Below are 111,744 nucleotides of genomic sequence, written 5' to 3'. Positions count from 1 at the left end.
GCGATCGGCAGGCCCACCAGGGTGCCGATCAGCGCGGTCAGCGCGGACAGCTTGACGCTGCTGACCAGGGCGGTCCAGTACGCGCCGGACACCGAGTCGGTGAGGTTGGCGGTGGTGAAGCCGCCGGCGCCGCTCTCCGCGTCGCTGGAGAGGGTGAAGGCGCCGATCACGATGGCGACGGCCGGGAGGCCGAAGGCGATCGCGAAGAACGCGAACAGCGGGAGGGTCGCCGTCCAGGAGCCGCCGCGGGGGCCGCGGCGCCTGCCGGCCCGGTGGGCCCGGGAACGGGAGGGGGTTGCGGTGCCGGACGCCCCGGGGCCGCCACTGAGGTCGTCAGTGGCGGCCGGGGTCGGCACCGGGGTGGGAGCCGTGGTCATGTCTGTGATCAGCCCGCGATCGCCTTGGTCCAGTTCTCGGTCACGACCTTCTTCGCGGCCGTGATCTGGTCCTGGGTCGGGAAGGTGGTGAAGGGCTTCTCGACGGTCGGCAGCTTGGCGGCGGCCGTCGCGTCGAGGGTGCCGTCCTTCTTCAGGGAGTCGAAGAGCGACGGGGTGGCGTAGCCGCCGAGGAAGAGGTTCTGGCCCTCGGCGCTGAAGAGGTACTCCTGCCACAGCCGCGCGGCGGCCGGGTGCGGGGCCCACTTGTTGATGCCCTGGTTGTAGTACTGGGCGTACGAGCCGTCGGACGGGACGGCGACCTGCCAGTCGATGCCCTTGCCCTTGAACTCGTCGGTGTAGCCGGCGTTCAGGTAGGACCAGTCGATCGAGATCGGGGTCTCGCCCTTCTCGACGGTGGCCGGGGTCGACTCGACCGGCACGAAGTTGCCGCTCTGCTTGAGCTTGGCGAAGAAGTCGATGCCGGGCTGGATGTTGTCGAGCGAGCCGCCGTTGGCGAGCGCCGCCGCGTACACGCCGCCGAAGGCCGAGCCGGACTTGGTCGGGTTGCCGTTCAGGGCGACCTTGCCCTTGTACTCCGGCTTCAGCAGGTCGGCGAAGGTCTTCGGGCAGACTGGGATGGCCTTGCCGTCGCAGCCGATCGAGATGTAGCCGCCGTAGTCGTTGACGGTGAGGCCGGTGGCCTCCTTCATGGTGTCCGGCACCTTGTCGAAGTTCGCCACCTTGTAGGGGGCGAGCAGGCCGTCCTTGGCGGCCGAGACGGCGAAGGCGCTGCCCAGGTCGACCACGTCGGGGGCGCGGTCCTGGCCCTTGCGGGAGGTGATCGCGTTGATCTCGTCCTGGCTGGAGCCGTCCGGGTTCTCGTCCTCGATCTCGATGCCGTACTTGGCCTTGAACGAGTCCATGATCTTGCCGTAGTTCGCCCAGTCCTTGGGCAGCGTGATGACGTGCAGCTTGCCCTCCTTCTTGGCGGCGGCGACCAGGGCGTCCATGCCGCCGAGGTCGGTGGCCGAGGTGGCGTCCTTGGCCTCCTTCTTCGCACCGGCGGCGGCGTCGCCGGACTTGGCGGAGGTCCCCGCCGAGCCACAGGCGGAGAGGGAGAGCGCGGCGGCGGTCAGCACGGCCGCGAGGGCGGCGGCACGAGGGCGGTACACGGTCACGGGTGGTTCTCCTGAATGAGGTGAACAGGCGGGGAGAGTTCGCGAAGGTGGGTCAGCTGACGCTGAGCCAAGTTGGCTGGCCAACTTGTGCTGACGGGGGTAAGTACGCCCGAGTCCGGTGACGGGAAGGTGAACGGACGACCCAGAACAGGGGTCGGCTGCCGGAACGGTCGAATCCCGTCCGCCCACGGAGATCCGCAGCGGCTACAGTCGGTGGCGTCCCGCGCGACACCACTGCCCGGGCCGCCACCCCAGGAGGGACCATGACCGACGTGGCACTCGACCAGGACCGCGCCGCCGGCTCGCTCTACCGCCGGGTGGCCGCCGACCTGCGCGAAGCGATCACCTCAGGCAGCTACGGCGAGGCCGGCAGGCTCCCCGCCGAGGGCGCGCTGGCCGAGCAGTACGGGGTCTCCCGTGGCACCGTGCGGCAGGCCCTCGCCATGCTCCGCGCCGACGGACTGGTCACCTCGCGTCGCGGCACCCGCCGGGTCGTCCTCGGCACCGCCCGGGTGCAGAGCTTCTCCGAGCTCCTCAGCTTCACCCACTGGGCCCGCTCGATGGGGGAGGAGCCCGGCGGCCGGCTGGAGTCGCTGATCCGCCGCCCCGCGGACGCCGCCGAGCGCGAGCACCTGCGGCTCGACCCCGGCACCGAGGTGTACGTGACCCTGCGGCTGCGCACGCTGTCCGGCACGCCGGTGATGGTCGAGCGCACCGTCTACCCGCCCCGGGTCGGCGAGGTGGTCGCCCAGTTGCCCGCCGACGTGGTCTCGCACACCGAGCCGCTGCGCGAGCACGGCATCCTGTTCACCGACGCCGACCACACCATCGACGTGGTGGCGGCCAACGCCGACGACGCCCGGCTGCTCGGCTGCCGCCGGGGCAGCCCGCTGCTGCGCGAACGCCGCCGCACCACCGACCCCACGGGCACCCCGGTGGAGTGGTCCCAGGACCGTTACCTGCCTGGGACGGTGGCCTTCAGCGTCCACAACTCCCTGGCGGCCTCCGCGCTCTCGCGCCACACCCGCGCCGACGACTGAGGCCCGCGGACCGCGGCGGCCCCGCCGTGCGGGCCGCCCTTCGGGTGGACCCCGCCGCGGGGTCGGCCGGTCCTGCCGGGCCGTTCGCGCGCATCCCGGGAGAATGGGGCACTCGGCGCGCTACCCTGGGCGGCCAGTGTGATGATCTGCCTTTAGGGGATGATGCTGTGACGTCACGTCAGGAAGTCCCGACCCTGCCCGAGCCGGAGCACGACCCCGCCGCCGAGCAGGGGGAGTGGGAACGCCTGGGAGTCGACACCAGTGCGCCGCACTCCGCCCGGGTCTACGACTACTGGCTCGGCGGCAAGACCAACTTCGCCCCCGACCGCGCGATGGGCCAGGCCTTCGAGGAGGCCATCCCCAGCATCCGCGCGATGGCCAAGGAGAACCGTGCCTTCCAGGGCCGGGCCGTCCGCCACCTGGCCCGGGAACACGGCATCCGCCAGTTCCTCGACCTCGGCACCGGCATCCCGACCTCCCCCAACACCCACGACATCGCCGAGGCCGTCAGCCCCGGCACCCGGGTGGTCTACGTCGACAACGACCCGATCGTGCTCGCCCACGCCCGCGCCCTGATGGTGAGCACCCCCGGCGCCCGCACCACCTACCTCCACGCCGACCTGCGCAAGCCCGCCGAGCTGCTCGCCGACCCGGAGCTCACCGCCACCCTGGACCTCGACCGGCCGGTGGGCCTGCTGCTGATCGCCGTCCTGATGCTGATCGCCGACGCGGACGACCCCTGGGGCAAGGTCGCCGAGCTGCGCGACGCGCTCCCCTCCGGCAGCTGCATCGCCCTCACCCACCCCACCCAGGACTTCGACCCCGAGACCGTCGCCACCGTCGCCGCCGCCGCCCAGCAGGGCGGGATGACGCTGGTGCCGCGCACCCGGGAGGAGGTCGCCCGGTTCTTCGACGGCTGGGAGCTGGTCGAGCCCGGCGTCTCCCCGGTGATGGCCTGGCGCCCCGACGGCGAACCCCCGGCCGACCCGACCGCCGCCTACTACTGGGGCGCCGTCGCCCGCAAGAAGTGAGCCCCGGCGGCGCGGTGCCGCCCCGGCCCCGCGCCCCGGCCCTTCGCCCGCCCGGGCCCTTCGCCGGCCCGGCCCTCGCTAGCCCGGGCCGAGGACGTCGTCGTGCACCGGGCAGGAGGGTCGGCGGCCGGCTGCGGGGGCGCGGTACAGGACGCGGTCGCGCAGCCGTCCGGTCCACGGCTCGGCCGCTGAGGGGCGCTTGATGAGCGCATGCCTGCTGCGGCCGGCCCGCAGGTGGCCGCGGTACTCGGTGACCAGGACGCTCTCGGCGCCGAGGAGCGCCCGTACCTGCTCCTCCACCCGGCAGGAGTGGCAGTCGGCGCCCGGCGGCAGCATGAACCGCCGGCCCTCCGGGTGGTCGGCGTCGGGCAGCGCGATGACCATCAGGGCGCCGCTGGGCACCACGCACAGCCCGAACACCTGCGGGCCCTCGGCCGCCGCCGCGGCGGCCAGCCGGTCGAACTCCGGCCCGTCGACCACGGCGATCCGGGCCGTCATCTCCCGCACCGAGGACCGCAGGGCCACCCCGGCCGCCACCAGCGACACCACCACCGTGACCGGCAGGGCCCAGCCCGACCCGACGTCGTGCACCAGCCAGAGCATGGCGGCGTTCAGCAGCAGCAGCAGGTAGGCCACGGTGGCCCGCAGCCCGGACGGCCACAGCCTGACCGCCACGTAGTTGGCGACCAGGAAGGCGTTCACCGTCATCACGAAACCGACGTCGAAGGAGCTCATGCCGGCCCCCCGGTCCCGCTCCGCCGTCGTGCTGCCGTCATCCGAGCCCCCCCGTCAGCCGTGGTGGAACTCCACCCGTCCAGAATGACACGGGAGCTGCCACCGGGAGGCCGTCACGGGCCGAACCGCTGCGCGGTCAGTCCATCAACTCGGCCAGCAGCGGCCGGAAGTGGGCGAAGGACGGGACCATCGCGTCGGCGTCCTTGGCCTGCTCGTCCCAGCGGCGCACGGCCACCGCGTCCACGGCCCCGGGCAGCGCGGAGAAGTCGGCGGCCTCCCGCTCGTCCATCGGACCGCCCTGCACCCGCAGGGTGTACTCGGAGGCCTCCGAGAGCCGCTCCCGGTACCCGGGCTCCACCGCGCACAGGTAGCGCTTGGCGGCCACGTGCAGCCGCACCGGCTCCGTCACCGCCGGGCCGAACCACCGGCCCAGCCAGTCGGCTCCGCTGTGGCTGTGCCGGTTGTCCCGGCCCTGCATCAGCTCCAGCCCCGAGCCGTTGAAGTGGCCGACGTCGTGCAGCAGTGCGGCCGCCACCAGGTGCGGCGGCGCGCCCGCGGCCTCGGCCAGCGCGCCGGCCTGCAGCATGTGCTGCGCCATGGTCACGTCCTCGCCCAGGTACTCGGCGGCCCCCTCGCCCTCGAACAGCCGCTCCAGGGTGTCCAGTGCGGCCGACCGCCGGTGCAGCACGGCCAGGGTGCTCGCCAGCGAGTCCAGGTCGGCGTAGCAGCCCTGGAGGTGGCGGTGGCCGTCCTGCTCGAAGGCCGTCCGGGCGTGCAGCAGCCGGGTGTTGTCGAAGACCAGGCAGTCGCCCGGCCCGAGCCGGAAGGTCAGCCGGAGCTCCGGGCGCAGGGTGATCGCGGCGAACCGGCGGTACGCGGCGTAGAAGGCGTCCAGCTCGGCGGCGGGCAGCCGCAGGGTGCCGATCGACCTGTTGTTGAAACGCACCTCGCGGATCCGCCCGCGCGGGTCGGTGCCGATCAGCGGCTGTTCGGCGGTCAACTCGGTACGGCGGTCGCGGAAGACGAACGGGACCGGGGTCGAGGTGAGGACGGCGAAGTCGGCGGGGTGCTCGGCGCGCAGCAGGTCGGCCGCCCGGAAGCCGTCCACCAGGCCGGAGTCGCCGCCGGTCGCGTCGTTGCGCAGGCAGTGCAGCAGCTGGAGCGTCGGCACCGGGTCGCGGTACGGGTTGTCGGTGTGCGGGGCGATGGCGGCGCTGGTGAAGGCCAGGTTGTTGGGGTCCGGCTCGACCCGGACGTCGAAGAGTTCCCCGTAGTTGGTCTCCCGGACGAACCCGAAGCTGCGGGCCACCGCCAGCACCTGCCGGTCCTCGCCCGGAACCCCGCGCAGCACCGCGAAGCCCAGGTGCCGGACGGCCCCCAGCACCGCCGCCCGCTCGGCCGGATCCGCCAGGTAGGCGGCCCAGTCCGCCTCCGGCAGCCCGCCGGCGAGGTCCGCCGCCGCCCACAGCCGCTTGCCCCGCTCGGTGCGCCCGTCGCCCTCGGCCTGCTCGGCCAGCCAGCCGAGCGGGTACGAGGACCGGTGGCCGTCCGACCACACCACGTGCAGCGCCCCGGCCTCCTCGGTCTCCTGCACGGCGGCCAGGTCGTCGGGCAACTCGCCGATCTGGAACAGCTTCTGCCCGTTGCGCGGGTCGCGGCACGCGGTGCACGGGCAGTTGTCGCGCAGCCAGTACGGGGACGGGGCCATCGTCTCTCGACTCCTCACGGTGCATCAGTTGTACAGACAACTTCTCTGCACCCCGACTCTGCCGAACCCCGGTGATGCCGACCCGTCCGCCAGATGTCCGGGAGGCGAACAGCGGGCCGTGAGCGCCGTAACGAGCCGGGTTCCCGCCCTCACGGGGAAGCCGGTCCGAACGCGGATCCCGGGATCAGACCGCGAACGACCGCCAGGCCTCCGTCGCCCGCTCCCGGGCGGGTGCCGGGTCGGAGCCGAGGGCGGCGGCCAGGGCGGTGAGGGTGGCCAGGACGGTGTCCAGGGTGGCCGCGGGGCCGTAGTGGTTGACCCGGAGCACGGTGGTGGCGAGGGTGCCGCCGGCGGCCTGGAGCGGGACGGACGGGTCGGCGCGCAGGGCGGCCGCGGCGAGGTCGGCCGCGTCGAGGCCGGCGGGGGTGCGCAGGGTGGTGGCGACGGGGGCGGCGTCGCGGTCGCGGTGGACGTACGGGGCGAGCGGGGCCAGCGCGCGGGCTCCGGCACGGGTGGCGGCGGCCGCGGCGCGGTGGCGGGTGACGGCCGTGTCGAGTCCCTCGGCGTCGATCCGGTCCAGGCAGGCCTCCAGCGCGAGCATCTCCAACTGGGCCGGCGCGTGCGGAAGGGCGGTGCGTCCGGCGTCCGTCCAGCGCTCCTTCCAGTCCAGCAGGGAGAGGTACGAGCGGCGTGGGGCGGCCGGGTTGGCGGCGATCCGCTCCCAGGCGCGCGGGCTGACCGCGACGGCGGAGACGCCGGCCGGGCCGCCCATCGCCTTCTGGCCGCCGATCACGCACAGGTCGACGCCCCAGGCGTCGGTGAGCAGCGGTTCGGCGCCCACCGAGGCGACGGCGTCCAGCATGAGCAGCGCGCCGTGCCGGTGCACCTCGGCGGCGATCTCCGCCACGGGGTTGGTGTTGCCGGTGGCGGCCTCGGCGTGCACCAGGGAGACGAAGTCGACGGCGGGGTGGGCGCGCAGCGCCTCGGCGACCTGCCCGGCGGAGACCGCCGTGTCGTACGGCACCGCCAGGTCCACCACCTCGGCGCCGCAGTCGCGCAGCCAGCCGCCGAAGGTCTGACCGTACGGGCCGGTGACGATGTTGAGCGCGGTCGAGCCGGGGCGGGCGGCGCCACGGATCGCGCCCTCCAGCGGCAGCAGCGCCTCGCCCTGCGTGACGATCACGTCGGACGAGGTGCGCAGCAGCGCCGCCACCCGGTCCTCGATCGCGGCGAACCGGGCGGCGTTCAGCGGCGGGAGGTCCAGGAACGGGCTCATGGCGACGGCCTTTCGGGTACGGACGGACACCGGGCCAGTCTGCCGCATCGCACTCTGCCGCCGGGCGGAGCGGTCTCGGTAGAGTGCGGTTCATGAGCGACGGTGCGGTGCTGCACATCAGGGGCCGGGTGCTGGTCGGGCCCGAGGAGGTCCGGGACGAGCTGTGGGTGGTCGACGGCCGGGTGACCTTCGACCGGCCGGTGTCCGCGGCGGACGTCCGGACGGTGACCGGCTGGGTGCTGCCCGGCCTGGTGGACGCGCACTGCCACGTCGGTCTGGACGCGCACGGCGCGGTGGACGCCGAGACCAGCGAGAAGCAGGCGCTGACCGACCGCGACGCCGGCACCCTGCTGATCCGCGACGCGGGTTCGGCCGCCGACACCCGCTGGATCGACGACCGCGAGGACCTGCCCCGGATCATCCGGGCCGGCCGGCACATCGCCCGCACCCGCCGCTACATCCGCAACTACGCGCACGAGATCGAGCCGGGCGACCTGCCCGCGTACGTCCGCCGGGAGGCGCGGCGCGGCGACGGCTGGGTGAAGCTGGTCGGCGACTGGATCGACCGCGAGCGTGGTGACCTGGCGGCCTGCTGGCCGGGCGACGCGCTGAAGGAGGCGATCGCGGCGGCGCACGCCGAGGGCGCGCGGGTGACGGCGCACTGCTTCGCCGCGGAGTCGCTGCCGGACCTGCTGGCGGCCGGGATCGACTGCGTCGAGCACGCCACCGGCCTGACCGAGGAGTTGATCCCGCAGTTCGCCGAGCGCCAGGTGGCGATCGTGCCGACGCTGGTCAACATCGCCACCTTCCCGGGGCTGGCCGCGGGCGGTGAGAGCAGGTTCCCGGCCTGGTCGGCGCACATGCGGCGGCTGCACGAGCGCCGGTACCGGACGGTCGGTGCGGCCCGGGACGCGGGCATCCCGATCTTCGTCGGCACCGACGCGGGCGGCTCGCTGGCGCACGGCCTGGTGGCCGAGGAGGCCGCCGAGCTGGTGAAGGCCGGCCTGTCGGCCACCGAGGCGCTGGACGCGGCCAGTTGGCGGGCCCGGGCCTGGCTGGGCCGGGACGGGCTGACCGAGGGGGCGTCGGCCGACCTGGTGGTCTACGCGGAGGATCCGCGGGCGGACATCCGGGTGCTGGCCGATCCGCGGCTGGTGGTGCTCAGGGGGCGGATCGTCGGCTGACGTTGGGCCGATAGGGTGGCGGCATGGCACCGCGTCCCCTCCACGAAATCGTCGAACCCGGCTGGGCCGAGGCCCTGGAGCCGGTGGCCGGGCGGGTCGCCGCCATGGGCGACTTCCTGCGCGCCGAGCTGGCCGCGGGCCGCACCTACCTGCCGTCCGGGCCGAACGTGCTGCGCGCGTTCCAGCAGCCGTTCGACCAGGTGCGGGTGCTGATCGTCGGTCAGGACCCCTACCCGACGCCGGGGCACGCGGTCGGCCTCAGCTTCTCGGTGGCGCCGGAGGTCCGGCCGATCCCGGCCAGTCTGGTGAACATCTTCCAGGAGTACGGGCGTGACCTCGGCCACCCGGCGCCCGCCAACGGCGACCTGACGCCGTGGACGCGGCAGGGCGTGCTGCTGCTCAACCGGGCGCTGACCACCGCCCCGCGCAACCCGGCCGCGCACCGCGGCAAGGGCTGGGAGGAGGTCACCGAGCAGGCGATCCGGGCGCTGGTGGCGCGCGGCGGCCCGCTGGTGGCGATCCTCTGGGGGCGCGACGCCCGCAACCTGCGCCCGGTCCTGGGCCAGGTGCCGTCGGTGGAGTCCGCGCACCCGAGCCCGATGTCGGCCGACCGGGGCTTCTTCGGCTCCCGGCCGTTCAGCCGGGCCAACGACCTGCTGGTCCGCCAGGGCGCGCAGCCCGTCGACTGGCGCCTGCCGTAGCACGGCCCGGCCCCCGGGACGCGTCCTGGGACGGGTTCCGGGGGCCGGTGCGAGCCTTACGGCAGCGGCACCTGGGCGAGCGGCTGCGGGGTCGTCCCGCGCAGGGCGCCGGTGACCGCGTCGCGCCAGATCGGGCCGGCCACGGTGCCGCCGGACGCCGGACCGACGTTCCTCCCGCCGATCGTCCGCCCGTTCAGCGACGCCTGGTTGTCGGTGTCGCCGACCACGGTGGCGGCCGCCAGCTCGGGGGTGTAGCCGACGAACCAGACCTGCTTGGAACCGTTGGTGGTGCCGGTCTTGCCGGCGCTGTCACGGTCGTCCAGGCCGGCCCTGGTGCCGGTGCCGTCCTGCACGACGCCCTTGAGCATGGTGGTGAGGGCGTCGGCGGTCTGCGCCGTCATCGCCCGACCGCAGCCGGCGGCGGGGACGTTCAGCGCCCGGCCGTCCGCCGTGGTCACCGAGTCGATCGCGACCGGCCGGCAGTAGGTGCCGTGCGCGGCGAACGCGGCGTAGGCGCTCGCCATGTCCAGCGGGCTCAGACTGTTGCTGCCGAGCGCCATCGACGGCACCGCGTCCAGCTTGGTGCCGCCGGCCTGCTGCCTGATCCCCAGCCGGTTGGCCATCTGGGTCACCGTGCACAGCCCGATCTCGCCCTCCAGCGCGGCGAAGTAGGTGTTCACCGACTTGGCCATCGCGGGGCCCATGGTGAACGGCCCGGTCAGGTCGCTCTCGTCGTTGTGCACCTCGCCGCCCTGCGGGTAGCGGCCGCCCTCGCAGTTCTTCATGGCCGGCCACGGGATGCTGTACGGCGACGGGTACGACTGCGCCGGGGTGAGCCCGCTCTCCAGGGCCGCCGCGGCCACGATCGGCTTGAAGGTCGACCCGGTCGGGAAGCCGAGCCCGCCGCCCGTCGCCCTGCCGACGTTGAGGTTGATCAGGGTCTGGTCGGCGGCCAGGCCGTACGGGCGGCTCTGGGCCATCGCGAGGATCTTCCCGGTGCCGGGCTGGACCACGGTCATCGCGCCGGCCGCCTTGTCGGTGGCGTACACGTGGTCGGTGACCGCCTTCTGCGTGGCCCGCTGCGTCACCGGGTCCAGGGTGGTGCGGATCTGCAGGCCGCCGCGGGCCCAGAGGGCCTGCCGCTCGGCCGCGGTGGCGCCGAAGGCCGGGTCGGTGGTGATCAGCCGGTGCACGTAGTCGCAGAAGAAGCCCTCGCCGTCCTGGGCGGTGATGCAGCCCTGCCGGGGGCGGCTGACGGTCAGCGCGACCGGGGTGGCGATCGCCTCGTCCGCCTGGGCCCGGGTGATGTGCCCGTACTCGGCCATCTTGTTCAGCACCGTGTCCCGGCGCTCCTTGGCCGCCTTGGGGTTGACCACGGGGTCGTACCCGGACGGCGACTGCACCAGGCCGGCCAGCAGCGCGGCCTGCGGGAGGGTGAGCCGGTCGGCGCCGGTGCTGAAGTACCGCTGGGAGGCGGCCTCGATGCCGTACGCCTGCTCGCCGAAGAAGGTGATGTTCAGGTAGTTGGTGAGGATCTGGTCCTTGGTGAGGGTCTCCTCCAGTTTGATCGCGTACTTCATCTCCTTGACCTTGCGGCCGAGGGTCTGGGCCTGCGCGGCCTGCACGGCCCTGGGGTCGTCGCCGGCCTGGTCGACGAAGACGTTCTTGACGTACTGCTGGGTGAGGGTGGAGGCGCCCTGGGAGATCCCGCCGCTGGCCGCGTTCTTGTTGATCGCGCGCAGGACGCCCTTGAGATCGACCGCGCCGTGCTCGTAGAAGCGGTTGTCCTCGATGTCCACCAGGGCGGACTTCACCAGCGGGGAGATCCGGTCGCTCGGCACCACCGTGCGGTCCCGCTCGTAGACGGTGGCGATCACCTTGCCGGCCGCGTCGTAGACGGTGGAGGCCTGGGAGAGCGGGGGCGTGGTGAAGTCGTCCGGCAGGCTGTCGAAGTCCGAGACCGCGCCTTTCGCGGCGAGTCCGACACTGCCGACGGCGGGCAGGGCCAGCCCGGCGGTGAGGACACCCGCGACGGTGCTGACGGCGACCAGCTTGACGGTGAGCCCGGCGGCCCGGGCGAGCCGGGGTATCGCGGGGCGTGTGTTCGGCGAGGGCATGGACCGAGCGTAGACAGAGCGGATGAGAGGAAATGGCTGATCAGGCGCCTCGGTTCGTCACAGGACTGCGACAGAAAACGGAGCTTTCGGCTCCACCGGCGGCCCGGTTGCCGGCCCGCGGTCGGAGGGGGGAAGGAGCGGGGCATTCTCACTCGAAGGAGTGAAAGGGCTTTCTGTGTGACTCATGTGACTGATCGTTCGATGAGACTGGCGGCAGTCGAGAGCACAAGCCCCTTCCCCCTGACCGCTGCGGTGTGAGCCCGCGCGGGGTGAGTCCGGAGCGCGCTCTGTCCCGTCCGCACCCGTGGGGGTACCGCCATGTCCGCAGCCGTCCCTGCTCCGCGCACCGCCCTGCGCACCGCCGTCGCCGCCGGCCTCGCCGCCTCGGTGCTCGCCGTCACGCTGCCGGTCTCCGCGGCGCACGCGGCCGACCCGGTGGCCCGGGCCGGCCGAGCCACCGCGGTGACCGCCGAACTCAACCTGGACGTCAGCCTGCTGAATAAGGTCCACGTGCCGGTGGACGTGTCGCTCAACCGGGTGCAGAGCCCGGCCCGGCAGGACACCGCCGTCCTGACCGCCAAGGTCGACGGGGTCGACCAGGGCCGGCCGCAGACACTGCTGAAGGCCCGGGTCGGCACGTCCGTCACCAGCGCCGACGACCGCGGCGCCGCCGCCTCGGTCAAGCTGGTCGACGCGGACCTGCACGCGCCCGGCCTGCCGGCGACCACGCTGCTCGGCCTGGAGGCGCTCAGCGCCGAGGTGACCTGCCCGGTCGACGGGCCGCCCACCGCCAAGGTGGTGGACCCGGCGAAGGTGACGGTGCTCGGGAAGTCGGTCACCGCGGGCCTGGACGGCCCCAGTCACGTCGTGGTGCCCGGCGTCGGCACGGTGGACATCCAGTTCTCGCACCGCACCACCACCTCCGCGACGGCCGCCGCCACGGCCCTGGAGGCGACCCTCGACGTCAACCCGCTGAACCTGAACGTCGCCCGGGTGAGCGGCCGGATCACCATCGCCTCGGTCAGCTGCGAGAAGCCCGTACCGGCACCCGCCACCTCTGCCGCACCCGTCACCGGCGCCCCGCCCGCCAGCACCGCGGGCCGCGCCGTGCCCGCCGCGGACCGCGAGGCCGCACTCGCCACGACCGGCAGCAGCGGCACCCTGCCCCTGCTGGCCGGCGGCGGGACACTGCTGGTCAGCGGCGCCGCCGCGCTCTGGATGACCCGCCGCCGCCGGGCCCACGCCCGCCGCCACTGACCGCGGGCGCGAGGCGGTACCGGCCCGCGCGGCCCGGCGGCGCGCCCCCGGGGTGGGACTGGCACTCTCCGTACGTGAGCGTGCCGCTGCGGTCCGTTGGTTCACATGGGCGTTACATAGGAGGAACAACCGGGAAACGGCGGCTTGCGACGCTACGCGGGCACCCACCACCCAAGCAGTGAGGTTCACCGCAATGGCAATCAAGGCCGAGTACATCTGGATCGACGGCACGCAGCCGACCGCCAAGCTCCGTTCCAAGACTCGGATCCTGGCCAACGCGGACAAGCTGCCGACCTGGGGCTTCGACGGCTCGTCGACCAACCAGGCCGAGGGTCACGCCTCGGACCGTGTGCTCGCGCCGGTCGCGTCCTTCCCGGACCCGATCCGCGGTGGTGACAACATCCTGGTGCTGTGCGAGGTCAACGAGACCGACGGCACCCCGCACGTCTCCAACACCCGCGCCCTGCTCCGCCCGATCGCCGAGCAGTTCGCCGCCCAGGAGTCGATCTTCGGCATCGAGCAGGAGTACACCTTCTTCAAGGGCTCGCGCCCGCTCGGCTTCCCCGAGGGCGGCTTCCCGGCCCCGCAGGGCGGCTACTACTGCGGTGTCGGCGCCGAGGAGGTCTTCGGCCGCGAGATCGTCGAGCTGCACCTGGACCGCTGCATCGAGGCCGGCCTGGCCATCTGCGGCATCAACGCCGAGGTCATGCCCGGCCAGTGGGAGTTCCAGATCGGCCCGGTCGACGCGCTGACCGTCTCCGACCACCTGTGGGTCGCCCGCTACCTGCTCTACCGCACCGCCGAGGAGTTCGGCATCGACGCGACCCTGGACGCCAAGCCCGTCCGCGGCGACTGGAACGGCGCCGGCGCCCACACCAACTTCTCCACCAAGGCCATGCGTGAGGGCTACGACGCCATCATCACCGCCTGCGAGTCGCTCGGCACCTCGCAGGAGAAGGTCCTGGAGCACGTCAAGCAGTACGGCTTCGGCATCGAGTCCCGCCTGACCGGCCTGCACGAGACCGCCCCGTGGAACGTCTACTCCTACGGCGTGTCCGACCGCGGCGCCTCGGTCCGCATCCCGTGGCAGGTCGAGGTCGAGCAGAAGGGCTACATCGAGGACCGCCGTCCGAACGCGAACGTCGACCCGTACGTGGTGACCCGCCTGCTGGTCAACACCTGCTGCTCCGCCCTGGAGAAGGCCGGCCAGGTCTGACCCGAGGCCCCCAGCGCCCGACGCGCCCGCCGTCCCCCTCCCACCCCCGTGGGGAGAGGACCGGCGGGCGCGTGCTCGTGTGCCCCCGGTCAGCCCATGCGCTCGCGGACCGCGCCGGCCAGCCGCAGGCCGAGCAGCGCCCCGGCGACGCCGGTCAGCGCCGTTCCCCACCACAGCACCGCCGGGCCGAGACCCGCGTACACCGCGGCCCCGCCGCCGAGGGCGGCGAACCGGGCCAGCCCGCGGGACCAGCTGAGCGCCCCCTGGAAGCGGCCCTGCGCACCCGCCGGGGCGAGGTCCGCCGCGATCGAGGTGACGATGCCGCCGACGCACACCTCGGCCGCACTCCACACCACCACGGTCAGCGCGAACTCCCAGGTGCTGTCCGCCAGTCCGGTCAGCCCGACGCCCACCGCCGCCAGCACCGAGGCGAACGACCACACCCGCAGCCGGTCGAAGCGGGCCAGCCAGACCGAGGCGAACGGCTGCAGGGTGACCACCAGCAGGGCGTTCACCACGGCCGCCAGCCCGAACGTGGTGGCCGGCAGCCCGTGGTCCCGCACCGCCAGCGGCAGGGTGAACTCGGTCTGCGCGTAGACCGCCTCCGCGACCGCGCTCAGCGAGAGCAGCAGCAGCATCGGACGGTCCCGCAGCACCACCCGGTAGCCGCCGGCGCCCCCGCGCTGCCGCGACGGGCCGGCCGCCTCCCGCGGCAAGCGGGCGGCGACCAGCGCCGCGTACGCCAGGCAGGTGACCGCGTCCAGCGCGAACAGCAGCCCGTAGCCGTGCACCACCAGGAAGCCGCCGAGCGCGCCCGCCACGGCCGTGCCCACGTTGACCGCCCAGTGCAGCAGCCCGTACGCGATCTGACGGCGGGCCGGCGCCACCGCCCCGGCGATCACCGCGCCGGCCGCCGGCGGGTACACCGAACCCGAGGCGCCGAGCAGCGCGGCCGCCGCCGTGAGGGTGGCCAGGCCCGGGGCGGCGAACAGCAGCCCCTGCCCCGCCGCCGTGGCCAGCAGTCCGGCCAACAGGGTCGGCCGGGTGCCGTAGCGGTCGGTCAGCAGCCCGCCCAGCACCGGCCCGACCAGCCCACCGGCCCCGAGCGCCGCCAGCACGTACGGGATGCGGTCGGTGGCGACGCCGCGCGACCCGAGGAAGAACACCAGGAACGGGAGCACCATGTTCCCGACCCTGTTCATGGCGGTCCCGCCGATCACCACCCAGAACGGCCCGTCGAAGCCGCCGAAACGGCCGGCGAGCAGGGTGCGGACCCGGCCGGTAACGGGTGGTGGCGGAGTGACGGGTGGGCGAGAATGCAGGGTCGGCGAGGTCATGGGGGAATCCTGCGTCCGTGCTCCTCGTTGCCACCAATCATTCGGTCAGGGCTGAATCCTGGGGGTACGCATGCTGGAACTGGCCTTCTCCGCCCGGGACCTGGCCCGAACCAGGCTGGCCGTCTCACCCCTCTGGGAGGTGGTCACCAGCCTCCGGGCCCTGCAGTCCGAGCGGATCCGCCCGCTGCACCTGCGCTGGGCCGCCCGGACCAGGCCGCACCTGCACGAGCTCCCCCTGCTGACCGCCCTCGTCCCGGCGCAGGGCTACGTCCCGGACTTCCTCAACCCGCCGGCCCCCTCCGCCGTCCCGTCCTTCGACGCCGAACTGGCCGCCGTGACCCGTACCGGCCCCGAGCGGATCCGGGCCGACCTCGGCCGACTGACCCGCTGGACCCCCGACGTCCAGGCCCTCCACGACGACCCGGCCGCCGGGCTGACCCGGCTCGCCGACGAACTGGGCCGCTACTGGGAGGTCGCGCTGGCGCCCTACTGGCCGCGGCTGCGGGCCGTCCTGGAGGCCGACGTGCTGCACCAGTCGCGACGGTTCGCGGCCGAGGGCGCGGCCGCGGTGCTGCGCGAGCTGAACCCGCACGTGGAGTGGGGCGAGGAGGTGCTCAGCATCCCCAAGTCGCTCTGCGGCAGCTCCGGCAGCCTGGCCGGGCGCGGGCTGCTCCTGGTGCCGTCCGCGTTCGTCGGCCCGTCCGTGCTGATCGTCAACGCCCCGCCGGACGCCGTGCAGATGTGCTACCCGACCCGGGGCGTCGGAACGCTCTGGGAACAGGCCCCCGCCCGGGTGCCGGACGCCGTCGCGGCGGTGCTCGGCAAGTCCCGCGCCCTGCTGCTCGCCGAGCTCGCCGAACCCGCCTCCACCACCGAACTCGCCCGCCGCACCGGCCTGTCCGCCGCCGGGGTCTCCCAGCACCTCGGCGCGCTACGGGCGGCCGGCATCGTCACCTCGCACCGGGCCGGCCGCTCGGTGCTCTACCAGCGCACGGCGGTCGCCGACACGCTGCTGGCCGCCGCGGCCGGCTGACCGGATCCGGCGGCCCGGCCGCCCGTCGGCGCGCCCTAGGGTGGTCGCCATGGACGACTTCACGCCCCAACAGGTGGCCCGGGGGCGCGCGCTGCGGCAGGCCCAGGTGCCGTGGCTGCTGGCCGGCCGGCTCGCGGCCCTGGCGCTCTCCCTGCTGCTCGGCCTCACCCCCGCCGGCGCCGGCCTGGTGACCGCGGCCGGCGGCCTGTTCGGCGGCTCGCGGACGGCCGAGGTGCTGGCCGGCGCCGCCGCGCTGGTCCTGCTCGGACAGCTGCTCGGCCTGCCGTTCGGCGCCCGGGTCCGGGTGGTGCGCGCCCGCTACGGGCTGGTCACCCAGGGCTGGGGCGGCTGGGCCGTGGACGCGCTGCGCGGGCTCGGCCTGACCCTGCTGCTCGGGCTGCCCCTCGCGGCCGGTCTGTACGCCCTGACCGGGTGGTCCGTCCAGGGCTGGTGGCTGCCGGCGGCCGGTGCGGCGGCGCTGCTCACCGTGGCGCTGTCCTTCCTCCACCCGCTGCTGTTCGAGCCGCTGTTCAACCGCTTCACCCCGATGCCGGACGGGCTGCTGCGGGACGCCCTGCTGGCCCTCGCCGCGCGGGACGGCATCCCCGTCGGCCAGGTCCTGGTCGCCGACGCCTCCCGCCGCACCACCGCGCTCAACGCCTACGTCTCCGGCCTCGGCGCCACCCGCCGGATCGTCGCCTACGACACCCTGCTGGAGGCCGCCGAACCACGCGAGGTGGAACTGGTGGTCGCGCACGAGCTGGGCCACGTCAAACACCGCGACGTGCTCACCGGCACCGCGCTGGGCGCGGTGGGCGCCGCGGCCGCGGTCTGCCTGCTCGGCCTGCTGCTCTCCTGGCAGCCGCTGCTCTCGGCGGCCGGCGCGACCGACGCCGCCGACCCCCGCTCACTGCCGCTGCTGGCCGCCTGTGCCGCGCTCATCGGCGCCGTGAGCGGCCCGGCCCAGTGCGCCGTCAGCCGCCGGATCGAGACCCGCGCCGACCGGCACGCCCTCGAACTCACAGCCGACCCCGACCAGTTCATCGCCATGCAGCGACGCCTCGCCGTCACCAACGTCTCCGACGTCGACCCGCCCCGCCTGCTGGAACTGCTCTTCGCCACCCACCCCAGCGCCGTCCGCCGCATCGCCGCCGCCCGCGCCTGGCAGCACGCCTGACATCCGCCGCCCTCACGGCGTGAACCCGAAACCGCCCTCGGCCGACGCCGTCGTTCGGATCACCGCGCGTCGCCGCACGTTTCCCGAATTTCGCTGGCGCCGGGGGGACGGCGGCGCCGAGGATGGGGGCGTGGATCCGGGAGGGGGAGTCGTGAGACCGCTGCTGATGCTCGACGTCGACGGGCCGCTCAATCCGTACGTGGCCAAGCCGTACCGGCGTCCGGAAGGGTACCTGACCCACCGGGTCCGGCCCGCGTCGTGGATCGCGCGGCAGAGCGACCGGCCGCCGGAGCGCGCCAAGCCGCTGCGGCTGTGGCTGCACCCCGGGCACGGGCCCGCGCTGCGGGCGCTGCCGTTCGAGCTGGTCTGGTGCACCACCTGGAAGGACGAGGCCAACGAGCACGTCGGACCGCTCCTCGGCCTGCCCGAACTGCCCTACGTCGACTGGCCGTCCATGCACCACGGGGACCCGGACGGGCTGCACTGGAAGACCCGGTACCTGGTGGAGTGGGCGGCCGGCCGCCCCTTCGCCTGGGTGGACGACGAGCTGGAGCCGCAGGACACCGCGTGGATCGCCGCGCACCACCCGGCCCCGGCGCTGACGGTGGCCGTCGACCATCGGGTGGGCCTGCAGCCGGCGGACTTCGCCCGCCTCGCCGCGTGGGCGACGGCCCCGTGGTGACCCTCGGCGTGGTCGGCAGCGTCCACCGGTACCCGGTGAAGTCCATGCTGGGCGAGGAGTTGGCGCAGGCCGAGGTCACCGGGCGCGGCGTGACCGGCGACCGTGCGCTCGCCCTGCTGGACCGGGAGAGCGGCCGCGTCGCCAGCGCCAAACAGCCGCGCCTGTGGCAGGGCCTGCTCGGCTACACCGCCACCCGCACCGGCCACGGGGTCAGGATCGAGTCCCCCGACGGCAAGCCGCTGCTGAGCACCGATCCCGGTGCCGACGAGGAGCTGTCGGCCGGCCTCGGCCGTGCCGTCACCCTGATCGACGCGCCGCCGCCCGGCGCGCAGCTGCTCCGGGCCGTCCCGGAGGAGGTGCTGGCGCACGGCAGCGGTGCCGAGGTCCCCGTCACGGTCTCGGAGCTGGGCCGGGCCGCGCCGCCCGGCACCTTCTTCGACTTCGCGCCGCTGCACCTGCTGACCACCGCCGCGCTGGACCGGATCGCCCGGCTGAGCCCCCGGGGCGCGGTGGAGCCGGCCCGCTACCGGCCCAACGTGGTGATCGACACCGGTGACGCGGAGGGCTTCACCGAGAACGGCTGGGTCGGCCGCGAGCTGCTGATCGGCGCCGAGCTGCGGCTGAAGGTGCTGGTGGCGACGCCGCGCTGCGCGGTCCCCACGCTCGCCCACGGCCCGCTGCCCGGGGACCGCGACGCCCTGCGGGTGCCCGCCCGGCACAACCGGGTGGAGCCGCTGCCGGGGATGGGCCCGCAGCCCTGCGCCGGCGTGTACGCGCGGGTGCTGCGCCCCGGCGTGATCAGGCCCGGGGACCGGGTGCGAGCCGACTGAGCGCGGCCAGGAAACGGTCGGTGGTCGCCGGGTCGCGGACGGCGATCCGAAGCCAGTCCGGCCCGAGCCCCGGGAAGGTGTCCCCGCGCCGTACGGCGAACCCGGCCGCCCGCAGCCGTTCGCGGACCGCCGCCGCACCGGGCAGCTCGACCAGGACGAACGAGGCGGCCGGCACGCCGTGCACCCGGACACCCGGCACCCCGGCCAGCCCCTTCAGCAGGTGGGCGCGGTGCTCGGCGCAGGTCCGGGCGGCGCGGTCCGCCTCCGCGACGGCCGCGGGCGTGCTGCAGATCTCGGCGGCGGCCAGGGCCGGGGTGGAGACCGGCCAGAGCGGCTGGGCGGCGCCGAGCCCGGCGATCAGCGCGGCGGGGCCGAGGACGTAGCCGATCCGCAGCCCGGCCAGCCCCCAGGTCTTCGTGAGGCTGCGCAACACCACCACCTGCCCGGGGAGCTCGCGCAGACCGGCCAGGGACTCCGGCTCGCCCGGGGCGGTGTCCATGAACGCCTCGTCGACGACCAGGGTGCGCCCGGGCCGGGCCAGCGCGGTCAGGTCGGCGGCGGGGTGCAGGACGGAGGTGGGGTTGGTCGGATTGCCGATCACCACCAGGTCGGCGTCCTCGGGCACCGCGTCCGGCCGCAGCCGGAAGCCGTCCCCGGCGGTGAGCAGCACCCGGTGCACGGGATGGCCGGCGTCCCGCAGGGCGGCCTCCGGCTCGGTGAACTGCGGGTGCACCACGACCACCCGGCGCGGCGTCAGGACACGGGCCAGCAGGACGAAGGCCTCGGCGGCGCCGGCCGTCAGCAGCACCTCCTCGACCGGCCGGCCGTGCCGGGCGGCGACGGCGGCGCGGGCGGCGGACTGCTCGGGGTAGGCGGCCAGGCCGAGGAGGGTGTCGGCCAGGTGGTCGCGCAGCCACCGCGGCGGCGTGCCGGTGCGGACGTTGACGGCGAGGTCGACCAGCCCGGGTGCGCCGACCTCGGCGTCCCCGTGGTGGCGCAGGTCGGGTTCGACGGCGACGGCGACGGTGGCCCGGGCGGAGGCGCGCTTGGGGACGAGCAGGCCGCCGCCCGCACCGAGCAGCGCCGCCGCCTCGGCCACGCCGGGGGTGCCCACGGCGGCCAGCGTCCGGTCGGACGGGTTCGGCACCGGGACCAGGGCCAGCGCCGCGGCACCGAAACCGGCCAGGGGGACGCCGAGCTCGGCGGCGGCCGCGCGCAGGGCGGGCTCGTCGAGCCGGGTGTCCAGGGTGGCGAGGCGGGCGACCTCGGGCCGGGTGCGGCCGGCTTCGGCCAGGGCGGCGTCGATCAGGGCGAGCACCTCGCCGGTGTCCACCCCGCGGCTCGCGCCGACCCCGACGGTCAGCGAGGGTCCGTGCACAGGGCCCACCCCTCTCGAAAACGACCTGGTCATCGGCGTCGAAATCCCACCACGGGGCCGCGGACCGGGTCAATCGGCGGGGTTGTGAGCTTGGCCGCCCCGCGGGCGCACCCGGCGGTGACTCCTGTCGTGGACCTGGCCGGTTCCGGTCCCCGCTGGGAGAATCGGGGGGCCAGCGTTCGCCAGTTCTTCACCTGCGAAGCGCGGCCGAGTCCACCGCCGCGCTCCTAGGGTTGCCGCGCTCCAACCCCGTCGCACGCCCGTCACTTCTGTCCGGAGGACAGTCATGACCGCCGCTCAGGCCCCTCAGCGCAACCGCCGCTCCCTGACCGCCCTGGCCGGGGCCGTCGTCCTCGCCGCCACCTCGGCCGGCCTGTGGGCCGCCACCGGCTCGACCGCGCAGGCCGCCGCCCTGCCCTCGCCCGACCACGTGGTCATCGTGGTGATGGAGAACCACGCCTACACCCAGGTCATCGGCAGCTCCAGCGCGCCGTACCTGAACAACACGCTCAAGGCCGGTGGGGCGAACCTCACCCAGTCCTTCGGCCTCACCCACCCCAGCGAGCCCAACTACTACATGCTGTTCTCCGGCTCCAACCAGGGCCGCACCGACGACAGCTGTGTCGGCGTCGGCTCGCTCTCCGCGCCCAACCTGGCGTCCGAGCTGATCGCCGCCGGCAAGACCTGGGCCAGCTACAACGAGGGCCTGCCCAGCCAGGGTTCGACCACCTGCAGCAGCGGCAAGTACGCCCAGAAGCACAACCCGTGGTTCGGCTTCTCCAACGTGCCGACCAGCACCGCCAAGACCATGACGCAGTTCCCGACCGACTACACCACGCTGCCCAAGGTCTCCTTCGTGGTGCCGAACCTGTGCAACGACATGCACGACTGCTCGGTCTCCACCGGCGACACCTGGCTCAAGAACAACCTGGGCGCGTACGCCACCTGGGCCAAGACCCACAACAGCGTCCTGGTCGTCACCTTCGACGAGGACAACAAGCTCTCCGGCAACCGCATCCCCACCGTCCTGTACGGCGAGCACGTCACCCCGGGCAGCTCCAGCAGCACCACCTACAACCACTACAACGTGCTGCGCACCCTGGAGGACCTGGCGGGCCTGTCCGCGCACGCGGGCAACGCCGCCTCCGCCACGGACATCACCGGCATCTGGAACTGACACCCGTGTACCTCGCGGACTCCCGCAGCACGAAGGCCGCCGCCGCCCCGGACACCCGTCCGGGGCGGCGGCCGGCCGCCGTGCCCGGCACCGTCCTGGCCCTCGGCGCGGTCAGCCTGATCACGGACGTCTCCTCGGAGATGGTCACCGCCGTCCTCCCCCTCTACGTGGTCGCCACCCTCGGCCTCTCCCCGCTCGGCTTCGGCCTGCTCGACGGCATCAACAACGGGGTCGGCGCGCTCGTCCGGCTCGCCGGCGGCCACCTGGCCGACGGCGGCGGCCGCCGCCACAAGGTGGTGGCCGGCCTCGGCTACGGGCTCTCCGCCGTCTGCAAGCCACTGCTGCTGCTCGCCCACGGGCTGCCGCTGATCAGCGCGGTGCTCGCCGCCGACCGCACCGGCAAAGGCCTGCGCACCGCCCCCCGGGACGCGATGATCTCGCTGGCCACACCGCCCGAGCACCGCGGCCGGGCGTTCGGCGTGCACCGGGCGATGGACACCACCGGCGCGCTGCTCGGCCCGCTGGCCGCCTTCGCGGTGCTGCGGGTGGCGGGCGGACCGCTCCTCGGCGAGGGCGGCGACGCGGGCGGCTACGACGCGGTGTTCGCGGTCAGCGGGTGCGTCGCGGCGCTCGGCGTCCTGGTGCTGGTGCTCTTCGTCCCCCGGCGGATCACCGCGGCCGGGACCGGACCGGCAGCTCGACCGGCGGCGACCGGACCGGCGGCGACCGGCACCGCCGGGAGCGAGCCGGCCGGCCCCCGCCCGACCCTGCGCGACTCGCTGGCCCTGCTGCGCCGCCCCGCGCTGCGCCGACTGGCCGCCTGCGCCGCCCTGCTGGGCCTCACCACGGTCAGCGACTCCTTCCTGTACCTGCTGCTCCAGCGCGAACTGCACCTCTCCGCCCACCTGTTCCCGCTGCTGCCGCTCGGCACCGCCGCGACCTTCCTGCTGCTGGCCGTCCCGCTCGGTGCGCTGGCCGACCGGATCGGGCGGCGCCGGCTCTTCCTGGTCGGCCACGCCGTCCTGCTGGCCGGCTACGGCCTGGTGCTGTCGCCGCTTCGCGGGCTGCCGGTGCTGGTCGCCGTCCTGGTGCTGCACGGGGCCTTCTACGCCTCCACCGACGGCGTGCTCGCCGCCGCCACCGCGGACGCCGTCCCGGCCGCGCAGCAGGGCGCCGGCCAGGCGCTGGTCGGCACCGGCCAGGCGCTCGCCAGGTTCGCCTGCTCGCTCGCGTTCGGCGCGGCCTGGAGCCTGTGGGGCGGGCGGACCGCGCTCGCGGTCGCCGCCGTCGCGCTGGCGGCCGGGGCCGTCGCGGCCGCCTTCGTCCTCCGTCCCGCCGAAGAGGTGTCCGCATGACCCGCAACCGCACCCGCCTGCTCATCCTCCTGGTCGCCGTCGTCCTGCTCGGCGCGGTCGGCACCGGCGCGGTACGGTACGCCGCCGACCGCTCCGGCAGACGCGACCAGGAGCAGGCGGGCGGCCCGCCGGTCCGCACCGGCCAGGTGTCGCTGCGCCCGGACGGCCGGCAGCTGCTGGTCCGCAACCTCGCCTGGGGCCCGCACCGCGACGAGCTGGCCGCCGTGGCCGCCGACCGGCCGGACGGCCCGCGCACCGTCTCCGGCGTCAAGTGCCTGCGCTTCCACGCCGCCGCCGGCACCGGCATCTGCCTCCAGGCGGAGCACGGCGCGCTGGAGGACACCTACCGGGCGGTGGTGCTCGACTCCCAGCTCCACGAGGTGCGCCACTTCCCGGCCGCCGGCATCCCGACCCGGGCCCGGGTCTCGCCCTCCGGCCACCTGGTGGCCTGGACGGTCTTCGTGAGCGGAGACTCGTACGCGGGCACCGACTTCTCCACCCGCACCGCGATCGTGGACACCCGGACCTGGGCCGTCGAGGACAATCTGGAGACCTTCGCCGTCACCAAGGACGGCAAGCCCTACCGGGCGTCCGACATCAACATCTGGGGCGTCACCTTCGCCGACGACGGCGGTTTCTACGCCACCCTGGCGACCGGCGGGCAGACCTACCTGGTCCGGGGCGACGTGACCGCGCGCACCCTCACCACCCTGCACCAGAACGTCGAGTGCCCCTCGCTGTCCCCCGACGGCACCCGGGTCGCCTACAAGAAGCGGGTCGCCGGCGCCTCGCCCGACGCGCCCTGGCGGCTGTCCGTGCTGGACCTGCGGACGATGACCGAGACCGCCACCGCCGAGCAGCGCAACATCGACGACCAGGCACTGTGGTCCGACGGCTCCACCCTCGTCTACGCCCTCCCCGGCGACTACGGCTCCGACCTGTGGACCGTCCCCGCGGACGGCAGCGGGGCGCCCGTCCGGCTGATGACCTCCGCCGTCGCGCCGGCCTACCTGGGATAGGGCTCGTCCGACGGACGAGTCCCCGGCGGGCCGGGAGGCCGAGCTGCGGGGGCGCCCGGGCGGTGCCAGGCTGGAACTGCGCACGTGCGGGGGAGCCGCGTCGACGGCCCCGGCGCCGCGCGCCGAACGATCCGACCGGACGGGCCCGCCACCGGAGGACTCCGGACGCGGCCTCCCCTCGGCAGGTCGGCCGGCGGGTCGGCCGCCGGGCGGGCCGGTGGCGAGGGCCCGGCACGTCCGAAGGAGTGCGCCATGTCCACCAGTACCGTGCTGAGCGGCTGCCAGCTGATGAAGCGGATGGCCAAGGAAGGGCGGAAGGAGATCGAGGACGAGAGGCGGCGGATCGACCTGCTGGAGAGCCAGATCGACGCGCTCGGACACATCCCCGACACCCCGCCCAGCCAGATCGAGGCGCTGCGCACCCGCCTGCGCGAGCTCCGGGACCGGCTCGAACTCGACGAGGCCCAGCAGAGCGCGCTGGAGGACGAGATCCTGGCCTCCTGCTCCTGAATCGACCCGGGGCGGGCCGACTCGACCCGGCCCGGCGCTCTCGCGCCGGTCGGCGCGGGAAGCGATCGGCTCACACCGCGACGGACACCTCCGGCTCGTGCCGGACCGGGAAGTTGACCGAACTCGCGATGAAGCAGGAGGCGTGCGCGTCCCCGTGCAGCGCGAGCGCGCGGTCGACCATCGCGGCCTCGGCCACCTCCACCCGCGGCCGCAGCACCGCCCCGGTGAAGTGCCCGCCCGTCGCGGTCTCCGCCATGGTGCCCTGGGGCTCGTCCCGGTACGACACCACCACCACGCCGTTGACGGCGCAGTGGTGCAGGTACCAGAGCAGGTGGCACTGGGAGATCGAGGCGAGCAGCAGCTGCTCCGGGTTCCACCGCGCCGGATCGCCGCGGAAGGCCGGGTCGGAACTGCCCGGGATGGTCGGCCGGCCCTCGGCGGCGACCTCGTGCGAGCGCCCGTACGAGCGGTAACCGCTGGTGCCGGTACCGAGGTTGCCGGTCCAGGTGACGCTCGCGGTGTACGTGTGCAGCCTGCTCATGCCATGACTCCCCGGGGACGTGCGGGCGGACGTGCGGGCGGATGGTGGTGCCGGTACGTACGGGCATTCAAGCATCCAGCGGAATGCGGTGGTTCGGTGATGATCCAGTCGGCTATATTCGCGCAGCCGTCGAACGGATCACCCCGGCGGCAGCCCTGTGCCCGAGGAGAGCCCGCCATTCCGTCCGACCAGACCCCGACCGACGCCGCCGAACCCACCCCGCCGCCCGGGGACGCGATGTTCCAGGCGTTCGCGCCACCGACGGAGACCCCTGGCACACCCCCGCCCGCGCCCCACCAGCAGGCCGGGCCGTACCCGCCCGCCGGGCCCCAGCCGCAGGGCCCCTGGGGCCACCCGTACCCGGGCTACCCCGGCCACCACCCCGGTTTCCCGGGCTGGGTGCCCCCGCCGCCGCCCACCGGCTGGAACGGCTTCGCCATCACCTCCCTGGTGCTCGGCATCATCGGCATCGCCTGCTGCCTGTGGGTGGGCGCCATCGCCTTCGGCATCGCGGCACTGCGCGCCATCCCGCAGCGCAACCAGCGCGGCAAGGGCATGGCGGTCGCCGGCATCGTCCTGGGCGCCGTCTGGGGCGCCCTGCTGATCGCGGTCGCCGCCTCCGGCGTCCTGGACCGGGTCGGCGACCACACCGACGACCGCGGCGTGCGGACCGGCCGGATCAGCGTCGACGACCTGCGCGTCGGCGACTGCTACGCCCGGCCCAAGGACCTCGACCGCGCCACCCGGCTGACCCTGGTCGGCTGCGCGAGCGCGCACTACGGCGAGGTGTACGCCGTGGGCAACCTGCCCAAGGGTGACTACCCGGGCGAGGAGAAGGTCACCGCGGCCGCGGAGAAGCTCTGCTCCACGAACCAGGAGAAGTACACGATGGACGACCGGGCCGTCCCCGACCAGACGGACCTCTTCTACTACTACCCGCAGAAGACCGGCTGGGAGTGGGCCGACGACCGGCAGGTCACCTGCGTCTACTCCTTCGAACACGGCGACCGGACCGGCTCCCTGCGGCGCGACGCCAGCAACCTGACGGCCGAACAGATGACCTACCTCAACGCCGTCAAGCCCTTCAACACCGCCCTGCTGCACAGCCCCGACGCCGAGGACCCCGCCGAGGACCCCGAGGCCTACCGCGCCTGGGCCAAGGAACTCGCCGACGGTGCCGACGCGGAGGCGAAGGCCCTGGAGTCCGCCACCTGGACCACCGCCGCCACCCGCCAGGCGGTCGCCGACCTCGTCGTCGCCGTCCGCAAGGAAGGTACCCACTTCCGCGCGGCCTCCCAGTCCACCGACCCCGCCGCGATCGAACGCGAACTCGACGACGCCAACAGCGGTGCAGCGGCCATCAGGGCCACCGTCGTCCGCACCGCCCTCGACCTCGCCACCGGCCACAGCCGCGGCTCGTCCCCGACCACGGTCTAGCTGCCGCGCGCAGTTCCTCGCGCCCCTGAGGGTTTCCCGTCTTGTGCGGGGGGCGTTTTTTTTGAGGGGCCTAAGGTGTGGCGGGTGAGGCTGCCGTGCGGACGAGGCGTTCGGCGGTTTCGGGGGTTCCGGCCCAGTGGAGGTGGAGGTAGGAGGCGTGGACCGGGCCGTGGACGAAGCCCTCGGTGCGTGGGCCGGTGGGGGCGCGCCAGGCCCAGGCGGGCTGTTCGCCGCTGCCCGGTTCGCAGACCGTGCGGTGGAACTCGTGCCCGCGTACCCGGGTGCCGGCCACGGCGAGGGGGCTGTCGCCGAGCGCGACGGCCTCGCGGTAGCCGAGGGTGAGGCGTTCGGTCATCCGGGCGGTGGTGTCGAGCACGCCGCACATCGGTTTGCCGTCCAACTCCCGTCCCAGGTAGAGCAGTCCGGCGCACTCCGCGGCGATCGGCGCGCCCGAGGCGGCGAGCCGGGCGACGGCCGTCCGTAGCTGGGCGTTCTCGCTCAGCTCGGTCACGTACAGCTCGGGGAAGCCGCCGCCGATCACCAGCGCGGCGGTGTCCTCGGGCAGTTCGGTGTCCCGAAGCGGGTCGAAGGTGACGACCTCGGCGCCCGCGGCGGTGAGCAGTTCGGTGTTCTCCGCGTACGAGAAGGAGAACGCGGCGCCGCCCGCGACCGCGATCCTGGGCCGGCCGGGCACCGGTGAGACCTCGGCGGCCGGGTCCCAGGGGGCGGCGGTGAGGGGTGGTGCGGTGGCGGCTAGGGCGAGCAGGGCGTCGAGGTCGACCGAGCGGCCGATCAGTTCGCCCATGTCGTGGACGGCGTGCAGGGCTTCGGAGGTGCGTTCGACGGCGGGGATCAGGCCGAGGTGGCGGGAGGGGGTGGCGACGGAGGCGGTGCGCCGGACCGAGCCGAGGACGGGGACTCCGGAGCCCTCCTCCAGGGCTTCGCGCAGCAGTTCCTCGTGGCGGTCGGAGGCGACCCGGTTGAGGACGACCCCGGCCAGCCGGACCTCCGGGTCCCAGGACGCGAAGCCGTGGACGAGGGCGGCCACCGAGCGGGACTGCGAGGAGGCGTCGACGACCAGCACCACGGGTGCTTTGAGGATCTTGGAGATCTGGGCGGTCGACGCCAGCTCGCCCTGCCCGGCGGCGCCGTCGTAGAGCCCCATCACGCCTTCGACGACCGCCACGTCGGCGCCGGCCGCGCCGTGCAGGAACAGCGGGGCGATCCGCTGCGGCCCGCACATGTACGCGTCCAGGTTGCGGCCGGGCCGGCCGGCGGCGAGCGCGTGGTAGCCGGGGTCGATGTAGTCCGGGCCGACCTTGTGCGGCGAGACGGTGAGGCCGCGCGCGGCCAGTGCGGCGATCAGTCCGGTGGCGACGGTGGTCTTGCCCGCCCCGGAGGAGGGGGCGGCGACGACGAGACGGGGGATGTTCAACGGACTACCACTCGATACCGCGCTGGCCCTTGCGGCCGGCGTCCATGGGGTGCTTGACCTTGGTCATCTCGGTGACCAGGTCGGCGAGTTCGGTGAGCGGCTCCTTGGCGTAGCGGCCGGTGATCACCACGTGCTGGCTGCCGGGGCGGTCCCTGAGCACGGCGACCACCTCGTCCACGTCGACCCAGCCCCAGTGCATCGGGTAGGTGAACTCGTCCAGTACGTAGAAGCGGTAGGTCTCGGCGGCGAGGTCGCGCTTGACCTGCTCCCAGCCCTCCTTGGCGGCCTCCTCGCTGGACTGCTCCATCTCGGCCGAGCGCTGGACCCAGGACCAGCCCTCGCCCATCTTGTGCCAGTCGACCGTGCCGCCCTGGCCGGAGGCGCCGAGCACGCGCAGCGCGTTCTCCTCGCCGACCTTCCACTTGGCGGACTTGACGAACTGGAACACCCCGATCGGCCAGCCCTGGTTCCAGGCCCGCAGGGCCATGCCGAAGGCGGCGGTCGACTTGCCCTTGCCGGGGCCGGTGTGCACGGCGGTGATCGGCAGCGTCCGGCGCTGGCGGGTGGTCAGGCCGTCGTCGGGGACGGTCTCGGGCTTGCCCTGCGGCATGGGATCACGCGGCCTTTCGGTCGTGGTCGGCGGAGCGGTGGGCGTGCACCAGGGCGGCCACGCCCTCGGCGCGCAGTTCGTCCAGGGTCACGGCGGGGGCGTTCAGGCGGGCGGCCAGGGTGTGGGCGAGGCCGAGCCGGACGGGGCCGGACTCGCAGTCCAGCACCACGGCGGCCAGGCCCTGCGAGGCCAGCAGTCCGGCGGCCCGGTCGGCCTGGGCGAGGGCGTCCCGGCCGCCGGTGGCGCGGCCGTCGGTGACGACGACCAGCAGCGGACGGCGGTCGGGGTCGCGCATCCGCTCCACCCGCAGTACCTCGTGGGCGCGCAGCAGGCCCGCGGCCAGCGGGGTGCGGCCGCCGGTCGGCAGCTGTTCGAGCCGGGCCGCGCCGACCTCGACCGAGGAGGTCGGGGGCAGCACCAGGTCCGCGGCCGCGCCGCGGAAGGTGATCATGCCGATCTTGTCGCGCCGCTGGTAGGCGTCCATCAGCAGCGACAGCACGGCGCCCTTGACGGCGGTCATCCGCTGTCGGGCGGCCATCGAGCCGGAGGCGTCCACGACGAACAGCACGAGGTTCGACTCCCGGCCCTGCCGCACCTGCTCCCGGAAGTCGTCCCGGTGCAGCACCAGGGCCCGCGAGTCCCGCCCGCGCGCCACCTGGTGGGGTGCGGCGGCCTGGAGGGTGGCGGCCAGGTGCAGCCGGGCCAGCCGGCCCTGCGGACGGCGGGCCCGGATGGTGTGCCCGCTGTCGGTCTCGGCGGGGGAGCGGCGCCCCTGGGCGCCCTTGCCGGTGCCGGGCACCTTGAACAGCCTGGTCCGGTAGGGCTCGCCGGACGCCACCGGGGTGGCCTCCCGGCCGCCGCCGGGCGCGGGCTGCGGAGCGGGCGTCCCGGGCTGCGCGGGCTCCTCGGGCGTGGGGGCGGTGCTGCCGTCCTGCGGCGCGGTGCCGGGCTCGGGGGCACCGCCGCCGTCCGGGTCGCCGCCGTCGGGCCCGCCGTCGCCCTCCGGTCCGCCGTCCGGGTCCCGGTCGGGGTCCTCGGGGTCGTCCGGCTGCTCGGCGTGCTCCTCCAGCGTCCGCTCCAGCTGCTCCTCGTCCAGCCCGGGGGCGTCGAAGGGGTTGCGCCGGCGCCGGTGCGGCAGGGCCAGCCGGGCGGCCTGCCGGACGTCTCCCTCCTCGACCGCCGTACGGCCCGCCCAGGCCGCCAGCGCGACGGCGGTACGGGCCATCACGATGTCCGCCCGCAGGCCGTCCACCTCGAAGGCGGCGCAGACGGCGGTGATCTGGCGCAGCGCCACGTCGCTCAGCTCGACCTCGGGCAGCAACTCCCGTGCGGTGGTGATCCGTTCGGCGAGCGCCCGCTCGTCCTCGGCGAACCGGGCGGCGAAGCCCGCCGGGTCGGCGTCGTACGCGAGCCGCCGCCGGACCACCTCGGCCCGCTCGGCGGCGTCCCGGGTGGCCGCGATCTCCACGGTGAGCCCGAACCGGTCGAGCAGCTGCGGCCGCAGCTCGCCCTCCTCCGGGTTCATGGTGCCGACCAGCAGGAAGCGGGCCGCGTGCCGGACGGACACGCCCTCGCGCTCCACGTACGAGCGGCCCATCGCGGCGGCGTCCAGCAGCAGGTCGACCAGGTGGTCCTGGAGCAGGTTCACCTCGTCGATGTAGAGCACCCCGCGGTGCGCCTTGGCCAGCAGGCCGGGCTCGTAGGCCTTCACGCCCTCGGCCAGCGCCCGTTCCAGGTCCAGCGAGCCGACGATCCGGTCCTCGGAGACTCCGACCGGCAGCTCGACCAGGTGGGCCGGGCGCAGCTCGGTGCCGGGTACGGCGTGCGGCGCGTCCGGGCACTGCTGGTCCGGCGCGACGGGGTCGCAGGCGAACCGGCAGCCGTCGACCGTCGCGATCGACGGCAGCAGGCCCGCCAGCGCCCGCACCATGGTGGACTTGGCGGTGCCCTTCTCGCCGCGGACCAGCACACCGCCGACCGCCGGCGAGACCGCGTTGAGCAGCAGCCCGAGCCGCAGGTCGGCCATGCCGACGATCGCGGTGAACGGGTATCGGACGTCACTCATCAGTCGTGCCACTCTCCAGACTTCTCACGGTGCCCCGGCGGGACGCCCTCACGGTGCCCCCGGCGGGACGAACGGCAGCGAGCCCGCGGCGGGCACCCCGCCCTCGATCAGCTTCCACAGCGCGTCGGTGTCGGCGTGCTCCTCGATCAGGTCTCCCAGCCGGTCCAGCCGCTCCTCGCGGGCGGCGGCGAACGAGGTGTCGGGCGCGGGGACGAAGGCCCGCCCCGCGAGGGCCGCCACGTCGCGCAGCAGCGCCCGGCGGAAGCCGTCGTTCTCCAGTACCCCGTGCCAGGTGGTGCCCCACACCGCGCCGACCCGGCAGCCGTCCAGGCCGCGCCCGGCGCCGTCGGAGACGAACGGTTCTCCCCCCTCCACGTCCACCACCCCGTGGTGGATCTCGTACCCCTCGACCCGCTCCCCGTACGCCTCGCCGACCGGCCGGGCCAGTACCTTCTCGGTGCCGAACACCACCCGGGTGGGCAGCAGACCGAGCGCGTCGACGGCGCCCGCCCTCGACTCCACCTCGTCGACGATCTCCCGGGCCAGCATCTGGTAGCCGCCGCAGACCCCCAGCACCGGCCGCCCGGCGGCCGCCCGGGCCCGCAGCGGAGCCTCCAGGCCGCGCTCGCGCAGCCAGGCCAGGTCGGCGACGGTCGCCCGGGTGCCGGGCAGCACCACCAGGTCCGCGTCGGCCAGTTCCTCCGGCCGGGTGGCCCAGCGGACCAGCACGCCCGGCTCCTGGGCCAGCGCGTCCAGGTCGGTGAAGTTCGACAGCCGCGGGAAGCGCACCACGGCGATCCGCAGGACGTCCGCACCGACCGGGCCGCTCACCGCGCCCCCCTCCACCACGGTGGTGAGGTCGAGCGAGTCCTCCGCGTCCAGCCACAGCCCGGCCAGCATCGGCAACGTGCCCAGCACCGGACGGCCGGTCAGCCGGTGCAGCATGTCGAGCCCCGGCGCGAGCAGCCGCGCGTCACCGCGGAACTTGTTGACGAACCAGCCGGCCACGTGTCGTTGGTCCTCGGCCGAGAGCAGCGCCAGCGTCCCGTACATCGCCGCGAACACCCCGCCGCGGTCGATGTCGCCGACCACCACGGTGGGCAGGCCGGCGGCCGTCGCCAGGCCCATGTTGGCGATGTCCCGGTCCCGCAGGTTGATCTCCGCAGGCGACCCGGCCCCCTCGCAGACCACCACGTCGTACCGGCCGCGCAGGTCCGCCAGGCACTCCAGCGCCCGCTCCAGCAGGACGGGCTTGCGCTCCCGGTAGTCCAGCGCCCCTACCTCGGCGACCGCCCGGCCGAGCAGCACCACCTGGCTGCGGCCGTTGGCGCCCGGCTTGAGCAGCACCGGATTCATCGCCGCCTCGGGCGCCACCCGGGCCGCGGCGGCCTGCATCGCCTGCGCCCGGCCGATCTCGGCGCCGTCCGCGGTGACGAAGGAGTTCAGCGACATGTTCTGCGCCTTGAACGGCGCGACCCGCACCCCCTGCCGGGCCAGCCAGCGGCAGATGCCCGCCGTGACCACGCTCTTGCCCGCGTCGGACGTCGTCCCGGCCACCAACAGCGCGTTGCTCATGTCTGCCTCCCTCTCCTGCGGTGTGTCTGCGCGACCCGGCCCCGGCCGGTGGGGGTGCCCTTGCGGGCCGGGTCGGTTCGGGGGTGCGGGGAGCTGTGCGGTGCGGCGGTGTTTCTTCCGGTGTCGCGCAGTTCCTCGCGCCCCTGGGGGTTGGTCGTTCGTGTCCGGTTGCCCCGGTGCGGTCGGGCGTCGGCCGTGCGGGCCGGGGGCTTCACGGGGTGGTCCGGGGGCGGCGGGTGAGGGTCCAGGCCGTGCGGGCGGCCACGGTGGCGACCAGCGCGAGGGTGCCCACGCGGCGTGAGAGCACGCAGGCCCGTTCGATGTCGTCGGCGGTGACCGGCCGCAGTTCGGCGCCCAGGACCGGCCGGTGCTCGACGCGTTCGCCGTAGTGCAGGGTGCCGCCCAGCCGGACGCCGAGGGCGCCGGCGAAGGCGGATTCGGCCTGGCCCGCGTTGGGGCTGGGGTGGGCGGAGCCGTCGCGCCGCCAGATCCGCCAGGCGCGGGCGGGCTCGGGGGAGGCGGTGACGGTCAGCAGGGCGGTCAGCCGGGCGCCGGGCCAGCCGGCCACGTCGTCGAGCCGGGCGGAGGCCCAGCCGAAGCGGCGGTATCGGGCCGAGCGGTGGCCGACCATGGCGTCCAGGGTGTTCACGGCCCGGAAGGCGAGCAGCCCGGGGGTGCCGGCCAGGGCGCCCCAGGTCAGGGCGTTCACCACGGCGTCGGCGGTGTTCTCGGCGACCGACTCGACCACGGCGCGGGCCAGCTGCGGGCCGTCCAGGGCGCTCGGGTCGCGGCCGCACAGGTGCGGCAGCCGGTCCCGGGCGGCGGTGAGGTCGCCGGCCCGGAGCGAGCCGCCGATGGTCCGGGCCTCGCGGGTGAGCGAGGTGCCGCCGAGGACGGTCCAGGTGGCGGCGGCGGTCAGTGCGGCCCGGCCGGCGGGGGAGCGGCCGAGGGCGCGTTCGGCCAGGACGGCGGCGGCCGCGACGCCGCCGACGCAGGCGGCGGTGTAGGCGGCCCCGACGGCCCGGTGGTCGCGCCAGACGGCGCGTTCCAGGCGGCCGGCGGCCGAGCCGAACAGGGCGACGGGGTGGCCGCGGCGGGGGTCGCCGTACCGGGTGTCGGCCAGGTAGCCGGCGACGGCGCCGAGCAGCGGGGGGAGGGCCGGGCTCAGGCGGCGCACGGCGCAGCGAGCGGGGCTCGGTCGGGGGCAGCCGGCATGGCGTGCGTGTCCTCACTCAGGGTCCGCGCCCTGGATCGACGAACGGCGGCGAGAGTCTCCTGGCTTCCGGGTCGGACGCACTCCCGGGCCGCCGCGCAGGCGGCCGGCCGAGTGTGCTCCCCGGTGACAGTGGCGGGACCGCGCCGGACTCGCACCGGCTTCCTCTCCTTGCCTCCGTATGGCGCAAGGATCCCATCACGGGGCTCGTCCGGGAGTCAACCAGCCCGGCGGAGGGCTTGATCACACGTCATCACCGCAGCTCACCGCTGGCCCGGCGGCAGTTCGGGGGCCCGCCGGGGGGGGCGTCCGGGGCCGGGGCGACGGGCCCGGGCGGGAGCGGGCGGGCCCAACTGCGCGGGTGGCCCGCGCCGGTGACGGGGCGCCGTCACTACGTCCGAGTGGCCCGGGCTCTGCGGAGCCCCGGGCTGGACGATCACCCAGTCCGTTGTCCGGGCCTCCAACCGGGCTTCGTGCGTTCGGCGGCTACAGGCGCCGCCGCCCCGCGCATAGCTTCTGTCCCATGCGACGAAGACAGCCCGTCCCCGCCCCGGTGCCCTTCTCCCCGGCGGCCGCCCGGGCCCACCGGGCCGGTCTCGGCCTGACGCCGGAACAGGTGGTCGAGGGCATGGCCGCGCACGGGGTGCGGCTGCTGCCCGCCCATGTGATCGGCTGGGAGACCGGCGGGATCCGGCCGTCGGAGGAGGAGTTCATCGCCCTGTCGCGGGCGCTGTGGTGCCCGCCCGCCCAGCTGATGGCCGCCCGCCCGGCCAGCCTGCGTGACTTTCGGCTGGCCCGGGAGCTCAGCCAGGAGCAGGCGGCCCGCCGGATCGGCGTCCCGGCGCAGACGTACGAGCGGGCCGAGGTCTCCGGGCGGTGGACCGGCGACGAGGAGCAGACCCGCGCGCTGGCGCACGTGCTGGGCCTGGGGCTGCGCAGCCTGGTGCTGGTCACCCACCGCCGGGAGGAGCTGGACCAGCTGCTGCGGCGGGTGGTCCAGGGGCGGTGGCAGGGCCAGCTGAAGGCGGTCGCCCGGCTGGTGCCCGTCGACCGGGAGCTGCTCGCGGAGGTCCTGGCGGAGCTCCAGGGCGAGTACCGGGTGCCGATGCACTGGGGCGCCGGCACCGCGGCCGCCGAGGAGGCGCCGCGCGGGCCGCTCGCCGAGCGGTTCTGGGAGCTGCTGGCGGCCCGGCCGACCGAGATCCCGGTCTGACGCGCCGCGACCCCCGCCGCGGCCCCTCGAACGGACGCGTCCGGTGGCTGCGTCCGCGCCCGGACGGTGGACTGGTACGGCACCGAGTTCGGTCCGCGACCAGTACACCGGGAGCAGCTATGCGTTGGGGAACCGCCGCCGTCGTGGCCGCCGCCGCCGTCGGGACCGGAGCCGTGGTGCTGCTGGTCGGCCGGCGGGCCGCCGACCGGCTGCACATGGCCGGCCCGGAGCTCGGCCCCGGCGGTTCGCTGCGGGTGCACCGGCTGGCTCCCGGCCTGGTCACCCTGACCCGCACGCCCGACTCGCTCCGCCCGGGCCGGTACGCGCTGGAGTGGGGGGACAACGGCCACGCGGTGGTCGGCGAGCCGGTCGCGGCGGACGCGCAGAGCGTCACCCGCAGGCTGGAGCGCGCCGAGGCCGGGACGCTCACGACCGGTACCGAGGTCCGGATGACCCCCCGGGTGTACCGGGGGGACCCGCTCGGCGCGCTGGGCGTCGCGTTCGAGGACGCCGAGGTGGCGAGCGACCTCGGGCCGCTCCCGGCCTGGTACGTCCCGGCGGTCCGGGGGACCTGGGTGGTCCTGGTGCACGGGCCGGGTGAGGACCGGTCGCAGGCGCTGCCGGTGCTGCCGCTGCTGAGGTCGCTCCGGCTGCCCACCCTGACCGTCACCTACCGCGGTGACCGGGGAGCCCCGGCGCCCAGCCCGGCCGACGGCCACGGGCGGTTCGGCGAGGCCGAGTGGGTGGACGTCGAGGCGGCGGTCCGCACCGCGCTGGCCTCCGGGGCGGGCAAGGTGGTGCTGTACGGCTGGTCGCTCGGCGCCAACCTCGCGCTGCGAACGGCGGTCCGCTCGGACTGGCGCGGGTCGATCAGCGGGCTGGTGCTGGACTCCCCGGTACCCGACCCGCCGGCCGCACCCGGCCGGTCGGGGGTGCCGGCCCGGCTCGCCGCGATGGGCGCCTCCGTCCGCGGCCGTTCCGGACCGGACCTGGCCGATTCCCCCCGCCTCGCGGACGGCGAGGACCTCCGGCTGCCGGTGCTGCTGATGTACAGCCCGGACGACCCGGTGGCCCCGCCGCGGGCCGCCGAGCGGCTGGCGGAGGAGGCCGAGAACCTGGTGAGCCTGCACTCCGTGCCGCAGGCGGGGCACGCGGCGCTGTGGAACGCCGATCCGGACGGCTACCTGGAGAGCCTGCGGCGCTTTCTGACCCCGCTGCTTTGAGCCGGATCGGCCACGGATCGTTGTCGTGTACCCGGCGTCAATGGGGTCCACTCGGCCCGGTTTGCGGGTCCTTGCCCGAATCCGGGACCGTCCCCGGCCCGCCGGCCGGAAAGACGCGCCGCACCCGATGTGACAGAACGCCCGTACAAGGGGAAGACTGCACGGCGTGACGTCTCGGAACCCGCGCGACCGTGATGCCCCGCTCCCGCCGACGATCCGTACCGGTGCGACGGTGACCCGTCTGCCCGGCACGGCCCGCCGAGCCGACAGCGCACCCCAGGGCAGCCCCGCCGCAGCCCGCCGCCGTACCCCCCAGCCCAAGCCCGGGCGTGGCAGGGTACCCGTACCCGACGGCTTCCCCGCCCCCGCCGAGCTGGCACCGCTCGCCCGGCGGATGCTCGCCGACGCGGTCCGGGTCGCCCGCTGGGCCGGCGAGCTGGGTGAGGTCGACAAGCGCGGGGAACTGCTGCCCGACGACGCGCGGGCGGCCGGGCAGGCCCTCGCCATGACCGTCGCGGCCGCCGCCAAGGCCTGGGGCCAGGCGCTCCAGATCGGCCTGGTCGAGCTCCGGGATGGCGGTGCGGGCCCCGGCTGGCGGCTGCACGCCTGGGAGCACGACGACGAGGCCGTGGTCCGCGGCTGGTCGGCGCTGTTCGACGCCTGGACGCTGCTCGCCCCCGTGCCGCCCGCCGCCATGCGCGGCGTCTTCGCGGTGCTCGCCGGGCAGGCCGTCGACCAGGCGCCCCAGCTGCTGTCCTTCCTGCACCTGGTGGACGGGCCGGTCCCCGACAGCGAGCTGCTGGAGCTGCTGCGGCGCGGCCTCGACGAGCGCCGGGTCGGCGTGGCCGTCGGCGCCGGACCGCTCTCGCCCGTCCCGCACGCGGCCTCCGCCGTCTCGGCCGTCCGCGGCACCTGCCGGGAGCCGCAGATCGACACCCTGCCGGCCTCCGGCGACGTCGCCGCCGTCCTGGACTGGATGCTGGACGGCTTGGCCGCCGTCGGGGCGCTGACCCGCCACGACGAGGCGGCCGACCTCTCCCCGCTGGGCCACTGGGCGGTCCGCGCCAAGCTGGAGGAGATCTGCACGGTGGCGCAGACCGCCGCCGGGCACATCGAGCAGAGCGCCCCCGAGCTGCTCAGCGCCTGCGCCGACTACTCACCGGGCCCGGCCCGCGCCGAGTACCGCGCCTGGGTGGCCGCCCGCCCGGCCGACCGCGCCGTCGCCGAGCTGATGGACGCCGCCCGCGGCGAGGACGCGCTGGTGCGCGGCCTGGCCTTCGAGGCGCTCCGGGTGGCCGGCCGGACGGCCGAGGCGGCCGTCCGCGAGGCCGTCGAGGAGGCCGTGCTGCGCCCCTACGCGCTGCTCTGGCTGGCCGAGCAGCTGGACGAGGGGGGTGTCTCCCCGGCCGACGTCCTGGGCGCGGAGGACGCCGCCTGGCTCTGGGTGGACACGGCGGCCGCCGTGCTCGACCACGGGGAGACCGAGCTGCTGGTCGGGCACGTCGAGGGCGCGTCGGCCGGGGAGCCGGTGCGGCTGTTCAACCGGGCGCGGCAGTCGGGGCACCCCAGGGCGGCCTCGGTGCTCACGGCGGTGGCCGGGGTGCACCCGGACCCGGCGGTGGCCCGGGCGGCCCGCAGGTCGGCCTTCAGCGTCCACCGCGGCGGCGCGTAGCGGCGCGGGCCGCACCGGCCGCACCGCGGTACGACGACGCGGTACGACGAGCGGGTACGACGACGAGGTACGACGAAGGGCCCGGATCCTGGTGGATCCGGGCCCTTCGCGTGGTACGACCGTGCCGCGACCGGGGTCAGCAGCCCCGGGACTCGGCGCGGCGGGCGCGCACGTCGCCGACCTTCTGGCCCACCTTGCGGCGGATGACCAGCAGCGGCGCCATCGCGGCCAGCGCGATCTGGGCGACCGCACCGATGTGCATCAGCGTGTCGCCGCCGGGCAGGCCGGCCGCCCAGGAGGCCAGGCAGCCGATGCTGACGACGATCCAGGCCAGCGTGGCGGTGGCCAGCAGGCCCTGCGGCTTCGGGTACTCGATCCGGCTCACCATCAGGTAGGCCACACCGAAGATCATCAGCAGGCCCGGCACGAACGGCGGGTCCAGCAGGACGATCGCGATCACGGTCATCGCGCCCATCGGGCAGGGCATGCCCTGGAAGATCCCCGGCCGCATCTTGACGGTCGAGAACCTGGCCAGCCGCAGCACCACCGAGAGCAGCACGGTCAGCGCGATGAACGCCGAGAGCTGCTGGTTGCTGTCGGGCGAGACGATGCCCCAGACCGCGACGAAGTACGCCGGCGCGATGCCGAAGCTGATCAGGTCGGCGAGGTTGTCCAGCTCCGCGCCCAGCGCCGAGGAGCGCAGCTTGCGGGCCACCAGGCCGTCGAACAGGTCGCACATGGCACCGATCAGCAGCAGCGTCACGGCCGTCGCCGCGCTGTGCTTGTCCGGCGTGTTGGACTCGCCGGTGAGGTGCGGCATCAGGACCCCGGTGGTGATCGAGTAGATCGCCAGGAAGCCGCAGACGGCGTTCCCCAGGGTCAGGAAGTCGGCGGTGGACAGGTGCTGCGGCGAGCGCGGGGCCCGCAGCTCGCGGTCGCGCGCCCAGCGGCGGCGGCGCAGGTCGGTCTCCGCGTCGTCGTCGAGTCCGACGAGGGTCTCAGGATCAGTCACGGTCAAGGCGCGTCACCCCGGCAGTGGTCTTCTGGCCGACCTCGACACCGACCTCGATGCCGGCCGGCAGGTAGGTGTCGACGCGGGAGCCGAAGCGGATCAGACCGACCCGCTCGCCCTGCTCGACCTTGGTACCGGCGTCGACGTAGGGCACGATGCGACGGGCCACGGCGCCCGCGATCTGCACCATCTCGATGTCGCCGAGCTCGGTGTCGAAGTGCCACACGACGCGCTCGTTGCGGTCGCTGTCCTTGTTGAACGCCGGGACGAAGCCGCCGGCGACGTGCTCCACGGACGTCACGGTGCCGGGCAGCGGCGCGCGGTTGACGTGCACGTTGAGCGGGCTCATGAAGATCGCGACCCGGGTCCGGCCGTCCGGCCAGGCGTCGATGGACTGCACGACGCCGTCGGCCGGCGAGATCACTCTGCCGACGCCGATCTCACGCTCGGGGTCGCGGAAGAACCACAGCATGCCGGCGCTGAGCGCACAGGCAGGGACGGCCGCCAGGGCCCACTTGCCGTTGCGCTTGGTGAGAGCGCTCGTGACGGCGGCGGTGGCCAGCGTGGGGACGAACCACGGCGTGGCTCCGCGCGCGATGGTCACGCGGGGTCGCGGGCCGGCCGCCGGGGCGACGAGGGCATCGCGGTCCTGGGCGGAGGTGTGAGGGGACGGGCTGATGGGCATCGAAGACCTTTGTCGCGGGCCCCGAGGGACAGAGCATGGCCGCTGGACGGGGGCCACCGCGGGGTTCGGGTGATATGGGGACGGCTGCTGTCCCGGTGGATGCTATCGGGACCAGACGGTAGGTGGGCAAGCCGCCTGCTCGTGGAACTCTCCAGTGCGGTACCCAGGTGTGCGTGCTATGTGTACGACCGTAGCTCGGCCCGGTCCCGTTCCCCAAGGCTCCGGACGGATCGGGTGATCCATGTCTCACGCCGGAGCGGGCCCGGCGGGCGGCCCGGGCGGGGCTCCGGCGGGGCCGGAGCGGCGTCGGGGGCCACACCGGAGCCGGGGGCCGAACGGTGGTGGAGGGGGCCACAGGGAGGCCACGGGGGCGCTCGGAGGGCGCTTGAGGGGCACTGGAGGGGCGCTCGGGCGCGTCGGCGCGGCGTGAAGGGGCGGCCGTAGGGCGCGTACGGCAAGAACGCGCCCTACGGCCGCCTCAGGGCGCCGCACGGCCGCCGGGGCCGACCAAGCCCGCGGCGGGTGCGGCGCGGCCGGGGGCGGGCCCGCACGCCCGCGCCCGGCCGGGCGGATGGTCTCGTCGGGGAGACCGGCCGGCTCAGTCGGCGAGCCGGTACTCCTCCAGCAGGCGGCGTCCCACGATCATCTTCTGGATCTCCGCCGTACCTTCACCGATCAGCAGCATCGGAGCCTCGCGGTACAGCCGCTCGATCTCGTACTCCTTGGAGAAGCCGTAGCCGCCGTGGATCCGGAAGGAGTCCTCGACGACCTCCTTGCAGTACTCGGAGGCGAGGTACTTGGCCATGCCGGCCTCCAGGTCGTTCCGCTCGCCGCTGTCCTTCTTGCGGGCGGCCATCACCATCATCTGGTGCGCGGCCTCGACCTTGGTGGCCATCTCGGCCAGCTTGAACTGGATCGCCTGGTGCTCGGAGATCTTCTTGCCGAAGGTGGAGCGCTGCTGGGCGTACTGGATGCCCAGCTCGAAGGCGCGCCGGGCGACGCCGCAGCCGCGGGCGGCCACGTTGACGCGGCCGACCTCGACGCCGTCCATCATCTGGTAGAAGCCCTTGCCGGGAACGCCGCCGAGGATCCGGTCGGCGGGGATCCGGACGTCCTGGAGCACCAGCTCGGTGGTGTCGACGCCCTTGTAGCCCATCTTCTCGATCTTGCCGGGCACGGTGAGGCCCGGGACGGTCTCGTTCGGCCCGAACCCGGGCGTCTTCTCGATCAGGAAGGTGGTCATGTTCTTGTACGGCGTCGAGCCGCCCTCGTCGGTCTTGCACAGCACCGCGACGAGGGTGGAGGTGCCGCCGTTGGTCAGCCACATCTTCTGGCCGTTGAGGACGTAGAAATCGCCGTCCTTGACGCCCTTGGTGGAGATCGCCGCGACGTCGGAGCCGAGGCCCGGCTCGGACATCGAGAAGGCGCCGCGGATCTCGCCGGCCGCCATCCGGGGCAGGAAGTACTCCTTCTGCTCCTGGGTGCCGTGCGCGTTGATCATGTGGGCGACGATGAAGTGCGTGTTGACGATGCCGGAGACCGACATCCAGCCGCGGGCGATCTCCTCGACCACCAGGGCGTAGGTCAGCAGGGACTCGCCGAGACCGCCGAACTCCTCCGGGATGGTCAGGCCGAAGAGGCCGAGCTGCTTCATCCCTTCGACGATCGCGGCCGGGTACTCGTCCTTGTGCTCCAGCTCGGTCGCGACCGGGATGATCTCCTTGTCGACAAAGTCCCGCACGGTGGCGAGGATGTCCCGCTGGATCTCGGTGAGGCCGTCGGTCTGTGCGAGGCGTCCCATCGTGCGGCTCCGTCTCTGGGAAATGCGCTGAGGGTGGGGGAAAAGGGTGTTGCCGGGGGCCCGGCCGGCGTGGCTGCGGCAGCCGGGCCCCCGTACCGGTGTGGGATCGGCCGATGACGGCGGCCTGCCCAGCCGGGGTCCTGGGGTGGTGCGGGGAACTGCTGGCGTGGTCCGGGGACCTAGGAGAGGGGCTCCGGCCGGCCGGGCTGCTCGCCGCCGCGGGCCTTGATGTACGTCTCCGTCGGCACCATCACCTTGCGGCGGAAGATGCAGACCACCGTGCCGTCCTGCTTGTAGCCCTTGGTCTCGACGTAGACGATGCCGCGGTCGTCCTTGGACTTGGACGGCCACTTGTCGAGCACCACGGTCTCGCCGTAGATGGTGTCGCCGTGGAAGGTCGGCGCGATGTGGCGCAGCGACTCGATCTCCAGGTTGGCGATCGCCTTGCCGGAGACGTCCGGGACGGACATGCCGAGCAGCAGGGAGTAGATGTAGTTGCCCACCACGACGTTCTTGCCGAAGTCCGTCGTCTTCTCCGCATAGTTCGTGTCCATGTGGAGGGGGTGGTGGTTCATGGTCAGCAGACAGAAGAGGTGGTCGTCGTACTCGGTGACCGTCTTGCCGGGCCAGTGCTTGTAGACCGCGCCGACCTCGAACTCCTCGTAGGTGCGTCCGAACTGCATGATTCAGATTCCTTTGGAGAGGTGGGGAGCGGTCAGGCCTGCGGGGGCTCGAACTTGCTGGTGCGCTCGAAGCCCGCGGCCCGGCCCTTGCCGGCGATGACCAGGGCCATCTTGCGGCTGGCCTCGTCGATCATCTCGTCGCCGAGCATCGCGGAGCCCTTGGCGCCACCGGCCTCCGAGGTGCACCAGTCGTAGGCGTCCAGGATCAGCTCGGCGTGGTCGTAGTCCTCCTGCGAGGGCGAGAAGATCTCGTTGGCGGCGGCGACCTGGTCGGGGTGCAGCACCCACTTGCCGTCGAAGCCGAGCGCGGCGGCGCGGCCGGCCACCTCGCGGTAGCCCTCCGCGTTGCGGATCTGCAGGTAGGGGCCGTCGATCGCCTGGAGGTCGTGGGTGCGGGCCGCCATCAGGATGCGCATCAGGATGTAGTGGTAGGCGTCGGCCGGGTAGCCGGGGGGCTGCTGGCCGACCACCAGGGTCTTCATGTTGATCGAGGCCATGAAGTCGGCCGGGCCGAAGATGATGGTCTCCAGCCGGGGCGAGGAGGCGGCGATCTCGTCGACGTTGACCAGGCCCTTGGCGTTCTCGATCTGCGCCTCGATGCCGATCTTGCCGACCTCGAAGCCCATGGTCTTCTCGATCTGGGTGAGCAGCAGGTCGAGCGCCTTGACCTGGGTGGCGTCCTGGACCTTGGGCAGCATGATGCAGTCCAGGTTCGGTCCGGCGCCCTCGACCACGGTGATGACGTCGCGGTACGTCCAGTGGGTGGTCCAGTCGTTGACGCGGACGACCTTGGTCTTGTTGCCCCAGTCGCCGTTGTTCAGGGCGTCGACGATGTTGTGCCGGGCGCTCTCCTTGACCAGTGGGGCGCAGGCGTCCTCCAGGTCGAGGAAGACCTGGTCGGCCGGCAGGCCCTGGGCCTTCTCCAGGAAGCGCGGGTTGCTGCCGGGTACGGCCAGGCAGGAACGGCGGGGCCGGAGGCGGTTGACGGTGGTCATGAGGGGGTTGGTCCTTCCCGGTCAGCTGGTCGCAGCGGTGGCGGCGGCCCAGGGCTGAAGCCTGTTGGCCAGCCGGATCTCGTCCACGATCCGGCCGATGATGGTGGTGATGCCGAAGTCCTTGGGGGTGAAGACCGCGGCGACACCGGCGGCCTTGAGGGTCTCGGCGTCCGCTGCGGGGATGATGCCACCCACGATCACTGGCACATCCTCCACCCCGGCCCGGCGCAGACGGTGCAGGACGTCCGGAACCAGCTCGGGGTGGGCGCCGGAGAGGATGGACAGGCCCACGCAGTGGACGTCCTCGGCGACGGCGGCGGAGACGATCTGCTCGGGCGTCAGCCGGATCCCCTGGTAGACCACCTCGAAGCCGGCGTCCCGGGCGCGGACCGCGATCTGCTCGGCGCCGTTGGAGTGGCCGTCCAGGCCGGGCTTGCCGACCAGCAGGCGCAGCTTCCCGGTGCCGAGCTCGGCCGCGGTGGCGGCGACCGCCTCGCGGACGGCGGCGAGCTCGCCGCCGGGCTCGGCGGCGACGGCCACCGGCGCGCCGCCGACCCCGGTGGGGGCGCGGTACTCGCCGAAGACCTCGCGCAGGGCGAAGGACCACTCGCCGGTGGTGACCCCGGCGCGGGCGCAGGCCAGCGTGGCGGGCATCAGGTTGTCGGTGGTGGCGGCGGTGGCCTTGAGCTCGGCCAGTGCCGTCTGGGCGGCCGCCTCGTCCCGGCCCTCGCGCCAGTCCAGCAGAGCGGTGAGCACCGACTGCTCGGACGCCGGGTCGACGACCATGATGGCCGCGTCGAGGTCGGCGGTGAGCGGGTTCTCCTCCGTGGTGTCGAAGCAGTTGACCCCGACGATCTTGTCCTCGCCGGCCTCGATCCGGGCCCGCCGGTCGGCGTGCGAGGCCACCAGGTTGGACTTGAGGTAGCCGGACTCGACGGCCGGGATCACCCCGCCCATCTCCAGCACCTTGGCGATCTCGGCCTCGGCGCCGGACAGCAGCTCGGTGGTCTTGGCCTCGATCACCTCGGAGCCGTTGAAGATGTCGCCGTACTCCAGCAGGTCGGACTCGTACGCCAGCACCTGCTGGATCCGCAGCGACCACTGCTGGTCCCAGGGCCGGGGCAGGCCGAGCGCCTCGTTCCACGCCGGCAGCTGGACGGCGCGGGCGCGGGCGTCCTTGGAGAGGGTGACGGCGAGCATCTCCAGCACGATCCGCTGGACGTTGTTCTCCGGCTGCGCCTCGGTCAGGCCGAGCGAGTTGACCTGGACGCCGTACCGGAAGCGGCGCTGCTTGGCGTCCTCGATGCCGTACCGCTCCCGGGTGACCTTCTCCCAGAGCCGGTTGAAGGCCCGCATCTTGCACATCTCCTCGATGAAGCGGACGCCCGCGTTCACGAAGAAGGAGATCCGGGCGACCACCTCGCCCATCCGCTCGGCCGGCACCTGGCCGGAGTCGCGGACGGCGTCCAGCACCGCGATCGCCGTGCACATCGAGTACGCGATCTCCTGGACCGGGGTGGCCCCGGCCTCCTGGAGGTGGTAGCTGCAGATGTTGATCGGGTTCCACTTGGGGATGTGGGCGACCGTGTAGGCGATCATGTCGGTGATCAGCCGGACCGACGGGCCGGGCGGGAAGACGTGCGTCCCGCGCGACAGGTACTCCTTGACGATGTCGTTCTGGGTGGTGCCGGTGAGCCGGGCGATGTCGGCGCCCTGCTCCTCGGCGACCACCTGGTAGAGCGCCAGCATCCACATCGCGGTGGCGTTGATCGTCATCGAGGTGTTGGTCTGTTCGAGCGGGATGCCGTCGAACAGCGTCCGCATGTCCCCGACGTGGCCGACCGGGACGCCGACCCGGCCGACCTCGCCGCGGGCGAGGATGTGGTCAGAGTCGTACCCGGTCTGGGTGGGCAGGTCGAATGCGACCGAGAGGCCGGTCTGGCCCTTGGCGAGGTTCCGCCGGTAGAGCGCGTTGGAGTCGCTCGCGGTGGAGTGACCGGCGTAGGTGCGCATCAGCCAGGGCCGGTCACGCTTCTGAGTGCTCATCGGAGGTCCTAGATGTCGCGGAAGCGGTTGATGGCCGGCAGGTGCTTCTCGCGCAGCTCGGCGTCGCGCACGCCCAGGCCCTCGGACGGGGACAGGCAGAGCACGCCGACCTTGCCCTGGTGCTTGTTCTGGTGGACGTCGAGCGCGGCCTGACCGGTCTGGTCGAGCGAGTAGACCTTCGACAGGGTCGGGTGGATCTTGCCCTTGGCGACCAGCCGGTTGGCCTCCCAGGCCTCGCGGTAGTTGGCGAAGTGCGAGCCGACGATCTTCTTCAGCGACATCCACAGGTAGCGGTTGTCGTACTGGTGCATGTAGCCGGAGGTGGAGGCGCAGGTGACGATGGTGCCGCCCTTGCGGGTGACGTAGACCGAGGCGCCGAAGGTCTCGCGGCCCGGGTGCTCGAAGACGATGTCGACGTCCTCGCCGCCGGTCAGCTCGCGGATCCGGCCGCCCAGGCGCTTCCACTCGCGCGGGTCCTGGGTGTTCTCGTCCTTCCAGAACCGGTAGCCCTCGGCGCTGCGGTCGATGATCGCCTCGGCGCCCATGGCTCGGCAGATCTCGGCCTTCTGGTCGTTGGAGACCACGCAGATCGGGGTGGCGCCGCCGGCCAGCGCGTACTGGGTGGCGTACGAGCCGAGGCCGCCGCTGGCGCCCCAGATCAGCACGTTGTCGCCCTGCTTCATGCCGGCGCCGTTCTGGCTGACCAGCTGGCGGTAGGCGGTGGAGTTGACCAGGCCCGGGGAGGCGGCCTCCTCCCAGGTGAGGTGGGCGGGCTTGGGCATCAGCTGGTTGGTCTTCACCAGCGCGATCTGGGCCAGGCCGCCGAAGTTGGTCTCGAAGCCCCAGATGCGCTGCTCCGGGTCCATCATCGTGTCGTTGTGGCCGTCGGAGCTCTCCAGCTCGACCGACAGGCAGTGCGCGACGACCTCGTCGCCCGGCTTCCAGGCGTTGACGCCCGCGCCGGTGCGCAGCACCACGCCCGCGAGGTCGGAGCCGAGCACGTGGTACGGCAGGTCGTGGCGCTTGGTGAGCGGGGACAGCCGGCCGTAGCGCTCCAGGAAGCCGAAGGTGGAGACCGGCTCGTAGATCGAGGACCACACGGTGTTGTAGTTCACCGCGCTGGCCATCACGGCGACGAGGGCCTCGCCCGGGCCGAGCTCGGGCAGCGCGACCTCGTCGAGGTGCAGGGACTTACGGGGGTCCTTGTCGCGGCTGTCGAGGCCGGCGAACATCTGCTCCTCGTCCTTGTGGAGCGTCACGGCGCGGTAGGAGTCCGGGAGCTTGAGCGCGGCGAAGTCCGCCGCGGTGCTGTCGGAGCTGAGGATCGCGTCGAGGATTTCCTGCATGGCTGCCTCCGAAGGCGTACCTGTGTTTGAGGGCGCACAGGGCGTCTGGGGGAGCCGGGAGCGGACACCGGCTTCGCTGAGGGTCTGGGTGGTTCTGCGGTGCGACTGATGGGTGGGTCGCCGAGGTGGTGCTGGTACGGCCGCCCCCAGCGGTGCGGGGACGCCCGGACACGGCGCGCCGAGGTGGGGAGCCGCGGCGCCGCGACCGGTGGGTAACAAAGTAGTGGCACCCTGTGCCACTCGTAAAGACACCGGGTGTCACCAGTTCGAGTGAACCCGATGACAGTTCGATAACCGGGGGCCCGGCATGGCGAAGGCCCGCCCGGAAAACTCCCGGGCGGGCCTTCGAATCTGCTGTGACCTGCGTGAATCGCCTGCGTTAACCAGCCTGGGAGCCGGCCAGGGCCGCCCTGATGGAATCGACCACCAGGTCCAGCGGGGCGTCGGTGCGGGCCACTGTGATGAGCACCTCACCTCCCGGGCTGGCGCTGAGTGCGCTCACCGCGGCGGCCTCCATCGGTGACAGCGGGTCACTTGTGGCACCCGGTGCCACAGCCGTGCCGCGCCGCCGGGCCCCGCTCGGCGGGGTCGGCCAGAACGTCCCGCGGATCACGTCGAAGGAGTGGTCCAGCTGCGACTCCACGTCCCCGTGCCCGCCGGCCCGCAGCCAGCGTCTGAGCACGTGGTTGTGGGCCGCGACCACCGCCGCCGCCGACACCTCGGCCAGCATCGAGTCGTCGTCCCCGCCCCGCTGCCAGCTCGGCGGGGTCTCCTCCGCCGCGTCGAAGCGTCCGAGCAGGTACCGGGTGAACAGCCGCTCGTAGCGGGCCACCACCGCGATCTCCCGCTCGCGCAGCGCCGGCACCTGCCGGATCAGCTGGTACCGGGCCACGGACACCGCCGGGGTGGAGGCGTACATCCGGAGCACCTCCTTGATGCCCCGGCACACCACGTCCAGCGGGTGTTCCTCCGAGTCCGCGCTGGCCAGCAGGTCGGCCACCCGGACCAGGGTGTCGTCGTGGTCCGGGAAGATCGCCTCCTCCTTGGAGCGGAAGTAGCGGAAGAACGTCCGGCGGGCCACCCCGGCGGCGGCGGCGATCTGGTCGACCGTCGTCTCCTCGTACCCCTGGGTGGCGAACAGCTCCATGGCGGCGGTCGCCAGGTCCTGGCGCATCTGCTGACGCTGGGCCGCGGCCCGCCGTCCGCCCGCGCCCGATTCCACTGCGGGCCGTGCGACGTCCTGTTCCGAGGGTGACTGATCCCGATCCATGGCCGGAACGCTACACGCACCGGGAGCGGCTGCCGCCGGCTTCGTCCTGCGCACCGGAACCGCCGCCGTGCCCGCCGCGGGCCGCGGCCACCGGCCGCCCGCGGAGGTCCCCGCGGGCAGCGCGCCCCAGGCCGGCCCGGCCTGCCGCCGGGGACCGCCCGGCAGCACCCCGGGCACCCCGGCCGGAACCCCGCCGGGCCCGCCCGCCCGGCCGGTCACCGGCGGGCGTGGTCGCGGAACCCGCGACCGCTCTTGCGGCCCAGGCAGCCGGCCGCCACCAGGTGCTCCAGCAGCGGCGCGGCCGCCAGCCCCGGCTCGCGGAACTCCTGGTGCAGCACCTGCTCGATGGTCAGCGACACGTCCAGCCCGACCACGTCCAGCAGCTCGAACGGGCCCATCGGGTAGCCGCAGCCCAGCTTCATCGCGGTGTCGATGTCGTCCACCGTCGCGTAGTGCTCCTGCAGCATCCGCACCGCGTCGTTCAGGTACGGGAAGAGCAGCGCGTTGACGATGAAGCCGGCCCGGTCGCCGCACTCCACCGCGTGCTTGCGGGCCCTGCCGCACAGCTCCAGCACCGTCGCGGTGACGTCCTCGGCGGTCAGCACCGTGGAGACCACCTCGACCAGCTTCATGGCCGGCGCGGGGTTGAAGAAGTGCATGCCGATCACGTCCTGCGGCCGCGAGGTCGCGGTCGCGCAGCTGATCACCGGCAGGCTGGAGGTGGTGGTGGCGAGCACCGCACCCGGCTTGCAGATCTTGTCGAGGGTGGCGAACAGCTCCCGCTTGATCTCCAGGTCCTCCGCCACGGCCTCGACCACCAGGTCGACCTCGGCCAGGTCGGCGTACTGCCCGGTGGCGGTGGTCAGCGCCAGCGCCGCGTCCCGCTGCTCGGCGGTCAGCCGGCCCTTGGCCACCGAGCGCTCCAGCGACTTCGCCAGCTGGGCCTTGGCCCGGTCCGCCTTCTCCTGGCTGCGCGCGGCCAGCAGCACCGGGAAGCCGGCCTTGGCCAGCACCTCGACGATGCCGGTCGCCATCGTGCCCGAGCCGCAGACGCCGATGCTGCGCACCTCGCGGCCCGCGACCCGGCCCGCCCGGCCCGCCCCGACGGACTCGGCGACCACCTTGGACGACCCGGGGGCCTCGTAGGTGTAGAAGCCGCGTCCCGACTTGCGGCCGAGCAGCCCGGCCGAGGCCAGCTGGCCGAGGATCGGGGCCGGGGCGTGCAGCCGGTCCCTGGACTGCTCGTACATCGCCTCCAGCACGGTGCGCGCGGTGTCGATGCCGATCAGGTCGAGCAGTGCCAGCGGGCCCATCGGCAGGCCGCAGCCCAGCCGCATCGCGGCGTCGATGTCCTCCCGGGTGGCGTACCGCGACTCGAACATCGCGGCGGCCTGGTTGAGGTAGGCGAACAGCAGGCCGTTCACGATGAAGCCGGCCCGGTCGCCCGCCGCCACCGGCTCCTTGTCCAGCTCGCGGGCCAGGGCGGCGACGTCCTCGGCGGCCTGCGGGGAGGTCAGCACCGTGCGGACCACCTCGACCAGCCGCATCGAGTGCACCGGGTTGAAGAAGTGCACGCCGAGCACCCGCTCCGGGCGGGCCGTGGCGGCGGCGATCCGGGTCACCGACAGCGCGGTGGTACCGGTCGCGAGCACGGTCCCGGGCGGGCAGATCCGGTCCAGATCGGCGAAGATCCGCCGCTTCAGCTCCAGTTGCTCCGGCACCTCCTCGATCACCAGGTCGGCGGCGGCGGCGGCCTCCAGCTCGTGGCCGACCGAGATCAGGGCGAGCAGCGCGCTACGGGCCTCGGGGGTGAACCGCTCGCGCTCGACGGCGTGCGCGGTGGCCTCCTCGATCCGGGCCAGCGCCCGGGCGGCGGCGGCCGCGTCGGCCTCGATGCCGATCACCCGGCGGCCGCTGCGGGCCACCACGACGGCGACACCGGCACCCATGGTGCCGAGGCCGACCACAGCGACAGTGGGGAAGGGACGCTCCATTGTCCGGACTCCTTGTCATGGGCCCGCGCCGCGCTCCCGCACGGCCGGCCGGCTCGTCGTCGAGCGGCGGCGCAGGGTGCGCGGGAGGAGGGTTCGGCGGCGCGGGGGCGGGAGATGACGTTTCGTGGCATGCCGACAGGGACCGGTCCGCTCCGGTCGTGCTGAGGGTGTGCCGAGGTGCTCAGGCGTTCTGAGAGAAGAAGGAAGCGACTCTGAAGGACTGCGCTGAGGAGGCCCTGAGGGCCCGGGAAGCAGAACACCGGGCGGCCGTCGATCACACACGGCCGCAGCCCTGCCGGTGCGGCTCCCGAAGCCCGGCAGTGGTGCGTGCGGTCACTGTATCGGAGTTGCCCCGGGGGAGGAAGGGGGTGGCCGGTGACGACAACCGGCCACCGGGGCCCGCCGGTTGTCGTCCGCCGCGCCGGCGTGCCCCGGACGCACCGCGGCCCGCCCGGTGGGTACCGGGCGGGCCGCAGCGGGGTGGGACGTGGGGTCAGTGCGCCATGACCGGCACGGCGAGCTCGTCCGAGTCGGCGCCGGAGGCCTGGTGGGCGTCCGGACGGCCGGTGTTGATCAGGGTGAAGGCGATGCCGGCGGCCAGCACCAGGATGCCCACCGACCACCAGATGGCGGTGGAGTAGCTGTGCACCATGGCCTGGAGCTTGATCAGCTGCTCCGGACCCTCGTGGTGGGAGGTCAGGTACGCGGTGAAGGCGCTGGTCGCGATGGTGTTCAGCAGGGCGGTGCCGATCGCGCCGCCGACCTGCTGGGAGGTGTTCACCATGGCGGAGGCCACACCGGCGTCCTGCGGCTTCACCCCGTGGGTGGCCATGCTCATCGCCGGCATGAACGCGGTGCCCATGCCGAGGCCCATCAGGATCAGACCGGGCAGCAGCTCCCAGTACGAGGTGGAGATCCCGATCCGGGTGAAGATCAGCATGCCCAGCGCGGCGACCAGGAAGCCGGGCGCCATCAGGTAGCGCGGGGCGACCCGGGTCATCAGGCGGGCGCCGATCTGGGTCGAGCCGGTGATCATGCCCGCCACCATCGGCAGGAAGGCCAGGCCGGTGACGACCGGGGTGTAGCCGAGCACGACCTGCAGGTAGTAGGTCAGGAAGAGGAACAGGCCGAACATGCCGATCACGGCGAGGCCCAGCGACAGGTAGACGCCACCGCGGTTGCGCTCGGTGACGACCCGCAGCGGCAGCAGCGGGGCCTTGACCTTGCTCTCCACCAGGACGAACGCGAGCAGCAGGACGGCGGCGGCGACGAACAGGCCCACGGTGCTGGCGGAGGTCCAGCCGTGCGACTCGGCGCGGGTGAAGCCGTAGACCAGGGAGACCAGGCCGGTGGTGACCAGCAGCACGCCGGGGATGTCCAGGCGGTTGCGGTTCTGGCTGCCGACCGGCTCGCGGATCACCAGCACGGCGCCCGCGACGGCGACCAGGGCGAACGGGATGTTGACGTAGAAGGTCCAGCGCCAGTTCAGGTACTCGGTGAGCAGGCCGCCGAGGATCAGGCCGATGGCACCGCCACCGCCGGCGATCGCGCCGTAGATGCCGAACGCCTTGGCGCGCTCCTTGGCGTCGGTGAACATCACCGCGAGCAGCGACAGCGCGGCCGGGGCGAGCAGCGCGCCGAACACGCCCTGCAGGGCGCGGGCGCCGAGCAGCATGCCGGTGTTGGCGGCCATGCCGCCGATCGCGGAGGCGAGCGCGAAGCCGATCAGGCCGACGGTGAAGGTCCGCTTGCGGCCCCACAGGTCGGCGATCCGGCCGCCGAAGAGCAGCAGGCCGCCGAAGGCCAGCGCGTAGGCGGTGATCACCCACTGCCGGTTGCCGTCGGATATGTGCAGGTCGGCCTGGGCCGAGGGGAGCGCGATGTTCACGACCGTCGCGTCCAGGACGACCATCAGCTGGGCGAGGCCGATGAAGATGAGTGCCTTCCACCGCCGCGGATCGGGCTGCAGGGCTGTTTCGGACATGGGGGTACCCACTTGTGTGCGAGAGAGCGGAAAAGTCAGGGAGGTGGTGCGGGACGGGCGAAAACGGTCGTGCGGGTCGTGCAGGAAGTGCAGGACGTACGGGTCGGGCGGACGGGCAATCTGAGGCGTGCGGGACGGGTGCGGGAGGCGGGGCCGGCGTCAGGCGCGCGGCGTCAGGTCCTCCAGCGTCACGGCGCGGCCGGGCAGGGCGGATCGGGACGGGGCCTGCATGCCGTCCAGGAACAGCTGCAGGTGGCGGTGGACGAACTGGTCGATGTCCAGGCACTTGGTGCCGGGCAGCGGGCGGGTGAGCTGGGTGATGGCGATGACGAAGTCACCGACCCCCACGTCCTCGCGCAGCTGTCCGGAGGCGTGGGCCCGGGCGACCACCTCGGTGGTGGTCTCCTGGAGCCTGGCCTTGGCGTCGGCCATCTCCGGGTCGTTCTTGTCGATGTGGTCGGAGAGCAGCGGGCACAGGGCGCCCATCCGCTCGTCGGCCGAGGCGTGGGCGAAGCGGGTGAGGGCCGCGAAGGCGTCCGGCTCCTCGGCCATGGCGCGCTCGGCGTGCTCCACCACGCGGTCCAGCACCGAGAGCGTCACGTGGTGGATCAGCTCGCGCCGGTCGGCGAAGTTGCGGTAGAGCGTCGCGTTGCCGACACCGGCCCGTCGCGCGATCTCGTCGAAGGGGACGTCGGCGCCGTGCTCGACGAAGGCCTCCCGGGCCGCGTCGATGATCCGGGCCCGGTTGCGACTGGCGTCCGCCCGGAGCTTCGGGGTCGGAGTGTTGGTGGTGATCATCTGGCGCTCCCTTCGACCCCCGTGGCGGATGCTTCCGGGGAATGTCTCCCCGCTTGCTACGACACTAGCGTAAGCGGGGAAAGAGTCCCCGGAAATTTCGGAACCCGATGTGACGTGCGCCACATGAGGTTTGCCGGGGGTGTCGGGGTACCCGGCGCCGGACCGGCGTGTCCGCCGGTCGGGTGAACGGACCGGCCGGCGGTCGGTGCACGGCCGACCCGGACGGCAGCATGGGCGCATGAGCACGCTGCAGCCCCGCGCCGAACGAGCCGCCCGCGCCCGCACCGCCGCCGACCGGCTGGGCGCCGACGGGGTGGACGGGGTGGTGCTCGGCTGGGTCGACAACGCCGGCCTGCACCGGGTGAAGGCCGTCCCGGTCGAGCAGTTGCCGCACGCGGCCGAGTGGGGCGTGGGCGCCGCGCCCTGCTTCGACGCCTTCCTGGTGGACGACTCGATGGCCCCGACCGGCGGACCGGTCGGTGACCTGCGCCTCGTCCCGGACCTCGCCGGCCTCACCGTGCTGGCCGCGCAGCCCGGCTGGGCCTGGGCCCCGGCCGACCGCTACGTCCAGGACGGCGAGCCGCACCCGGGCTGCCAGCGGCTCTTCACCGGCCGGATGGCGGCCGAGGCCGGGCGGCGCGGCCTGGAGGTTCGGGCGGGCTTCGAGACCGAGTGGGTGGTGGTCGACGGCGCCGGGGCCGGTCCCGCGTACGGGATGCGGCGCCTGATCGGGCTGTCCGACTACCTCCGGGACGTCCTGCGGGCCCTGCGGGAGCAGGGGTTGACGGTCCTGCAGATCCACCCGGAGTACGCCGTCGGCCAGTTCGAGGTGTCGACCGCCCCGGCCGGCCCGGTCGAGGCCGCGGACACCGCCCTGCTGGTGCGGCACACCGTGCAGGCCGTCTCGGTGCGGCACGGGCTGGACGCCTCCTTCGCCCCCGCCGTCACCCCGGGCGGCGTCGGAAACGGCGGGCACCTGCACGTCAGTCTCCGACGCGCCGGGCGGAACCTGGGCGGCACCGGCCCCGGCCGGTACGGGCTGACCGCGGAGGGCGAGGCCTTCCTCGCCGGGGTGCTGGCGGAGCTGCCCGCCCTGCTCGCGCTCGGCGCGCCGAGCGTGGCCAGCTACCTGCGCCTGGTGCCCGGGCGCTGGGCGGGCCCCTACCGGTGCTGGGGGCGGGAGAACCGCGAGGCGGCGCTGCGGCTGATCCCCGGTTCCGTGCCGGAGCAGGCCAACGCCGAGGTGAAGTGCTTCGACGCGGCGGCCAACCCGTACCTGGCGGTCGGTGGCGTACTGGCGGCCGGATTCGACGGGATCGACCGCGGGCTGCGGCTGCCGCCCGAGATGTCGGGGGATCCGGCGGACTCCGGCTACGCCGAGCGGCTGCCCGCCGACCTGGCGGAGGCGGCCGCCGCCTTCAAGGCGTCGGACGTGCTGCGGACGGCACTCGGCGAGGAGCTGCACTCGGCGGTGCTGGCCGTCCGGGAGGCCGAGACGGCGCTGTTCGCCGGGTGGCCGGCCGAGGACGTGATCGCGGCGACCCGGCTGCGCTGGTGACCGCGTGCTGATCGACCAGCACTGCCACAGCGTGCTCGCACCGGGCCCCGAGGAGCCGGACGACGCGATGCTCGGCACCCTGCTCACCGAGTCCGACCGCCCGCCCGCGGCGGGCACCGACCCGTTCGCCAGCGCGCTCGGCCTCGCCGTCCGCCGCTGGTGCCCGCCCGCCCTCGGACTGCCGGCCCACGCCGACCCGGCTGCCTACCTGGCCCGGCGGCGCGAGCTGGGGACGGCCGGGGTCACCCGGCGGCTGCTCGCCGCCGCCGGACTGAGCGCCTGCCTGGTGGACACCGGCCTGACCGTCGCGGCCGGCCGCCCGCTGCTCCCGCTCGCCGCCCTCGCCCGGGCCTCGGGCGCCCGGGTGCACGAGGTGGTCCGGCTGGAGACGGTCGCGGCCGGCGTGGTGGCCGAGCCGGCCGACTGGCCGCGGGCGCTGGCCCGGGCGCTCGCCGACGCCTGCGCGGACGCGGTGGCGGTGAAGTCGGTGCTGGCGTACCGGCACGGGCTGGCCGTCCCGGCGGCCCCGCCGGGCCGCGCCGAGGTGGTCCGGGCGGCGGGCGCGTGGCTGGCCGGGCCGCGCGAGCGGCTCACCGATCCCGTCCTGCTGCACCACCTGCTGTGGCAGGCGGTCGACCTGGGGCTGCCGATCCAGCTGCACACCGGCTTCGGCGACCCGGACCTCAGCCTCCACCGCGCCGATCCGGCGCTGCTGGTGGACTTCGTCCGCGCGGTCGAACCCACCGGCGTGCCGCTGGTGTTGCTGCACTGCTACCCGTACCACCGGCAGGCCGCCTGGCTGGCGCACTGCTTCCCCCACGTGCACGTGGACGTCGGTCTCACCCTCTCGTACACCGGTCCGCGGGCCGCCGAGGTGCTCGGCGAGGTGCTCGAACTGGCGCCGTTCGGCAAGGTGTTGTTCTCCTCCGACGCGTACGGCCTGCCCGAGCTGTACCTGGTCGGCGCCGCCCAGTACCGGCACGCGCTGGAGCGGCTGCTGGCCGGTTGGCGGCGCGACGGGGCCTGTACCGCGGCGGACGCCGCCGCGATCGAGGCCGGGCTGTCCGGCGCCAACGCGAGCCGGCTCTACCGGCTGGATTCCGACACCTCAGCTGACAGCCAAGTTACCTGACGTCACATCAGCTGGTCAGGCGTGCCTTTCCCGGGCCGTCGCGGATCGCTCCTGTCGGCACCCTTGCGGAAGCGATCCGATAATCACTACCGTCCCACCCACTTACGTGTTCCTGCCACCAGCGGGGCACCACGAGACTCGGGAGGGCCATCCCCTATGAGACTTCCTCGGATACGTCGGGCGCGGCTCGCGGCGGCAGGTCTCGCGCTCGCCACCGCCGGCTCGATCGCGCTGCCGGCCGGCACCGCCGCGGCAGCCGGATCGGACGCTCCGGCGGCCGGGCCCCTGCTCAGCTATGTGGTGAACACCCAGGCCGACCACGGCCAGGTGAAGAAGGCCCAGAAGGAGATCACCAAGGCCGGCGGCACGGTGGTCTACGCGTACGAGCAGATCGGCGTGGTGATCGCCCGGTCCGCCGACACCGGCTTCGCGGCGAAGCTGCGGCACGTCCGCGGCATCGACTCGGTCGGCGCCAGCCGGACGGCCGGCATCGTCGCCGCCGACGTGGAGTCCACCGTGGAGCGGGTCTCCGCGGGTGCCACCCCGACCGACGGCTCCGAGCCGCTCTGGGCGAACCAGTGGGACATGCGGCAGATCGGCGTGGACAAGGCCCACGAGACCACCCTCGGCAGCCGCCGCGTCGTGGTCGGCGTGCTGGACTCCGGCATCGACGCCAAGCACGAGGACCTGGCCGCCAACGTGGACGCCTCGCTCTCCGCCTCCTGCATCGAGGGCGGCAAGCCGAACACCGACTACGCCGCCTGGCAGCCCACCACCAGCGACCACGGCACGCACGTGGCCGGCACCATCGCGGCCGCCAAGAACGGCAAGGGCGTCGAGGGCATCGCCCCGGGCGTCCGGCTGGCGGCGGTCAAGGTCGTCGACGACGGCGGTTTCATCTACCCGGAGTACGCCATCTGCGGCTTCGTCTGGGCCGGTGAGCACCACTTCAAGGTGACCAACAACAGCTACTACATCGACCCGTGGCTGTTCAACTGCAAGAGCGAACCCGACCAGGCGGCCGTCTCCACGGCCGTCCGCCGGGCGGTGGCCTTCTCGCAGCGCAACGGTGTCCTGAACGTCGCCGCCGCCGGCAACGAGAACTACGACCTGGCCCACAAGACCGTCGACCCGACCAGCCCCGACGACACCACCCCGGTCGAGCGCCCGATCGACGCCAACTGCCTGGTCCTGCCGACCGAGGTGCCCGGCGTCGTGGTGACCTCCTCCGTGGGCGTCAAGGGCGACAAGTCCTTCTACTCCACCTACGGCAAGGGCAAGGTGACGGTGGCCGCCCCCGGCGGCGACTCCCGCTACCAGCTGCCCGACACCCCCGACAAGAACGGCCGGGTGCTCTCCACCGTCCGCGGCGGATACGCCTACATGCAGGGCACCTCGATGGCTTCGCCGCACACCACCGGCGTGGTCGCGCTGCTGGCCTCCACCCACCCGTGGGCCGGCCCGGACGAGCTGCGCGCCATGCTCGTCCACCAGGCGGACCAGCACGCCTGCCCGGCGAGCTACGACCCGTCCGGCGACGGCGCGTGGAAGGCGGTCTGCGAGGGCAGCACCTCGAACAACGGCTTCTACGGTGCCGGTGTCATCAACGCGGCCAAGGCCGCGCAGTGGTGGCGCTGGTGATCCGGGACTGACGTCCCGGCTCACGCCGCAGCCCTCCGCCCCGCCCGGGCCCCGCGCCCGGGCGGGGTTCGCCGTTCACGGCCCGGCGGCAGGGCGCCGCCGGGCCCGCACCGGGCCGCCGCGCACAGGCCGCCGCCGGGCCCGCACCGGGCCGCCGGTCAGCCGATGTGCCGGCTCCAGTCGGCCTCCACGGGGGCCAGCCCGTGCCGGTTCGGCACCTGCTTGAGCCAGTCCGGCCGCGCGGCCAGGGTGGCCGCCGCCCGCTCGGCCTCCGCGGCCCGCTGCTCCTCCGGGGTGGCGAAGCAGGTCGGCAGCCAGGCGGCGGAACCGGCCGCCCGCGCCGCCAGCTGCGCCACGTACGCCGCTCGCAGCTGCGACTCGTCGGCGAAGCCGGGCTCGTCGGCCAGCCACTCGGACGGCACCAGGGCGACCACCTCCCGCAGCAGTTCCTCGGTGACCAGCGGCGCGAGCGCCGCGTCGGCGGCCCGGACGTCCGGCCGGTGGCCGCCGAGCGCGTGCGCGGCCATCGGGTAGGCCTTCAGCAGGGAGGCGGCGGCGCCGGACCAGCGGTGGTGGAAGACCAGCCCGGCGCCGTTGTCGATCAGCCACAGCCGGTCGTGCCAGACCATCAGGTTGGGGTTGGCGGTGGTGCGGTCCACGTTGCCGGTCAGCGCGTCCAGCCAGACCACCCGGCCGGCCTCGACGGGGTCGACGTCCAGGAGTCCGGGGCGGTAGTCGCGGGCGCCGGGGAGCAGGTCCATGCCCAGGTTGAGCCCGGCGCTGGCGCGCAGGATGTCCTGGATCTCCGGGTCCGGCTCGTCGGCCGCCACCGCTGGGTCGAAGTCCACCAGGACCAGCGGGGGGACCCGCAGCCCGAGCCGCCGGGCCAGCTCGCCGACGATCACCTCGGCCACCAGCGCCTTGCGGCCCTGCGCGGCGCCCGCGAACTTCACCACGTAGGTGCCCAGGTCGTCGGTCTCGACGACACCCGGCACCGAACCACCCGCGCGCAGCGGATCGACATAGCGGACTGCGGTCACCTGATCGAGCACCCGGCCAGCCTAACCCGCCGGTTCCGGGGGCCCGCGCGAATTCCGGGCCGGTTTGGGCGGCGGCCGGGCAGGTGGTTGGCTGGTGCGGATCACCGTGCGACGGCGATCGTCCGGACAGCAGAAGGAGAGCAGTCACATGGGCAAGGTGCAGGCCGGCACGGAACGCGTCTACCAGGCCACCCCCAAGCAGGTGTACGAGGCACTGGCGGACTACACCACCGTCCGTCCGCGGCTGCTGCCGGCGCAGTACAGCGAGTACGAGGTGCGGGCCGGCGGCACCGGCGCCGGGACCCAGGTGCACTGGCGGCTGCAGGCGACCGAGAAGCGCGTCCGGGACTGCCTGTTCACGGTGACCGAGCCGAGCCCCGAGAAGCTGGTGGAGACGGACGCCAACTCCACCATGGTGATCACCTGGACGGTGTCGGCGGTCGGCGAGACCGGCGCCCGGGTGAGCGTGGAGGCGAGCTGGCAGGGCGCCACCGGCATCGGCGGCTTCTTCGAGCGGACCTTCGCCCCCAAGGGCCTGAACCGGATCCACGACGCGGTGCTCGCCAAGCTCGCGGACGAGCTGGCCTGACCCACCGGCGACCGCACCGGCCCGCCCCGGCCGGTGGGTCCGCCAGGCCCGTACGCCCGTACGCCGCCGGGGAACGCCCGTGCGACCGGCGTGCCGTACGGGTGGCCCGGTTCCCCGGGACGGGTGAAGCGACCCCGGCCCGGGCCCCGCGCCGACCTAGGCTCACGGCCGTGCGCATGACGATCCTTCACATCTCGCAGCCCGTGGACGGCGGAGTCGCCCGGGTGGTGGTGGACCTGGTCCGTGGCCAGCGGGAGACGGGCTGCCGGGTCCTGGTGGCCTGCCCGCCCGGCGGCCGGCTGGCCGCCGGGGCCGCCGCCGCCGGGGCCGAGGTGCTGGACTGGCCGGCCGGCCGCTCGCCGGGCCCGGCCACCCTGGGGGAGGCGGTGCGGCTGCGCAGGATCGTTCGCGGGGCCGCCCCCGACGTCCTGCACCTGCACAGTGCGAAGGCGGGCCTGGCGGGCCGGCTGGCCGTGCGGGGCGCGGTGCCCACGGTGTTCCAGCCGCACGCCTGGTCCTTCGCCGCCGTCGGGGGGCCGATGGCCGCCGCCACGGTGGCCTGGGAGCGGTTCGCCGCCCGCTGGGCCCGGGTGCTGCTGTGCGTCAGCGAGCAGGAGCGGGTGGACGGGGTGGCCGCCGGGGTGGACGGTGACTGGCGGGTGGTGCCCAACGGGGTGGACGTGCGCCACTTCGCCGCGGCCGACGCCGCCGCCCGGCGGGCCGCCCGCGCCGGGCTGGGCCTGGATCCCCGTTCCCCGCTCGCGGTCTGCGTCGGGCGGCTGTGCCGGCAGAAGGGGCAGGACGTGCTGCTGGACGCCTGGTCCGAGGTGGCGGCCCTGGTGCCGGCGGCCCGGCTGGCCCTGGTCGGCGGCGGGCCGGACGCCGACCCGCTCGCGGACCGGGTGCGTGCGCTGCCCGATCCGTCCCGGGTGCTGCTGGCGGGCGACGTGGGCGACCCCAGGCCGTGGCTGGCGGCGGCCGACCTGGTGGTGCTCCCGTCGCGCTGGGAGGGGATGGCGCTGGCCCCGCTGGAGGCGATGGCGACGGGCCGCCCGGTGCTGATCTCGGACGTGCCGGGGGCCCGCGAGTGCCTGCCGCCGGGGGAGGCGGCGGCCGCCCTGGTGGCCCCGGGCGACCCGGCCGCCCTGGCCGCACGGATGGTGCGGGCGCTGACCGATCCGGTCGGGTGCGAACGCCGTGGCGCGCTGGCCCGCGCGCACGTGGTCGAGCGGCACGACATCCGGGAGGTGGTCCGGCAGGTGGCCGCCGTGTACGGCTCGCTGCGGCCGGGAGCGGTGGTGCCCGTGGGGCGTGCGGCCCGTGTCCCGGAGCGCTCCTGATCGTTTCTCAGACCGTGAACGCGTGCCGCGACGGTGCTGCCGTGTCCGCGCCTGACCCACAGGGCTGAGGGTTGACATCCGACAGTCCGACTAATGGGCGGGTGGCGGACGTGGCACGTCAACTCCCCGTCGTGCAGGCAGCGTTCGCTAATGTCTGATTTTGCCTGTTTCGTTCCCGTTTCTCCTGGTAGACCCCCGCGAGGTCGACCGGGGAGACGGCCGATAGCCGCCCGAGGCAGCAGGTGCTTACCCGGACCGCGTCCACCGGGCCGGGATCGCCGTGCCGGCGCGACCCCGGCTCCGGCTGTCCCGCCACGGCGGGTGAACAGCAGGGGAGTTCGTGCGCAGATGACCATTGACCACGAGAGCGGGCCGCGGCCGGGCAGCTCCCTGCCGGCGCCGCGGCGGCTCGCCACCGGGCTGCTCGACCGGCCGTCGGGTGCCCGCACCCGCTCCGCGCCGAGCCTCGGCCGGCACCGCAGGCCGTTCCGCTCCCGGGCCGTCCTGCCGCTCTCGCTGGTCGCCGTCGACAGCCTCGCCGTCTACGGCGCCCAGGCCGGCACCGCCGCCCCCGGCCTGCACCCGCTGGCCGGCGCCGCCGCGGTGCTCCCCCTGCTGCTGCCGCTCAACCTCGCCGGCGGCCTCTACCGCAACCGGCTCAGCCTCTCCGCCCTGGACGAGGTGCCCGCCCTCGCCGCCCGGTCCGCCGTGGCCACCGCCTTCGCGGTCACCCTGGCCGGCTGCCTGGACGGCCACTGGCCCGGCTTCGGCCCCGCCACCCCGCTGCGGCTCGCCGCCCTGGTGGCCGGCATCCTGCTGCTCGCCACCTGCGGCCGGGGGATCGCCTACCACCTGCTGCGCAAGGCCCGCCGCCGCCGCCCCAGCCCGGTGCTGGTCCTGGGCGCGGGCCAGCTGGGCCAGCGGATCGCCGCCGCCCTCACCGAACGCCGCGAGTACGGGCTGCGCCCGGTCGGCTACGTCGACCCCGACCCGGTGCTGCTCGCCGACGACGCCCGGCTCCCGGTGCTCGGTGGCCGCGAGGTGCTGGAGCGCGAGATCCGCCGCCGGCGCATCCACCACGTGGTGGCCACCGAGGGCGCCGCCGACGAGGCCGAGACCGCCGCCGCCCTGCGCGAGGCCGCCCGGCTCGGCTGCCAGGTCTGGCTGGTGCCCGCGCTGCGCGAGTACGGTCCGCTCGGCCGCTTCCCCACCGACCACCTGTACGGCTTCCCCTGCCTGCCGCTGGCCCGCTCGGCGATGCGCCGCAGCGGCTGGCCCGCCAAACGCGCCCTGGACATCGCCGCCGCCGGCCTCGGCCTGCTCACCCTCTCCCCCCTGCTGGCCGTCTGCGCGGTGGCCGTCCGCTTCGACACCGGCCCCGGCGTGCTCTTCCGCCAGCAGCGCACCGGCCTGGACGGCAAGGTGTTCACCGTCCTCAAGTTCCGCACCCTGCGCCCCAGCAACGAGCACGAGTCCGCGACCCGCTGGAACATCTCCCAGGACCACCGGATGGGCGCCGTCGGCCGCCTGCTGCGCCGCAGCTCGATGGACGAACTGCCACAGCTGTGGAACGTGCTGCGCGGCGACATGAGCCTGGTCGGCCCCCGGCCCGAGCGCCCGTACTTCGTGATGCGCTTCGGCCAGGCCTACCCCGAGTACGCCGACCGCCACCGGGTGCCGGTCGGCCTGACCGGCCTGGCCCAGGTGAACGGGCTGCGCGGCGACACCTCGATCGAGGACCGGGCCCGCTTCGACAACCGCTACATCGAGGGCTGGAGCCTGTGGCAGGACGCCAAGATCCTGCTCCGCACCGCCGCCCTGATGCTGCACCCGGACGGGAGCTGAGATGGCGTTCACCCTCCAGCGGCCCGCCCCGGCCGCGGGCCCGGCCCTCCGCCGGGCGGCCGCGATAGTGACCGCGCGGCCCAGCCTGCTGGCCGCCGCCACCATCCTGCTGGTCTGCCTGCCGACCGGCGAGAAGGACGTCACCGCGGCCGTCCACATCACCGCGGCGGACCTGGCCTCGCTGGCCCTCGTCGCGGTCACCGCGCTGGACCTGCTGCGCGGCCGCACCCGCCGGCTGGACTGCACGGCCGCGCTGCTCCTCGGCGGCATCGTGCTGGCGGCCGCCGCCGCCACCCTCACCTCGATCGACCCGGCCGCCAGCGTCACCGGCTTCGTCCGGCTGGTGCAGGTCTTCGTCCTCGTCCCCGCCGCCGTGGTGTGCGCGCTGCGGGACGGCCGGGACCAGCGGATCGTGCTCGGCTCCTTCGTCGCCGCCGCGCTGGTCCAGGGCGTGGTCGGCGCCCACCAGTACCTCACCCGCACCGGCGCCTCCTACACCGGGCAGCCGATCCGGGCGGTCGGCACCTTCGGCGCGCTGGACATCATGGGGATGTCCACCGTGGTCAGCTTCGGGCTGCTCGCCGCCACGGCGCTCGCCCTCGGGGAGCGCGGACCGGGCGGCGACCGCCGGCTGCGGCTGGCGATGACCGGCGCCGCCGCCTTCCTGCTCTTCCCGCTCGCCGTCTCGTTCAGCCGCGGCAGCTGGATCGCCTGCGCGGTCGCCGCCACCGTCCTGCTGCTGCGCGCCGACGCCCGCCTCGCGGTACGGTCCGCGGTGCTCGCCGCGGCGGCCGCCGTGGTGCTGGTCGGCGGCCTCGGGCTCGGCGCCTCCGGCGTCACCGACCGGCTCAGCAGCATCGGTTCGGTCTCCGCCGCCCCCGACCAGTCGGTCAGCGACCGCTACGACCTGTGGACCACCGCCGGACGGATCTGGCAGGACCACCCGGTCACCGGAGCCGGCCCGAAGGCCTTCCAGCGGCTGCGCGACAGCCACGCCCCGCTGCGGCTGTCCTCCGGCAGCGACGCCGCCGACGCGACCATCGGCTTCCAGCGCGAACCGCTGCTCTCCCCGCACAACATGTACTTCCTGGTGCTCAGTGAGCAGGGCCTGGTCGGCGTCGTCGCCTACCTGGCGCTCTTCCTCACGCTGCTGACCGGCTGCCTCCGCCGGCCCGGCGGCCCGGCCCTGGCGGCCCTCGCCCTGCTCGCCTGGGTGAGCGTCGACTACCTGTACGCCGACATCGGCGGCACCACCACGGTGCTCACCTCGGTGGTGCTGGGCCTCGCCGCCCGGTCCGCCCTGCCCGGACCGGACTCCCGCGGAGCGTACGCCGAATGACCACCGACCGACCCGCCCGAGCGGTCGTCGCGGGGATCCCGCCGGCCCGCTCGGTCGACCCGGAGCCACCGGGCCGGCCGCATCCGCCGGGCCCGCCCGGTCCGGCCCACGCCGCGCCGGGCCGCCGGGGCTTCCTGGCCAAGGCCTTCGGGGTCACCGCCCTGCTCAGCGCGGCCGGTTCGGCCTGCGGGCTGCTGCGCGACCTGCTGCTGGCCCGCTACTTCGGCGCCGACCAGGGCACCGACGCCTTCCTGGTCGCCTGGACGGTCCCCGAGACGGCCGCACCGCTGCTGATCGAGGACGCGATGGCCTTCCTCATGGTGCCGGCCTTCAGCCTGGCCCTGGTGCTGCGCGAGGAACGCCCCCACGGCCCGGACCCGGTAAGGCAGTTGATCCGCGCCACGCTGCCCTGGCTGCTGCTCGCGCTGTGCGCCGTGTCGGCCGCGGCCGCGCTCGGTGCCCCGCAGCTGGTCGCCCTGCTCGCCCCCGGACTGGCCGACCCCGCCCTCGCCGTCACCTGCACCAGGATCACGGCCTTCACGGTGCTGCCGTTCGGCGTGGCCGGCTACCTCGGCTCGGCGCTGCGCGCGCACCACCGGTTCACCGCACCCGCCGCCATCTACGTCGCCTACAACCTCGGCATCCTCGCCGTCCTGCTGACCTGCCAGGCGGCCTGGGGCGTGCGCTCGGCCGCGCTCGGCGTCGTCCTCGGCAGCCTGCTGATGGCCGGCGTCCTGGTCGGGCCGTTCCTCGGCCGGCTGCGCGCCGGTCGCCGCGGCCCGGTCCGCCGCCGGACCCCGGGCCAGGGCCTGGTGCTGATCCCGCTGGCGATGCTGCCGGTGGCGGCCTTCACCCTCACCCGCCAGGCGCAGGTCTTCATCGAGCGCTACCTCGGCTCCGGCCTCCCCCCGGGCACCATCTCGCACCTCAACTACGCCGCCAAGGTCTCCCAACTCGCCATGACGGCAGGCATCCTGATCGTCACGGTGACCTTCCCGCTGGTCGCCAGGGCCCTCGCCGCCGGGGATCTGAAGGCCGCCCGCGACCGGGTCGAGAAGGACCTCGGCCAGGCCACCGCCGTGGTGCTGCTGGGCACCGCCTTCCTGATGGCCTGCGCCCCCTCGGTGGTCGCCCTGCTCTTCCAGCGCGGCGCCTTCGGCCCGCACGACACCGCCGCCACCGCCGCCGTCATCCGGGTCTACAGCTTCGGGCTGCCGGCCCAGGCGATGATCGGCGTGCTGGTCCGGCCGTTCTTCTCGCTGCGCCCGGTGGTCCGCCGGGCCGACGACCCGCGGAGCGACGACGGCGGCCGGCGGCTGCTCGACTGGTACCCGGTCGCCGCGATGGCCTTCGGGCTGCTGGTCACCGTCGGGGTCGGCCTCACCGCCACCGCCCGCTACGGCGCGCTCGGCCTGGCCGCGGGCAACGCGGCCGGCATCACCACCACGGCCGCCCTGCTGCTGCACGGACTGCTGCTCCGCGGCATCGCGCTGCGCCTGCGCCGGGTGCTCGCCGGCCAGGCCCGGTTGCTGGCCGCCGCCGTGGCCGCGGCCGCGGTCGGCGCCCCGGCCGCCGGGCTGTCCGAGAACCCGCTGGTGTCCACGCTGCTCGGCGGCGCCGCCGTGGTCCTCGCCTTCGCCGCGCTCGGCGCCGCGCTCGGCGCCGCCGAGGTGCGCGGCCCCGTCCTCGCCCTCGCCCGGGCGCTGAACCCCCCTGCCACGGCCGCTGAAGGGAAGCTGCCCCATGGACGCTGAACTCGCCCGGCATCCGCACCGACCGGCCCTGCCGGGGCCCACCGGGCCGGCGCCCTGGATCCTGATGTACCACTCGGTGGCCGACGAGGAGGAGGACCCGTACCTGCTCACCGTGAGCCCCCGGCGGTTCGCCGCCCAGATGGACTGGCTGCACCGCACCGGCCGGCGCGGCGTCAGCGTCCGCGAACTGCTGCACGCGCAGGCCCGCGACGACGCCGCCGGCCTGGTCGGCCTGACCTTCGACGACGGGTACGCGGACTTCGCCCGGCACGCCGTCCCGGTGCTCCGCGAGTTCGGCTTCAACGCCACCGCGTACGTGGTGCCCGACCTGCTCGGCACCGAGAACGGCTGGGACAGCGAAGGCCCGCGCAAGAAGCTGCTCACCGTCGGGCAGGTCACCGAACTCGCCTCCGCGGGCTGGGAGATCGGCTCGCACGGCCTCGGCCACCAGGCGCTGCCCGGACTGACCGCCGAACGGCTGGCCACCCAGTGCCGGGAGAGCCGCCGGGCTCTGGAGGAGCTGGTCGGCGGCCCGGTCACCGGCTTCTGCTACCCGTACGGCGCGGTGGACCTGCCCGCCACCCTGGCCGTCCGGGACGCCGGCTACGACTACGCCTGCGCGATCCAGCACTCCCCGCTCACCGGCCGGTTCGCGCTGCCGCGCTGCTACGTCGGCGACCGCGACGGCGCGCTGCGGCTGCTGGCCAAGGCCGGCCGGCACCGCCTGCGCGACGCCGTCACCGGGCTGCGCCGCTCCACCCCGGTCCGCCGGCGCGGGGAGTCCTCGTGAAGGTCCTGCACGTGATCACCGGCCTCGCCTCCGGGGGCGCCGAGCGCCAGCTCCTGCTGATGCTGCGCCACCTGCCCCGCGAGCACCACTGCGAGGTGGCCACCCTCACCAACCCCGGCACGGTGGCCGCCGCGCTGCGCGCCGACGGCGTCACCGTGCACGACCTCGCGATGCGCGGCAACCGCGACCTCGCCGTGCTGCCCCGGCTCGTCCGGCTGATCCGCTCCGGCGGCTACGACCTGGTGCACACCCACCTCTACCGGGCCGGCCTGTACGGCCGGCTGGCGGCCCGGCTGGCCGGGGTGCGGCCGGTGGTCGCCACCGAGCACTCGCTGCACGCCGGGGTGATCGAGGGCCGCCCCACCTCCCGGGGCGTGCGGGCGCTCTACCTCGCCGCCGAGCGGCTCGGCAGCGTCACCGTCGCGGTCTCCGGCCAGGTCGCCGGCACCCTCGCCGACTGGGGCGTGCCGGCGGACCGCGTCCAGCTGCTGCCGAACGGGATCGACGCCGCCGCGTACCTGCTGCCGACCGCCTCCCGGGCCGCCCTGCGGCAGACCGTCCGCACCGACCTGGGCCTGCCGCAACAGGCCTGGGTGGTCGGCGGGGTGGGGCGGCTGGTGCCGGGGAAGCGGTTCGAGGTGCTGGTCGACGCGCTGGCCGCGCTGCGCGCCGAGGCCGATCGGCACCCCGCGCTGCGCGAGCCCCGGCTGCTGCTGGTCGGCGCCGGCCCCGAGCAGGCCGCCCTGGAGCAGCGCGCCGAACGGCTCGGCGTGCGCGGCGCCGTCCGGTTCACCGGTGAGCGCGAGGACGTGCCGGACGTGCTCACCGCGATGGACGTGCTGGCCGCCCCCTCGGCCGGGGAGACCTTCGGGCTGACGGTGCTGGAGGCGCTCGCGGCCGGCCTCCCGGTCCGGCACAGCGCCTGCCCGGCGCTCGACGAGCTCGACCCGCGGGCCGCCCCCGAGGCGGTCCGACTGCCCTCCGAGGCGGCCGCCTACACCGCGGCGCTGCGCGAGCTGTGGGCCCGGCGCAGCGCCGCGCTGCCGCAGCCGCCGGCCGTCCGGCACTACGACATCGCCCGGATCGCCGCCGAGCTGGGCCGGCTCTACGACCGCGTCGGCCGCGCCGCCGACGGCCCGCCCGCCCGCAGCCCACGCGCCGACGGCCCGCCCGCGGGGAGCCGGCGTGCCGACAGCCCGTCCGTACGCGCCCGCCGGGCCGTCGCCGGCCGGGTCTGAACCAACCAACCGCCAGTCCGCAGCGGCCCGGTGGCACCACCGCTGCGTCGATCCAAGGAGCTACCGATGTCCGATCTGCGCCTCAGCGCCCGTGCGCTGGCCCGCCGCTGGTGGCCGGTGGCCGTGGCCGTCCCGCTGGGAGCCCTGGCCGGGGCCGGCTACGCGGCGGTGGTGAGCCCCTCGTACGCGGCCGACTCGTACGTGGTGGTGGTCCCGGAGCGAGGGGGGGACGGCGCCGCCGCGGTCAACTTCGCGCAGGCGTACGGCCGGCTGGCCGGCCAGCCGCAGGTGCTGGCCGGAGCGGTGGCCGAGACCGGGCACACGGTGGCCGCGCTGGGCGGCCTGGTCAGCGGCACCACCTCGCCGGACGCCCCGGTGATCGACATCACCGGCACCGGGCCGCGGCCGCAGGACGCCGTCCGGGCGGCCGACGCCGTGGCCAGGTCGCTGATCACGTTCGCCAACACCAGCAGCAAGGAGACCGGCGTCCGGCTGGTGCCGCTGGCCGCCGCCGCCGAACCGGAGAAGCCGTCCACGCCCTCCGCCCAGCTGGACACGGCCGTCGGCGGGGCGGCCGGCCTGCTGGTCGGCGCGCTGGTGATGATGACCCGCCGCCGGGCCGGCGCCGCCCCCGCCGAGGAGGGCACCGCCCCCGTCCCGCCCCGCCCGCGCGGCGCCACCGCCGGGGACCGGGACACCGAGGACGCCGGGAGCGCCGGCCGGCCGGCCGGCAGTGTCGGGAGCCCCCGATGACCACCGAGGCGACCGCGGTCGGCCTGCCCGCGCAGGGCGCCGCCCCCCGTTGGACGGCCGAGGTCCACCGGGCCGACGACACCCTCGACCTGCTCGCCGGGGAGTGGGACGCGCTCGCGGCGCGCTGCCGCACGGCGACCTCCTTCCAGGCCGCCGGCTGGCTGGCCTCCTGGTGGCGCCACTACGGTCGGCCCGGCCACCTGGTGGTGGTGCTGGTCCGCCGGGACGGCCGGCTGGTCGGCGCCGCCGCGCTGCGCCGCCGCGGCCGGTTCGGCGGGCTGACCAACCTCGGCGGCGGCCTGGTGGACTTCACCGACGTCCTGCTCGACGACGGCTGCGCCGACCGCGCCGCCGCCGAGCTGGCGGCCGCCCTGCCGCTGCGCCGCCCCTGGCACAGCCTGGAGCTGCACGAGGTGCGTCCGGACGCCGCCGTCCAGCTGCTCTTCGGCGCCTGGCGCGGCCGCCGGCACCGTTTCGAGGACTCGCTCTGCCAGTACCTGCCCGCCGTGCCGATGGAGGAGTTGCTGAAGCGCCTGCCCGGGAAGACCGCGCAGCGCAGCCGGGTCAAGCAGCGCAAGATCGCCGAGGCCGGGGTGGTGGTCAGGTCGACCGCCCCCGAGGAGGTGCCGGAGGCCGTCCGGGCGCTGCTGCGGCTGCACGTCCTGCAGTGGCAGGACCGCGGCGTGACCCCCGAGCACCGGACGGAACGCTTCGCCGCCCACCTGACCGACTCCACCACCGCCCTGGTGGCCGGCGGCCGGGCCGCCATGCACCGCTACTGGCTGGACGGCGAGCTGGTCGCGGTCAACCTGCTGGTGCTCTGCCCCTCCTTCGGCGGCCTCTACATGTACGGCGCGCACCCGGCGCTGCGCGAGCGGCTGGACATCGCCGGACTGCTCTTCGGGGTGGCGCTGGACGAGGTCAGGGAGGCGGGCATCCCGGTGCTCAGCCTGCTGCGCGGCCAGGAGCCGTACAAGCAGCGCTGGCGCCCGGACCGGCTGCACAACCAGCGGCTGGTGCTGGGCCCCGGCCGACTGGCCCCGTTCGCCGCGGCCCGGGCGGGCCGGGTGCGGCTGCGCGGGGTGGTGGTGGGCGTGCTGCGCAGCCGGATGCCGCGGCTGAAGGCGGCGCTAGTCGCCCGCGGCCTGCGCTGACGCCGTCTGCGCCGGCTCCGCCTGCCCGGGCGCGCCCGCCGGCCGGCCGGCCGCGGCGCCCGACGGCGTGCCCTGCGAGCCGGACATCAGCTGCTGGTAGCGCGCGGCCGACCTCGGGTTCTGCCCGCACTGCCAGAAGCCGTGCGGGCAGTAGTCGGTGACGGTCTGGTAGGCGGTGTCGTGGGTGCGCATCCACTCCACCATCCTGGTCACGAAGACCGGGTTGTCGCCGTTGCGGAACAGCCCCCACTCGGGGTACGAGACCGGCTTGCCGCGCTTGGCGGCGAACTCGACCTGGTCCTGCAGCCCGTACGGCTCGGCGACGTAGTCGTCGAAGGTGGCGCCGGCCGGCTGGTCGTAGCTGTCCATCCCGATGATGTCGACCACGTCGTCGCCGGGGTAGCAGTGCGTCCACGGGACGGCGTCCAGGCCGCGGGTCGGGGTGAAGTCGAACGCGAAGTGCTGGCCGGGCACCGAGCGCATCACCCCGACGATCCGGCGCCAGTAGGCCTTCCACGTGGTCGGGTCGGGCTTGCAGCGGCTGGTGTAGGTGACACCGTTCATCTCCCAGCCGAGGGTGATCACGGTGTCCCCGCCGCCGAGGGCGACCAGCTGCCGGGCCAGCTTCAGGAAGTGTGCGTCGAACTCGCCCTTGTTGCCGCGGGCCAGCAGCCCGGCGACCTCGGCGTCCGGCACCCCGGCCTCGTTGGGCACCAGCATCGGGACGCCGAGCACCAGCCGGCGGGCCGGGTCCGCCTGCCGCCACTGCGACCACAGGCCGAGCACCGTCGTCTCGCCCTCGACGTCGTTCCACCCGTTGCCCGCCAGGTAGGTGTGGCCGACCTGCATGTTGGCGCCGTTCAGCCAGCGGGCCATCGCGGCGATGTTCGGGATGTAGCTGTCCCAGGAGCCGACGAAGGCGCCGAACGGCACCTCGTGCCGGGCCCGTTGCACCTCCGGCCGGGGCGCCGCGCCGCGCGGCCGGACCACGTCCGAGGAGAGTGCGGCGTGCCGCCCGGTCTGGCTCAGCGGCGTGCCGGACGGGACGCTCGCGGTGGTGACCAGAAGCAGCGCGGAGGCGGCCAGCGTGAGGCGGCCGAGTCGCATGGGGCTCTCCAGACGGGCGGGGAAAGGCTCACCCGACAGTACGGCCACGAGCCGTCATAAAAGCCCCATTTCACTCCAAAGTGGCAGTTCGCACTGGCGTGCGGCGGCGCCGGGGCGAGGGCATCGCCGCCGACCGTCGGCCGCCGGGCCCGGATCCCCCGCCGGCCCTGAACCTGCGAGGTGTCCAGCGGTGCATCGTCGTCGAACTGCATCCTGTATCACCTCTGTAACAGTCCGTCCAGCGTGCCGAAGGGCGGATCAGCCGCGGGCCGGACGAACGGCCCGCTGACAACCGCAGGTGAGCGGTGGCGCACCGGCGTGCCGCGGGGCCGGTCACCCGCCCGGGGGCGCGGCCGCGTCGAGCTGACGGACATCCGTGCGGGGGGTACGCTCCGCCCGTGTCCTGGAATCCGCTGCGCAGCCTCTCCCCCCGCTCGGCCCTGCCCGCCGTCGCCGTCCTGCTGGTGCTCGGTGCGGGCGCGGCCGCGCACGCCAACCGGCCGGTGCCGTTCGGCGACCGGGTGGCCGAGCCCGGTGGCGCGGACGCCAGCCCGGTGGGCGCGCAGTCGCTGGACACCGGCGGGCTGGAGCTCAAGGTCGGGCCCGGCCTGGAGGCCTACGACCCGTCCACCGGCGAGCACCTGTGGTCCTACCGCCGGGAGGGCGCGACCGCGCTGCACCTGGCGATGGCCGGCGAGAACGCCGTGGTGGTCTGGGACGACGGCATGATCACTTCGGTCCGTCCGAGCGACCACTCGGTCCGCTGGCACCGGGCCGTACCGGGCCTGGCCGACTGGCTGCGGGCCGACGCCGAGCCCGGCGCCGCAGACCGGACCGAGACCGAACGCCGCGCGACCGCCGTCAAGCGGGCCGCCGCCGCGCTCCAGCCGGCCTCGGTCGCCGAGGCCTGGGTGGCGATCGTCACCCCCTCGCTGACCATGGGCTTCCGCGACCGCGACGGCGACCTGCGGTTCAACTCGCGCCCGCAGGCCGGCTGCACCTTCGACCCGCTGCGCACCGTGCACACCGACGACGCCGTCCTGGCGCCGCGCACCTGCACCACCGACGGCCTCGGCCGGGCCCTCCCGGGCGGGATCAGCGTGTTCGAGCTGGACGGCGGCCAGACCGCGATGCTCAACGCCGGCCCGGACGTGGCGCTGCGCCGGGTCGACGGCTACCGGGTGGCCATCGACGACGGCCCGATCGTGGGCACCCACGTCTTCGACACCCGCAGGGGCGCTCCCGAGACGGTCTGCGGCGCCACCCCGGCCCCGTTCGCCGCGGTGCCGGCCAAGGACTCCTGCCCGCGGCCCTGACCGCCCCCGCTCCGCACCCTGCCCCCGCTCCGCACCCTTCGCCGCTCCCGAACCCTTCGCCGTTCCGGTACCGCTGCCCCCGGCCCCGCGCAGCGGCCGGTGCCCGCCGGTGCCCGCCCGCGCTCCCCACCGGGCTCGCGGCGGCGCCCGGTAGACTGGTCGGCATGGCTGTTCTCCTCGGGCATTAGCGCCGCCCGGCCGGGCCCCCGACGGGCCGGGCCGCCGATCGCGTGTGTCGCCCCACCCCGCCCGGCAAGCCGAGCCATGCCCACGTCACAGGAGTATTCCCAGCCATGATTTCCGCCACCGCCCTTGAGCTGCGCGCCGGCGCCCGCATCCTGATCGAGTCCGCCAGCTTCCGGATCGCCCCGGGCGACCGGATCGGACTGGTCGGCCGCAACGGCGCCGGCAAGACCACCCTCACCAAGGTGCTGGCCGGCGAGGGCCTGCCGGCCGGTGGCACGGTGACCAACTCCGGCCAGGTCGGCTACCTCCCGCAGGACCCGCGCACCGGCGACCTCGACGTGCTGGCCCGCGACCGGATCCTCTCCGCCCGAGGCCTCGACACCGTGCTGAAGAAGATGCGCGAGAACGAGGACCGGATGGCGAACGGCAAGGGCGCCACCCGCGAGAAGGCGATGAAGAAGTACTCCGCCCTGGAGACGGAGTTCCTCACCAAGGGCGGCTACGCGGCCGAGGCCGAGGCCGCCACCATCGCCGCGGCGCTCGGCCTGCCGGACCGCATCCTCGGCCAGGAGCTGCACACCCTCTCCGGCGGTCAGCGCCGCCGGGTCGAGCTGGCCCGCATCCTGTTCTCGGACGCCGACATCCTGCTGCTGGACGAGCCGACCAACCACCTGGACGCCGACTCGATCGCCTGGCTGCGGGACTTCCTGAAGACCTACAAGGGCGGCTTCATCGTCATCTCGCACGACGTCGACCTGGTCGAGACCGTCGTCAACAAGGTCTTCTACCTGGACGCCAACCGCGCGGCCATCGACGTGTACAACATGGGCTGGAAGCAGTACAAGCAGCAGCGCGAGGACGACGAGAAGCGCCGCAAGCGCGAGCGCGCCAACGCCGAGAAGAAGGCCGCGACGCTCAACTCGCAGGCCGACAAGATGCGGGCCAAGGCGACCAAGACCGTCGCCGCGCAGAACATGGCCCGCCGGGCCGAGAAGCTGCTGGCCGGCCTGGAGCAGGTCCGCGTCTCGGACAAGGTCGCCAAGCTGCGCTTCCCCGACCCGGCCCCGTGCGGCAAGACCCCGCTGACCGCCGAGGGCCTGTCCAAGTCCTACGGCTCGCTGGAGATCTTCACCGACGTGGGCCTGGCGATCGACCGCGGCTCCCGGGTGGTCATCCTCGGCCTCAACGGCGCCGGCAAGACCACCCTGCTGCGGATGCTCGCGGGGGTCGAGGAGCCGGACACCGGTGAGGTGGTCGCCGGCCACGGCCTGAAGATCGGCTACTACGCGCAGGAGCACGAGACGCTCGACCCCGAGCGCTCGGTGCTGGAGAACATGCGCTCGGCCGCCCCGGACACCGACCTGGTGCAGATCCGCAAGATCCTCGGCTCCTTCCTGTTCTCCGGCGACGACGTCGACAAGCCGGCCGGCGTGCTCTCCGGCGGCGAGAAGACCCGGCTGGCGCTCGCCTCGCTGGTGGTCTCCAGCGCCAACGTGCTGCTGCTCGACGAGCCCACCAACAACCTCGACCCGGCCAGCCGCGAGGAGATCCTCGGCGCGCTGCGCTCCTTCACCGGCGCGGTGGTGCTGGTGACCCACGACGAGGGTGCGGTGGACGCGCTCCAGCCGGAGCGGATCATCCTGCTGCCCGACGGCGTCGAGGACCTCTGGAGCCCGGCGTACCACGACCTGGTCTCGCTCGCCTGAGCCACCGGCCCCGCCCGTACCGACGGTGCCGGGCCCGTCCGGCGGCGGTACGGCCGCCGGGACGGGACCGGACGGCGGGTAGACGCCGGATCCGCTGTCCGGCGGAGAAGAACTCAGCTTCGACCCGTCCCGGGAATCCCCGAGCGGGGGATTCCGTTTGACCCAGCCCCGCCGCGGTTTGCGGCGGGGCTGCCCGTGCTGATCAGCAGATTCATCACCTGTGGCGCGGAATGCGGGGGGCGCGTGCACCCTGTGTGAGCGCCCTTGTGCGGAGCGAGCACCACCGGCAGACTGCGCTTTCCCGGTATCGACCTTGTCGAATGGGTGGCCAGGAGCCTGGCTATGGGTGATCATGGGAATCTGACCGAGCACAGCTACGAGGAGGCACGGGTGGCCGAGACTCTGAAAAAGGGCAGCCGGGTGACAGGTGCCGCGCGTGAGAAGCTCGCGGCCGATCTGAAGAGGAAGTACGACTCCGGGGCGAGCATTCGCGCGCTCGCGGAGGAGACGGGCCGCTCCTACGGCTTCGTGCACCGCATGCTGAGCGAGTCCGGAGTGAATCTCCGCGGCCGCGGCGGTGCGACGCGTGGCAAGAGCAAGGCTACTGCCGCTGCAGGTTCCTGACTCTCCATCACATCAGCCGGCGGTTTTTGCCCGGGCCGCCGTTCCGGTACTGCGCGAATGGGCGCGGCACACAGCAGAACGCGCAGTCGACAGTTCCAGACGCATCGGCGGACGGGTTTCCCGGGCCGCCGATCGTCATTTCCGGAAGCCTCCCGAAGTCGACCCTGTCGACTTGTCCGGCACTTTGTTACTCTCCAGTAGGTTAATTGCCCCTTCGCTGGAGGTACCCCTATGACCGCGCCCGCAGCCCACCCCGACTCGCAGCAGTGGGAAGAGGCCGGAGTCCGCCTGGAGCTCGACGGCGAGCTGGCCCTGGTGACGCTCTGTCACCCCAAGCGCCGCAACGCCCAGAGTCCCGCGATGTGGCGGGCGCTCGCCGCGGCCGGCCGCAGCCTGCCCGGGACCGTCCGGGTGGTGCTGCTGCGCGCCGAGGGCGTCTCCTTCTCCGCCGGGCTCGACCGGGCGATGTTCACGCCCGAGGGGATCCCCGGCGAGCGCACCTTCCTCCAGCTCGCCGCCGCCGAGGACAAGGACCTGGACGAGGCCATCGCCGGCTACCAGGAGGCCTTCACCTGGTGGCGCCGGCCGGACCTGGTCAGCATCGCGGCCGTCCAGGGCCACGCCGTCGGCGCGGGATTCCAGCTCGCCCTCGGCTGCGACCTCCGGGTGGTCGCCGACGACGTCCAGTTCGCCATGAAGGAGACCTCGCTCGGCCTCGTCCCCGACCTGGCCGGCACCAAGCCGCTCACCGAACTCGTCGGCTTCGCGCGGGCGTTGGAGATCTGCGCGACCGGCCGCTGGGTCGGCGCGGAGGAGGCCGTGGCCACCGGCCTGGCGAACGTCGCGGTGCCCGCCGCGGAGCTGGACGAGGCCGCCCGGGACCTGGTCGCCGCCCTGCTGGCCGCCCCCCGCAGTGCGGTCACCGAGACCAAGGCCCTGCTCCAGGGCGCGGCCGGCCGCTCCTACGACGAGCAGCGGGCCGCCGAGCGGGCCGCCCAGGCCCGCCGGCTGCGCGACCTGGCCGGCCTCGGCGACTGAGCCCCCGGCTGTCCGGGCCCCGCCCCCCGATCCATCGGGGGCGGGGCCCGACCGTTTCCGGGGCCGGGCGGGGCCGGGCGGGGCCGGGCGGGGCTCGGTGCGACGCGCGGGGCTGTGGGCGAAATGTCATCGTTGAGACCGATGTGCGATATAGCTGGATCGCGACCCCAGGAGACCGCCATGCCGCAGACCCCGACCCCCGCCGACCTCCAGAAGAGCACCTCCGAGCACGGCGCCGGCGGCACCGTGACGCCCGAACGCGGACGCACGGCGATGGCGGTCGGCGTGATCGAGAAGATCGCCGGGATGGCCGCCCGCGAGGTCTCCGGCATCCACGCGCTCGGCTCCGGCTTCTCGCGGACGTTCAGTGCGATGCGGGACCGCGTTCCCGGCGGGAAGTCGAGCATCGGCCGCGGCATCAAGGCCGAGGTCGGCGAGCGGCAGACGGCGATCGACATCGCCCTGGTGGTCGAGTACGGGGTGGTCATCCCCCGGCTGGCGGCCGAGGTGCGGGAGAACATCATCGCGGCCGTGGAGCGGATGACCGGCCTGGAGGTGGTCGAGGTCAACATCGCCGTCAACGACGTGCACCTGCCCGACGAGCCGGACGAGGTCGAGGAGGAGCCCGCCTCCTCCGGCAGCCGCCCGCGGGTCCAGTAGGAACGGCCGGACGAGGAGGAGCGGATGAATCTGGCGTTGGCGGGCATGCTGGCGGGGATGGCCCTGGGCTTCGCCGGGTACTTCGGCGGCTTCGCGGCCTTCCTGCTGGTCGCCGCCCTGGGCGCGGTCGGCTTCGTGCTCGGCCGGGTACTGGAGGGCGACCTGGACCTGCGCGACCTCGGTGATCTGCTGCGCAGCCGCGACCGGCGGCGCTGATGGCCTCGCCGATCTCCGCCGGCGCCCTGCCCGTCCCCGCCCGGCGGGGCGAACTGCGCATCGCCGACCGGGTGTTCAACCAGATCGCCGCGCGGGCGGTGCAGCGGGAACTGGCCGGCCGGTGGGCCGGCCGGAGCGGGCCCGGAGCCCCGCCCCGGGTCTCGGTCCGGATCCTGCACGGGACGGCGGAGCTCACCCTCCACCTGGAACTGCCCTTCCCGGCCGACCTGGCGGCCCTCGCCCGCGCGGCCCGGGAGGCGGCGGCCGCCCAGGTCTCCGGGCTGACCGGCACCCCGGTGGGCGAGGTCACCGTGCTGGTCGAGCGGCTGCTGCCGGCCGGAGGCGGCCGGTGAGCACCGAGAACGGCCCGGCCGACGACGGTCCGGTCGGGAAGGGCCCGGCCGAGGAGGGGCCGGTCGAGGACGGTCCGGCCGGGGACCGCCCGGCGGCGGAGCCGTCCGTCGAGGAACCGGCGACCGGGCTGCCGCCGAAGCCCGTCGCCCCGCGCTCACCGCGGACCGGGCTGACCAGTGTCGTGGTGGTGACCGTCCTGGTGCTCGCGGGGGCGCTGCTCTACGACCTGATCACCGTCCGGACCGGCCATCCGGCGAGTGCCTGGCGGGCCCGGGTGGCCCGGGAGCTGGCGGACCGGCGACTGGACGACACCTGGGTGCTGGCCGGCGCGGGCGTCGCGGTGCTGCTCGGGCTGCTGCTGCTCTGGCAGGCCTTCGCGGCCGGGCAGCGGCGGTGGCTGCCGCTGCGGGTGCCGGGGGCGTTGATCGACCGTGCGGGGGTTGCCGCGCTGATCTCGGACCGGGCGACCGGGCTGCCGCAGGTGCGGTCCGCGAAGGTCCGGGTCGCCCGGGGCCGGACCCGGGTCCGGATCACCGGCGCGGCGGATCCGGCCGGCGTCCAGAAGGTGCTGCGCGCGGAGCTGGCCCTGATCCCGCTGGCCCGGCCGCACCGGCTCGACGTCCGCACCCGCGGGCCGCACCCGCACGACCGGCACCACCCGCGTCCCACCGACCGGCAGCCGCCGGCGAACCAGCCCCAGAGCGGGGAGCACCCGCAGGAGGAGGCCCGGCCGTGAGCCGAACCGCCGTCAACCGGACCGTGCTGGCCGTGGTCGGGGTGCTGCTGCTGGGCGGCGGGCTGCTGGTGCTGGCCGGCGGTCTGGACCTGTACGCCCGGGTCCACCTCTCGATGCCGCGCCGGTGGCCCCTCCTCGCCCCCGACCACCCGCTGCTCGGCGAGGCCGCCCGGACCCGCTGGGTGCACCGGGCCTGGTGGTGGCCGGTCGCGATCGCCGTCCCCGCGCTGATCGTCGCCGGCGCCCTGGGGTGGCTGTTCACCCAGCTGCGCCGGACCGGGCCCGGCTCGCTGGAGCTGGCCCCGCCGGCGGCCGCGACGACGGTACGGGTGCGGGCCGACGCGGTCGAGGACGTGCTGGAGACCGGTACGGTCGCGCTGCCCGGGGTCGAGCGGGTCACCGTCCACCTTGCGGGCCGCCGCGGGCGTCCGGTGGTGGTCCGGGCGGCGGTCCGGCTGGAGCCGGGCGGCTCCCCGGCCGCGCTGCTGGCGGGCTACTCGGCCGGACCGCTGGCCCAGCTGCGCAGCAGCCTCGGCCTGCACGACCTGCGGTCCGAGCTGCGGCTGCGGGTGTCGGGCCGGAGGCGTCCGGCCCGGACCCGCGGCCGCAGCCGGCGCAGTCCCCGGGTGGTCTGACGGCGGATCAGAGGGCGCGCAGCGCGCCGCCGTCCACCGGGACCATCACGCCGGTCAGGTAGGAGGCGGCGGGGGAGAGCACGAAGGCCGCGACCCGGCCGAACTCCTCCGGCCGGCCGTAGCGGCCGAGCGGGATCGTCGCTGCGGCGCGGTCCCGGGCGGCCTGCGGGTCTCCGCCGAGTGCGTCCAGCTCGCGCAGCCGGTCGGTGTCGATCCGTCCGGGCAGCAGGCCGAGCACCCGGATGCCGCGGGGACCGAGCTCGTTGGCGAGCGACTTGGCGGCCATCGCGAGACCGGGGCGCAGGCCGTTGGAGATGCCGAGGCCGGCGATGGGCTCGCGGACCGACCCGGACAGCACGAAGGCGATCGCGCCGCCCTCGTCGAGCGCGGCGGCCGCGGCCCGGGCGATCCGCAGGGCGCCGAGGAAGACCGACTCGAAGGCGCCGCGCCAGGCGTCGTCCTCGATCTGCGAGACCGGGCCCGCTCCCGGGCCGCCGACGCTGACCAGCACGCCGTCGAGCCGGCCGAACCGCTCGCGGGCCGCGCCGACCAGCCGGTCGGCGGTGGTGGGGTCGCCGTTGTCGGCGACCACGCCGTGGGCGTGCTCGGGGCCGCCGAGCGCGTCGACGGCCGCGGCCACCGACTGCTCGGTCCGGCCGCTGAGCACCACCCGGGCGCCTTCGGCGATCAGCTCCCGGGCGGAGGCGAAGCCCAGTCCGCGGGTGGCGCCGGTGACTACGTACACCTTCTGGTGAAGTCCGAGATCCATGAGGGCCATCCTGCCCGGTCCGCCGCCCGGTGCGGAACGCCGCTCAGGTCCCGCCGTGGGCGGTACGCCGCTCAGGTCCCGCCGTGGGCGGTGCGGCGGTCGGCGGTGCGGCGGTCGGCGGCGCGGCGGCGGGCACGGACCAGGACCCGGGCGACCGGGCCGGCCAGCGCGCCCAGGGCCAGGCCCAGGGCCAGACCGAAGTAGTTGTCCAGCAGGTCCTGGCCGTCGCAGGCGCGGCCGAGCGCCGGGATCGCGTACTGCGTGGACTCCACCGCGAACGGGATCAGTGCGGCGACCGAGCCGGCCGCGACCCGGCGCCCCCAGGTGCCGGCCAGCGCGGCGGTCAGCCCGAGCGGCACGAACAGGGCCACGTTCAGGCTGCTCTGGGTGGCGGTGAACAGCTCGGCCAGCGGGTGCGGGCCGACCCGGTCGAAGGTGCACTGCCGGACGGCGTACCTGGCGTTGGCCCACAGCGGCAGCCGGGTGTCCGGCAGCAGGGTGAGGGTGACGATCCCGCCGAGGGCGAGCACCAGCAGGAAGCCGGCGGCGCGGTGGGCGCGCAGCAGGCGGCCCACCGGTCGGCTCAGCAGGACGGCCAGCAGCAGCGAGCAGAGCACACCGGGCCAGAACAGCGGGGAGGCACTGAGAACGGCTTCGATCACACCGGTTCCGACGCGGCCGGACGTCCGTTCGGTTGCCCGGTCGGCCCGCGGACGGTTCGGGCGCTACCGCCGCGGGCGGCTGTCCCAGCGCCAGGAGGTGAGGCGGGGCCGGCCGGGCAGCTCGCCGCGGCCGGTGGCCCACAGCAGGGTCGGCCAGGGCTCGGTGCCGGCGGGGGCGTCGGGGAAGAGCCTGGTCAGCACCCGGCCACAGAGGTCCGCGGGTGGGGCCCAGGTCAGGCCGAGCCCGCGGGCCAGGTCGTCCAGGTGGACCAAGACCTCGACCACGCCCATCGCGGCGAAGCCCTCCGGGTCCGACGTGCCGAACGGGTGGTGGCCGAGGCGTCCGACGGGAGTGGCCCGGACCACGGCGGACAGCAGCCCGCCGCCGGCGTCGAGCACCCTGAGCAGCCCGTCCGGCCCGGCCGTCCGGTCGGCGGCGACGGCGTTGCGCGGGCCGCCCTCGCGGCGGGCGGAGACCTCGAACGGGACGTACCCGTCCAACTGCGGCTGAGCGGTGGTCAGTTGCGCCGCGTAGCAGAACAGGTCGTCGGCGAGGTGCTCGGTGGTCTCCCAGCAACTCCACGCCAGCGGCCCGGCGGGGGCGTCCCAGCCGGCCGGGTCGGCCCCGCGCAGGGTTTCGAGCGCCAGCGCGACGGCGAGGTCGACATCGGCGGCGGTGACGGGCGAGGTGGGCGAGGTACGTGAGGCGGGCGTGCCGGGCGGATTCGGTGACATCCGTCGAGTCTGTCCCGGATCCACGGAACCTACGCGTCGACGAGTTCCGGTTCGGCGGCGGACCCGGCCTCGGCGGCGCGCTCCCGCGCCTCGCGCCTGGCCATCACCACCAGCCCCACCGGTACCAGGCCGCAGAACAGCCACCACTGCACCGCGTAGGCCATGTGCGGCCCGATGTCCGAGTGGTTGGGCTCGGCGAGCAGCACCGGGCCGTCGGCCGGCTGGGGGGAGGTGGAGACCAGCTCCAGGTACCCGCCGAGCACCCGTTCACCGCTCGCCGCGGCCTGCTGGCCGCCGTTGATCAGCTTGAACTGCCGGTCGGGCAGCCCGCCGCGGTCCCGGATCCCGCTGCTCGCGGTGGTCTCGTCGGCCCGCATCCGGCCGGTCACCGTGACCTCCCCGGCCGGGGTGGCCGGGACCTTCGGGTAGCTGGTGGCGTCCGTGCCCGAGTCCACCCAGCCGCGGTTGACCAGGACCTCGCCCCGGCCGTCCGCGAGCTCCAGCGGGGTGACCACGAAGTAGCCGATGCTGCTGCCGCCGGGCTCGGTGCGCCCGCGCACCACGAACTCGTGCGCCGGGTCGTACCGGCCCGTGGCGGTGACCGCCCGCCAGGTCAGCTCGGTGGGCACCACGAAGCCGGGGGAGCCGGAGAGCGTGTCGAAGGGCACCGCGGGCGAGGTCAGGCTGTGCGCGATCAGCTCGTTGCGGGCGACCCGGGCCTCGTGCCGGTGCAACTGCCAGAAGCCCAGCCGGATCATGGCCGGGATCAACAGCAGAGCGATCAGGGTGATGAACGCCCAGCGCCGGGAGAGCAGAAAACGGTACACACCCGGCACGCTACGCCCACCTCACACGCACGTCAGACACCGGGGTGCGGCACGACCTCGCGCAGCAGCTGGAGGAAGGCGTCCTCGCCGACCACCGGCGTGCCGTGCTCCCGCGCCTTGCGCGCCTTGCCGCTCCAGCTGCCCGGCTCGTTGGTCACCAGCAGGCTGGTGAGCCGGCTCACCGAGCTCGCGATGTGCAGCCCCGCCTCGATCGCACGGTCCTCCAGCAGCTCCCGTTCGGTCGCCGTGTCGCCGGTGATCGCCACCCGCATGCCCTGCATCAGCGGCCGCCCGTCCACCCAGCGCCCCGGGTTCGGGTACGGGCACGGCGGACGCTTCCGGCCGGGCCGGTACGAGGAGCTCCACGAGCCGCGCTGCGGGGCCGGGGTCTCCTCGCCGAGGTCGGTGACGGCGACACAGGCGGTCAGCGGCAGCGGCAGGCCGGCCGTGCGGGCCATCCGGAGGCTCGGGCGGAAGATCTCCGCCAGCACCCGGGCGTCGTCCAGGGCGTTGTGCGCCTGGCGCTGCTGGACGCCGAAGTACTCGGCGAGCGAGGAGAGCTTGCCGTTGGGCAGCGGCAGGGCGAGGTCGCGGGCCAGCACCATGGTGCAGATCCGCTGCTCGACGGGGGCGCGCAGCCCGGCCCGCGCGTACTCGCGGGAGATCATGTTCCAGTCGAAGAGCGCGTTGTGGGCCACCATCACCCGGCCGTCCAGCCGGGCCGCCAGCTCCGCGGCGATCTCCGGGAAGGTGGGCGCGCCGGCCAGCACCGCGCTGGTCAGCCCGTGGATCCAGACCGGTCCCGGGTCCCGCTCGGGGTTGACCAGGGTGTACCAGTGGTCCGTCACCTCGCCGTGCTGGTCGAGCTGGTAGACACCGGCCGAGATGACGCGGTCGGAGCGGCCGAGCCCGGTGGTCTCGACGTCGACGACGGCGAAGCCCGGGCCGTGCTCCTCGGTGCGCTGCGCCGGGAACGGAACAGGCAGGGCGGAGCCGTCCCACGGTGACTGGATCGCGTGCATGGTGCACCAGCTTAAGGGCCGTCACCGCCCGCGGTGGCCGATCCGTGCCGAGCGGTGGCGTGCACCACACCCCGGAATAGAGTGGGCGCCGGAGCGGTCGTACTACCGGTCGAAGCTCTCCTCGCCGCCCGCACCCCGGGGCGGCGGCATTCCGCAAAGGACACCCCCATGCGCGCCACCGTGATCCACGGCCCCCACGACATCCGGATCGAGGAGGTGCCCGACCCTCGGATCCAGCAGCCCACCGACGCGGTGGTGCGGGTGGTGAACGCCTGCATCTGCGGCAGCGACCTCTGGGCGTACCGGGGGGTCGCCGCGCGCCGGCCCGGCCAGCGGATCGGGCACGAGTTCCTGGGCGTCGTCGAGGAGGTCGGCCCGCAGGTGTCGGGGCTGGGGCCCGGTGACCTGGTGGTGGCACCGTTCGTCTGGTCGGACGGCACGTGCGAGTTCTGCGTCGAGGGCCTGCAGACCTCCTGCCCGCACGGCGGTTTCTGGGGCTCGGTCGGCTCGGACGGCGGTCAGGGCGAGGCGGTCCGCGTCCCGTTCGCGGACGGCACGCTGGTGCGGCTGCCCAAGGACGCCGCGAGTGACGAGAAGCTGCTGCCGAGCCTGCTCGCGCTCTCGGACGTGATGGCCACCGGGCACCACGCGGCGGTCAGCGCCGGGGTGCGGCCCGGGGCCACGGTCGCCGTGGTCGGTGACGGCGCGGTCGGGCTGTGCGGGGTGTTGGCGGCGCACCGGCTCGGCGCCGGGCGGATCATCGCGCTCGGCCGGCACCGGACGCGGACCGACCTGGCCCGTACGTTCGGCGCCACCGACGTGGTCGCCGAGCGCGGCGAGGCGGCGGTGGAGGCGGTCCGGGAGCTGACGGGCGGCCGGGGCGCGCACGCCGTCCTGGAGGCGGTCGGCACCGAGGAGTCGATGCGCACCGCGATCTCGATCACCCGGGACGGTGGGGCGGTCGGGTACGTCGGTGTCCCGCACGGCGGCAGCGCCGGTGTGGACGTGGGCCAGATGTTCGACCGCAACGTCCGGCTGTGCGGCGGCGTGGCCCCCGCCCGCGCGTACATCCCCGAGCTGCTGGCGGACGTCCTCTCCGGCGCGATCGAGCCTGGCCTGGTGTTCGACCGCACCATCGGACTGGACGAGGTGCCGGACGGCTACCGCGCGATGGACGACCGCTCGGCGCTCAAGGTCCGGATCGCGCTGTGACCGCCGCTCGCTGACGCGGGCCACCGACGACCGCCCGGGCGGGGCGCCACCGCGAGCCGGTGGCGTCCCGTCGGCCGTTACGGTGCTTTTCGGCCATTTGAGGTGTACACGGGGGCCGGCTCTGTGTGGAGTATGGTCGGCGCCCCGGGGCGGATCTAGCATGCAGCGGCACACCGGGACTGTGACGCCCCTCACGTCCGCTCGTTCCACCAGTGCACCCGCTGACCCCAGGAGACACCGCGTGGACACTCCGCCGACCGCCCGTCCAGCTCCGCCCGACACGCTCCAGGCCATCGAACAGACCGAGGAGTTCCGCCGGCTGCGCGGCTCCTTCCGCGGCTTCGCCTTCCCCGTCACCGCCGGCTTCATCCTCTGGTACCTGCTCTACGTCCTGCTCTCCGGCTACGCCCCCGGTTTCATGGCCACCACGCTGTTCGGGCACGTCAACGTGGCCCTGGCGCTCGGCCTGCTCCAGTTCGCCAGCACCTTCGCCATCGCCGCCTGGTACGCCGCCTACGCGGACCGCCGGCTCGACCCGGCGGCCACCGCGATCCGCGAGCAGCGCACCCGGGAGGCCGCCGAATGACCGTCACCACCCTGCTGGCCGCCGGCTCCGCCACCGAGCACCGCGGCCTGACCATGACGCTCTTCGGCGTCTTCGTCCTCGCCACCCTCGGCATCACGGTCTGGGCCGGCCGCCGGACCAAGGACGCCGCCGACTTCTACGCCGGCGGCCGCGGCTTCACCGGCTTCCAGAACGGCCTGGCGATCTCCGGCGACTACATGTCGGCCGCCTCCTTCCTCGGCATCGCCGGCGCGATCGCCCTGTACGGCTACGACGGCTTCCTCTACTCGATCGGCTTCCTGGTGGCCTGGCTGGTCGCCCTGCTGCTGGTGGCCGAGCCGCTGCGCAACTCCGGCCGCTACACCATGGCCGACGTGCTGGCCTTCCGGATGCGCCAGCGGCCGGTGCGGACGGCTGCCGGCATCTCCACGATCGTGGTGTCGATCTTCTACCTGCTGGCCCAGATGGTCGGCGCGGGCTCCCTGGTCGCCCTGCTGCTCGGCGTCAGCGGCGACTCCGCCAAGCGCTGGACGGTGGTCGCGGTCGGCGCGCTGATGGTCGTCTACGTGGTGATCGGCGGCATGAAGGGCACCACCTGGGTGCAGATCGTCAAGGCCGTGCTGCTGATCGCAGGCGCCGGGCTGATGACCGTCCTGGTGCTGGCCAAGTACCACTTCAACCTCTCCAGCCTGCTCGGCGCCGCCGCCGACGCCGGGGGCCACGGCTCGCGCTTCCTGGAGCCCGGCCTGAAGTACGGCGCCAGCGACACCAGCAAACTGGACTTCCTCAGCCTCGGCCTCGCCCTGGTGCTCGGCACCGCGGGCCTGCCGCACATCCTGGTCCGCTTCTACACCGTGCCCACCGCCAAGGCCGCCCGGAAGTCGGTGCTCTGGGCGATCGGCATCATCGGCGGCTTCTACCTGATGACCCTCGCCCTCGGCTTCGGCGCCGCCGCCCTGGTCGGCCCGGGCGTGATCAAGAAGTCCAACCCGGCCGGCAACACCGCGGCCCCCCTGCTCGCCGAGCACCTCGGCGGCGGCGCGGGCAGCACGGGCGGAGCCGTCCTGCTCGCGGTGATCTCCGCGGTCGCCTTCGCCACCATCCTGGCCGTGGTCGCCGGCCTCACCCTCGCCTCCTCGGCCTCCTTCGCCCATGACCTGTGGGCCAACGTGATCCGCCGGGGCCGGGCCGGCGAGAAGGAGGAGATCCGTTCGGCCAAGCTGGCCGCGGTCGCGATCGGTGCCGTCGCCATCGTGCTGTCGATCTTCGCCGACAAGCTGAACACCGCCGCCCTGGTCGCGCTCGCCTTCGCCGTCGCGGCCTCCGCCAACCTCCCGACGCTGCTCTACTCGCTGTTCTGGAAGCGCTTCAACACCGCCGGCGCGGTCACCTCGGTCTACGCCGGCCTGGCCAGCTCGGTGCTGCTGGTGGCCTTCTCCACCGTCGTCTCCGGCAAGCCCACCTCGCTGCTCCCGCACAGCGACTTCCACTGGTTCCCGCTGGAGAATCCCGGACTGGTCTCCATCCCGGTCGGTTTCCTGGCCGGCTGGCTCGCCACCCTGCTCTCCCGGGAGAGCGCCGACCCGGCGAAGTACGCTGAACTGGAGGTCCGCTCGCTGACCGGACTGGGTGCTCACTAGCCGAACGGCGGACGGGCCGACCGCCCGCCCCGGCTAAGCTGGCCCGGCCCGCCCCACCCGGCGGCCGGGCCGGCCGCACTTGCGGGAAGGGAGCCGACATGCTGCTGGACACCTTCGGCCGTCGAGCCGTCGACCTGCGGGTCTCCCTCACCGACCGGTGCAACCTGCGCTGCACCTACTGCATGCCCGAGGAGGGCCTGCAGTGGCTGGCCAAGCCCGAGCTGCTCACCGACGAGGAGATCGTCCGGCTGGTCGGGATCGCCGTCCGCGACCTGGGCATCCGCGAGGTCCGCTTCACGGGCGGCGAGCCGATGCTGCGCCCCGGCCTGGTCGGCATCGTCGCCGCCTGCGCCGGGCTCCGGCCGCGCCCCGAGCTCTCGCTGACCACCAACGGCGTCGGCCTGGCCAGGACCGCCGAGGCCCTGCGGAGGGCCGGGCTGGACCGGGTCAACGTCTCGCTGGACACCCTCGACCCGGAGACCTTCCACACCCTGACCCGCCGTCACCGCCACGGGGACGTGCTGGACGGCCTGGCCGCCGCCGAGGCCGCCGGTCTCACCCCGGTCAAGCTCAACGCCGTGCTGATGCGCGGCGTCAACGACCACGAGGCGGCCGACCTGCTCGGCTGGTGCCTGGAGCGCGGGTACGAGCTGCGGTTCATCGAGCAGATGCCGCTGGACGCCCAGCACGGCTGGGACCGCTCCCGCATGATCACCGCGGGGGAGATCCTGGACCGGCTGCGCGAGCGCTTCACCCTGAGCCCCGAACCGTCCGCCGCTCGCGGCGCCGCCCCGGCGGAGCGCTGGCTGGTCGACGGCGGGCCCGGGCGGGTGGGCGTGATCGCCTCGGTGACCAGGCCGTTCTGCGCGGCCTGCGACCGGACCAGGCTCACCGCCGACGGCCAGATCCGCAACTGCCTGTTCGCCACCGGCGAGACCGACCTGCGGACCGCCCTGCGCTCCGGCGCCGGTGACGCCGAGATCGGCGACCTGTGGCGCACCGCGATGTGGGGCAAGAAGGCGGGCGCGGGCATCGACGCCCCCGAGTTCCACCAGCCCGACCGTCCGATGTCCGCCATCGGCGGCTGAGCACCGCCCCCGATCCCGTTCGCGCGGGGGCGCGGGTCAGCCCTCGAACGCGTCGAGGGCCACGACCTCCTTGAGGAACCCCCGCACACCCAGGAACTGCGACAGGTGCTCGCGGTGGTCCTCGCAGGCCAGCCAGGTCTTGCGCCGGTCCGGCGTGTGCAGCTTGGGGTTGTTCCACACCAGGACCCACACGGCGGGCCGGCGGCAGCCCTTGCCCGAGCAGACCGGTGGGCCCTCGGGGCCGTCCGCCGGGCCGAAGAGTCCGAGCGAGGGGGTGTCCATGGTGAGTGCCGTCCCGGGAAGTGCTGGCGGTGGTCAGTCACGCCAGTCTTGCACCCGCCGACCGGGCGCGAGCACCGGGCCGGGCGTCCCGGATCCGGGAATGACGACGCCGGGCAACCACGGGGGGAGTTGCCCGGCGTCGGTCTGTCGCTCCGACGGGGGATGCGGAGCGCTTACGCAGTATGGCACGGTCGGCACCCCCCGTGGGGCCCTCTTTCATGATTAATCTGAGGTTGCTCTGAGCTTTCTGCCGGTCAAGCCACCCGATAGTCGGACGTATCGGGATGAGCCCCGTCGGCAATTCTCACTCGGAGCCACGGCCCTCGGCGGCCCGCCCGCCGCCGCCGCTGCCGCCCGGTCCGAGCATCAGCGGCACCTCCGGCGGCACCGCGAAGGTGCTCGGCAGCCCCGGCGCCCGCTCCCGCCCGGCGTTGGCGACCAGCACGGCGAAGTACGGCAGCAGCACGCCGCCGGCCAGCGCGACGAAGGCCACGTACCGCTGCACGTCCCACATCACCACGGCCAGCAGCAGGCAGAGCGTGCGGATCAGCATCGAGATCACGTAGCGCCGCTGGCGTCCCCGGACGTCCTCGGAGAGGCTGGTCCGGGCCCCGGTGATCCGGAAGACCTGCCCGTCGTCCTCGCTCTTGCGCATGTGTACCGCCCTCGTCCGTCCGCGCACCCACGGCCGGGCAGCGGCCCTCTCACGGTACGCCGCCCGCGGGCGCCGCAGCAGAGCGGGTGCGCGGCGAGTCCCGCGCGCCGCGCGCCCCGCGCCGGCCTCAGGGGGCCTGGGTCAGGTACTGCGGCGCCACCGCGTCGGTCAGCCAGACGCCGTTGGCGCTGACCCGGAACTCGTGGCCGGCCGCCGCCATCGCCGCGGCGTCCACCACCAGCACCACCGGACGGCCGTGCCGGGCCCCCACCCGCACGGCCGTCCCGGTGTCCGCGGAGAGGTGGACGTCCCGCCGGGCCATCGGACGCAGGCCCTCCCGCAGGATGATCCCCACCGTCCGCGACCCGGTGCCGTGGTACAGCACCGGGGGCGGGACGGCGGCGGGCAGGCCGAGGTCGACCTCGACGGTGTGGCCCTGGCTGGCCCGGATCGACCGGCCGTCCTCCGAGAAGGCGAAGCGGCGCTTGTTGTTGGTCGCCACCACGTGGTCCAGCTGCGACCGGCTGACCGCGCGGCCGTGCCGGGCCAGCCCCGCCAGCAGGTCCTCGACCCGCACCCAGCCCGCCGGGTCGAGCGTGATCCCGATCGACCCGGGGTCGTGCCGCAGCACGCGCGACAGCGTCTTGGACACCCGGACGGTCTGCTTCTCGTCCACCTTCTCCCACTCCTCGTGTGGTCGGCCCCCGGTCAGGAGGCCTGGCTGACCGAGCTCATGTTGAAGTCCGGCACCCGGACCGGCGGCATCGCGGCGCGGGTGAACCAGTCGCTCCACTCGCGGGGCAGGCAGCGCTCGGTGCGGCCCACCTCGGTGATCCGGCCGAGCAGGTCGACCGGCGACTCGTTGAACCGGAAGTTGTTGACCTGACCGACCACCTCGCCGTTCTCGACCAGGTAGACGCCGTCCCGGGTCAGACCGGTGAGCAGCAGGGTGGCCGGGTCGACCTCGCGGATGTACCAGAGGCAGGTGAGCAGCAGCCCGCGCTCGGTGCGGGCGACCATCTCCTCCAGGGTGGGGGCGGCGGCCTGGTCGGCCGTCTCCAGCACCAGGTTGTCGATCGGCGGGCGCACCGGCAGGCCGGTCAGGCCGGCCGAGTGCCGGGTGGTGGACAGGTTGGCCAGCTCGCCGCCGCGGATCCAGTCGGTGGGGGCGAGCGGCTGCCCGTTGTCGAAGACCGAGGCGCTGTCGCCCGAGGCGTGCGCGAGCAGGAACGGCGAGGCCTCCAGCCCCGGCTCGGCCGGGTCGGAGCGCAGGGTCAGCGGCAGTTCGCTGAGCCGGTCGCCGATCCGGGTGCCGCCGCCGGGCCGGCTGAAGACCGAGCGGCCCTCCGCCGCGTCCCGCCCGCCGGCCGACCAGTTCAGGTAGACCATCAGGTCGGCCAGTGCGGACGGCGGCAGCAGGGTCTCGTACCGGCCGGCCGGCAGGTCGATCCGCTTGCGGCCCCAGCCGAGGCGGCGGCTGAGCCGGGAGTGCAGCTCGGCGACGTCCACGTCGGTGAAGTCGCGGGTGGCGGCGCCGGCCCAGGCGGAGCCGGACAGGTCGGCGGTCTTGGCGTTGAGCTCGACCGTGCCGGTGGGCTGCTCGTGGCGCAGCCGCAGGCCGGTGGAGCTGCCCAGGTAGCTGGTGGTCAGCTCGTGCCGGGCGAAGCCGTAGAGCAGCTCGCCGTTCTTGCGGGCCCGGGCGAAGGCCTCGCCGAGGGCCGGGGCGAAGGCGGCGAACACCTCGGCCGAGGTCTCGCCGGGAGCGGCGGCGAAGTCGGGCGAGGCGGGGTGGCCGGCGAGCAGCGGCCGGGCGTCCTCGGCCGGGCCGGCGTCGCGGGCGGCGGCCTCGGCGGCCCGGACCAGGCTCTCCACCTCGTCCCGGGTGACGGCCTCGCGGGAGACCACGCCGGAGGCGGTGCCCTCGGCGCCGTCCGCGGTGGCGATCACGGTGAGCCGGCGGCCCCGGGTGACGCCGTTGGTGGTGAGGCCGTTGCCGGCCCAGCGCAGGTTGGCGGTGGAGTCCTCGTCGGCGATCACCACGCAGCCGTCGGTGCGGGACAGTTCCAGGGCGCGCTCGACCAGCTCGTGCGGCCGGTGGGTGGTGTCGGACATCAGTGACCGGCCTCCTGCTGGGTGTTGAGCACGTTGACGTTGCGGAACAGCGCGGACGGGCAGCCGTGGCTGACCGCCGCGACCTGGCCCGGCTGGGCCTTGCCGCAGTTGAAGGCGCCGCCGAGGACGTAGGTCTGCGGGCCGCCGACGGCGCTCATCGAGCCCCAGAAGTCGGTGGTGGTGGCCTGGTACGCGAAGTCCTTGACCTGCCCGGCCAGCCGGCCGTTGCGGATCGCGTAGGCGCGCTGGCCGGTGAACTGGAAGTTGTAGCGCTGCATGTCGATCGACCAGGAGCGGTCGCCGACGATGTACAGGCCCTTCTCCACGCCCTCGAACAGGCCCTCGGTGTCCGGGCCGCCCTCGACCGGCTGGAGCGAGACGTTCGCCATCCGCTGCACCGGCACGTGGCCGGGGGAGTCGGCGAACGCGCAGCCGTTGGAGCGGCCGAGGCCCTTCAGCCGTGCCATCCGGCGGTCCAGTTGGTACCCGACCAGCACGCCGTCCTTGACCAGGTCCCAGGACTGGGTGGCCACGCCCTCGTCGTCGTAGCCGATGGTGGACAGGCCGTGCTCGGCCGTGCGGTCACCGGTGACGTGCATCAGCTCGGAGCCGTACCGCAGCGAGCCCAGCTTGTCGAAGGTGGCGAACGAGGTGCCGGCGTACGCGGCCTCGTAGCCCAGCGCGCGGTCCAGCTCGGTGGCGTGGCCGATCGACTCGTGGATGGTGAGCCAGAGGTTGGACGGGTCGATCACCAGGTCGTAGCTGCCGGGCTCGACGCCGGGGGCCTTCATCTTCTCGGCGAGCAGCTCGGGCAGCTCGGCCAGCTCCCTGTTCCAGTCCCAGCCGGTGCCGGTCAGGTACTCCCAGCCGCGGCCGGCCGGCGGCGCGATGGTGCTCATCGAGTCGAAGGCGCCGGTGCGCTCGTCGACCGAGGTGGCCTCCAGCTGCGGGTACAGCCGGATCCGCTGCTGGGTGGTGACGGTGCCCGCGGTGTCCGCGTAGAACTTGTTCTCCTGCACGGTCAGCAGCGAGGCCGAGACGTGCGAGACGCCGTCGGCGGCCAGCAGCCGGCCGCTCCAGTCGGCGAGCAGGGCGGTCTTCTCGGCGTCCGGGACCTCGAACGGGTTGCGCTCGTAGGAGGAGACCCAGGTGGCGTCGGGGTAGACCGGCTCGTCCGCGAGCTCGACCAGGTCCTCGGAGCCGGCCGCCCGGCTGATCCCGCCGGACAGCCGGGCGACCGCCACCGCCTGCTCGGCGACCCGGGCCGCCGCCGCGGTGGTGAGGTCGACGCCGGCCGCGAAGCCCCAGGCGCCGTCCAGCAACACCCGTACCGCGAAGCCGAGTTGCACGGCGTCCGAGCTGCCGGACGGGCGGGCGTCGCGCAGCCGCCAGGACGCGCTGCGCACCCGCTCCAGCCGGAAGTCGGCGTGCGCCGCGCCGAGTTCGCGGGCCCGGGTGAGGGCCGCGTCGGCGAGGGTGCGCAGCGGATAGGCGAGGAACAGCGGATCGACGGCGCGGCTGTTCGGCGCGCCGGCGCTGGAGGTGGGCGGCATCAGGCTCCCCGGTTCGGGTCAACGGCGGGTGCCCCCGGGACAGGGGCGCCCACATCGCATCATTCCCGTCCAGGGGATTGCGAGCCAAGCGGATTTCCCGTCGGCGTGTCAGCGGGCCCGTGCGCGCCGCGGGGCGGCACCGGGAGACCTCCCGGGTGCCGCCCCGCGCCGGCCCGCCGGAGGTCAGGCCACCGTCTCCCACCAGCCGTCGAGCTCCGGCGGGTTGTCGACGTCGACCCGTTGGCCGGGGCGCGGCACCGCCAGCGGGACGGCCTGGGCCTTGGCCTCCGCGAGCAGCCGCTCGACCGGCTCGGCCCACGGGTGCAGGCCGAGGTTGAAGGTGCACCAGTGCACCGGTATCAACAGCTCGGCGCGCAGGTCGAGGTGGGCGCGGACGGCGTCCTCCGGCGTCATGTGGATGTCGGGCCAGGCCATGTCGTACGCGCCGATCTGGACCAGGGCGGCGTCGAACGGGCCGTGCTGCTCGCCGATCCGGGCGTAGCCCTCGAAGTACCCGGAGTCACCGGTGTAGTAGACCTTGCGGGACGGGCCGGCGATCACCCAGGAGCCCCAGAGCGTGGTGTTGCGGGTCGTGCCGCGGCCGGAGAAGTGGTGCGCCGAGGTCAGCGTGAGGGTCAGTTCGCCGAGGGTGCAGGTCTCGTCCCAGTCCAGCTCGATGATGCGGTGCTCGGGCACGCCCCAGCGGCGCAGGTGGCCGCCGATGCCGAGCGGCACCGCGAACGGCGCCGACTGCAGCTCCACCAGCTGCTTGACGGTCGCCATGTCGAGGTGGTCGTAGTGGTCGTGCGAGATCAGGACCGCGTCCACCGGCGGCAGCTCGGCCAGCCCGACGGGCACCGGGTGCAGCCGCTTGGGGCCGACCTGGTGGACGGGGGAGCAGCGGTCGGACCAGATCGGGTCGATCAGCACCCGGGTGCCCTGGACCTCGACCAGTGCCGAGGCGTGGCCGTACCAGACCACCTCGACGCCCTCGGCGGCCGGCCGGGTGGAGCCGTCGGAGGTGCGCTCCATCGGCACCGGTCGGCCGGGGCGGCGCGCGGCGCGGTCGTCGAGCAGCATCCGGCGGAAGGTGTCGCCGTCGGGCCGTCCGGGCTCCTGCCGGGCGAGCTGGCTCGGGGCGTTGTGGAAGACGCCGTCGCGGTACTGCGGGGAGTTGCGGACCCGGTCGTCCCGGGTGCCGTCCGGTCGCCGGCCGAACGCGGCCGGCAGGTCGCGCAGCGACCAGACGGCGGCGCCGGCCGCGGTGGCCAGTGCGGTCAGGGCCAGCAGCCGGGCACGTCGGCCGCCACCACTGCTTCGGGGGTGCTTGCTCATCCGCGTTCCGATTCCCTCGTCTCGTTCCCGGCCGCCGGGCCGGACCACTCGCGGGCCGCCGGGTGGTCCGGCGGGCCCAGTGAGCAACGGGTGTGACCGGTCCATGGTTCCCCCTCGGGGGTGCGTCGGGCCAGGTCCGGGGCGTACGTATTGTCGGGAAGCGACAGATACCGTGTGGCGGACCTGTCGGAGCCGTAGGGGCCGCGCCCTCGACCGGACCGATACCGTCACAGTGCGTACGCATGCAGGTCAACTAGGAGAGAGGTGGACCGTTGAGCCGCTCGGTTCTCGTCACCGGAGGCAACCGGGGCATCGGCCTCGCGATTGCCGAGGCCTTCGCCGAGGCCGGCGACAAGGTCGCGATCACCAGCCGCTCGGGCGAGGTCCCGGAGCAGCTGGCCAAGTTCGACGTGCTCGCAGTCCGCTGCGACATCACCGACGCCGCGCAGGTCGATGCGGCGTTCACCGAGATCGAGGCCGCGAACGGCCCGGTCGAGGTGCTGGTCGCCAACGCCGGCATCACCAAGGACACCCTGCTGCTGCGGATGTCCGAGGACGACTTCGCGTCGGTGCTGGACACCAACCTGACCGGCACCTTCCGGGTGGTCAAGCGTGCCTCCGCGAAGATGCTGCGGGCCCGCAAGGGCCGCGTCGTGCTGATCTCCTCGGTGGTCGGCCTCACCGGCTCGCCGGGCCAGGCGAACTACGCCGCGTCCAAGTCCGGCCTGGTCGGCTTCGCCCGTTCGCTGGCCCGTGAGCTGGGCTCGCGCAACATCACCGTCAACGTGGTCTCCCCGGGCTTCGTGGACACCGACATGACCGCCGTGCTCACCGACGAGCGCCGCGCGGAGATCGTCGCCGGCGTGCCGCTCGGCCGTTACGCCGCGCCTGCCGAGATCGCCTCGGCCGTGCGCTTCCTCGCTTCGGACGAGGCCGCATACATCACCGGAGCCGTCATTCCCGTCGACGGCGGATTGGGCATGGGTCACTGAGCAACATGAGCGGAATCCTTGCAGGCAAGCGGATCCTGATCACCGGCGTGCTGATGGAGTCCTCCATCGCGTTCCACACCGCCAAGCTGGCGCAGGAGCAGGGCGCCGAGATCATCCTGACCGCCTTCCCCCGGCCCAGCCTGACCGAGCGGATCGCCAAGAAGCTGCCCGCCCCGGCGAAGGTCCTGGAGCTGGACGTCTCCAGCGAGGAGCAGCTGGCGGGCATCGCCGACAAGGTGCGCGAGCACCTGCCGACCCTGGACGGCATCGTCCACTCGATCGGTTTCGCCCCGCAGGACGCGCTGGGCGGCAACTTCCTGAACACGCCGTGGGAGTCCGTGGCGACCGCCATGCACGTCTCGGCGTTCTCGCTGAAGTCGCTGACCATGGCGCTGCTCCCGCTGATGCAGGACGGCGGCTCGGTGGTCGGTCTGACCTTCGACGCGCAGTTCGCCTGGCCGAAGTACGACTGGATGGGCCCGGCCAAGGCCGCCCTGGAGGCCACCAGCCGTTACATGGCGCGTGACCTCGGTGAGCGCAACATCCGCTGCAACCTGGTCTCGGCCGGTCCGATCGGTTCGATGGCCGCCAAGTCCATCCCGGGCTTCGGCGAGCTGGCCGACACCTGGAACCACCGTTCCCCGCTGAAGTGGGACCTCAACGACCCGGAGCCGGCCGGCCGCGGTGTCGTGGCCCTGCTCTCGGACTGGTTCCCGAAGACCACCGGCGAGATCATCCACGTCGACGGCGGTCTGCACGCCATCGGCGCCTGACACCTCCGGTACGCCGACTGCCCGGCCCGCTCCTCGGAGCGGCGCCGGGCAGTGTGCTGTCCGGGGCGGGCGGGGCGGGTCCGGCCGGGGCCGCGGTCAGCTGTCGGGGCCGCAGGCGCCGATCGCGCGGCCGGCCTCGGTGGAGGCGGCCTGGGTGTCCCGGGCCCGGATGCCGTCGATGATCCCCCGGTGGCTGAGGAAGCGGTCCGGGACGAGCTCGGGGCCGACGTCCCGGCGCAGGTGGGCCCGGGTGACCTCGCCGAGGTCGGCGTAGACGGCGGCGAGCACGTCGTTGTGCGCGGCGGCGACCACGGCCTGATGGAAGGCGGCGTCGGCCTGGACGAAGTCCTCCGGGTCCCCGGCCTCCCAGGCGGCGTCCCGGCGGGCCAGGGTGGACTCCAGCAGCTCCAGGTCCCGGTCGTTGCGGCGCAGGGCGGCCAGCCCGGCCGCCGCCGTCTCCAGGGTGGCCCGCAGCTCGGCGACCTGGGCGCCGTCGGCGTCGGCGAACCGCCGGTGCATCACCCCGGCCAGCTCGCTGGTGGCCAGCACGTAGGTGCCGGAGCCCTGGCGGATGTCCAGCAGCCCGTTGTGGGCGAGCGCCCGCACGGCCTCGCGGACGGTGTTGCGGGCCACCCCGAGCTGTTCGACCAGCTCGGACTCGGTGGGGATGCGCGAGCCGACCGGCCACTCGCCCGAGGTGATCTGTCCGCGCAGTTGCGCGATCACCTGATCGGACAGCGGTGCGCGACGCGTGGTCGACAGGGCCATGGATCGGGACTCCTTGCGGATGGGTCGAGGGGCTCCAGGATAGCGGTGTGCATTAATTCATCCCATGATTCTATGATGGTCGCTATGTCGACCGCAGCAGAGCCCACCACGACCGACGGCGCCGCCCTCCGTCCACCGCTCGACCGGCCAGCCGAGCCCGCCGCCGAGCCCTCGGCCCCGCCCGCCTCCACCCGCTCCCGGTACCTCTCCTGGCTGCTGGCCGCCGCCGTCGTGGCCGCCGCGCTCAACCTGCGTCCGGTGGTCACCAGCCTCGGCCCGCTGCTCGACCAGGTCCGCGCGGGCCTCGGCATGAGCGCCGCCGCGGCCGGCTTGCTCACCGCCGTCCCCTCGCTCTGCTTCGCGGTCTTCGGCATCGCCGCGCCCGCACTGGCCCGCCGGATCGGGCCGATCGCGGTGGTCGCCGCCGGCATGGGCGCCGTCACCGTCGGCCTGCTGGCCCGTGCCTTCACCGGCAGCACCGCGTTCTTCCTGCTGCTCACCGCGGTCGCGCTGGCCGGTGTCGCGGTCTCCAACGTGCTGCTGCCCGTGGTCATCAAGCGCTACTTCCCGGACCGGGTCGGCCCGATGATCGGCCTCTACTCGATGGCCCTGTCGGTCGGCACCTCGGCCGCGGCCGCCGCCGCCGTGCCGCTGACCACCGCCCTCGGCGGCAGCTGGCGCCTGGGCCTGGGCATCTGGGGGCTGCTCGGCGCGGTCGCGCTGGTGCTCTGGGTGGTCACCGCGCTGCTGCGGCGCGGGGGCACCGCCGGCGGCCCGGCCCGGCACACCGCCGCCGCCCGGCTGCCGATCCTGCGCAGCCGCACCGCGTGGGCCCTGGCCGCCTTCTTCGGCCTGCAGTCCACCAGCGCGTACGCGGCGATGGGCTGGCTGCCCAAGATCTACCAGGACGCCGGAGTGTCCGAGGGCGCGTCCGGGGTGCTGCTGGCGCTGGTGATGGTGGTCAGCGTGCCCGCCTCGTTCGTGCTGCCGAACCTGGCCGTGCGCCGCGGTGACCAGCGGATCTTCGTGGTGGTGCTGGGCCTGTGCGGGATCGCCGGCTACACCGGCCTGGCACTGGCCGCCGGCACCGCCTCCTGGCTCTGGGCCGGCCTGGTGGGGCTGTCCATGTGCGCCTTCCCGCTCGCCCTGACCATGATCGGCCTGCGCGCCCGCACCGCCGGCGGGGTCACCCAGCTGTCGGCGTTCGCCCAGAGCCTCGGCTACCTGATCTCGATCCCCGGCCCGATCCTGGTGGGCAGCCTCTACCAGTCCACCGGTGGCTGGTACCTGCCGCTGGGCCTCCTGGCCCTGCTGCTGGTCCCGCAGATGGCGGTCGGCCTGCGCGCCGCCAGGCCGCGGCACATCGAGGACGAGGCCCGGACTGCCGCCTGACCCCACCCGGCGGTCCGGGCCGGCCGGCGGGGATGCGAGACTGCCGGTATGCCAGTCCTCGAACCGAATCCCCAGAACGGCCAGAAGAAGCTGCTCCAGCTGCTGGGCCTGATCGCCGCGGTCGTGGTGGTGGTCGGCGTGATCGCCGCCTTCGCCGCCGACCTGGGCTGACGGTGGCACGGCGCAGCCGCTCCACTCCTGCGGGTGGCGGAGTTGTGGAGCACGCGCCCGGCGGCTGATTTTCTGCGAAGCTCTGGGGGTATGAGCGCCGATACACCCCGAAGGATCATCGTTCTCCGCCACGCCCGGGCCGACTGGCCGAACCAGGTCGCCGACCACGAGCGGCCGCTGGCCGACCGCGGCCGGCTGCAGGCCGCCGAGGCCGGCCAGTGGCTGGTCGACTCCGGTATCAACCCCGACCACGTGCTCTGCTCCAGCGCCCTGCGCACCCGGGAGACCTGGAAGCTGGTCGCGCACGAGCTGCCCAAGCGGCACCGCCGGGCCGTGTTCGAGGAACGGGTGTACGAGGCCAGTCCCGGCCAGATCATCGAGGTCCTGCAGGAGACCCCGGACGACACCGCCGACCTGCTGCTGGTCGGCCACAACCCCGGCGTGCTCGGGCTGACCCAGGTGCTCGCGGGGGACCACGGCGACACCGACGCGCTCAACCGGCTGAGGCTGAACGGCTTCCCGACCGGCGCGATCGCCGTGCTGAGCTTCACCGGCTCCTGGAAGGGCGTGGAGCCCGGGGTCGCCAAGCTCGACTCGTACCACACGCTGCCCGAGTAGCCCCGGGCACGACAAAGGGGCCGGGCCCGCACGCGGATCCCGGCCCCCGCGTGCCGCGCTCGGTCGGCGCCGCGGTCAGTCGGTGGGCGTGCCGTCCAGCTCGTCGGCCGCCTCGACCTCCTCGCGGGTGATCCCGAGCAGATACAGCACGGTGTCCAGGAACGGGACGTTCACGGCCACCTCGGCGGCCTCCTGGACCACCGGCTTGGCGTTGAAGGCCACCCCGAGCCCGGCCGCGTTCAGCATGTCCAGGTCGTTGGCGCCGTCGCCGATCGCGACCGTCTGGGCCAGCGGCACCCGGGCCTGCTCGGCGAACCGCGCCAGCCAGCGGGCCTTGCCCGCACGGTCCACGATCTCCCCGGTGACCCGGCCGGTGAACTTCCCGTCCTCGACCTCCAGGGTGTTGGCGGCCGCGAAATCCAGCCCCAGCAGCTCCACCAGGTGGTCGGTGACCTGCGTGAACCCGCCGGAGACGATGCCCACCTGGTAGCCGAGCCGCTGGAGGGTGCGGATCAGCGTCCGGGCACCGGGGGTCAGCCGGACCTCGGTGCGCACCTTCTCCACCACGGCGGCGTCCAGGCCGGCCAGCAGCGCGACCCGGGCCCGCAGCGACTCCGCGAAGTCCAGCTCGCCGCGCATCGCCGCGGCGGTCACCCCGGCGACCTCCTGCTCGCAGCCGGCGTGCGCCGCGAACAGCTCGATCACCTCGTCCTGGATCAGCGTGGAGTCGACGTCCATCACCACCAGCCGCTTGGCGCGCCGGTGCAGGCCCGCCTCGGCCACCGCGACGTCGATCCGCCGGGCCGCGGCCTCCTGGGCCAGCTCGGTGCGCAACAGCTCGGTGCCGACCCCGGAGACGGTCAGCTCGACGGCGGTCACCGGGTACTTGGCCAGCCGGAACACCCGGTCGATGTTGCCGCCGGCGTCGGAGATCCGGCGGCTCAGCGCGGCCACCGCCGTCGCGGTCAGCGGGTGGCCGAGCACCGTGACGTGCGAGCGGCCCTCGCGGCGCGGCCGGTTGTCGCCGAGGCCCGAGATGACCTCCGCCTGGAGCTTCATCTCCTCGGCCCAGCGGTGCACGGTGACCCGCAGCGCGCCCTCGGCGTCCGCCGCGGCCGGCGGCGTGACCAGCGCGCACAGCGTTATCCGGCCACGGGTGACCATCTGTTCGAAGTCGATCACGTCGACGCCGAAGTCGCCGAGCGTGGTGAACAGGCCCGCCGTGATGCCGGGGCGGTCCTTGCCGAACACCTTGACCAGCAGCGTGCGCTCGTCGGCGGTCCGGGGCTGTGAGACGGGGAGGGGCTCAGCGGCCGGATCAGTTGCGTTCATGGTGCCTCCCACGCTACCGGGCGGGGCCCCGGGCCCACCGCACCGGTCCGCACACTGGGACGGCGGCCGGACGCGCCGTGTCACCGCGCGCCACGTGGTCTGTTGCCACCAGGTCACAGTCCCGGAGGTGACTTTCAGGTACGGCCCCGCGGCTGGAATGATTCCCCCCGTCAGAAGACGTGGGCCCCCGCACCGGGGGCGGACCGGGGGACCGAGAGAGCGGGGCAGGCCGACAGTGCCGCAACTCGTACTAGAGCTCAACGGGCAGCGGCGGGTACTGGAACCCGGCCGCAGCTACACCATCGGACGGGACCCGAACTCGGACTTCCCGTTCGACGACGCCAGGGTCTCCTGGCGGCACGCCACCATCTCCTTCACCGGGACGGCCTGGCAGCTGGACGACCACGGTTCCACCAACGGCACCTTCGCCGGCGGAACCCGTACGCTGCACGTCCCGCTGCAGCCGGGCGCGGTGGTCAACCTGGGCAACCCGGACAACGGACCGCGGCTGAGCTTCTCCGCCCCGGCCGTCGCCGCGCCCGCCGAGGCGATGGGCAACATCCACGAGGCGACCACCCGGCGCACCGCACCGGGCGCCCCGCAGCCGTGGAACACCCCGCAGCCGCCGCCCGCGCAGCAGCCGCCGGTCCAGGCCCCGCCGGTCCAGCAGCAGTGGGACGCGCCCACCCCGCAGCCGGGCTTCCCGCAGCAGCAGTCCTTCCCGGCCGAGCCCGGCGAGTTCCGCACCGGCCCGCAGCACGTCCCGGTGCCGGCCCAGCAGGGCCACCCGGAGCCCGTCGGCGGCCTCGGCCACCCGACGATGGTCCGTAACCTCACCGCGGGCAGCCGCACCATCCGGATCGGCCGCGCGCTCGACAACGACATCGTGGTCTCCGACCTCCAGGTCTCCCGCCACCACGCCGAGCTGCGCCAGCTGCCGGACGGCCGCTGGGAGATCGTCGACCTCGGCAGCCACAACGGCATCTTCCTCAACGGCCAGCCGGTCCAGCGCCAGCTGATGGGCCCGCAGGACCGTCTCACCGTCGGCCACTCCAGCTTCATCCTGGTCGGCGACCAGCTGCAGGAGTTCGTCGACACCGGCGCCGTCACCTTCTCCGCCCACCACCTGACCGTCGAGGTCGACTTCAAGGGCGGCAAGAAGGTCCTGCTGAACGACGTCAGCTTCTCCGTCCCGGAGAAGTCCCTGGTCGCGGTGATCGGCCCGTCCGGCTCCGGCAAGTCCACCCTGCTGCGCGCCCTCACCGGCTACCGTCCCGCCGACCGCGGCGAGGTCCGGTACGACGGCCGCAACCTCTACAAGCAGTTCGCCGAACTGCGCTCCCGGATCGGCCTGGTCCCGCAGTCCGAGATCCTGCACAAGGAACTCACCGTCCGCAGCGGCCTCAAGTACGCCGCCCGGCTGCGCTTCCCCGGCGACACCGAGGCGGCCGAGCGCGAGCGCCGGATCGACGAGGTGCTGTACGAGCTGCGCCTCGACAAGCGGGCCGACAACCGGATCACCGCGCTCTCCGGCGGTCAGCAGAAGCGCGTCTCGGTGGCCCTGGAGCTGCTCACCAAGCCGTCCCTGATCTTCCTGGACGAGCCCACCTCCGGCCTCGACCCGGGCATGGACCGCGAGGTCATGCAGACCCTGCGCGGCCTGGCCGACGACGGCCGCACCGTCCTGGTGGTCACCCACTCGGTGGCCGAACTGGCGCTGTGCGACCGCCTGCTGGTGATGGCGCCGGGCGGCTCGGTGGCGTACTTCGGCCCGCCCGGACAGGCCCTGCACTTCTTCGGCTACGAGACCTGGGCCGACGTCTTCCAGGCCTTCGAGAACTACCCCGACCACGACTGGGCCGGCCGCTACCGCGGCTCGGTGCACTACCAGGAGTACTCGGCGGCGGTCGACGCGGTCGCCACCCAGTCCGCGCCCAACGTGCACAACCAGGTCCGGCCGCCCAAGCCGCAGAGCTGGGGCTCCCAGCTGTGGACGCTGATCCGCCGCTACCTGGCCGTCATCGCCTCCGACCGCGGCTTCCTCGCGCTGTCGGTGATCCTGCCGCTGGTGCTCGGCGGGGTCTCGGCGGTGATCCCGTCCAAGTTCGGCCTCGCCGCGGGCGACGGCCCCGCCGGGCGCAACCAGATCGCCAGCATGATCCTGCTGGTGCTCGCGTTCGGCGCCTGCCTGTCCGGCTCGGCGAACTCGGTCCGCGAGCTGATCAAGGAACGGGCGATCTACGAACGGGAACGCGCCACCGGGCTCTCCCGGTCCGCGTACCTGATGTCGAAGATCATCGTGCTCGGGGTGATCAGCTTCCTCCAGGGCGGGATCATCTCGGCGATCGGCTTCGGGGTGCGCAAACTCCCCGCCGAGGGCCTGGTGTTCAAGCACTCCCCGGCGGTCGAGATGGCCATCGCCATCATCCTGCTCAGCTTCACTTCGATGATGGTCGGCCTGGTCATCTCCGCCCTGGTGAAGACCGCCGAGAAGACCATGCCGCTGCTGGTGATGTTCGCCATCGTCCAGATGGTCTTCACCGGCGCGATCTTCCAGCTCTTCGACAAGCCGGGCCTGGAGCAGCTCGCCTGGCTGATGCCCGCCCGCTGGGGCGTGGCCGGCGCCGGCACCACCCTCGACCTGGCGCACATCGCGCCGGTCGCCCAGGCCAAGCCGCCGGCGGCCGCGCCGATCGACGCCCTGTGGGACCACTCGGCCGGCATCTGGGTGCTCAACTGCCTCGCCATGGTGGTCATCTCGGTCGGCCTCGCGTTTCTGATCCAGCGCCTCCAGCGCCGGCACGAGCCCGAGGTCATGCAGAAGGGCTGACCGGCCCCCGCCACTCCGGCCCCACCGGCCACCCCGGCCCCACCGGCCACCCCAGCACCGCCGACGGGCGGCGCCCCGCACCGGGCGCCGCCCGTCGGCGCACCCGGGCCGCCCCGGGCCCGCCCCCGGGTCCTACGCCGCAGGTCCCGGGCCGCTGGTCGTACGACCGTCCCGGCCATCGGCCGACGCCCGGCCCGCCGACCCGGCGGTAGCGTGGTCGCATGTCCCCGGAACCGGCCGTCCCGCCCGAGCAGGTCAGCGCCTGCGACCCGTGCCTCGGCGGCATCGAGGCCATCAGCACGGCGGTCCTGGCGATGAGCCGCCACCTGGAGGTCCGCGAGGTCCTGCGCCGGATCACCGCCTCCGCCCGCACCCTGCTGAACGCCGAGTACGCCGCCCTCGGCGTCCCCGACGACCACGGCGGCTTCGCCCAGTTCGTGGTGGACGGCGTCAGCGACGAGCAGTGGAAGGCGATCGGCCCGCTGCCGCGCCAGCACGGCGTCCTCGCCGCGATGCTCCACCGGATGACCCCCACCCGGCTCACCGACGTCCGGCAGGCCCCCGACTTCGGCGGCTGGCCCCCGGCCCACCCGGAGCTCAAGGACTTCCTCGGCATGCCCATCGTCGACGGCACCGAGATCGTCGGAGCGCTGTTCCTGGCCAACAAACAGAGCCACCCCGCTGCCGCCGCACCCGGCAGCTGCGGCCCCCGGCCCGGTTTCACCGCCCACGACGAGGAACTGCTGCGGATCCTCACCGCCCACGCCGCCCTCGCCCTCGGCAACGCCCGCCTCTACGAGCGCAGCCGCGAACTCACCCTCGCCGGCGAACGCGCCCGGATCGCCCACGACCTCCACGACGCCGTCTCGCAGAAGCTCTTCTCGCTGCGCCTGACTGCCAAGGCGGCCGCCACCCTGGTCGACCGCGATCCGGCCCGGGCCCGCGCGGAACTCGCCGAGGTCGCCAAGCTCGCCGCCGAGGCCGCCGACGAACTGCGCGCCGTGGTGGTCGAGCTGCGCCCGGCCGCGCTGGAGGAGGACGGTCTGGTCGCCACCCTCGCCTCCCAGGTGCAGGTGCTCGACCGCGCCCACAGCGCCGACGTCAGCTTCCGGCAGTGCGACGTCAGGGCGCTGCCGCCGGCCCGCGAGGCGGCGCTGCTGCGGGTCGCCCAGGAGGCCCTGCACAACGCGCTGCGGCACTCCGGCGCCGAGCGCGTCGCGGTCTCCCTCACCGGCACCGCGAGCCGCGGCGCGGTGCTGCGGATCACCGACGACGGCTGCGGCTTCGACCCGGAGTCCGTCCGCCGCGGCGGCCGGCACCTGGGACTGGTGTCGATGCGCGACCGTGCGGCCTCCGTCGGGGGCCGCCTCACCCTGGAATCGGCCCCCGGCAGGGGGACCGTGGTCGAGATGGAGGTCCCCGGTGCCTGACACCGACGCACCGATCCGCGTGCTGCTCGTCGACGACCACCAGGTGGTCCGGCGTGGCCTGCGGACCTTCCTGGAGGTCCAGGACGACATCGAGGTGGTCGGCGAGGCCGCCGACGGTGCCGAGGCCGTCGCCAGGACCCAGGAACTCGGCCCCGACGTGGTCCTGATGGACCTCAAGATGCCGGGCGTGGACGGCATCGAGGCGCTGCGGCTGCTCAAGGAGGAGGGCAGCCCGGCCCGGATCCTGATCGTCACCAGCTTCACCGAGCACCGCACCATGGTCCCGGCGCTGCGGGCCGGCGCGGCCGGCTACGTGTACAAGGACGTCGACCCCGAGGCGCTGGCCGGTGCGATCCGCTCGGTGCACGCCGGACACGTGCTGCTCCAGCCGGAGCTGGCCGCGGCCCTGCTCTCCGACGGCAACCCGCACGTCCCCCAGGGCCGGGGCGGCACCCTGACGGACCGTGAGCGCGAGGTGCTCGGCCACATCGCGGCCGGCCGCTCCAACCGCGAGATCGCCCGCTCGCTCCACCTGTCCGAGAAGACGGTCAAGACCCACGTCTCGAACATCCTGATGAAGCTGGACGTCGCCGACCGCACCCAGGCCGCCCTCTGGGCCGTCCGCAACGGCGCGGCCGGAGAGCTCTGACGCCCCGCCCCGGCCTGCCGCGTCAGCGCTCGTCGACCATCGCGTTGTACGCGGCGACCTGGGCCCGGCGGGCTGTGCGCTCCAGCGGCGCCAGGGTGGCCCGGCGGGCGGCCATCTCCGAGGCGCTGACCGCCGCGCCGTGGCTGCCGGACGCGATCGACAGCAGCGCCGAGACCTGCCGGGCGGACTCCAGGATCCGGACCGCCCGCGGCGGGTAGCCGGGCGCCAGCAGTTCGGCGTGCCCGCGCCGCCGGTACGCCTCCAGCGCCCGCAGCGTCTGGGGCCCGGCGCCGGCCACGTCCAGGCGGGCCAGCAGCGCGGTCGCCTCGCGCAGCCCGTCGGCCAGCTCCCGTTCGGCCTCGTGCAGCGAGGGCACGTCGGCGGGCGGCGCGTCGTTGACCTCGGCGCAGCGCCACAGCACGGTGGCCGAGCGGTCCCCGGCCGGCCCGAACACCTCCACCTCGGGCACCAGCCCGAGCGGCACCCCGACGGCCAGCACGGCCTCGCCGGCGCCGAGCGCCAGGTCGTTGAAGGCGGCCGGCCCGGTCAGTCCCAGCGGGTGCCCGGTCGCCGGCAGGGCGAGCCGAAGTCCCTTCACCCCCAGCACCCGCAGCCGCCCGAGCGCCCAGGTGAGCCCGTGCAGCTCGCCCGGGGCGTCGCCCGGCAGCCCGGTCACCCGGTGGCTCTCGTCGGCGTCCAGGACGGCCGCCGCCGCGTCGTCGGGGGAGGCACCGCCGTGCAGCAGGGCGTTGCCCCAGGCGGTCAGCCGGCCCGATCGCGGCTCTTCGTACGGATTCTCGGAAGGAGTAGCGAGCATCCAGCCAGCCTACGGACAACGCCGACATCGGGGTGGCGTAGGTTTGGCCTGTGCTGCGTGCGCCGCACCCGCTCCCGACCGTCCCAGTGGTGGAGCGGGCTGCCCGCCCGCGCCGACTGTCGACACGAGTGGACCGCACCCCGAGGACCTTCGCGCAGGTCACAGGGGCGGACCGAAACTGCATTGGGGAAGGCGTAGGCATGAGCGACGTGCTGGAGCTGGTGGACGTATCCGTGGTCCGGGAGGGGCGCGCACTCGTCGATCAGGTGTCCTGGTCGGTCGCCGAGGGCGAGCGCTGGGTCATCCTCGGCCCGAACGGAGCCGGCAAGACCACCCTGCTCCAGATCGCCGCCACCTATCTCTTCCCCACCGCCGGCGCCGCCGCCGTGCTGGGCGAGAAGCTCGGCGAGGTCGACGTCTTCGAGCTGCGCCAGCGGATCGGGCTGGCCAGCGCCGCGATGTTCGAGAAGCTGCCGCCCGAGCAGACCGTGCTGCAGTGCGTGCTCACCGCCGCCTACGGCATGACCGTCAGCTGGCGCGAGCAGTACGAGACCACCGACGAGCAGCGCGCCCTGGCCCTGCTCGACCGCCTGGGCATGTCCGGCTACACCGACCGCAAGTTCGGCACCCTCTCCGAGGGCGAGCGCAAGCGCACCCTGATCGCCCGCGCGCTGATGACCGACCCCGAGCTGCTGCTGCTCGACGAGCCGGCCGCCGGCCTCGACCTCGGCGGCCGCGAGGACCTGGTCCGCCGCCTCGGCGCGCTGGCCCAGGACGAGTACGCGCCGTCGATGGCGATGGTCACCCACCACGTCGAGGAGATCGCCCCCGGCTTCACCCACGTCCTGATGATCCGTCAGGGCAAGGTGCTGGTCGCGGGCCCGCTCGACACCACGCTGACGGCGCGCAACCTCTCGCTCTGCTTCGGCCTGCCGCTCACCCTGGAGCGTCACGGCGACCGCTGGTCGGCCCAGGGCCTGCCGCTCGGCTGAGCTCCGGAGCGCGCCACTGAACAACTGAACTTCGGCTGAAGCGGACCGGTCGTACGTGCGGCCGGTTTCCGCTGCTCCACCTGCGGGAACCTTCCGCCGCAAGACCGTTCCCTCCCTAGGATGGACCCGTGGACAGCTGGATCTGGTGGCTCCTCGCCGCCGTCGGCCTGGGCATACCTCTGGTGCTCACGGCCATGCCCGAGTTCGCCATGTTCGCGCTCGGCGCCGGCGCGGCGGCGCTCACGGCCGCGCTCGGAGCGGGGGTGGTCCTCCAGTTCCTGGTCTTCGTGGGGGTCTCCGTCGCACTCCTGGTCGTGGTCAGACCGGTGGCCTACCGCCTGCTGCGGAAGGGGCCGGAGATCCGCACCGGCGTCGACGCCCTGCCGGGCGCCTCGGCGGTGGTACAGGAAAGGGTCGACGCGGAGGGCGGGCGGATCAAGCTCAACGGCGAGATCTGGTCGGCCCGCGCACTCAACCCCGGCAGCGTCTACGAGCCGGGGCAGCAGGTCGACGTCGTCGAAATCCAGGGCGCTACCGCCCTGGTCGTCTAGGGGGAGAGTCGTGGAACCCGTCCTTATCGTCCTGGTCGTCCTGGTCGTGGTGGCCTTCATCGCACTGATCAAGACGATCCAGGTCATCCCGCAGGCCAGCGCCGCGATCGTGGAGCGCTTCGGCCGCTACACCCGCACGCTCGGTGCGGGCCTGAACATCGTGGTGCCGTTCATCGACACCATCCGCAACCGCATCGACCTGCGCGAGCAGGTCGTGCCGTTCCCGCCGCAGCCGGTGATCACCTCGGACAACCTGGTCGTCAACATCGACACCGTCATCTACTACCAGGTGACCGACGCCAGGGCCGCGACCTACGAGGTCGCCAGCTACATCCAGGCCATCGAGCAGCTCACCGTCACCACCCTGCGCAACATCATCGGCTCGATGGACCTGGAGTCCACCCTGACCTCCCGCGAGGTCATCAACGCGGGCCTGCGCGGCGTGCTGGACGAGGCCACCGGCCGCTGGGGCATCCGGGTCAACCGGGTCGAGCTGAAGGCGATCGAGCCGCCGACCTCCATCCAGGACTCGATGGAGAAGCAGATGCGCGCCGACCGCGACAAGCGCGCCGCGATCCTCACCGCCGAGGGCTCCCGCCAGGCGGCCATCCTCCGCGCCGAGGGCGAGAAGCAGGCCGCCGTCCTCCAGGCCGAGGGTGAGGCACAGGCCGCGGTGCTGCGCGCCGACGGTGAGGCCGCCGCGATCCGGACGGTGTTCGAGGCCATCCACGAGGGCGACGCCGACCAGAAGCTGCTCGCCTACCAGTACCTGCAGACCCTCCCCGAGCTGGCCAAGGGCGACTCCAACAAGCTCTGGATCATCCCGAGCGAGGTCGGCGACGCGCTCAAGGGCCTCGGCGGCGCCTTCACCGGCCTGACCGGCGGCGGCAACGGCGCGGCCCCGGCCGCGGGCCGCGTCCCGGTGGACCCGGCCGCCGGCCCGCGCCCGGTGGACACCGACACCAAGTCGGCCGCCCGCCCGCGCGTCGAGCCGACCCGCGAGTACCCGAAGCTCGACCCCGAGTGAGCTGACCGACGCCCCGCCCCGCCGAGGGCCCGCCCCGCGCACCGCCGGGGCGGGCCCTCGGCCGTGTCCGGCGCCGGCCCGGCCGCGGACGGCCCGGCCGGGAGCCCCGGTCCCCGCGCGCGAACGCGGGGCCGTCCGCATCCTGGAGGTGCCTGGCCGCCCACCGCCGTCCTCCGGCATGATCGGTGCCGACAGGACCGAGCGAGGGGATGACCGATGACACTCTGGGAGGGTGTGGCCGTACTGGTCGCCGGAGTCGGCGCCGGGACGATCAACACCATCGTCGGCTCGGGCACCCTCATCACCTTCCCGGTCCTGCTGGCCGTCGGCCTGCCGCCGGTCACCGCGAACGTCTCCAACACGCTCGGCCTGGTCCCCGGCTCGCTCAGCGGCGCGATCGGCTACCGCCGCGAACTGACCGGCCAGGGACGGCGGCTGGCCCGGCTCTCGGTGGCCTCCCTGATCGGCGGACTGATCGGCGCGGTCCTGCTGATCAGGCTCCCCGCCAAGGCCTTCGACGCGATCGTCCCGGTACTGATCCTGCTGGCGCTGGTGCTGGTCGTGCTCCAGCCCCGGGTCGCCCGCGCGGTCGCGGCCCGCCGTGCGGAGGCCGGCCCGCCGGCCGCCGAGGTCGGCCCGGTGCTGTTCACCGGCGTGCTGCTGGCCGGCGTCTACGGCGGCTACTTCGGCGCGGCCCAGGGCGTCCTGCTGCTCGCCCTGATGGGCATGCTGCTCCAGGACACGATGCAGCGGATCAACGCCACCAAGAACGTGCTCGCCATGATCGTCAACGGTGTGGCGGCGGTCTTCTTCCTCTTCACCTCCACCATCGACTGGACCGCCGTGCTGCTGATCGCGGTCGGCTCGGCCGCCGGCGGCCAGCTCGGCGCCAAGGTCGGCCGGCGCCTGCCGCCGCAGGTGCTGCGCGGGGTCATCGTGGTGGTCGGCCTGGTCGCGGTGACCCGGATGCTGCTCAGCTGACGCACCAGGCGGACTCGATCCGGGCCCGCCACCCTGGACGGGCGGATCGTCCGGTCCGCCGCCGTCCGCACCGCGGTGCTCCCGTACCGCCGAACCGATCCCGGAGGACCCCGATGGCCCTGGAAATGCGCGAGATCTGCGAACGCTGCGAGGTGTCGCTGAAGGCGGCGGACGCCGCCTTCATATGCTCCTACGAGTGCACCTTCTGCCCGGACTGCACCGCGGTGATGGCCGCCACCTGCCCCAACTGCGGTGGTGAGCTGCTCGCCCGCCCGCGCCGGGTCACCGCCTGAGACGACGAGAGGGACCCGATGACCAGCAGGGCCAGGCTGACCGAGGACGAGATCACCGCCGGCCTGGCCGGCCTGCCGGACTGGCGGCGCGAGGACGGCTCGATCGTCCGCACCGCGGAGACCGCGAGCTTCCCCACCGCGATCCGGGTGGTCGACGCCGTCGCGGTGGAGGCCGAGCGGCTGGACCACCACCCCGACATCGACATCCGCTGGCGAACCCTGCGCTTCGTCCTGTCCACCCACAGCGCGGGCGGCCTCACCGGACTCGACCTCACCCTCGCCGCCGTCATCGACGAGGCCCTGCGCGCCGCGGCCTGACCACCGGTCAGGGCCCGTCCCGCCCGGTACCGACCGATGCGCCCCGTTCGCCGTGAGATGCTGACCCACGGCAGCAAGCAGTCGGGACGGACGGAACGCATGGCTCAGGACCAGCCCCCCACCTCCGACCAGGGGTACCCGCACGACGCCACCGGCCAGCAGCCGGTCGGCTACGACCAGCAGGCCTGGTACCCCCAGCAGACGGAGGCCGCCGGCACCCCGTGGACGCCCGAGGCCGGCTACCAGCAGCCGTACGCGGCGCCCGCCGGGGCCCAGCCCTGGCAGCCGGGCGACCAGTGGGAGACCGCGGCCCCGCAGCAGCAGCCCGACCAGTCCGGCTACTACACCGGCTACCCCGCGGACTCCTACGGCTACCAGGCCGGGTCCGGCTACCCGGGCGTTCCCGGGAACGACCAGCAGCTCTACGCCCCGGCCGGCACCGGGGACGGCTACGGCGGATACCTCCCGTACGAGCCGTCCCCCGCCACCGAGTTCGGGACGGGCTACCCGGACGCCACCCCCGCGCAGCCGTACGCGGACCCCGCCCAGGGCTACACCGGGACGGAGGCCTACGCCGGGACGGACCAGGGCTACACCGGGACGGAGGCCTACGCCGGGACGGACCAGGGCTACACCGGGACCGACCAGGCGTACCCGGGTGCCGCGGTGCCCGCCCGGCCCGTCGCACCGCCGCAGCCCGTCGGGCGGCCGTCCTTCCCGGGCAGCGCCGGGGACGCCGACGCCGAGGGCACCGCAGGGCGCACCGAGGGGCCGGCCGGGCCGGGCAAGGGCACGCTGATCGACCGGGCCAGGGCCGCCGCGGGCAACGTCGTCTCCGGCGAGCACGCCCCGAGCCGCCGCGCCCTGCTCCTGCGCGCCGGCGCCGGCGTCGCGGCACTGGCGGTGCTGGTGACGGCCGGCGTGCTGGTGACCGGCGAGGACGGCGACCCGGGCACGGCGGCCGCGGACGTCCCCGTCAGCCAGAACATCTCGGTCGCCCACGAGCGGGCCTGGGCCGCCCAGCCCGCCGCCGCTCCGGCCGACGGCACCGACGACACCCTGGTCGGCAGCTGGCTGCTCGCCGACGCGGTGGTCCGCGCCGACGGCTCGGGCGTGCAGGCCTACGGCCTCGCCGACGGCAAGCCGACCTGGTCCGTCCCGGCGCCCGCGGCGGGCGCCGTGCCGTGCGGACTCAGCCAGGGCGTCAACGCCAAGGGCCTGGGCGCGGTGCTCTTCCGGCCCGCGGCCGACCCCAAGACCCCGTGCACCATGCTGAGCGTGGTCGACACCAAGACCGGCAAGGGCACCTGGACCAAGACCCTGTCCGAGTCGAAGGACCCCTACACCGCGCACGTCGCCGTCACCGACGACAAGGTGATCGCGATCGGCGAGGACAGGGTGGCGGCCTGGGCGGCCGAGGACGGCAAGGACCTGTGGCAGTACGCGGGCCAGGGGAAGTTCTGCACCCTGTCCGGCGGCGCCGGCGGTGCCACCGTCGTCCTGCACAGCAGCTGCGCCGACTCCGCCCCGGTGGACCAGGCCGTGGCCCTGAACGCCAACGACGGCAAGGTCACGTGGTGGCGCGGCCTGAACAACCAGCCGAAGACCGTCACCGTGCTGTCCGCCGAGCCGGCGGCGGTACTCACCACCGGGGAGAAGCCCGCCGACGACCGGGTCTTCGCCTGGGGCCCGACCGGCGATCCCGCCGCCGAGATCCCGGTGACGGCCGACGGCGGCCGGCTCGACGTCACCCGCGGCACCTTCGACGCCGCACCGGCCGTGTACTTCCACGAACACACCATGATCGCCACCGTCGGCCCGGCCGACGGCGGCGCTCCGGCGGTGGTCGCGTACGACCTCACCACCGGCAAGTCCGTCTGGCGCACGGCCGTCGCGGAGAAGAGCAAGTCCCGGGCCGTCGGCCTGGACGCCGGGGGCCTGCTGCTGGCCGTCGACGAGCGCCTGGACCAGCCCGCCCACATCAGCCGCTTCGCGCTGGCCGGCGGCCAGGAGACCCAGGGCGGCGCGTTCCCGCAGGGCACCGGCTCGCTGCTCACCGCCGGGCGGCTGATCAGCGGCGGCGACAAGGTGGTGGCGGTGCCGGAGCACGCCAACAACTTCGGCGTCGCGACGGCCTTCCGCAGCAAGGGCTGACGGGACGCACAGGGTGGGCCGACCTGTCCCCCGACCGGGTCGGCCCACCGGCTCTAGGCGGTGGCGGGCAGCCAGGCCGCCAGGTCACCGAGGTCGCCCTCGCGCAGCCCGAGCGCCAGCATCAGGGTGGCCTCGGGCGTCGGCTCGAACGGCCGCCGCAGCAGCGTCATCCCGGCCTGCTCCGGAGTCCGGTCGGCCTTGCGCTGGTTGTCCTCGGCGCAGGCCGCGACGGTGTTCAGCCAGCTGTCGGCGCCCCCGCGCGACCTCGGCACGAGGTGGTCCACCGTGCTCGCCCGGCGCCCGCAGTAGGCGCAGACGTGCTGGTCGCGGACCAGCACCCCGCGCCGCGACCACGGGGCCCGTTGTCGGAACGGCACCCTGACGTAGCGTTGGAGTCTGATCACCCGGGGCACCGGGATCGACACCCCGGTACCGCGGACGACCCGCAGCGGATGGGCCTGCTCGACGACGGCCTTGTCCTGCAGTACGAGCACCACGGCGCGCTTCAGCGAGACCGTGGTGAGCGGCTCGTAGCTCGCGTTCAGAACCAGCGTGTTGCGCATCTTCAGGCCACCTCCCTGCAGACCGTGCCGACGGCACGGCCGCCCTGTCACCACCCCTGCGGCGGTGGCTCCACTGTGACCGTGAGCCACCCCGGGTAACAACGGAATTTCCGCGCTCCCGGGGCGACCGGCCGAAACCCCCTGGCCACGACCGCGTACTCTCTACAACGCTGGAGTCGTCCAGGCACACGGCCCGAGGGAACGGGCCGACCGGCGTGCCGGGCGCCCGATCCAAGGAGAAGCGTGACCGTGACGGACATCGTCGACGAGCTGCGGTGGCGTGGGCTGATCGCCCTGTCCACCGACGAGGACGCACTGCGCAAGGCGTTCGCGGACGGCCCGGTCACCTTCTATTGCGGCTTCGACCCGACGGCCCCGAGCCTGCACCTCGGCAACCTGGTGCAGATCCTCACCATGCGCCGCCTCCAGCAGGCCGGAAACCTCCCGCTCGGCCTGGTCGGCGGCGCCACCGGCCTGATCGGCGACCCCAAGCCGACCGCGGAGCGCGTCCTCAACGACCCCGAGACGGTCTCCGCCTGGGTCGACCGCCTGCGCGGCCAGATCTCCCGCTTCCTCGACTTCGAGGGCGAGTTCGCGGCCCGCATGGTCAACAACCTGGACTGGACGTCCGGGATGTCGGCCATCAGCCTGCTGCGGGACGTCGGCAAGTACTTCCGCGTCAACAACATGATCGCGAAGGAGGCCGTCGCCCGACGGCTCAACTCCGACGCCGGCATCAGCTACACCGAGTTCAGCTACCAGATCCTTCAGGGCATGGACTACCTGGAGCTGAACCGCCGCTACAACTGCACCCTGCAGACCGGCGGCAGCGACCAGTGGGGCAACCTCACCGCCGGCAGCGACCTGATCCGCAAGGCGGACGGCAAGTCCGTCCACCTGCTGGCCACGCCGCTGATCGTCAAGGCCGACGGCACCAAGTTCGGCAAGACCGAGTCGGGCACCATCTGGCTCGACCCGGAGCTGACCACCCCCTACGCCTTCTACCAGTTCTGGCTGAACGCGGACGACCGGGACGTCTCCAACTTCCTGCGGATCTTCTCCTTCCGTTCCCGGGAGGAGATCGAGGAGCTGGAGCGCGAGACCGCGGAGCGCCCGGCGGCCCGTCTCGCCCAGCGCGCTCTCGCCGAGGAGCTCACCTCCCTGGTGCACGGCGCCGACCAGTACGAGCGCGCGGTCGCCGCCTCCAAGGCCCTGTTCGGGCAGGGCGAACTGGGCGACCTGGAGCCGGCCACCCTGGCCGCGGCCCTCGCCGAGGTGCCCAAGGCCTCGGTCACCGAGCTCGGCCAGGTCGTCGACCTGCTGGTCGAGGTGGGCCTGGCCCCGAGCCGCTCCGCGGCCCGCCGCACGATCAAGGAGGGCGGCGCCTACCTGAACAACGTCAAGGTCACCGACGAGGAGGCCGTGCCGGCTGCCGCCGACCTGCTGCACGGCCGCTGGCTCGTCCTGCGCCGGGGGAAGCGCAACCTGGCGGCCGTCGAGCTGACGGCGGGCTGACCGCGGGATGACCATGACGTGCTGACGGCGAGCCGCCCGCCGGTCGGCCGAGAACAGACCCAAGTTGACCTGCGCACTCGGGGGAGAGGGGCCGGATCCAGCCAGATCCGGCCCCTCATGTTTGACTCGACCGACACCTCGGCGTAACGTAGTCCGAGTCGCCTGAACGGCTGAGGCCGAAAGCGACGAACCCCCAAACTCTGATGAGCGACTCGTCGCGCACCTTTTCCATTCCGATCGGAATGGAAAAGCGGGCCGAATAACTCTGCTAGAGTTGGGAGCGCCGAAAGGCAAAAGCTAATCGGATGAATGAAGCCCCGGAAAACGGAGCGGAAAACGTCTGGTAAGCTGGGAAACACGAACGAAGCGCCCGGAGGGCCCGCTGGAAGGCGGTCCGAAGGAAGTGTCCGTTCCTTGAGAACTCAACAGCGTGCCAAAAGTCAACGCCAGATAT

General features: G+C 74.1%; 101 protein-coding genes and 1 riboswitch (1 of these 102 only partly in view). Of the genes, 59 read left to right on the top strand and 42 right to left on the bottom strand.

What is annotated here, in order from left to right:
* A protein-coding gene (locus tag ACIOFR_RS11345) for an ABC transporter permease (RefSeq protein ID WP_400994980.1) crosses the window boundary here: on the bottom strand, nt 1–377 show its start. The gene continues 592 nt to the left of window position 1, outside the view; only the first 377 of its 969 coding nucleotides appear in the window; its start codon is at nt 375–377; the stop codon falls past the left edge of the window.
* Nucleotides 378–385: 8 nt separating this feature from the next.
* Nucleotides 386–1,555: an ABC transporter substrate-binding protein gene (locus tag ACIOFR_RS11340; protein ID WP_400994978.1), complete on the bottom strand. Its 1,170-nt coding sequence runs from the start codon at nt 1,553–1,555 to the stop codon at nt 386–388.
* 263 nt (nt 1,556–1,818) lie between these two features.
* On the opposite strand from ACIOFR_RS11340, the gene ACIOFR_RS11335 reads away from it, so the two are divergent.
* Nucleotides 1,819–2,595: a GntR family transcriptional regulator gene (locus ACIOFR_RS11335; RefSeq protein ID WP_400994975.1), complete on the top strand. Its 777-nt coding sequence runs from the start codon at nt 1,819–1,821 to the stop codon at nt 2,593–2,595.
* A gap of 167 nt (nt 2,596–2,762) precedes the next feature.
* Nucleotides 2,763–3,626, top strand: a complete 864-nt coding sequence (locus tag ACIOFR_RS11330) for an SAM-dependent methyltransferase (RefSeq protein ID WP_400994972.1) — start codon at nt 2,763–2,765, stop codon at nt 3,624–3,626.
* Nucleotides 3,627–3,704: 78 nt separating this feature from the next.
* On the opposite strand, the gene ACIOFR_RS11325 is transcribed toward ACIOFR_RS11330, so the two are convergent.
* The 3 genes from ACIOFR_RS11325 to ACIOFR_RS11315 all read right to left on the bottom strand — a co-directional run bounded on the left by ACIOFR_RS11325 (nt 3,705) and on the right by ACIOFR_RS11315 (nt 7,345).
* Nucleotides 3,705–4,361, bottom strand: coding sequence for a hypothetical protein (locus ACIOFR_RS11325; RefSeq protein ID WP_400994970.1), 657 nt, complete (start codon nt 4,359–4,361; stop codon nt 3,705–3,707).
* A 136-nt stretch (nt 4,362–4,497) separates the two neighbouring features.
* Complete coding sequence (locus tag ACIOFR_RS11320; protein WP_400994967.1) at nt 4,498–6,069, bottom strand: TauD/TfdA family dioxygenase; 1,572 nt, start codon at nt 6,067–6,069, stop codon at nt 4,498–4,500.
* Nucleotides 6,070–6,253: 184 nt separating this feature from the next.
* Nucleotides 6,254–7,345 (bottom strand): pyridoxal-phosphate-dependent aminotransferase family protein, encoded by a 1,092-nt coding sequence (locus ACIOFR_RS11315; RefSeq protein ID WP_400995334.1) that lies wholly within the window; start codon nt 7,343–7,345, stop codon nt 6,254–6,256.
* A gap of 92 nt (nt 7,346–7,437) precedes the next feature.
* On the opposite strand from ACIOFR_RS11315, the gene ACIOFR_RS11310 reads away from it, so the two are divergent.
* A complete protein-coding gene (locus ACIOFR_RS11310; RefSeq protein WP_400994964.1) occupies nt 7,438–8,529 on the top strand; it encodes an amidohydrolase family protein in 1,092 nt (363 codons plus the stop codon).
* 23 nt (nt 8,530–8,552) lie between these two features.
* Nucleotides 8,553–9,230 carry a uracil-DNA glycosylase gene (locus tag ACIOFR_RS11305; RefSeq protein ID WP_400994961.1) on the top strand — a complete coding sequence of 226 codons (678 nt, stop codon included), beginning with the start codon at nt 8,553–8,555 and terminating at the stop codon, nt 9,228–9,230.
* Between the two features lie 56 nt (nt 9,231–9,286).
* On the opposite strand, the gene ACIOFR_RS11300 is transcribed toward ACIOFR_RS11305, so the two are convergent.
* Nucleotides 9,287–11,347, bottom strand: a complete 2,061-nt coding sequence (locus tag ACIOFR_RS11300) for a transglycosylase domain-containing protein (RefSeq protein ID WP_400994958.1) — start codon at nt 11,345–11,347, stop codon at nt 9,287–9,289.
* Nucleotides 11,348–11,665: 318 nt separating this feature from the next.
* Between ACIOFR_RS11300 and ACIOFR_RS11295 the strand changes: the two genes are divergently transcribed.
* The gene (locus ACIOFR_RS11295; RefSeq protein ID WP_400994955.1) at nt 11,666–12,604 is read left to right on the top strand and encodes an SCO1860 family LAETG-anchored protein; all 939 of its coding nucleotides are present in this window, start codon (nt 11,666–11,668) and stop codon (nt 12,602–12,604) included.
* Between the two features lie 193 nt (nt 12,605–12,797).
* Nucleotides 12,798–13,820, top strand: a complete 1,023-nt coding sequence (gene glnII, locus ACIOFR_RS11290; protein ID WP_400994952.1) for a glutamine synthetase — start codon at nt 12,798–12,800, stop codon at nt 13,818–13,820.
* A gap of 89 nt (nt 13,821–13,909) precedes the next feature.
* Here the strand turns inward: glnII and ACIOFR_RS11285 are convergent, their stop codons facing one another.
* Entirely contained in the window at nt 13,910–15,157 is a 1,248-nt protein-coding gene (locus tag ACIOFR_RS11285) for an MFS transporter (RefSeq protein ID WP_400994949.1), read from the bottom strand.
* Nucleotides 15,158–15,227: 70 nt separating this feature from the next.
* On the opposite strand from ACIOFR_RS11285, the gene ACIOFR_RS11280 reads away from it, so the two are divergent.
* The 4 genes from ACIOFR_RS11280 to ACIOFR_RS11265 all read left to right on the top strand — a co-directional run bounded on the left by ACIOFR_RS11280 (nt 15,228) and on the right by ACIOFR_RS11265 (nt 18,879).
* Complete coding sequence (locus ACIOFR_RS11280) at nt 15,228–16,190, top strand: DUF5937 family protein (protein WP_400994946.1); 963 nt, start codon at nt 15,228–15,230, stop codon at nt 16,188–16,190.
* A gap of 49 nt (nt 16,191–16,239) precedes the next feature.
* Nucleotides 16,240–17,367, top strand: coding sequence for a M48 family metalloprotease (locus ACIOFR_RS11275; RefSeq protein ID WP_400994943.1), 1,128 nt, complete (start codon nt 16,240–16,242; stop codon nt 17,365–17,367).
* Nucleotides 17,368–17,533: 166 nt separating this feature from the next.
* The gene (locus tag ACIOFR_RS11270) at nt 17,534–18,049 is read left to right on the top strand and encodes a hypothetical protein (protein WP_400995331.1); all 516 of its coding nucleotides are present in this window, start codon (nt 17,534–17,536) and stop codon (nt 18,047–18,049) included.
* Nucleotides 18,028–18,879 carry an MOSC domain-containing protein gene (locus ACIOFR_RS11265; RefSeq protein WP_400994940.1) on the top strand — a complete coding sequence of 284 codons (852 nt, stop codon included), beginning with the start codon at nt 18,028–18,030 and terminating at the stop codon, nt 18,877–18,879. The genes ACIOFR_RS11270 and ACIOFR_RS11265 overlap by 22 nt, the downstream gene beginning before the upstream one ends.
* Here ACIOFR_RS11265 and cobC read toward each other — a convergent pair.
* On the bottom strand, nt 18,848–20,290 hold the full coding sequence (cobC, locus tag ACIOFR_RS11260) for an Rv2231c family pyridoxal phosphate-dependent protein CobC (RefSeq protein WP_400994937.1): 1,443 nt from the start codon (nt 20,288–20,290) through the stop codon (nt 18,848–18,850). The two genes, ACIOFR_RS11265 and cobC, sit on opposite strands and share 32 nt — an antisense overlap.
* A 253-nt stretch (nt 20,291–20,543) precedes the next feature.
* On the opposite strand from cobC, the gene ACIOFR_RS11255 reads away from it, so the two are divergent.
* The 4 genes from ACIOFR_RS11255 (at nt 20,544) to ACIOFR_RS11240 (ending at nt 24,318) form a co-directional block, all read left to right on the top strand.
* Nucleotides 20,544–21,434, top strand: coding sequence for an alkaline phosphatase family protein (locus ACIOFR_RS11255; protein WP_400994934.1), 891 nt, complete (start codon nt 20,544–20,546; stop codon nt 21,432–21,434).
* Between the two features lie 5 nt (nt 21,435–21,439).
* Nucleotides 21,440–22,789 carry an MFS transporter gene (locus ACIOFR_RS11250; RefSeq protein WP_400994931.1) on the top strand — a complete coding sequence of 450 codons (1,350 nt, stop codon included), beginning with the start codon at nt 21,440–21,442 and terminating at the stop codon, nt 22,787–22,789.
* Nucleotides 22,786–23,808, top strand: a complete 1,023-nt coding sequence (locus ACIOFR_RS11245; protein ID WP_400994929.1) for a TolB family protein — start codon at nt 22,786–22,788, stop codon at nt 23,806–23,808. Before ACIOFR_RS11250 ends, ACIOFR_RS11245 begins: the two co-directional genes overlap by 4 nt.
* A 252-nt stretch (nt 23,809–24,060) precedes the next feature.
* Nucleotides 24,061–24,318 (top strand): hypothetical protein, encoded by a 258-nt coding sequence (locus tag ACIOFR_RS11240; protein ID WP_400994927.1) that lies wholly within the window; start codon nt 24,061–24,063, stop codon nt 24,316–24,318.
* Nucleotides 24,319–24,388: 70 nt separating this feature from the next.
* Here the strand turns inward: ACIOFR_RS11240 and ACIOFR_RS11235 are convergent, their stop codons facing one another.
* Nucleotides 24,389–24,859: an OsmC family protein gene (locus ACIOFR_RS11235; protein ID WP_400994925.1), complete on the bottom strand. Its 471-nt coding sequence runs from the start codon at nt 24,857–24,859 to the stop codon at nt 24,389–24,391.
* 99 nt (nt 24,860–24,958) lie between these two features.
* Here ACIOFR_RS11235 and ACIOFR_RS11230 point away from each other — a divergent pair, with 99 nt between their 5' ends.
* The gene (locus tag ACIOFR_RS11230; protein WP_400995329.1) at nt 24,959–26,296 is read left to right on the top strand and encodes a DUF4190 domain-containing protein; all 1,338 of its coding nucleotides are present in this window, start codon (nt 24,959–24,961) and stop codon (nt 26,294–26,296) included.
* A gap of 70 nt (nt 26,297–26,366) precedes the next feature.
* Here the strand turns inward: ACIOFR_RS11230 and ACIOFR_RS11225 are convergent, their stop codons facing one another.
* From ACIOFR_RS11225 to ACIOFR_RS11205, 5 genes are all read right to left on the bottom strand, one after another.
* Nucleotides 26,367–27,731: a cobyrinate a,c-diamide synthase gene (locus tag ACIOFR_RS11225; RefSeq protein ID WP_400994922.1), complete on the bottom strand. Its 1,365-nt coding sequence runs from the start codon at nt 27,729–27,731 to the stop codon at nt 26,367–26,369.
* A gap of 4 nt (nt 27,732–27,735) precedes the next feature.
* Nucleotides 27,736–28,341: a cob(I)yrinic acid a,c-diamide adenosyltransferase gene (gene cobO / locus ACIOFR_RS11220; protein ID WP_371500004.1), complete on the bottom strand. Its 606-nt coding sequence runs from the start codon at nt 28,339–28,341 to the stop codon at nt 27,736–27,738.
* Between the two features lie 4 nt (nt 28,342–28,345).
* Complete coding sequence (locus ACIOFR_RS11215; protein WP_400994919.1) at nt 28,346–30,406, bottom strand: putative cobaltochelatase; 2,061 nt, start codon at nt 30,404–30,406, stop codon at nt 28,346–28,348.
* Nucleotides 30,407–30,454: 48 nt separating this feature from the next.
* Nucleotides 30,455–31,981 carry a cobyric acid synthase gene (locus tag ACIOFR_RS11210; RefSeq protein WP_400994916.1) on the bottom strand — a complete coding sequence of 509 codons (1,527 nt, stop codon included), beginning with the start codon at nt 31,979–31,981 and terminating at the stop codon, nt 30,455–30,457.
* Between the two features lie 211 nt (nt 31,982–32,192).
* Entirely contained in the window at nt 32,193–33,158 is a 966-nt protein-coding gene (locus ACIOFR_RS11205; protein WP_400994914.1) for a cobalamin biosynthesis protein, read from the bottom strand.
* Between the two features lie 91 nt (nt 33,159–33,249).
* Nucleotides 33,250–33,363: riboswitch (cobalamin riboswitch) on the bottom strand.
* Between the two features lie 354 nt (nt 33,364–33,717).
* Here ACIOFR_RS11205 and ACIOFR_RS11200 point away from each other — a divergent pair.
* From ACIOFR_RS11200 to ACIOFR_RS11190, 3 genes are all read left to right on the top strand, one after another.
* On the top strand, nt 33,718–34,407 hold the full coding sequence (locus ACIOFR_RS11200) for a helix-turn-helix domain-containing protein (protein WP_400994911.1): 690 nt from the start codon (nt 33,718–33,720) through the stop codon (nt 34,405–34,407).
* A 119-nt stretch (nt 34,408–34,526) separates the two neighbouring features.
* Nucleotides 34,527–35,630 (top strand): alpha/beta hydrolase, encoded by a 1,104-nt coding sequence (locus ACIOFR_RS11195; protein ID WP_400994909.1) that lies wholly within the window; start codon nt 34,527–34,529, stop codon nt 35,628–35,630.
* A 166-nt stretch (nt 35,631–35,796) separates the two neighbouring features.
* Nucleotides 35,797–37,302 carry a hypothetical protein gene (locus ACIOFR_RS11190; RefSeq protein WP_400994907.1) on the top strand — a complete coding sequence of 502 codons (1,506 nt, stop codon included), beginning with the start codon at nt 35,797–35,799 and terminating at the stop codon, nt 37,300–37,302.
* Nucleotides 37,303–37,438: 136 nt separating this feature from the next.
* Here ACIOFR_RS11190 and ACIOFR_RS11185 read toward each other — a convergent pair whose 3' ends face one another.
* The 11 genes from ACIOFR_RS11185 to ACIOFR_RS11135 all read right to left on the bottom strand — a co-directional run bounded on the left by ACIOFR_RS11185 (nt 37,439) and on the right by ACIOFR_RS11135 (nt 51,916).
* A complete protein-coding gene (locus ACIOFR_RS11185) occupies nt 37,439–38,320 on the bottom strand; it encodes a phosphatidylcholine/phosphatidylserine synthase (protein ID WP_371500017.1) in 882 nt (293 codons plus the stop codon).
* On the bottom strand, nt 38,307–38,999 hold the full coding sequence (locus tag ACIOFR_RS11180; RefSeq protein ID WP_400994904.1) for a phosphatidylserine decarboxylase: 693 nt from the start codon (nt 38,997–38,999) through the stop codon (nt 38,307–38,309). Before ACIOFR_RS11180 ends, ACIOFR_RS11185 begins: the two co-directional genes overlap by 14 nt.
* Before the next feature lie 598 nt (nt 39,000–39,597).
* The gene (locus ACIOFR_RS11175; RefSeq protein WP_400994901.1) at nt 39,598–40,800 is read right to left on the bottom strand and encodes an acyl-CoA dehydrogenase family protein; all 1,203 of its coding nucleotides are present in this window, start codon (nt 40,798–40,800) and stop codon (nt 39,598–39,600) included.
* Nucleotides 40,801–40,979: 179 nt separating this feature from the next.
* The gene (locus ACIOFR_RS11170) at nt 40,980–41,483 is read right to left on the bottom strand and encodes a MaoC family dehydratase (protein WP_396311781.1); all 504 of its coding nucleotides are present in this window, start codon (nt 41,481–41,483) and stop codon (nt 40,980–40,982) included.
* 32 nt (nt 41,484–41,515) lie between these two features.
* Nucleotides 41,516–42,478: an HpcH/HpaI aldolase/citrate lyase family protein gene (locus ACIOFR_RS11165; protein WP_400994898.1), complete on the bottom strand. Its 963-nt coding sequence runs from the start codon at nt 42,476–42,478 to the stop codon at nt 41,516–41,518.
* A 21-nt stretch (nt 42,479–42,499) separates the two neighbouring features.
* The gene (locus tag ACIOFR_RS11160; protein WP_400994895.1) at nt 42,500–44,524 is read right to left on the bottom strand and encodes a protein meaA; all 2,025 of its coding nucleotides are present in this window, start codon (nt 44,522–44,524) and stop codon (nt 42,500–42,502) included.
* 8 nt (nt 44,525–44,532) lie between these two features.
* Nucleotides 44,533–45,870, bottom strand: coding sequence for a crotonyl-CoA carboxylase/reductase (gene ccrA, locus ACIOFR_RS11155; RefSeq protein ID WP_400994892.1), 1,338 nt, complete (start codon nt 45,868–45,870; stop codon nt 44,533–44,535).
* Between the two features lie 379 nt (nt 45,871–46,249).
* On the bottom strand, nt 46,250–47,140 hold the full coding sequence (locus tag ACIOFR_RS11150) for a TetR family transcriptional regulator (RefSeq protein ID WP_400994889.1): 891 nt from the start codon (nt 47,138–47,140) through the stop codon (nt 46,250–46,252).
* Between the two features lie 215 nt (nt 47,141–47,355).
* Nucleotides 47,356–49,134: a 3-hydroxyacyl-CoA dehydrogenase family protein gene (locus ACIOFR_RS11145; RefSeq protein ID WP_400994887.1), complete on the bottom strand. Its 1,779-nt coding sequence runs from the start codon at nt 49,132–49,134 to the stop codon at nt 47,356–47,358.
* Between the two features lie 493 nt (nt 49,135–49,627).
* Nucleotides 49,628–51,118, bottom strand: coding sequence for an MFS transporter (locus ACIOFR_RS11140; protein ID WP_400994885.1), 1,491 nt, complete (start codon nt 51,116–51,118; stop codon nt 49,628–49,630).
* Nucleotides 51,119–51,277: 159 nt separating this feature from the next.
* Nucleotides 51,278–51,916, bottom strand: coding sequence for a TetR/AcrR family transcriptional regulator (locus ACIOFR_RS11135; RefSeq protein WP_400994882.1), 639 nt, complete (start codon nt 51,914–51,916; stop codon nt 51,278–51,280).
* 238 nt (nt 51,917–52,154) lie between these two features.
* Here ACIOFR_RS11135 and ACIOFR_RS11130 point away from each other — a divergent pair, with 238 nt between their 5' ends.
* The 3 genes from ACIOFR_RS11130 to ACIOFR_RS11120 all read left to right on the top strand — a co-directional run bounded on the left by ACIOFR_RS11130 (nt 52,155) and on the right by ACIOFR_RS11120 (nt 56,247).
* Nucleotides 52,155–53,474, top strand: coding sequence for a glutamine synthetase (locus tag ACIOFR_RS11130; RefSeq protein ID WP_400994880.1), 1,320 nt, complete (start codon nt 52,155–52,157; stop codon nt 53,472–53,474).
* Nucleotides 53,475–53,478: 4 nt separating this feature from the next.
* Nucleotides 53,479–54,606 (top strand): amidohydrolase family protein, encoded by a 1,128-nt coding sequence (locus ACIOFR_RS11125; protein ID WP_400994877.1) that lies wholly within the window; start codon nt 53,479–53,481, stop codon nt 54,604–54,606.
* 156 nt (nt 54,607–54,762) lie between these two features.
* Nucleotides 54,763–56,247, top strand: a complete 1,485-nt coding sequence (locus tag ACIOFR_RS11120; RefSeq protein ID WP_400994874.1) for a S8 family peptidase — start codon at nt 54,763–54,765, stop codon at nt 56,245–56,247.
* Nucleotides 56,248–56,405: 158 nt separating this feature from the next.
* Here the strand turns inward: ACIOFR_RS11120 and ACIOFR_RS11115 are convergent, their stop codons facing one another.
* On the bottom strand, nt 56,406–57,299 hold the full coding sequence (locus ACIOFR_RS11115; protein ID WP_400994872.1) for a HipA family kinase: 894 nt from the start codon (nt 57,297–57,299) through the stop codon (nt 56,406–56,408).
* 136 nt (nt 57,300–57,435) lie between these two features.
* Here ACIOFR_RS11115 and ACIOFR_RS11110 point away from each other — a divergent pair, with 136 nt between their 5' ends.
* The 9 genes from ACIOFR_RS11110 (at nt 57,436) to ACIOFR_RS11070 (ending at nt 68,089) form a co-directional block, all read left to right on the top strand.
* Complete coding sequence (locus ACIOFR_RS11110) at nt 57,436–57,876, top strand: SRPBCC family protein (protein ID WP_400994869.1); 441 nt, start codon at nt 57,436–57,438, stop codon at nt 57,874–57,876.
* 176 nt (nt 57,877–58,052) lie between these two features.
* Nucleotides 58,053–59,216 (top strand): glycosyltransferase, encoded by a 1,164-nt coding sequence (locus ACIOFR_RS11105; protein WP_400994867.1) that lies wholly within the window; start codon nt 58,053–58,055, stop codon nt 59,214–59,216.
* Nucleotides 59,217–59,564: 348 nt separating this feature from the next.
* Nucleotides 59,565–61,061, top strand: a complete 1,497-nt coding sequence (locus ACIOFR_RS11100) for a sugar transferase (protein WP_400994865.1) — start codon at nt 59,565–59,567, stop codon at nt 61,059–61,061.
* Nucleotide 61,062: 1 nt separating this feature from the next.
* The gene (locus ACIOFR_RS11095; protein WP_400994863.1) at nt 61,063–62,400 is read left to right on the top strand and encodes an O-antigen ligase family protein; all 1,338 of its coding nucleotides are present in this window, start codon (nt 61,063–61,065) and stop codon (nt 62,398–62,400) included.
* Nucleotides 62,397–64,154 (top strand): lipid II flippase MurJ, encoded by a 1,758-nt coding sequence (locus tag ACIOFR_RS11090; protein WP_400994860.1) that lies wholly within the window; start codon nt 62,397–62,399, stop codon nt 64,152–64,154. The genes ACIOFR_RS11095 and ACIOFR_RS11090 overlap by 4 nt, the downstream gene beginning before the upstream one ends.
* A complete protein-coding gene (locus ACIOFR_RS11085) occupies nt 64,144–64,944 on the top strand; it encodes a polysaccharide deacetylase family protein (RefSeq protein WP_400994857.1) in 801 nt (266 codons plus the stop codon). The genes ACIOFR_RS11090 and ACIOFR_RS11085 overlap by 11 nt, the downstream gene beginning before the upstream one ends.
* Nucleotides 64,941–66,182 (top strand): glycosyltransferase, encoded by a 1,242-nt coding sequence (locus ACIOFR_RS11080; protein WP_400994854.1) that lies wholly within the window; start codon nt 64,941–64,943, stop codon nt 66,180–66,182. The genes ACIOFR_RS11085 and ACIOFR_RS11080 overlap by 4 nt, the downstream gene beginning before the upstream one ends.
* A gap of 66 nt (nt 66,183–66,248) precedes the next feature.
* Nucleotides 66,249–66,935 (top strand): lipopolysaccharide biosynthesis protein, encoded by a 687-nt coding sequence (locus tag ACIOFR_RS11075; protein WP_400994852.1) that lies wholly within the window; start codon nt 66,249–66,251, stop codon nt 66,933–66,935.
* Nucleotides 66,932–68,089 (top strand): GNAT family N-acetyltransferase, encoded by a 1,158-nt coding sequence (locus ACIOFR_RS11070; protein WP_400994849.1) that lies wholly within the window; start codon nt 66,932–66,934, stop codon nt 68,087–68,089. Before ACIOFR_RS11075 ends, ACIOFR_RS11070 begins: the two co-directional genes overlap by 4 nt.
* Here the strand turns inward: ACIOFR_RS11070 and ACIOFR_RS11065 are convergent.
* A complete protein-coding gene (locus tag ACIOFR_RS11065) occupies nt 68,066–69,196 on the bottom strand; it encodes a glycoside hydrolase family 26 protein (RefSeq protein ID WP_400994846.1) in 1,131 nt (376 codons plus the stop codon). The two genes, ACIOFR_RS11070 and ACIOFR_RS11065, sit on opposite strands and share 24 nt — an antisense overlap.
* 398 nt (nt 69,197–69,594) lie before the next feature.
* On the opposite strand from ACIOFR_RS11065, the gene ACIOFR_RS11060 reads away from it, so the two are divergent.
* The 9 genes from ACIOFR_RS11060 (at nt 69,595) to ACIOFR_RS11020 (ending at nt 76,667) form a co-directional block, all read left to right on the top strand.
* A complete protein-coding gene (locus tag ACIOFR_RS11060; protein ID WP_400994843.1) occupies nt 69,595–70,512 on the top strand; it encodes a hypothetical protein in 918 nt (305 codons plus the stop codon).
* A 293-nt stretch (nt 70,513–70,805) separates the two neighbouring features.
* Nucleotides 70,806–72,404: a ribosomal protection-like ABC-F family protein gene (abc-f, locus tag ACIOFR_RS11055; RefSeq protein ID WP_400994840.1), complete on the top strand. Its 1,599-nt coding sequence runs from the start codon at nt 70,806–70,808 to the stop codon at nt 72,402–72,404.
* Nucleotides 72,405–72,794: 390 nt separating this feature from the next.
* Nucleotides 72,795–73,028 carry a helix-turn-helix domain-containing protein gene (locus ACIOFR_RS11050; RefSeq protein WP_400994838.1) on the top strand — a complete coding sequence of 78 codons (234 nt, stop codon included), beginning with the start codon at nt 72,795–72,797 and terminating at the stop codon, nt 73,026–73,028.
* A gap of 231 nt (nt 73,029–73,259) precedes the next feature.
* Entirely contained in the window at nt 73,260–74,066 is an 807-nt protein-coding gene (locus ACIOFR_RS11045; RefSeq protein WP_400994836.1) for an enoyl-CoA hydratase/isomerase family protein, read from the top strand.
* Between the two features lie 180 nt (nt 74,067–74,246).
* The gene (locus ACIOFR_RS11040; RefSeq protein ID WP_400994834.1) at nt 74,247–74,726 is read left to right on the top strand and encodes an Asp23/Gls24 family envelope stress response protein; all 480 of its coding nucleotides are present in this window, start codon (nt 74,247–74,249) and stop codon (nt 74,724–74,726) included.
* Between the two features lie 24 nt (nt 74,727–74,750).
* Nucleotides 74,751–74,942, top strand: coding sequence for a hypothetical protein (locus ACIOFR_RS11035; RefSeq protein ID WP_400994831.1), 192 nt, complete (start codon nt 74,751–74,753; stop codon nt 74,940–74,942).
* Nucleotides 74,942–75,295 (top strand): hypothetical protein, encoded by a 354-nt coding sequence (locus ACIOFR_RS11030; RefSeq protein ID WP_400994829.1) that lies wholly within the window; start codon nt 74,942–74,944, stop codon nt 75,293–75,295. Before ACIOFR_RS11035 ends, ACIOFR_RS11030 begins: the two co-directional genes overlap by 1 nt.
* Nucleotides 75,292–76,032, top strand: a complete 741-nt coding sequence (locus ACIOFR_RS11025) for a DUF6286 domain-containing protein (RefSeq protein ID WP_400994827.1) — start codon at nt 75,292–75,294, stop codon at nt 76,030–76,032. The genes ACIOFR_RS11030 and ACIOFR_RS11025 overlap by 4 nt, the downstream gene beginning before the upstream one ends.
* Nucleotides 76,029–76,667: an alkaline shock response membrane anchor protein AmaP gene (locus ACIOFR_RS11020; protein ID WP_400994824.1), complete on the top strand. Its 639-nt coding sequence runs from the start codon at nt 76,029–76,031 to the stop codon at nt 76,665–76,667. The genes ACIOFR_RS11025 and ACIOFR_RS11020 overlap by 4 nt, the downstream gene beginning before the upstream one ends.
* 7 nt (nt 76,668–76,674) lie before the next feature.
* On the opposite strand, the gene ACIOFR_RS11015 is transcribed toward ACIOFR_RS11020, so the two are convergent.
* From ACIOFR_RS11015 to ACIOFR_RS10995, 5 genes are all read right to left on the bottom strand, one after another.
* Complete coding sequence (locus ACIOFR_RS11015; RefSeq protein WP_400994822.1) at nt 76,675–77,436, bottom strand: SDR family oxidoreductase; 762 nt, start codon at nt 77,434–77,436, stop codon at nt 76,675–76,677.
* A 71-nt stretch (nt 77,437–77,507) separates the two neighbouring features.
* Entirely contained in the window at nt 77,508–78,098 is a 591-nt protein-coding gene (locus ACIOFR_RS11010) for a VanZ family protein (RefSeq protein WP_400994819.1), read from the bottom strand.
* 63 nt (nt 78,099–78,161) lie between these two features.
* A complete protein-coding gene (locus ACIOFR_RS11005) occupies nt 78,162–78,833 on the bottom strand; it encodes a maleylpyruvate isomerase N-terminal domain-containing protein (protein ID WP_400994816.1) in 672 nt (223 codons plus the stop codon).
* A 29-nt stretch (nt 78,834–78,862) separates the two neighbouring features.
* Nucleotides 78,863–79,660: an SURF1 family protein gene (locus ACIOFR_RS11000; protein WP_400994814.1), complete on the bottom strand. Its 798-nt coding sequence runs from the start codon at nt 79,658–79,660 to the stop codon at nt 78,863–78,865.
* A gap of 32 nt (nt 79,661–79,692) precedes the next feature.
* On the bottom strand, nt 79,693–80,682 hold the full coding sequence (locus ACIOFR_RS10995) for a DEDDh family exonuclease (RefSeq protein WP_400994811.1): 990 nt from the start codon (nt 80,680–80,682) through the stop codon (nt 79,693–79,695).
* Between the two features lie 168 nt (nt 80,683–80,850).
* On the opposite strand from ACIOFR_RS10995, the gene ACIOFR_RS10990 reads away from it, so the two are divergent.
* From ACIOFR_RS10990 to moaA, 4 genes are all read left to right on the top strand, one after another.
* The gene (locus ACIOFR_RS10990) at nt 80,851–81,894 is read left to right on the top strand and encodes a zinc-dependent alcohol dehydrogenase family protein (RefSeq protein ID WP_400994809.1); all 1,044 of its coding nucleotides are present in this window, start codon (nt 80,851–80,853) and stop codon (nt 81,892–81,894) included.
* Nucleotides 81,895–82,135: 241 nt separating this feature from the next.
* Nucleotides 82,136–82,480, top strand: coding sequence for a DUF485 domain-containing protein (locus tag ACIOFR_RS10985; protein ID WP_400994806.1), 345 nt, complete (start codon nt 82,136–82,138; stop codon nt 82,478–82,480).
* Nucleotides 82,477–84,099 carry a cation acetate symporter gene (locus ACIOFR_RS10980; RefSeq protein WP_400994804.1) on the top strand — a complete coding sequence of 541 codons (1,623 nt, stop codon included), beginning with the start codon at nt 82,477–82,479 and terminating at the stop codon, nt 84,097–84,099. The genes ACIOFR_RS10985 and ACIOFR_RS10980 overlap by 4 nt, the downstream gene beginning before the upstream one ends.
* A gap of 98 nt (nt 84,100–84,197) precedes the next feature.
* Complete coding sequence (gene moaA / locus ACIOFR_RS10975) at nt 84,198–85,187, top strand: GTP 3',8-cyclase MoaA (RefSeq protein WP_400994802.1); 990 nt, start codon at nt 84,198–84,200, stop codon at nt 85,185–85,187.
* Nucleotides 85,188–85,223: 36 nt separating this feature from the next.
* On the opposite strand, the gene ACIOFR_RS10970 is transcribed toward moaA, so the two are convergent.
* The 6 genes from ACIOFR_RS10970 to ACIOFR_RS10945 form a co-directional block, all read right to left on the bottom strand.
* The gene (locus tag ACIOFR_RS10970; RefSeq protein WP_400994800.1) at nt 85,224–85,469 is read right to left on the bottom strand and encodes a hypothetical protein; all 246 of its coding nucleotides are present in this window, start codon (nt 85,467–85,469) and stop codon (nt 85,224–85,226) included.
* Nucleotides 85,470–85,773: 304 nt separating this feature from the next.
* Nucleotides 85,774–86,124, bottom strand: a complete 351-nt coding sequence (locus ACIOFR_RS10965; protein WP_400994798.1) for a DUF3099 domain-containing protein — start codon at nt 86,122–86,124, stop codon at nt 85,774–85,776.
* A 127-nt stretch (nt 86,125–86,251) separates the two neighbouring features.
* On the bottom strand, nt 86,252–86,800 hold the full coding sequence (locus ACIOFR_RS10960) for an RNA 2'-phosphotransferase (RefSeq protein ID WP_400994796.1): 549 nt from the start codon (nt 86,798–86,800) through the stop codon (nt 86,252–86,254).
* A gap of 32 nt (nt 86,801–86,832) precedes the next feature.
* Nucleotides 86,833–88,236 (bottom strand): metallopeptidase TldD-related protein, encoded by a 1,404-nt coding sequence (locus tag ACIOFR_RS10955; RefSeq protein ID WP_400994793.1) that lies wholly within the window; start codon nt 88,234–88,236, stop codon nt 86,833–86,835.
* Complete coding sequence (locus ACIOFR_RS10950) at nt 88,236–89,789, bottom strand: TldD/PmbA family protein (protein ID WP_400994791.1); 1,554 nt, start codon at nt 89,787–89,789, stop codon at nt 88,236–88,238. Before ACIOFR_RS10950 ends, ACIOFR_RS10955 begins: the two co-directional genes overlap by 1 nt.
* Nucleotides 89,790–89,972: 183 nt before the next feature.
* On the bottom strand, nt 89,973–91,124 hold the full coding sequence (locus tag ACIOFR_RS10945) for an MBL fold metallo-hydrolase (RefSeq protein ID WP_400994788.1): 1,152 nt from the start codon (nt 91,122–91,124) through the stop codon (nt 89,973–89,975).
* Nucleotides 91,125–91,396: 272 nt separating this feature from the next.
* Between ACIOFR_RS10945 and fabG the strand changes: the two genes are divergently transcribed.
* Nucleotides 91,397–92,116: a 3-oxoacyl-[acyl-carrier-protein] reductase gene (gene fabG, locus ACIOFR_RS10940; RefSeq protein ID WP_400994786.1), complete on the top strand. Its 720-nt coding sequence runs from the start codon at nt 91,397–91,399 to the stop codon at nt 92,114–92,116.
* A gap of 5 nt (nt 92,117–92,121) precedes the next feature.
* Nucleotides 92,122–92,889 (top strand): enoyl-ACP reductase FabI, encoded by a 768-nt coding sequence (fabI, locus tag ACIOFR_RS10935; protein WP_400994784.1) that lies wholly within the window; start codon nt 92,122–92,124, stop codon nt 92,887–92,889.
* 96 nt (nt 92,890–92,985) lie between these two features.
* Here the strand turns inward: fabI and ACIOFR_RS10930 are convergent, their stop codons facing one another.
* The gene (locus tag ACIOFR_RS10930; RefSeq protein ID WP_371500113.1) at nt 92,986–93,657 is read right to left on the bottom strand and encodes a FadR/GntR family transcriptional regulator; all 672 of its coding nucleotides are present in this window, start codon (nt 93,655–93,657) and stop codon (nt 92,986–92,988) included.
* An 84-nt stretch (nt 93,658–93,741) separates the two neighbouring features.
* On the opposite strand from ACIOFR_RS10930, the gene ACIOFR_RS10925 reads away from it, so the two are divergent.
* From ACIOFR_RS10925 to ACIOFR_RS10915, 3 genes are all read left to right on the top strand, one after another.
* Nucleotides 93,742–95,049 carry a CynX/NimT family MFS transporter gene (locus ACIOFR_RS10925; RefSeq protein ID WP_400994780.1) on the top strand — a complete coding sequence of 436 codons (1,308 nt, stop codon included), beginning with the start codon at nt 93,742–93,744 and terminating at the stop codon, nt 95,047–95,049.
* A gap of 48 nt (nt 95,050–95,097) precedes the next feature.
* On the top strand, nt 95,098–95,220 hold the full coding sequence (locus ACIOFR_RS10920; RefSeq protein ID WP_400994778.1) for an SGM_5486 family transporter-associated protein: 123 nt from the start codon (nt 95,098–95,100) through the stop codon (nt 95,218–95,220).
* 90 nt (nt 95,221–95,310) lie between these two features.
* The gene (locus tag ACIOFR_RS10915) at nt 95,311–95,838 is read left to right on the top strand and encodes a SixA phosphatase family protein (RefSeq protein WP_400994775.1); all 528 of its coding nucleotides are present in this window, start codon (nt 95,311–95,313) and stop codon (nt 95,836–95,838) included.
* Between the two features lie 75 nt (nt 95,839–95,913).
* Here the strand turns inward: ACIOFR_RS10915 and serB are convergent, their stop codons facing one another.
* Nucleotides 95,914–97,170 carry a phosphoserine phosphatase SerB gene (gene serB, locus ACIOFR_RS10910; protein WP_400994772.1) on the bottom strand — a complete coding sequence of 419 codons (1,257 nt, stop codon included), beginning with the start codon at nt 97,168–97,170 and terminating at the stop codon, nt 95,914–95,916.
* A 235-nt stretch (nt 97,171–97,405) separates the two neighbouring features.
* On the opposite strand from serB, the gene ACIOFR_RS10905 reads away from it, so the two are divergent.
* The 3 genes from ACIOFR_RS10905 (at nt 97,406) to ACIOFR_RS10895 (ending at nt 102,079) form a co-directional block, all read left to right on the top strand.
* The gene (locus tag ACIOFR_RS10905) at nt 97,406–100,000 is read left to right on the top strand and encodes an FHA domain-containing protein (protein WP_400994769.1); all 2,595 of its coding nucleotides are present in this window, start codon (nt 97,406–97,408) and stop codon (nt 99,998–100,000) included.
* Nucleotides 100,001–100,221: 221 nt separating this feature from the next.
* Entirely contained in the window at nt 100,222–101,430 is a 1,209-nt protein-coding gene (locus ACIOFR_RS10900) for a GAF domain-containing sensor histidine kinase (protein WP_400994767.1), read from the top strand.
* On the top strand, nt 101,423–102,079 hold the full coding sequence (locus ACIOFR_RS10895; protein ID WP_400994764.1) for a response regulator: 657 nt from the start codon (nt 101,423–101,425) through the stop codon (nt 102,077–102,079). Before ACIOFR_RS10900 ends, ACIOFR_RS10895 begins: the two co-directional genes overlap by 8 nt.
* Before the next feature lie 22 nt (nt 102,080–102,101).
* On the opposite strand, the gene ACIOFR_RS10890 is transcribed toward ACIOFR_RS10895, so the two are convergent.
* Nucleotides 102,102–102,896, bottom strand: a complete 795-nt coding sequence (locus ACIOFR_RS10890; protein ID WP_400994761.1) for a hypothetical protein — start codon at nt 102,894–102,896, stop codon at nt 102,102–102,104.
* 200 nt (nt 102,897–103,096) lie between these two features.
* Between ACIOFR_RS10890 and ACIOFR_RS10885 the strand changes: the two genes are divergently transcribed.
* From ACIOFR_RS10885 to ACIOFR_RS10855, 7 genes are all read left to right on the top strand, one after another.
* Nucleotides 103,097–103,888: an ABC transporter ATP-binding protein gene (locus ACIOFR_RS10885; RefSeq protein WP_400994759.1), complete on the top strand. Its 792-nt coding sequence runs from the start codon at nt 103,097–103,099 to the stop codon at nt 103,886–103,888.
* A 128-nt stretch (nt 103,889–104,016) separates the two neighbouring features.
* Nucleotides 104,017–104,439 (top strand): NfeD family protein, encoded by a 423-nt coding sequence (locus ACIOFR_RS10880; RefSeq protein ID WP_400994757.1) that lies wholly within the window; start codon nt 104,017–104,019, stop codon nt 104,437–104,439.
* 10 nt (nt 104,440–104,449) lie between these two features.
* Nucleotides 104,450–105,466 (top strand): SPFH domain-containing protein, encoded by a 1,017-nt coding sequence (locus tag ACIOFR_RS10875; RefSeq protein ID WP_400994755.1) that lies wholly within the window; start codon nt 104,450–104,452, stop codon nt 105,464–105,466.
* Nucleotides 105,467–105,682: 216 nt separating this feature from the next.
* Entirely contained in the window at nt 105,683–106,447 is a 765-nt protein-coding gene (locus ACIOFR_RS10870; RefSeq protein ID WP_400994753.1) for a sulfite exporter TauE/SafE family protein, read from the top strand.
* 113 nt (nt 106,448–106,560) lie between these two features.
* The gene (locus tag ACIOFR_RS10865) at nt 106,561–106,740 is read left to right on the top strand and encodes a DUF1272 domain-containing protein (RefSeq protein WP_400994750.1); all 180 of its coding nucleotides are present in this window, start codon (nt 106,561–106,563) and stop codon (nt 106,738–106,740) included.
* Nucleotides 106,741–106,758: 18 nt separating this feature from the next.
* Nucleotides 106,759–107,058 carry a 4a-hydroxytetrahydrobiopterin dehydratase gene (locus ACIOFR_RS10860; RefSeq protein WP_400994747.1) on the top strand — a complete coding sequence of 100 codons (300 nt, stop codon included), beginning with the start codon at nt 106,759–106,761 and terminating at the stop codon, nt 107,056–107,058.
* A gap of 99 nt (nt 107,059–107,157) precedes the next feature.
* Nucleotides 107,158–109,212 (top strand): PQQ-binding-like beta-propeller repeat protein, encoded by a 2,055-nt coding sequence (locus ACIOFR_RS10855; protein WP_400994745.1) that lies wholly within the window; start codon nt 107,158–107,160, stop codon nt 109,210–109,212.
* A 53-nt stretch (nt 109,213–109,265) separates the two neighbouring features.
* On the opposite strand, the gene ACIOFR_RS10850 is transcribed toward ACIOFR_RS10855, so the two are convergent.
* A complete protein-coding gene (locus ACIOFR_RS10850; RefSeq protein ID WP_400994742.1) occupies nt 109,266–109,775 on the bottom strand; it encodes an HNH endonuclease in 510 nt (169 codons plus the stop codon).
* 249 nt (nt 109,776–110,024) lie between these two features.
* Here ACIOFR_RS10850 and tyrS point away from each other — a divergent pair, with 249 nt between their 5' ends.
* Nucleotides 110,025–111,290, top strand: a complete 1,266-nt coding sequence (gene tyrS / locus ACIOFR_RS10845; RefSeq protein ID WP_400995326.1) for a tyrosine--tRNA ligase — start codon at nt 110,025–110,027, stop codon at nt 111,288–111,290.
* The last annotated feature ends 454 nt before the right edge of the window (nt 111,291–111,744 follow it).

Origin of the sequence: Kitasatospora sp. NPDC088346, from assembly GCF_044740765.1 — a bacterium.
Lineage (GTDB): Bacteria > Actinomycetota > Actinomycetes > Streptomycetales > Streptomycetaceae > Kitasatospora.
This window is presented reverse-complemented; position numbering and strand designations above follow the sequence as displayed.

Excerpts from the sequence above, each read along its gene's own strand:
- ACIOFR_RS11335 (WP_400994975.1), top strand. The coding sequence starts at position 1,819 with ATGACCGACGTGGCACTCGACCAGGACCGCGCCGCCGGCTCGCTCTAC.
- ACIOFR_RS11325 (WP_400994970.1), bottom strand. The coding sequence starts at position 4,361 with ATGAGCTCCTTCGACGTCGGTTTCGTGATGACGGTGAACGCCTTCCTG.
- ACIOFR_RS11320 (WP_400994967.1), bottom strand. The coding sequence starts at position 6,069 with ATGGCCCCGTCCCCGTACTGGCTGCGCGACAACTGCCCGTGCACCGCG.
- ACIOFR_RS11315 (WP_400995334.1), bottom strand. The coding sequence starts at position 7,345 with ATGAGCCCGTTCCTGGACCTCCCGCCGCTGAACGCCGCCCGGTTCGCC.
- ACIOFR_RS11310 (WP_400994964.1), top strand. The coding sequence starts at position 7,438 with ATGAGCGACGGTGCGGTGCTGCACATCAGGGGCCGGGTGCTGGTCGGG.
- ACIOFR_RS11305 (WP_400994961.1), top strand. The coding sequence starts at position 8,553 with ATGGCACCGCGTCCCCTCCACGAAATCGTCGAACCCGGCTGGGCCGAG.
- ACIOFR_RS11300 (WP_400994958.1), bottom strand. The coding sequence starts at position 11,347 with ATGCCCTCGCCGAACACACGCCCCGCGATACCCCGGCTCGCCCGGGCC.
- ACIOFR_RS11295 (WP_400994955.1), top strand. The coding sequence starts at position 11,666 with ATGTCCGCAGCCGTCCCTGCTCCGCGCACCGCCCTGCGCACCGCCGTC.
- glnII (WP_400994952.1), top strand. The coding sequence starts at position 12,798 with ATGGCAATCAAGGCCGAGTACATCTGGATCGACGGCACGCAGCCGACC.
- ACIOFR_RS11285 (WP_400994949.1), bottom strand. The coding sequence starts at position 15,157 with ATGACCTCGCCGACCCTGCATTCTCGCCCACCCGTCACTCCGCCACCA.
- ACIOFR_RS11280 (WP_400994946.1), top strand. The coding sequence starts at position 15,228 with ATGCTGGAACTGGCCTTCTCCGCCCGGGACCTGGCCCGAACCAGGCTG.
- ACIOFR_RS11275 (WP_400994943.1), top strand. The coding sequence starts at position 16,240 with ATGGACGACTTCACGCCCCAACAGGTGGCCCGGGGGCGCGCGCTGCGG.
- ACIOFR_RS11270 (WP_400995331.1), top strand. The coding sequence starts at position 17,534 with ATGCTCGACGTCGACGGGCCGCTCAATCCGTACGTGGCCAAGCCGTAC.
- cobC (WP_400994937.1), bottom strand. The coding sequence starts at position 20,290 with ATGACCAGGTCGTTTTCGAGAGGGGTGGGCCCTGTGCACGGACCCTCG.
- ACIOFR_RS11255 (WP_400994934.1), top strand. The coding sequence starts at position 20,544 with ATGACCGCCGCTCAGGCCCCTCAGCGCAACCGCCGCTCCCTGACCGCC.
- ACIOFR_RS11245 (WP_400994929.1), top strand. The coding sequence starts at position 22,786 with ATGACCCGCAACCGCACCCGCCTGCTCATCCTCCTGGTCGCCGTCGTC.
- ACIOFR_RS11240 (WP_400994927.1), top strand. The coding sequence starts at position 24,061 with ATGTCCACCAGTACCGTGCTGAGCGGCTGCCAGCTGATGAAGCGGATG.
- ACIOFR_RS11235 (WP_400994925.1), bottom strand. The coding sequence starts at position 24,859 with ATGAGCAGGCTGCACACGTACACCGCGAGCGTCACCTGGACCGGCAAC.
- ACIOFR_RS11230 (WP_400995329.1), top strand. The coding sequence starts at position 24,959 with ATGATCCAGTCGGCTATATTCGCGCAGCCGTCGAACGGATCACCCCGG.
- cobO (WP_371500004.1), bottom strand. The coding sequence starts at position 28,341 with ATGCCGCAGGGCAAGCCCGAGACCGTCCCCGACGACGGCCTGACCACC.
- ACIOFR_RS11215 (WP_400994919.1), bottom strand. The coding sequence starts at position 30,406 with ATGAGTGACGTCCGATACCCGTTCACCGCGATCGTCGGCATGGCCGAC.
- ACIOFR_RS11210 (WP_400994916.1), bottom strand. The coding sequence starts at position 31,981 with ATGAGCAACGCGCTGTTGGTGGCCGGGACGACGTCCGACGCGGGCAAG.
- ACIOFR_RS11200 (WP_400994911.1), top strand. The coding sequence starts at position 33,718 with ATGCGACGAAGACAGCCCGTCCCCGCCCCGGTGCCCTTCTCCCCGGCG.
- ACIOFR_RS11195 (WP_400994909.1), top strand. The coding sequence starts at position 34,527 with ATGCGTTGGGGAACCGCCGCCGTCGTGGCCGCCGCCGCCGTCGGGACC.
- ACIOFR_RS11180 (WP_400994904.1), bottom strand. The coding sequence starts at position 38,999 with ATGCCCATCAGCCCGTCCCCTCACACCTCCGCCCAGGACCGCGATGCC.
- ACIOFR_RS11175 (WP_400994901.1), bottom strand. The coding sequence starts at position 40,800 with ATGGGACGCCTCGCACAGACCGACGGCCTCACCGAGATCCAGCGGGAC.
- ACIOFR_RS11170 (WP_396311781.1), bottom strand. The coding sequence starts at position 41,483 with ATGCAGTTCGGACGCACCTACGAGGAGTTCGAGGTCGGCGCGGTCTAC.
- ACIOFR_RS11165 (WP_400994898.1), bottom strand. The coding sequence starts at position 42,478 with ATGACCACCGTCAACCGCCTCCGGCCCCGCCGTTCCTGCCTGGCCGTA.
- ACIOFR_RS11160 (WP_400994895.1), bottom strand. The coding sequence starts at position 44,524 with ATGAGCACTCAGAAGCGTGACCGGCCCTGGCTGATGCGCACCTACGCC.
- ccrA (WP_400994892.1), bottom strand. The coding sequence starts at position 45,870 with ATGCAGGAAATCCTCGACGCGATCCTCAGCTCCGACAGCACCGCGGCG.
- ACIOFR_RS11150 (WP_400994889.1), bottom strand. The coding sequence starts at position 47,140 with ATGGATCGGGATCAGTCACCCTCGGAACAGGACGTCGCACGGCCCGCA.
- ACIOFR_RS11145 (WP_400994887.1), bottom strand. The coding sequence starts at position 49,134 with ATGGAGCGTCCCTTCCCCACTGTCGCTGTGGTCGGCCTCGGCACCATG.
- ACIOFR_RS11140 (WP_400994885.1), bottom strand. The coding sequence starts at position 51,118 with ATGTCCGAAACAGCCCTGCAGCCCGATCCGCGGCGGTGGAAGGCACTC.
- ACIOFR_RS11135 (WP_400994882.1), bottom strand. The coding sequence starts at position 51,916 with ATGATCACCACCAACACTCCGACCCCGAAGCTCCGGGCGGACGCCAGT.
- ACIOFR_RS11130 (WP_400994880.1), top strand. The coding sequence starts at position 52,155 with ATGAGCACGCTGCAGCCCCGCGCCGAACGAGCCGCCCGCGCCCGCACC.
- ACIOFR_RS11120 (WP_400994874.1), top strand. The coding sequence starts at position 54,763 with ATGAGACTTCCTCGGATACGTCGGGCGCGGCTCGCGGCGGCAGGTCTC.
- ACIOFR_RS11110 (WP_400994869.1), top strand. The coding sequence starts at position 57,436 with ATGGGCAAGGTGCAGGCCGGCACGGAACGCGTCTACCAGGCCACCCCC.
- ACIOFR_RS11105 (WP_400994867.1), top strand. The coding sequence starts at position 58,053 with ATGACGATCCTTCACATCTCGCAGCCCGTGGACGGCGGAGTCGCCCGG.
- ACIOFR_RS11100 (WP_400994865.1), top strand. The coding sequence starts at position 59,565 with ATGACCATTGACCACGAGAGCGGGCCGCGGCCGGGCAGCTCCCTGCCG.
- ACIOFR_RS11095 (WP_400994863.1), top strand. The coding sequence starts at position 61,063 with ATGGCGTTCACCCTCCAGCGGCCCGCCCCGGCCGCGGGCCCGGCCCTC.
- ACIOFR_RS11090 (WP_400994860.1), top strand. The coding sequence starts at position 62,397 with ATGACCACCGACCGACCCGCCCGAGCGGTCGTCGCGGGGATCCCGCCG.
- ACIOFR_RS11085 (WP_400994857.1), top strand. The coding sequence starts at position 64,144 with ATGGACGCTGAACTCGCCCGGCATCCGCACCGACCGGCCCTGCCGGGG.
- ACIOFR_RS11075 (WP_400994852.1), top strand. The coding sequence starts at position 66,249 with ATGTCCGATCTGCGCCTCAGCGCCCGTGCGCTGGCCCGCCGCTGGTGG.
- ACIOFR_RS11070 (WP_400994849.1), top strand. The coding sequence starts at position 66,932 with ATGACCACCGAGGCGACCGCGGTCGGCCTGCCCGCGCAGGGCGCCGCC.
- ACIOFR_RS11065 (WP_400994846.1), bottom strand. The coding sequence starts at position 69,196 with ATGCGACTCGGCCGCCTCACGCTGGCCGCCTCCGCGCTGCTTCTGGTC.
- abc-f (WP_400994840.1), top strand. The coding sequence starts at position 70,806 with ATGATTTCCGCCACCGCCCTTGAGCTGCGCGCCGGCGCCCGCATCCTG.
- ACIOFR_RS11045 (WP_400994836.1), top strand. The coding sequence starts at position 73,260 with ATGACCGCGCCCGCAGCCCACCCCGACTCGCAGCAGTGGGAAGAGGCC.
- ACIOFR_RS11040 (WP_400994834.1), top strand. The coding sequence starts at position 74,247 with ATGCCGCAGACCCCGACCCCCGCCGACCTCCAGAAGAGCACCTCCGAG.
- ACIOFR_RS11035 (WP_400994831.1), top strand. The coding sequence starts at position 74,751 with ATGAATCTGGCGTTGGCGGGCATGCTGGCGGGGATGGCCCTGGGCTTC.
- ACIOFR_RS11030 (WP_400994829.1), top strand. The coding sequence starts at position 74,942 with ATGGCCTCGCCGATCTCCGCCGGCGCCCTGCCCGTCCCCGCCCGGCGG.
- ACIOFR_RS11015 (WP_400994822.1), bottom strand. The coding sequence starts at position 77,436 with ATGGATCTCGGACTTCACCAGAAGGTGTACGTAGTCACCGGCGCCACC.
- ACIOFR_RS11005 (WP_400994816.1), bottom strand. The coding sequence starts at position 78,833 with ATGTCACCGAATCCGCCCGGCACGCCCGCCTCACGTACCTCGCCCACC.
- ACIOFR_RS10995 (WP_400994811.1), bottom strand. The coding sequence starts at position 80,682 with ATGCACGCGATCCAGTCACCGTGGGACGGCTCCGCCCTGCCTGTTCCG.
- ACIOFR_RS10990 (WP_400994809.1), top strand. The coding sequence starts at position 80,851 with ATGCGCGCCACCGTGATCCACGGCCCCCACGACATCCGGATCGAGGAG.
- ACIOFR_RS10980 (WP_400994804.1), top strand. The coding sequence starts at position 82,477 with ATGACCGTCACCACCCTGCTGGCCGCCGGCTCCGCCACCGAGCACCGC.
- moaA (WP_400994802.1), top strand. The coding sequence starts at position 84,198 with ATGCTGCTGGACACCTTCGGCCGTCGAGCCGTCGACCTGCGGGTCTCC.
- ACIOFR_RS10970 (WP_400994800.1), bottom strand. The coding sequence starts at position 85,469 with ATGGACACCCCCTCGCTCGGACTCTTCGGCCCGGCGGACGGCCCCGAG.
- ACIOFR_RS10965 (WP_400994798.1), bottom strand. The coding sequence starts at position 86,124 with ATGCGCAAGAGCGAGGACGACGGGCAGGTCTTCCGGATCACCGGGGCC.
- ACIOFR_RS10955 (WP_400994793.1), bottom strand. The coding sequence starts at position 88,236 with ATGTCCGACACCACCCACCGGCCGCACGAGCTGGTCGAGCGCGCCCTG.
- ACIOFR_RS10950 (WP_400994791.1), bottom strand. The coding sequence starts at position 89,789 with ATGCCGCCCACCTCCAGCGCCGGCGCGCCGAACAGCCGCGCCGTCGAT.
- ACIOFR_RS10945 (WP_400994788.1), bottom strand. The coding sequence starts at position 91,124 with ATGAGCAAGCACCCCCGAAGCAGTGGTGGCGGCCGACGTGCCCGGCTG.
- fabI (WP_400994784.1), top strand. The coding sequence starts at position 92,122 with ATGAGCGGAATCCTTGCAGGCAAGCGGATCCTGATCACCGGCGTGCTG.
- ACIOFR_RS10930 (WP_371500113.1), bottom strand. The coding sequence starts at position 93,657 with ATGGCCCTGTCGACCACGCGTCGCGCACCGCTGTCCGATCAGGTGATC.
- ACIOFR_RS10925 (WP_400994780.1), top strand. The coding sequence starts at position 93,742 with ATGTCGACCGCAGCAGAGCCCACCACGACCGACGGCGCCGCCCTCCGT.
- ACIOFR_RS10920 (WP_400994778.1), top strand. The coding sequence starts at position 95,098 with ATGCCAGTCCTCGAACCGAATCCCCAGAACGGCCAGAAGAAGCTGCTC.
- ACIOFR_RS10915 (WP_400994775.1), top strand. The coding sequence starts at position 95,311 with ATGAGCGCCGATACACCCCGAAGGATCATCGTTCTCCGCCACGCCCGG.
- serB (WP_400994772.1), bottom strand. The coding sequence starts at position 97,170 with ATGAACGCAACTGATCCGGCCGCTGAGCCCCTCCCCGTCTCACAGCCC.
- ACIOFR_RS10900 (WP_400994767.1), top strand. The coding sequence starts at position 100,222 with ATGTCCCCGGAACCGGCCGTCCCGCCCGAGCAGGTCAGCGCCTGCGAC.
- ACIOFR_RS10890 (WP_400994761.1), bottom strand. The coding sequence starts at position 102,896 with ATGCTCGCTACTCCTTCCGAGAATCCGTACGAAGAGCCGCGATCGGGC.
- ACIOFR_RS10885 (WP_400994759.1), top strand. The coding sequence starts at position 103,097 with ATGAGCGACGTGCTGGAGCTGGTGGACGTATCCGTGGTCCGGGAGGGG.
- ACIOFR_RS10870 (WP_400994753.1), top strand. The coding sequence starts at position 105,683 with ATGACACTCTGGGAGGGTGTGGCCGTACTGGTCGCCGGAGTCGGCGCC.
- ACIOFR_RS10865 (WP_400994750.1), top strand. The coding sequence starts at position 106,561 with ATGGCCCTGGAAATGCGCGAGATCTGCGAACGCTGCGAGGTGTCGCTG.
- ACIOFR_RS10860 (WP_400994747.1), top strand. The coding sequence starts at position 106,759 with ATGACCAGCAGGGCCAGGCTGACCGAGGACGAGATCACCGCCGGCCTG.
- ACIOFR_RS10855 (WP_400994745.1), top strand. The coding sequence starts at position 107,158 with ATGGCTCAGGACCAGCCCCCCACCTCCGACCAGGGGTACCCGCACGAC.
- ACIOFR_RS10850 (WP_400994742.1), bottom strand. The coding sequence starts at position 109,775 with ATGCGCAACACGCTGGTTCTGAACGCGAGCTACGAGCCGCTCACCACG.